This window comes from Lysobacter sp. F60174L2, from assembly GCF_052547135.1.
On record NZ_JBQWRA010000001.1, the window covers coordinates 1 to 115343 of the forward strand.

The 115343-nt window shown below is 69.5% G+C and carries 93 protein-coding genes and 3 pseudogenes (1 of these 96 running past the window's edge); 49 read left to right on the forward strand and 47 right to left on the reverse strand.

The features are described 5' to 3' along the window. Positions 1-87 precede the first annotated feature (87 nt). Positions 88-1278: a tyrosine--tRNA ligase gene (gene tyrS / locus ACT9AS_RS00005; RefSeq protein ID WP_445098069.1), complete on the reverse strand. Its 1191-nt coding sequence runs from the start codon at positions 1276-1278 to the stop codon at positions 88-90. Positions 1279-1533: 255 nt separating this feature from the next. Between tyrS and ACT9AS_RS00010 the strand changes: the two genes are divergently transcribed. Continuing rightward, complete coding sequence (locus ACT9AS_RS00010; protein WP_445098070.1) at positions 1534-2961, forward strand: peptidoglycan DD-metalloendopeptidase family protein; 1428 nt, start codon at positions 1534-1536, stop codon at positions 2959-2961. Between the two features lie 112 nt (positions 2962-3073). Next, complete coding sequence (locus ACT9AS_RS00015; protein ID WP_445098996.1) at positions 3074-4171, forward strand: anhydro-N-acetylmuramic acid kinase; 1098 nt, start codon at positions 3074-3076, stop codon at positions 4169-4171. A gap of 21 nt (positions 4172-4192) precedes the next feature. Here ACT9AS_RS00015 and ACT9AS_RS00020 read toward each other — a convergent pair whose 3' ends face one another. The 3 genes from ACT9AS_RS00020 to ACT9AS_RS00030 are packed head-to-tail and all read right to left on the reverse strand — an operon-like array spanning position 4193 to position 6618. After that, positions 4193-4447, reverse strand: coding sequence for a hypothetical protein (locus ACT9AS_RS00020; protein WP_445098071.1), 255 nt, complete (start codon positions 4445-4447; stop codon positions 4193-4195). A 51-nt stretch (positions 4448-4498) separates the two neighbouring features. Then, positions 4499-5833 carry an AmpG family muropeptide MFS transporter gene (locus tag ACT9AS_RS00025; protein WP_445098072.1) on the reverse strand — a complete coding sequence of 445 codons (1335 nt, stop codon included), beginning with the start codon at positions 5831-5833 and terminating at the stop codon, positions 4499-4501. Then, positions 5830-6618, reverse strand: a complete 789-nt coding sequence (locus tag ACT9AS_RS00030) for an exodeoxyribonuclease III (RefSeq protein ID WP_445098073.1) — start codon at positions 6616-6618, stop codon at positions 5830-5832. The genes ACT9AS_RS00025 and ACT9AS_RS00030 overlap by 4 nt, the downstream gene beginning before the upstream one ends. An 87-nt stretch (positions 6619-6705) precedes the next feature. Here ACT9AS_RS00030 and ACT9AS_RS00035 point away from each other — a divergent pair, with 87 nt between their 5' ends. From ACT9AS_RS00035 to ACT9AS_RS00045, 3 genes are all read left to right on the forward strand, one after another. Next, the gene (locus tag ACT9AS_RS00035; protein ID WP_445098074.1) at positions 6706-7278 is read left to right on the forward strand and encodes a GNAT family N-acetyltransferase; all 573 of its coding nucleotides are present in this window, start codon (positions 6706-6708) and stop codon (positions 7276-7278) included. Beyond that, on the forward strand, positions 7275-7952 hold the full coding sequence (gene pyrE, locus ACT9AS_RS00040; protein ID WP_445098075.1) for an orotate phosphoribosyltransferase: 678 nt from the start codon (positions 7275-7277) through the stop codon (positions 7950-7952). Before ACT9AS_RS00035 ends, pyrE begins: the two co-directional genes overlap by 4 nt. A 102-nt stretch (positions 7953-8054) precedes the next feature. Then, a complete protein-coding gene (locus ACT9AS_RS00045) occupies positions 8055-8702 on the forward strand; it encodes a hypothetical protein (RefSeq protein ID WP_445098076.1) in 648 nt (215 codons plus the stop codon). A gap of 45 nt (positions 8703-8747) precedes the next feature. Here the strand turns inward: ACT9AS_RS00045 and ACT9AS_RS00050 are convergent, their stop codons facing one another. The 3 genes and pseudogenes from ACT9AS_RS00050 to coaBC all read right to left on the reverse strand — a co-directional run bounded on the left by ACT9AS_RS00050 (position 8748) and on the right by coaBC (position 12928). After that, on the reverse strand, positions 8748-11099 hold the full coding sequence (locus ACT9AS_RS00050) for a phosphomannomutase/phosphoglucomutase (protein ID WP_445098997.1): 2352 nt from the start codon (positions 11097-11099) through the stop codon (positions 8748-8750). A gap of 38 nt (positions 11100-11137) precedes the next feature. Beyond that, positions 11138-11596 carry a dUTP diphosphatase gene (gene dut, locus ACT9AS_RS00055; RefSeq protein ID WP_445098077.1) on the reverse strand — a complete coding sequence of 153 codons (459 nt, stop codon included), beginning with the start codon at positions 11594-11596 and terminating at the stop codon, positions 11138-11140. A 79-nt stretch (positions 11597-11675) separates the two neighbouring features. Then, positions 11676-12928: pseudogene (coaBC, locus tag ACT9AS_RS00060) on the reverse strand (bifunctional phosphopantothenoylcysteine decarboxylase/phosphopantothenate--cysteine ligase CoaBC). Between the two features lie 226 nt (positions 12929-13154). On the opposite strand from coaBC, the gene radC reads away from it, so the two are divergent. From radC to ACT9AS_RS00080, 4 genes are all read left to right on the forward strand, one after another. Then, positions 13155-13829 (forward strand): RadC family protein, encoded by a 675-nt coding sequence (radC, locus tag ACT9AS_RS00065; RefSeq protein ID WP_445098078.1) that lies wholly within the window; start codon positions 13155-13157, stop codon positions 13827-13829. A 726-nt stretch (positions 13830-14555) separates the two neighbouring features. Continuing rightward, positions 14556-16244 (forward strand): arginine--tRNA ligase, encoded by a 1689-nt coding sequence (gene argS, locus ACT9AS_RS00070; RefSeq protein ID WP_445098079.1) that lies wholly within the window; start codon positions 14556-14558, stop codon positions 16242-16244. After that, positions 16245-17021 (forward strand): SPOR domain-containing protein, encoded by a 777-nt coding sequence (locus ACT9AS_RS00075; protein ID WP_445098080.1) that lies wholly within the window; start codon positions 16245-16247, stop codon positions 17019-17021. Positions 17022-17078: 57 nt separating this feature from the next. Further along, positions 17079-17474, forward strand: a complete 396-nt coding sequence (locus tag ACT9AS_RS00080) for a hypothetical protein (RefSeq protein ID WP_445098081.1) — start codon at positions 17079-17081, stop codon at positions 17472-17474. 613 nt (positions 17475-18087) lie between these two features. On the opposite strand, the gene ACT9AS_RS00085 is transcribed toward ACT9AS_RS00080, so the two are convergent. From ACT9AS_RS00085 to ACT9AS_RS00095, 3 genes are all read right to left on the reverse strand, one after another. After that, positions 18088-18942 (reverse strand): NAD(P)-binding domain-containing protein, encoded by an 855-nt coding sequence (locus ACT9AS_RS00085; protein WP_445098082.1) that lies wholly within the window; start codon positions 18940-18942, stop codon positions 18088-18090. A gap of 39 nt (positions 18943-18981) precedes the next feature. Further along, positions 18982-20871 carry an arginine decarboxylase gene (gene speA / locus ACT9AS_RS00090; protein WP_445098998.1) on the reverse strand — a complete coding sequence of 630 codons (1890 nt, stop codon included), beginning with the start codon at positions 20869-20871 and terminating at the stop codon, positions 18982-18984. Between the two features lie 69 nt (positions 20872-20940). Further along, the gene (locus tag ACT9AS_RS00095; RefSeq protein WP_445098083.1) at positions 20941-22791 is read right to left on the reverse strand and encodes a M48 family metalloprotease; all 1851 of its coding nucleotides are present in this window, start codon (positions 22789-22791) and stop codon (positions 20941-20943) included. Positions 22792-22893: 102 nt separating this feature from the next. Between ACT9AS_RS00095 and speE the strand changes: the two genes are divergently transcribed. Further along, complete coding sequence (gene speE, locus ACT9AS_RS00100; RefSeq protein ID WP_445098084.1) at positions 22894-23745, forward strand: polyamine aminopropyltransferase; 852 nt, start codon at positions 22894-22896, stop codon at positions 23743-23745. Positions 23746-23757: 12 nt separating this feature from the next. On the opposite strand, the gene ACT9AS_RS00105 is transcribed toward speE, so the two are convergent. Together ACT9AS_RS00105 and ACT9AS_RS00110 are read right to left on the reverse strand one after the other, a co-directional pair. Further along, positions 23758-24651: a cupin-like domain-containing protein gene (locus tag ACT9AS_RS00105; protein ID WP_445098085.1), complete on the reverse strand. Its 894-nt coding sequence runs from the start codon at positions 24649-24651 to the stop codon at positions 23758-23760. A gap of 103 nt (positions 24652-24754) precedes the next feature. Next, the gene (locus tag ACT9AS_RS00110) at positions 24755-25093 is read right to left on the reverse strand and encodes a P-II family nitrogen regulator (RefSeq protein WP_445098086.1); all 339 of its coding nucleotides are present in this window, start codon (positions 25091-25093) and stop codon (positions 24755-24757) included. Between the two features lie 190 nt (positions 25094-25283). Between ACT9AS_RS00110 and ubiK the strand changes: the two genes are divergently transcribed. After that, positions 25284-25583: a ubiquinone biosynthesis accessory factor UbiK gene (ubiK, locus tag ACT9AS_RS00115; protein ID WP_445098087.1), complete on the forward strand. Its 300-nt coding sequence runs from the start codon at positions 25284-25286 to the stop codon at positions 25581-25583. A 9-nt stretch (positions 25584-25592) separates the two neighbouring features. Further along, positions 25593-27107 carry a YifB family Mg chelatase-like AAA ATPase gene (locus tag ACT9AS_RS00120; protein ID WP_445098088.1) on the forward strand — a complete coding sequence of 505 codons (1515 nt, stop codon included), beginning with the start codon at positions 25593-25595 and terminating at the stop codon, positions 27105-27107. A gap of 25 nt (positions 27108-27132) precedes the next feature. Here ACT9AS_RS00120 and ACT9AS_RS00125 read toward each other — a convergent pair whose 3' ends face one another. Both ACT9AS_RS00125 and ACT9AS_RS00130 read right to left on the reverse strand, forming a co-directional pair. Beyond that, on the reverse strand, positions 27133-27597 hold the full coding sequence (locus ACT9AS_RS00125) for a hypothetical protein (RefSeq protein ID WP_445098089.1): 465 nt from the start codon (positions 27595-27597) through the stop codon (positions 27133-27135). 62 nt (positions 27598-27659) lie between these two features. Further along, positions 27660-28835, reverse strand: coding sequence for a putative peptide maturation dehydrogenase (locus tag ACT9AS_RS00130; RefSeq protein ID WP_445098090.1), 1176 nt, complete (start codon positions 28833-28835; stop codon positions 27660-27662). A gap of 83 nt (positions 28836-28918) precedes the next feature. On the opposite strand from ACT9AS_RS00130, the gene ACT9AS_RS00135 reads away from it, so the two are divergent. Together ACT9AS_RS00135 and ACT9AS_RS00140 are read left to right on the forward strand one after the other, a co-directional pair. Then, positions 28919-29308 (forward strand): NHLP-related RiPP peptide, encoded by a 390-nt coding sequence (locus ACT9AS_RS00135; RefSeq protein WP_445098091.1) that lies wholly within the window; start codon positions 28919-28921, stop codon positions 29306-29308. 215 nt (positions 29309-29523) lie between these two features. Next, a complete protein-coding gene (locus ACT9AS_RS00140) occupies positions 29524-29847 on the forward strand; it encodes an NHLP-related RiPP peptide (protein ID WP_445098092.1) in 324 nt (107 codons plus the stop codon). Here ACT9AS_RS00140 and ACT9AS_RS00145 read toward each other — a convergent pair. The 4 genes from ACT9AS_RS00145 to aceB all read right to left on the reverse strand — a co-directional run bounded on the left by ACT9AS_RS00145 (position 29763) and on the right by aceB (position 36956). Continuing rightward, a complete protein-coding gene (locus tag ACT9AS_RS00145; protein ID WP_445098093.1) occupies positions 29763-32459 on the reverse strand; it encodes a putative peptide modification system cyclase in 2697 nt (898 codons plus the stop codon). The two genes, ACT9AS_RS00140 and ACT9AS_RS00145, sit on opposite strands and share 85 nt — an antisense overlap. 7 nt (positions 32460-32466) lie before the next feature. After that, positions 32467-33534, reverse strand: coding sequence for a diguanylate cyclase domain-containing protein (locus ACT9AS_RS00150; protein WP_445098094.1), 1068 nt, complete (start codon positions 33532-33534; stop codon positions 32467-32469). Between the two features lie 141 nt (positions 33535-33675). After that, positions 33676-34971, reverse strand: coding sequence for an isocitrate lyase (gene aceA / locus ACT9AS_RS00155; RefSeq protein ID WP_445098095.1), 1296 nt, complete (start codon positions 34969-34971; stop codon positions 33676-33678). Between the two features lie 272 nt (positions 34972-35243). After that, positions 35244-36956: a malate synthase A gene (gene aceB / locus ACT9AS_RS00160; protein WP_445098096.1), complete on the reverse strand. Its 1713-nt coding sequence runs from the start codon at positions 36954-36956 to the stop codon at positions 35244-35246. Between the two features lie 163 nt (positions 36957-37119). Here aceB and ACT9AS_RS00165 point away from each other — a divergent pair, with 163 nt between their 5' ends. Further along, entirely contained in the window at positions 37120-38076 is a 957-nt protein-coding gene (locus ACT9AS_RS00165; RefSeq protein WP_445098097.1) for a LysR substrate-binding domain-containing protein, read from the forward strand. A gap of 21 nt (positions 38077-38097) precedes the next feature. On the opposite strand, the gene ACT9AS_RS00170 is transcribed toward ACT9AS_RS00165, so the two are convergent. The 19 genes from ACT9AS_RS00170 to ACT9AS_RS00260 all read right to left on the reverse strand — a co-directional run bounded on the left by ACT9AS_RS00170 (position 38098) and on the right by ACT9AS_RS00260 (position 59546). Beyond that, positions 38098-39555, reverse strand: a complete 1458-nt coding sequence (locus tag ACT9AS_RS00170) for a glycosyltransferase (RefSeq protein WP_445098098.1) — start codon at positions 39553-39555, stop codon at positions 38098-38100. A gap of 185 nt (positions 39556-39740) precedes the next feature. Continuing rightward, positions 39741-40346 carry a 1-acyl-sn-glycerol-3-phosphate acyltransferase gene (locus ACT9AS_RS00175; RefSeq protein ID WP_445098099.1) on the reverse strand — a complete coding sequence of 202 codons (606 nt, stop codon included), beginning with the start codon at positions 40344-40346 and terminating at the stop codon, positions 39741-39743. Between the two features lie 9 nt (positions 40347-40355). Beyond that, a complete protein-coding gene (gene arfB / locus ACT9AS_RS00180; protein ID WP_445098100.1) occupies positions 40356-40772 on the reverse strand; it encodes an alternative ribosome rescue aminoacyl-tRNA hydrolase ArfB in 417 nt (138 codons plus the stop codon). Between the two features lie 205 nt (positions 40773-40977). Next, a complete protein-coding gene (locus ACT9AS_RS00185) occupies positions 40978-41697 on the reverse strand; it encodes a pseudouridine synthase (protein ID WP_445098101.1) in 720 nt (239 codons plus the stop codon). Positions 41698-41820: 123 nt separating this feature from the next. Then, positions 41821-43509: a ubiquinone biosynthesis regulatory protein kinase UbiB gene (gene ubiB, locus ACT9AS_RS00190; protein ID WP_445098102.1), complete on the reverse strand. Its 1689-nt coding sequence runs from the start codon at positions 43507-43509 to the stop codon at positions 41821-41823. Next, positions 43506-44162 carry an SCP2 sterol-binding domain-containing protein gene (locus ACT9AS_RS00195; RefSeq protein ID WP_445098103.1) on the reverse strand — a complete coding sequence of 219 codons (657 nt, stop codon included), beginning with the start codon at positions 44160-44162 and terminating at the stop codon, positions 43506-43508. The genes ubiB and ACT9AS_RS00195 overlap by 4 nt, the downstream gene beginning before the upstream one ends. Positions 44163-44464: 302 nt before the next feature. Beyond that, on the reverse strand, positions 44465-45478 hold the full coding sequence (gene oleD / locus ACT9AS_RS00200) for a 2-alkyl-3-oxoalkanoate reductase (protein ID WP_445098104.1): 1014 nt from the start codon (positions 45476-45478) through the stop codon (positions 44465-44467). Between the two features lie 140 nt (positions 45479-45618). Then, positions 45619-47436, reverse strand: a complete 1818-nt coding sequence (locus ACT9AS_RS00205) for a fatty acid CoA ligase family protein (RefSeq protein WP_445098105.1) — start codon at positions 47434-47436, stop codon at positions 45619-45621. Between the two features lie 183 nt (positions 47437-47619). Continuing rightward, complete coding sequence (locus ACT9AS_RS00210; RefSeq protein WP_445098106.1) at positions 47620-48534, reverse strand: alpha/beta fold hydrolase; 915 nt, start codon at positions 48532-48534, stop codon at positions 47620-47622. A 60-nt stretch (positions 48535-48594) separates the two neighbouring features. Then, positions 48595-51372 (reverse strand): type VI secretion system ATPase TssH, encoded by a 2778-nt coding sequence (gene tssH, locus ACT9AS_RS00215; RefSeq protein WP_445098107.1) that lies wholly within the window; start codon positions 51370-51372, stop codon positions 48595-48597. 32 nt (positions 51373-51404) lie between these two features. Further along, entirely contained in the window at positions 51405-52493 is a 1089-nt protein-coding gene (tssG, locus tag ACT9AS_RS00220) for a type VI secretion system baseplate subunit TssG (RefSeq protein WP_445098108.1), read from the reverse strand. Next, positions 52457-54292, reverse strand: coding sequence for a type VI secretion system baseplate subunit TssF (gene tssF / locus ACT9AS_RS00225; RefSeq protein ID WP_445098109.1), 1836 nt, complete (start codon positions 54290-54292; stop codon positions 52457-52459). Before tssF ends, tssG begins: the two co-directional genes overlap by 37 nt. Positions 54293-54314: 22 nt before the next feature. Further along, positions 54315-54806 carry a type VI secretion system baseplate subunit TssE gene (gene tssE / locus ACT9AS_RS00230; RefSeq protein WP_445098110.1) on the reverse strand — a complete coding sequence of 164 codons (492 nt, stop codon included), beginning with the start codon at positions 54804-54806 and terminating at the stop codon, positions 54315-54317. 23 nt (positions 54807-54829) lie between these two features. Then, positions 54830-55405: a lysozyme inhibitor LprI family protein gene (locus ACT9AS_RS00235; RefSeq protein WP_445098111.1), complete on the reverse strand. Its 576-nt coding sequence runs from the start codon at positions 55403-55405 to the stop codon at positions 54830-54832. Further along, the gene (locus ACT9AS_RS00240; protein ID WP_445098112.1) at positions 55387-56064 is read right to left on the reverse strand and encodes a pesticin C-terminus-like muramidase; all 678 of its coding nucleotides are present in this window, start codon (positions 56062-56064) and stop codon (positions 55387-55389) included. Before ACT9AS_RS00240 ends, ACT9AS_RS00235 begins: the two co-directional genes overlap by 19 nt. 175 nt (positions 56065-56239) lie before the next feature. After that, positions 56240-56740, reverse strand: a complete 501-nt coding sequence (locus tag ACT9AS_RS00245) for a type VI secretion system tube protein TssD (RefSeq protein ID WP_445098113.1) — start codon at positions 56738-56740, stop codon at positions 56240-56242. A 166-nt stretch (positions 56741-56906) separates the two neighbouring features. Further along, the gene (tssC, locus tag ACT9AS_RS00250) at positions 56907-58388 is read right to left on the reverse strand and encodes a type VI secretion system contractile sheath large subunit (RefSeq protein ID WP_445098114.1); all 1482 of its coding nucleotides are present in this window, start codon (positions 58386-58388) and stop codon (positions 56907-56909) included. Between the two features lie 3 nt (positions 58389-58391). Beyond that, positions 58392-58898: a type VI secretion system contractile sheath small subunit gene (gene tssB / locus ACT9AS_RS00255; RefSeq protein ID WP_445098115.1), complete on the reverse strand. Its 507-nt coding sequence runs from the start codon at positions 58896-58898 to the stop codon at positions 58392-58394. Positions 58899-58940: 42 nt separating this feature from the next. Then, positions 58941-59546 carry a tetratricopeptide repeat protein gene (locus ACT9AS_RS00260; protein ID WP_445098116.1) on the reverse strand — a complete coding sequence of 202 codons (606 nt, stop codon included), beginning with the start codon at positions 59544-59546 and terminating at the stop codon, positions 58941-58943. 174 nt (positions 59547-59720) lie between these two features. Between ACT9AS_RS00260 and tssJ the strand changes: the two genes are divergently transcribed. The 4 genes from tssJ to tssA all read left to right on the forward strand — a co-directional run bounded on the left by tssJ (position 59721) and on the right by tssA (position 63709). Next, positions 59721-60353 (forward strand): type VI secretion system lipoprotein TssJ, encoded by a 633-nt coding sequence (tssJ, locus tag ACT9AS_RS00265; RefSeq protein WP_445098117.1) that lies wholly within the window; start codon positions 59721-59723, stop codon positions 60351-60353. A 137-nt stretch (positions 60354-60490) separates the two neighbouring features. Further along, on the forward strand, positions 60491-61828 hold the full coding sequence (gene tssK / locus ACT9AS_RS00270) for a type VI secretion system baseplate subunit TssK (protein ID WP_445098999.1): 1338 nt from the start codon (positions 60491-60493) through the stop codon (positions 61826-61828). Between the two features lie 30 nt (positions 61829-61858). Then, the gene (gene icmH, locus ACT9AS_RS00275) at positions 61859-62647 is read left to right on the forward strand and encodes a type IVB secretion system protein IcmH/DotU (protein WP_445098118.1); all 789 of its coding nucleotides are present in this window, start codon (positions 61859-61861) and stop codon (positions 62645-62647) included. Between the two features lie 24 nt (positions 62648-62671). After that, a complete protein-coding gene (gene tssA, locus ACT9AS_RS00280) occupies positions 62672-63709 on the forward strand; it encodes a type VI secretion system protein TssA (RefSeq protein ID WP_445098119.1) in 1038 nt (345 codons plus the stop codon). Between the two features lie 79 nt (positions 63710-63788). Here the strand turns inward: tssA and ACT9AS_RS00285 are convergent, their stop codons facing one another. Beyond that, positions 63789-64058 carry a GlsB/YeaQ/YmgE family stress response membrane protein gene (locus tag ACT9AS_RS00285; RefSeq protein ID WP_445099000.1) on the reverse strand — a complete coding sequence of 90 codons (270 nt, stop codon included), beginning with the start codon at positions 64056-64058 and terminating at the stop codon, positions 63789-63791. A gap of 150 nt (positions 64059-64208) precedes the next feature. Next, positions 64209-65582, reverse strand: coding sequence for an AMP-binding protein (locus ACT9AS_RS00290; RefSeq protein ID WP_445098120.1), 1374 nt, complete (start codon positions 65580-65582; stop codon positions 64209-64211). Between the two features lie 107 nt (positions 65583-65689). Here ACT9AS_RS00290 and ACT9AS_RS00295 point away from each other — a divergent pair, with 107 nt between their 5' ends. The 8 genes and pseudogenes from ACT9AS_RS00295 (at position 65690) to ACT9AS_RS00330 (ending at position 74620) form a co-directional block, all read left to right on the forward strand. Further along, on the forward strand, positions 65690-66259 hold the full coding sequence (locus ACT9AS_RS00295; protein WP_445098121.1) for a 4'-phosphopantetheinyl transferase superfamily protein: 570 nt from the start codon (positions 65690-65692) through the stop codon (positions 66257-66259). An 8-nt stretch (positions 66260-66267) separates the two neighbouring features. Beyond that, the gene (gene rsmG, locus ACT9AS_RS00300; RefSeq protein ID WP_445098122.1) at positions 66268-66927 is read left to right on the forward strand and encodes a 16S rRNA (guanine(527)-N(7))-methyltransferase RsmG; all 660 of its coding nucleotides are present in this window, start codon (positions 66268-66270) and stop codon (positions 66925-66927) included. A 192-nt stretch (positions 66928-67119) separates the two neighbouring features. Further along, the gene (locus ACT9AS_RS00305) at positions 67120-67932 is read left to right on the forward strand and encodes an AAA family ATPase (RefSeq protein ID WP_445098123.1); all 813 of its coding nucleotides are present in this window, start codon (positions 67120-67122) and stop codon (positions 67930-67932) included. Beyond that, positions 67929-68888, forward strand: coding sequence for a ParB/RepB/Spo0J family partition protein (locus tag ACT9AS_RS00310; RefSeq protein WP_445098124.1), 960 nt, complete (start codon positions 67929-67931; stop codon positions 68886-68888). Before ACT9AS_RS00305 ends, ACT9AS_RS00310 begins: the two co-directional genes overlap by 4 nt. Before the next feature lie 279 nt (positions 68889-69167). Continuing rightward, positions 69168-70397 carry a sulfatase-like hydrolase/transferase gene (locus ACT9AS_RS00315; protein ID WP_445098125.1) on the forward strand — a complete coding sequence of 410 codons (1230 nt, stop codon included), beginning with the start codon at positions 69168-69170 and terminating at the stop codon, positions 70395-70397. Between the two features lie 246 nt (positions 70398-70643). After that, entirely contained in the window at positions 70644-70880 is a 237-nt protein-coding gene (rpmB, locus tag ACT9AS_RS00320; protein ID WP_332616408.1) for a 50S ribosomal protein L28, read from the forward strand. 13 nt (positions 70881-70893) lie between these two features. Then, the gene (gene rpmG / locus ACT9AS_RS00325) at positions 70894-71058 is read left to right on the forward strand and encodes a 50S ribosomal protein L33 (RefSeq protein ID WP_445098126.1); all 165 of its coding nucleotides are present in this window, start codon (positions 70894-70896) and stop codon (positions 71056-71058) included. A gap of 114 nt (positions 71059-71172) precedes the next feature. Continuing rightward, a pseudogene (locus ACT9AS_RS00330) lies at positions 71173-74620 on the forward strand (hybrid sensor histidine kinase/response regulator). Between the two features lie 5 nt (positions 74621-74625). Here ACT9AS_RS00330 and ACT9AS_RS00335 read toward each other — a convergent pair. Further along, positions 74626-75294 (reverse strand): response regulator, encoded by a 669-nt coding sequence (locus ACT9AS_RS00335; protein ID WP_445098127.1) that lies wholly within the window; start codon positions 75292-75294, stop codon positions 74626-74628. Between the two features lie 10 nt (positions 75295-75304). Then, positions 75305-77257, reverse strand: coding sequence for an acetate--CoA ligase (gene acs / locus ACT9AS_RS00340; protein WP_445098128.1), 1953 nt, complete (start codon positions 77255-77257; stop codon positions 75305-75307). Positions 77258-77499: 242 nt separating this feature from the next. Here acs and ACT9AS_RS00345 point away from each other — a divergent pair, with 242 nt between their 5' ends. The 3 genes from ACT9AS_RS00345 (at position 77500) to ACT9AS_RS00355 (ending at position 82165) form a co-directional block, all read left to right on the forward strand. Next, the gene (locus ACT9AS_RS00345; RefSeq protein WP_445098129.1) at positions 77500-78885 is read left to right on the forward strand and encodes a DcaP family trimeric outer membrane transporter; all 1386 of its coding nucleotides are present in this window, start codon (positions 77500-77502) and stop codon (positions 78883-78885) included. Between the two features lie 46 nt (positions 78886-78931). Further along, positions 78932-80599 (forward strand): MFS transporter, encoded by a 1668-nt coding sequence (locus tag ACT9AS_RS00350; protein ID WP_445098130.1) that lies wholly within the window; start codon positions 78932-78934, stop codon positions 80597-80599. Between the two features lie 144 nt (positions 80600-80743). Next, positions 80744-82165, forward strand: a complete 1422-nt coding sequence (locus ACT9AS_RS00355) for an FAD/NAD(P)-binding protein (RefSeq protein ID WP_445098131.1) — start codon at positions 80744-80746, stop codon at positions 82163-82165. Between the two features lie 56 nt (positions 82166-82221). Here ACT9AS_RS00355 and ACT9AS_RS00360 read toward each other — a convergent pair whose 3' ends face one another. After that, the gene (locus ACT9AS_RS00360) at positions 82222-82551 is read right to left on the reverse strand and encodes a hypothetical protein (RefSeq protein WP_445099001.1); all 330 of its coding nucleotides are present in this window, start codon (positions 82549-82551) and stop codon (positions 82222-82224) included. Positions 82552-82627: 76 nt separating this feature from the next. Then, the gene (locus ACT9AS_RS00365; RefSeq protein WP_445098132.1) at positions 82628-83812 is read right to left on the reverse strand and encodes a DesA family fatty acid desaturase; all 1185 of its coding nucleotides are present in this window, start codon (positions 83810-83812) and stop codon (positions 82628-82630) included. A gap of 225 nt (positions 83813-84037) precedes the next feature. On the opposite strand from ACT9AS_RS00365, the gene mutM reads away from it, so the two are divergent. The 3 genes from mutM to ACT9AS_RS00380 all read left to right on the forward strand — a co-directional run bounded on the left by mutM (position 84038) and on the right by ACT9AS_RS00380 (position 88480). Beyond that, complete coding sequence (gene mutM / locus ACT9AS_RS00370) at positions 84038-84850, forward strand: bifunctional DNA-formamidopyrimidine glycosylase/DNA-(apurinic or apyrimidinic site) lyase (RefSeq protein WP_445098133.1); 813 nt, start codon at positions 84038-84040, stop codon at positions 84848-84850. A gap of 78 nt (positions 84851-84928) precedes the next feature. Next, a complete protein-coding gene (locus ACT9AS_RS00375) occupies positions 84929-85489 on the forward strand; it encodes an ECF-type sigma factor (RefSeq protein ID WP_445098134.1) in 561 nt (186 codons plus the stop codon). Positions 85490-85582: 93 nt separating this feature from the next. Further along, positions 85583-88480, forward strand: coding sequence for a protein kinase domain-containing protein (locus ACT9AS_RS00380; RefSeq protein WP_445098135.1), 2898 nt, complete (start codon positions 85583-85585; stop codon positions 88478-88480). Positions 88481-88486: 6 nt separating this feature from the next. Here ACT9AS_RS00380 and ACT9AS_RS00385 read toward each other — a convergent pair whose 3' ends face one another. Then, a complete protein-coding gene (locus tag ACT9AS_RS00385) occupies positions 88487-89107 on the reverse strand; it encodes a thymidine kinase (RefSeq protein WP_445098136.1) in 621 nt (206 codons plus the stop codon). A gap of 204 nt (positions 89108-89311) precedes the next feature. Here ACT9AS_RS00385 and ACT9AS_RS00390 point away from each other — a divergent pair, with 204 nt between their 5' ends. The 7 genes and pseudogenes from ACT9AS_RS00390 to cfa all read left to right on the forward strand — a co-directional run bounded on the left by ACT9AS_RS00390 (position 89312) and on the right by cfa (position 106259). Then, the gene (locus ACT9AS_RS00390; RefSeq protein ID WP_445099002.1) at positions 89312-91306 is read left to right on the forward strand and encodes a UvrD-helicase domain-containing protein; all 1995 of its coding nucleotides are present in this window, start codon (positions 89312-89314) and stop codon (positions 91304-91306) included. Positions 91307-92070: 764 nt separating this feature from the next. Continuing rightward, positions 92071-98013 (forward strand): annotated as a pseudogene (locus tag ACT9AS_RS00395) (YadA-like family protein); the annotation flags it as partial. A gap of 64 nt (positions 98014-98077) precedes the next feature. After that, positions 98078-99961, forward strand: a complete 1884-nt coding sequence (locus ACT9AS_RS00400) for a S8 family serine peptidase (protein WP_445098137.1) — start codon at positions 98078-98080, stop codon at positions 99959-99961. A gap of 147 nt (positions 99962-100108) precedes the next feature. Continuing rightward, positions 100109-100975, forward strand: coding sequence for an HAD family acid phosphatase (locus ACT9AS_RS00405; protein WP_445098138.1), 867 nt, complete (start codon positions 100109-100111; stop codon positions 100973-100975). 82 nt (positions 100976-101057) lie between these two features. Next, positions 101058-102008 carry a hypothetical protein gene (locus ACT9AS_RS00410; RefSeq protein ID WP_445098139.1) on the forward strand — a complete coding sequence of 317 codons (951 nt, stop codon included), beginning with the start codon at positions 101058-101060 and terminating at the stop codon, positions 102006-102008. 48 nt (positions 102009-102056) lie between these two features. Continuing rightward, entirely contained in the window at positions 102057-104900 is a 2844-nt protein-coding gene (gene plsB, locus ACT9AS_RS00415) for a glycerol-3-phosphate 1-O-acyltransferase PlsB (RefSeq protein ID WP_445098140.1), read from the forward strand. A 144-nt stretch (positions 104901-105044) separates the two neighbouring features. Continuing rightward, positions 105045-106259, forward strand: coding sequence for a cyclopropane fatty acyl phospholipid synthase (cfa, locus tag ACT9AS_RS00420; RefSeq protein WP_445098141.1), 1215 nt, complete (start codon positions 105045-105047; stop codon positions 106257-106259). A 251-nt stretch (positions 106260-106510) separates the two neighbouring features. Here the strand turns inward: cfa and ACT9AS_RS00425 are convergent, their stop codons facing one another. Then, positions 106511-106729, reverse strand: a complete 219-nt coding sequence (locus ACT9AS_RS00425; RefSeq protein WP_445098142.1) for a DUF465 domain-containing protein — start codon at positions 106727-106729, stop codon at positions 106511-106513. 90 nt (positions 106730-106819) lie between these two features. Between ACT9AS_RS00425 and ttcA the strand changes: the two genes are divergently transcribed. From ttcA to ACT9AS_RS00440, 3 genes are all read left to right on the forward strand, one after another. After that, positions 106820-107692, forward strand: a complete 873-nt coding sequence (gene ttcA / locus ACT9AS_RS00430) for a tRNA 2-thiocytidine(32) synthetase TtcA (RefSeq protein WP_445098143.1) — start codon at positions 106820-106822, stop codon at positions 107690-107692. Between the two features lie 72 nt (positions 107693-107764). Further along, complete coding sequence (locus ACT9AS_RS00435) at positions 107765-108667, forward strand: recombination-associated protein RdgC (RefSeq protein WP_445098144.1); 903 nt, start codon at positions 107765-107767, stop codon at positions 108665-108667. A gap of 292 nt (positions 108668-108959) precedes the next feature. After that, positions 108960-109784: a YgjP-like metallopeptidase domain-containing protein gene (locus tag ACT9AS_RS00440; RefSeq protein WP_445098145.1), complete on the forward strand. Its 825-nt coding sequence runs from the start codon at positions 108960-108962 to the stop codon at positions 109782-109784. On the opposite strand, the gene ACT9AS_RS00445 is transcribed toward ACT9AS_RS00440, so the two are convergent. Further along, a complete protein-coding gene (locus ACT9AS_RS00445; RefSeq protein WP_445099003.1) occupies positions 109781-110644 on the reverse strand; it encodes an alpha/beta fold hydrolase in 864 nt (287 codons plus the stop codon). The genes ACT9AS_RS00440 and ACT9AS_RS00445 overlap by 4 nt on opposite strands. A 25-nt stretch (positions 110645-110669) precedes the next feature. After that, entirely contained in the window at positions 110670-111671 is a 1002-nt protein-coding gene (gene hemH, locus ACT9AS_RS00450; protein ID WP_445098146.1) for a ferrochelatase, read from the reverse strand. A gap of 184 nt (positions 111672-111855) precedes the next feature. Here hemH and ACT9AS_RS00455 point away from each other — a divergent pair, with 184 nt between their 5' ends. From ACT9AS_RS00455 to ACT9AS_RS00480, 6 genes are all read left to right on the forward strand, one after another. Continuing rightward, on the forward strand, positions 111856-112740 hold the full coding sequence (locus tag ACT9AS_RS00455) for a YSC84-related protein (RefSeq protein ID WP_445098147.1): 885 nt from the start codon (positions 111856-111858) through the stop codon (positions 112738-112740). Positions 112741-112787: 47 nt separating this feature from the next. Beyond that, the gene (gene tatA, locus ACT9AS_RS00460; protein ID WP_445098148.1) at positions 112788-113057 is read left to right on the forward strand and encodes a Sec-independent protein translocase subunit TatA; all 270 of its coding nucleotides are present in this window, start codon (positions 112788-112790) and stop codon (positions 113055-113057) included. A gap of 52 nt (positions 113058-113109) precedes the next feature. Beyond that, positions 113110-113460, forward strand: coding sequence for a Sec-independent protein translocase protein TatB (tatB, locus tag ACT9AS_RS00465; RefSeq protein WP_445098149.1), 351 nt, complete (start codon positions 113110-113112; stop codon positions 113458-113460). Then, positions 113447-114211, forward strand: a complete 765-nt coding sequence (tatC, locus tag ACT9AS_RS00470; RefSeq protein ID WP_445098150.1) for a twin-arginine translocase subunit TatC — start codon at positions 113447-113449, stop codon at positions 114209-114211. Before tatB ends, tatC begins: the two co-directional genes overlap by 14 nt. 17 nt (positions 114212-114228) lie before the next feature. Next, entirely contained in the window at positions 114229-114936 is a 708-nt protein-coding gene (locus tag ACT9AS_RS00475) for an RDD family protein (RefSeq protein WP_445098151.1), read from the forward strand. 100 nt (positions 114937-115036) lie between these two features. Continuing rightward, positions 115037-115343, forward strand: partial view of a metallophosphoesterase gene (locus ACT9AS_RS00480; RefSeq protein ID WP_445098152.1) — the start only. It continues 920 nt past the right edge of the window; only the first 307 of its 1227 coding nucleotides appear in the window; it begins with the start codon at positions 115037-115039; its stop codon lies beyond the right edge, outside the window.

Genomic DNA, 115343 nt, shown 5'->3' on the forward strand with positions numbered 1-115343 from the left:
GGTCGTTGCGGGCCGCGCATTATGCACACCCGTTAACGTTACGGGAAGAGGCAATGTGAAATTTTTTTCGGGGCGGCGGCCGCCTGTTCAGCCAGCAACCAGCCGGACCCTTGCGAAGGTGCGCTTTCCGACCGCCAGCACGCCTTCGAAACCGGGCTGCAACACGCGCTGGGCATCCTCCACCACTGCGCCGTCGATCCGCACCGCGCGCTCCTTGAGCTTGCGATTGGCCTCGGAGTTGCTCGGTGTCAGGCCGGCCGCGGTCAGCAGCGCGGCGATACGCAGGCCGTCCGGCGGTACCGCGACGTCGTTGAGCGGAAGCTGCGCGGTGTCGCCCTGCCCGCGCACGGCGGCATTCCAGCCCGCGACGGCGAGGTCCGCCGCCTCGCCGCCATGGAAACGCGCCGCCAGTTCGTGGGCCAGCCGCAGCTTGAGGTCGCGCGGGTTCAGCTCGCCGGCGCCGATCCGGCGCTTGAGGTCGACCACCTCGGCAATCGAGATATCGAAGCTCAGCAGCTCGATCCAGCGCCACATCAGCACGTCGTCGATCTTCATGGTCTTGGTCACCATGTCGATCGCCGGCTCGTCGATGCCGATGTAGTTGCCGAGCGACTTGCTCATCTTCTGCACGCCGTCGAGACCTTCCAGCAGCGGCATGGTCAGCACGATCTGCGGCGGCTGGCCGTGCGACTCCTGCAGGCCACGGCCCATCAGCAGATTGAACTTCTGGTCGGTGCCGCCGAGCTCGACGTCGGCCTGCAACGCGACCGAGTCGTAGCCCTGCACCAGCGGATAGAGGAACTCGTGGATCGCGATCGACTGCTGGGCGGCGTAGCGCTTGGCGAAGTCGTCGCGCTCGAGCATCCGCGCGACGGTGTGCTGGCCGGCGAGCCGGATCATGTCGGCGGCGGACATCTGGCCGAACCACTCGGAGTTGAAGCGGACTTCGGTCCTGTCGCGGTCGAGCACCTTGAACACCTGCTCGGCGTAGGTCTGCGCGTTGGCCAGCACGTCCTCGCGGGTCAGCGGCTTGCGGGTGGCGCTCTTGCCGGTCGGGTCGCCGATCATCCCGGTGAAGTCGCCGATCAGGAAGATCACCTGGTGGCCGAGGTCCTGGAACTGGCGCAGCTTGTTCAACAGCACCGTATGACCGAGGTGCAGGTCCGGCGCGGTCGGGTCGAAGCCGGCCTTGATCCGCAGCGGGCGGCCGAGCCTGAGCCGCTCGACGAGTTCGTCCTGCTTGAGGATCTCGTCGGCCCCGCGGCCGATCAGCTCCATCGCGGCCTGGACCGGAGAGGCGGATGGAGCGGCGGAGAGGGGGGATGGGTTGACGGAAGGTTCGACGGACAAGGGACTGCTCGCGGTCGGGGCCATGACCGCGATGTGACCGCGATCATAAACGTGAATTAACCATGCCTATACAAAGGAGAAATCGAGAAACCCTATTCAGCTCAAGGGTTTGACGCATACTTCTCGCGTCACTATCGTAACGCCGCAACGCCACCTTCACACGCCTGTGCGCCGGAGATATCGATGACAGCAGCCCCCGGGCACGACCAGGACCGGCGCCAGCGCCTGAAGGACCTGCGCGAAGCCGCCCTCCACCGTCCGGTGCTGGCACGCCACCTCTCCGATGGATTCAACGGCCGCTGGTCGCGCCGGCAGTGGGTGCAGGCCAGCCTGTTCGCCACGCTGGGGATGCTGGTCGCCTCGATCGTACCCGGCTTCGACGCCGTCCACGGCGACCCCGCACAGGCCCCGCGGCAGTCGATGGCGCTGGCGCTGCCGCCGTTGCCACAGGCCCGCGCGCACGAGCAGGCCGACGACAGCTGGCAGGTGGTGCGGGTGCAGAGCGGCGAGACCCTGGGCGCGCTGTTCGAGCGCATGGGCGTGCCGGCATCGACCATGTACCGGATCCTCGAGCAACCGGGCGCCAAGCAACTCCTGACCCGGCTGCGTCCCGGCACCGAACTCGGCTTCGACCTGCCGGCCGACGGCCAGTTGCGCACCTTCCGTTTCGATCGCGACCCCACCCATCGGGTCGAGTTGGCGATCGGCGCCGACACGATCACCGAGCAGGTCATCGAGCGCCCGACCGAGTCACGCACCGTGGTCGCCAGCGGCGAGATCAGCAGCTCGCTGTACGCCTCGGCGCGCAAGGCCGGGCTGTCGCCATCGGCAATCGCGACGCTCACCGACGACATCTTCCAGTACGACATCGACTTCACCGACGCGCAGAAAGGCGACCGCTTCAGCGTCGTCTACGAACAGCTGTGGCGCGAGGGCGAGCGCATCGGCACCGGCGAGGTGGCGGCGGCGACCTTCACCACCGGCGGCAAGACGTTCTCGGGGTTCCGCTTCGAACACGACGGCAAGGTCGGCTACTACACCGCCGACGGCCGGCCGTTGAAGAAGGCCTTTATCCGCATGCCGATCCCGTACGCGCGGGTCACCTCGGGTTTCACCAAGGCGCGCAAGCATCCGGTGCTGGGCCGAACCCGTCGCCATGACGGTGTCGACTATGGCGCGGGCACCGGCACACCGATCCACGCCGCCGGCGACGCGCGTGTCAAGTTCGTGGGCTGGAAGAGCGGCTACGGCCGCACCATCGTGCTCGACCACGGCCGCGGTTACACCACCCTGTATGCGCACATGTCGCGCTTCGGCAAGTACAAGCGCGGTTCCAGCATCAAGCAGGGCACGGTGATCGGCTATGTCGGCAGCTCCGGCCTCGCGACCGGGCCGCACCTGCACTACGAATTCCGCATCAACGGCGTCCATCGCAACCCGCTGACGGTGACGATGCCGCCGCCGGAGCCGTTGAAGGGCGCCGCGCTGGTTGCGTTCCGGGCGCAGACCGCGCCGGCGCTGGCGCGGATCCAGCAGGTCGAGAAGATCATGTACGCGAAGGTCGAGCCGGCCGCCCCGGCCAAGCCGCCTAAGGCCGACAAGAAGGCCTGATCGCATGAGTCCCGTAGCCGCGGGCCCGGCGGGCGAAGGCCCGGACGGGCCCGCGTCGCATCGGGCGGGCGCCGGGGAGGGTCGGCCGCTCGAAGGACTGTTCGTCGGCCTGATGTCGGGCACCAGCGCCGACGGCATCGATGCCGCGCTGGTGCGGTTCGATGCCGACGGCCACTGCGAGCTGCAACTCGGCCGCGCCTTTCCGTGGGAACCGGCGTTGCGCCAGCGACTGGTCGAACTGGGCCAGGGCGGCGCACTGCAGTCGCTGGAGGAACTGGGCACCCTGGACGTGCGTATCGGCGAAGCGTTTGCCGATGCCACCCGGCAACTGCTCGCCGAAGCCGGAGTTGCCGCCGCTGAGGTGCGCGCGATCGGCTCGCACGGCCAGACCGTGCGGCACCGGCCGGCCGGCGCGCGGCTCGATGGACGCTATCCGTTCACGATGCAGATCGGCGACGGCAACGTCATCGCCGAGCGTTGCGGCATCACCACCGTCGCCGATTTCCGTCGTCGCGACGTCGCCGCCGGCGGCCAGGGCGCGCCGCTGCTGCCTGCACTGCACGCCGCGGTACTTCGCGACTACAGCGAAGACCGCGCGGTGCTCAATCTCGGCGGGATCGCCAACCTCACGCTGCTGCCCGCCACGGGCGACGTGCGCGGCTTCGACACCGGCCCGGCCAACGCGCTGATGGACGCGTGGTGCGAACGCGAACTGGGCCGGCCCTACGATGCCGACGGCGCATTCGCCACCCGTGGCCGCGTCGATCCGGAACTGCTGGCGCGCCTGCTGGATGAGCCGTGGTTCGCGCTGCCGCCGCCGAAGAGCACCGGCCGCGAGTTTTTCCATCTCGGCTGGCTGCAGTCGCGGCTCGCGGGCAACGAGGCCGCCGCCGACGTGCAGGCGACCCTGCTGGAGCTGAGCGCCGTGACGGTCGCCGATGCGCTGCGTGCGCAGCAGCCGCGGACCCGGCGCCTGCTGGCGTGCGGCGGCGGCGTGCACAACCCGCGCCTGTTGCAGCGGATCGGCGAGCACCTGCCCGGGACGGCTGTCGAATCGACGGCGACACACGGGATCGATCCGGATTTCGTCGAGGCGATGGGTTTCGCCTGGCTGGCCCGCCAGACCCTGGCCGGGCGGCCGGGCAACCTGCCGGGCGTGACCGGCGCGATCGGCCCGCGGGTGCTCGGCGCGATCCATCCCGCCGGCTGACCCGCCGCCGGGCAGCGAAACTCAGCCGCTCCCGTCCCGGCCAATCCTGGCGAAGCCGGGGTCGTCCTCGATCTCCTCCAGCGCGGCGATCGCCGCCTGCAGGGCATCGGCATCGGATTCACTGAACCGCGCGGCCAGTTCGGCCTCGCAGGCAAACAACCCGTGCTCGACCAGATGGCCCAGCGCCTGCTGTTCGTTCCAGCCCTGCGCCGCGGCCAGCCGGCGCACGCGCTCGAGCAGCAACGGGTCGATGTGCAACACAATGCTTTCGGTCATCTGTACATCCTCTGCGCGCGTTGCCGCGGCGTGCGCCGGATCACCGTCCGGTCAGGCGCGTTGTTGCGATGGTTCGTTGTCGATTGCCTCCACGGCATCGGGCTCGAACAACTGCCGGCGCCGCCACAGCCAGGCCAGCAGCAGCAGGGTCGGCACGATCGACAGCGAGCTGAACACGAAGAACCCCACGTAGCTCCACTGCTCGACCATGAAACCGGACATGCCGCCGACGATCTTACCCGGCATGTTGGCCAGCGAAACGAGCAATGCATACTGGGTCGCGGTGAACTCGCGGCTGGTCAATCCCGACAGGAACGCAATCAGCACCACGCCCGCGTACCCCAGCGCCAGGTTGTCGCCCGACAGCGCCGCCACGAACGCCCAGGTCTCGCTCGGGTTCATCGCCATCAGCAGGTACAGCAGGTTCGACAGCGACAGCCCCAGCGCACCGATCAGGATCGAGCGGCGCATGCCCAGCGCCGCCACCGACACCCCACCGAGGAACGCGCCGGCAATACCGATCCAGACCCCGTACAGCTTCGACACGGTGGCGATCTCGGCCTTGCTGTAGCCGGTGTCGATGTAGAAGGGGCCGGCGACCACGCCGAGCATCTGGTCGGGCAGCTTGAACAGGCCGACGAACACCAGCAGCGCGATCGCCACCGCCACCCCGTGACGCCGGAAAAATTCGTTGAACGGCCCGACGAACGCCTCGCCGAAACTCTTGCGCTCGCGGACGGTGATCTGCGCCGGCTCGCGCGCAAACAGCGCCGCCAGCAGCGGCAGCAGCAGCACCGCGGCCATGCTCAGGTAGGCCACCCGCCAGCCGCTGAAATCGGCGATGTAAAGCGCGCCGGCGCCCGACACGATCAGGCCGAAGCGATATCCGAGTGTGTAGGTCGCGGCCAGCGCGCCCTGCGCCTCGACCGGCGCGATCTCGATCCGGTAGGCGTCGACCACGGTGTCCTGGGTGGCGCCGGCGAACGCGGTCAACGCCGCCAAGCCGACGAAGGTGGCCAGTTGCACCGGCCCGGTGAACGCCATCCCCGCCAGGGCCGCGACCAGCACCGCGATCGACAGCACCAGCCAGCCCCGGCGCCGGCCGAGTACGCCCAGCAGCGGCGCGTTCCAGCGGTCGATCAGCGGCGCCCACAGGAACTTGAACACATAGAACATGCTGACGTAGCTGAGCAGGCCGATCGTGCTCAACTCCAGCCCGTATTCGCGCAGCCAGATCGACAGCGTGTAGCCGACCAGCAGGAACGGCAGGCCGCTACCGAAGCCGAGGAAGAACAGCGTGCCGGCCGACGGCGTGCCGAACGCGGCCAGGATGCCGCGCCAGCCCTTCGGCCGCGGCGATGGCGTGGCGGCCGGCGCGGCGCTCACGCGAGTGGCCCGGCGTAGTCGACGGTATACGGCGCGTGGTCGGAGAACCGCGGCTCGCGCAGGATCGAGCAGCCCTGCAGCCGCGTCGCCAGCTCCGGCGTCACCAGCTGGTAGTCGAGCCGCCAGCCGACGTTGTTGGCGTAGGCCGCGCCGCGGTTGCTCCACCAGGTGTAGTCCTGCGCGTCCGGGTTCAGCGCGCGGTAGCTGTCGACCCAGCTGCGCGGCGCGTCGTCCGCGCACAGGCCGTTGAGCCAGTCGCGCTCGGGCGGCAGGCAACCGGAGTTCTTCTGGTTGGACTTCCAGTTCTTGATGTCGAGCGCGCTGCGCACGATGTTCCAGTCACCGCACAGTACGTAGTCGCGACCGCTTGCGAGCCACTCGTCGAGCACCGGCCTGAGCCAGTCCATGACCTCGAACTTGAAGCCCTGGCGCAGTTCGCCGGAGGAACCGGACGGGATGTAGAACGACACCACGCTGAGGTTGCCGAAACGCGCCTCGATGTAGCGGCCTTCGTCGTCGAACGGCGCCCAGCCCAGTGCGGTGCGGACCTCGTCGGGCTCGCGCCGGCTGTAGATCGCGACGCCGCTGTAGCCCTTCTTGGTGATGGCGTCGCGGAAGAACGCGCGGTAACCGTCGGGCAGGAACTCCGGGCCGGCCAGCTGGTGTTCCTGGGCCTTGGTCTCCTGCACGCAGAGCAGGTCGGCATCGTGCCCGGCGAACCAGTCGAAAAAGCCTTTGCGGGCGGCCGAACGCAGGCCGTTGGCGTTGAAGCTGACGATGCGCATGCGCGCTCCACGACGAGGGTCCGGCGATCATAACAACGGCGCCGCCGCAGGGCGCGGCGCGTGCCGGCGGTGGCCTATCATTCACCCATGTCCGTCCATCCGTCCCCCGTCCCGGCCATCGGCGCGACCGTCGAGGTCGGGGTGGTCCCCGTCGACGCGACCCTGGCGCCGACGGTGCGGCGGTTGCGGGTCACCGCGGCGCAGCGGCCGTTCGTCGGCGACGCCGGTTTCAACCTCGACGACGCCCTGCGCGATCCGCTCAGCGACGCGATGGCGATACTCGCCGGCGGCCAGGTGATCGGCTTCTACCGCCTCGACCGCGCCCCGAACGCGGTGACCGGGCGTGCGCTGGCACAACCGCACCTGGGGCTGCGCGCGTTCCTGGTCGACCATCGACAGCAGGGGCGCGGCCTTGGCACGCGCGCGGTCCGCGCCTGTTGCGACGATGCCGCCCGCCGCCATCCGCGGCATCGGCTGCTGGCCCTGACCGTGAACTGCCGCAACCACGCCGCGATCGCCACGTATCGCCGCGCCGGTTTCGAGGACAGCGGCGAACTGTTCCACGGCGGCGACGCCGGCCCGCAGCACCTGCTGCTGTACCGGTTGACCGGCCACCCGCACGACCCGTCCCCCGACCTCCCACAGGCCCCAGCAAGATGACCGACCACCGCACCCGTTTCCTGCAACTCGCTTTGCGCGCGCAGGCCCTGCGCTTCGGCGAATTCACCCTCAAGTCCGGCCGCAGCAGCCCGTACTTCTTCAATGCCGGCCGCTTCGATTCCGGCGCCGTGATGGCGGAGCTGGCCGGCTGCTACGCCGACGCGATCGACGCGGCGCAGCGCACGGGCGGACTGGCCGATTTCGACCTGCTGTTCGGTCCCGCCTACAAGGGCATCCCGCTGGCGACCGCGCTGGCCTGCGAATACGCCCGCCGCGGGCGCGACCTGCCACTGGCGTTCAACCGCAAGGAAGCCAAGGCCCATGGCGAGGGCGGCACGCTGATCGGCGCACCGCTGGAAGGTCGCCGGGTGCTGGTGGTCGACGACGTGATCACCGCCGGCACCGCGATCCGCGAGGCGCTGGGCATGATCGCCGCAGCCGGGGGCACGGTCGCCGGCATCGTCATCGCGCTGGACCGGCAGGAAGCCGTCGACCCGGCCCGGAGCCGACGCTCGGCGGCACAAACTGTCGCAACCGAACACGGCGTCCCGGTGGTTGCGGTCGCCAGCCTCGACGACCTGCTCGCATTCGCCGATGGCTCGGCGGACCTCGCAGCGCAGCGCCCGCGGCTGCTGGCCTACCGTTCGGAGTACGGCAGCCGCGACGACGCCTGAGCGGTCCACTGCCGATGACGCCCCCATGACAGCACTGGCCCGACTCTTGCGTTAACTGGTTTGAAGGCGCTGGACGCTCCGCGCGCAACCACACCGACCGACATGAACAAGCCTGTCCCGTCCCTGCTCGGCATGACCCTCCTGCTGGCGCTGGCCGCGCCGGCCCTGGCGCAGAAGCCTGCCGGCAAGAAGATCTATTGCTGGAACGACGGCGACCGCAAGGTCTGTGGCGACGCACTGCCGGCCAGCGCGGTCGACAACGCGCGCACCGAGTTCAACGCCAGCGGCATCGCCACCAAACGGCTGGACCGCGCCCCGACCGACTCCGAGCGCGCCGCCGCCGAAGCCCGGGCCGAGCAGGACCGGCTCGCCGCGCTGGCGGAGGCCGCCCGGCAGCGGAAAGAACTGGCCATGGTCGAGTCCTACGCCAGCGAGGCCGACCTGGTCCGCGCATACGACAACCGGCTGGGGTTGCTGGACGCCTCGGTGAAGTCGTCGCGGCTCGGCATCGAGGGGCTGCGCCGCAGCCTGGTCAACCTGCTGCAGCGCGCCAGCGAGGCCGAACTCGCCGGCAAGCCGGTGGCCAAGCCGCTGGCCGGCAGCATCCAGACCCAGCACGCGGCACTGCGACGGCAGCAGGCGACGCTCGCCGCCCAGCAACACGAGCGCAGCACCGCCGACGATGAACTGGCGGCGGCGCTGGAGCGTTATCGCGAGCTGAAGAAGCCGGCCGACGACAGCAACGGCTGAACCACCGCCCTGCGCCGATCGGAGCAGGGCGACACCACGAACCCGTCAGAACGGCAGGGCAAGGTCCGGGCGCAGCGCCAGCAGTTGCGTGCGGAACGCGTCCTTGATCCGCACCATCGCCTCCTTGTTGTCGGCGTCGAAACGCATCACCAGCACCGGCGTGGTGTTGGACGCGCGCACCAGGCCCCAGCCATCGGCCCAGTCGACCCGCAGGCCATCGATGGTCGACAACCGCGCATCGTCGAACTTCGCCTGCTCGATGAACTGCTCGACGAACGCGTGCGGGTTGCCCTCAGGCGCATCGACCTTGATTTCGGGCGTCGCGATGCCATCGGGCAGCGCGTCGAGCACGTCGCTGGGCCGGCCCGGCTGGGCGCCAAGGATTTCCAGCAAGCGCGCGGCCGAGTAGATGCCGTCGTCGAAGCCGTACCAGCGCTCGCGGAAGAAGAAGTGGCCGCTCATCTCGCCGGCCAGTTCGGCCTCGGTCTCGCGCATCTTGGCCTTGATCAGCGAGTGGCCGGTCTTCCACATCAGCGGGCTGCCGCCGTGGCGCAGGATGTAGCCCGGCAGGCGACCGGTGCACTTGACGTCGAAGATGATCTGCGCGCCCGGGTTGCGCTCCAGCACGTCGGCTGCGAACAGCATCAGCAGGCGGTCGGGGAAGATGTTGTGGCCGTCGCGGGTGACCACGCCGAGGCGGTCGCCGTCGCCGTCGAACGCGATGCCGAGATCGGCGTCGAGGCGCTCCACCATCTGCATCAGGTCGGCCAGGTTGTGCGGCTCGCTCGGATCCGGGTGGTGGTTGGGGAAGGTGCCGTCGATCTCGCAGTACAGCGGGATCACCTCGGCGCCGATCGCGGCCAGCACCTTCGGGCCGAGCTCGCCGGCGACGCCGTTGCCGGCATCGACCACGACCTTCAGCGGCCGGTCGATCTGGATGTCGGACGCGACCCGACGGACGTAGTCGTCATCGATCCCGCGCTCCTGCAACAGGCCCAGGGTCGGCGCGGTGTGCAGGCGGTCGTCGGCGATGCGCGCGTACAGGTCGGTGATCGCCTCGCCATGCAGGGTCTCGCCGCCAACCACGATCTTGAAACCGTTGTAGTCCGGCGGGTTGTGGCTGCCGGTGACCGACACGCAGGAGCCGGCGCGCAGTTCGTAGGCGCCGAAGTACACCAGCGGGGTCGGCGCCATGCCGATGTCGACCACGTTGCGGCCGGCCTTGCGCAGGCCGGTGATCAGGCTGGCGCTGAGGTCCGGGCCGGACAGGCGGCCATCGCGGCCGACCACGATCTCGGCGTGGCCCTTCTCCTGCATCAGCGAGCCGATCGCATGGCCGATCAGCTCGGCGACGGCCGGCGACAGGTCGCGCCCGACCACGCCACGGATGTCGTAGGCGCGGAAGATGCCGCGGTCGATGGCGGGGGTGGATGCGTCCCCGGGGGACGCAGGTACGGGCGGAGGAGCTTCCTTGGTCACGGTTGCGGTTTCTTCGTCGGGGGAGAGGGCTGCGGACTCGGCCAGGGTCAGGAGGGTCGCATCGTCGTCCGCATCCGCATCCGCCTCACCGGCGGCGGCGCCACGACGGGCGGCCAGCTGCGGTGCGCGCCACGCCAGCAGGGCCAGCAACGCGAGCACCAGGGTCGCGACCAGGCACCCCATCGCACCCAGCCCGAAGGGCGCGCCGGCCACGTCCGGCACCGCCGCGGCGACGCGCAGGTCACTGCCGGCAACCGGTTTGGCCAGCGCCTCGGCGCCGCCCGCGAGATCGACGTCGCCGCGCTCGACCAGGCTGTGGCCGCGCTGGCGCAAGGCAAGATAGGTATCGTCGCCGACCGCGGCGGATCCCACCGGCCCGGTGACGGGCCGGGGATCGAGCTGGACCAGCGCCACCGCGACCACGCGGTCGTCCTTGCGTACCGGGGCGGCGAGCGCGAGCCGCGGTTCGCCCTCGACGCGGACCATCCACGCCACCGGCTTGTCCTCGGCCAGCGCCGCCTCCATCGCGGCCACGGTGCCGTAGCCGCGATCCGGCAACGCCGCGTAGGCACGGTCGAGCCCCGGCGCCAGTACTTCGCCCCGGGTCGCGCCGGGCCAGCCGTCGACCAGCAACGTACCGGCCCGGGCGAACTCGTCGCCGGCGATCGCCGCCTGCAGCGCGGGGTCCTCGAGCTCCTCGGCGAACCGCTTGTGCCCGGCCGCCAGCACCGCGCCGATCTGCTGCACCGCGGCGTCGCGCGACTGCTCGATCGCGCCATGGCGGGCGTCGTCGCGATGCTGCTGCCAGGCGTTCCAGCCCATCCACGCCGCCAGCAGCGCGCAGGCCACCGCCACTGCCGGCAACAGCGGCCTGAATGTGTCCAGCGAGACCTGCGGCCGTTCCATCTTCATGTCGATCATCGTGGTTCCCCTGCCCGTACTTTCACCGGTGCGGCTCAGCGGACACCCGTATGGCCGAAGCCACCGGCGCCGCGCGCACTGGTTTCGAATTCATCGACCACCTGCAGCGTCGCGCGCACGATCGGCAGCACGACCAGCTGGGCGATGCGATCCCCCGGCTGCATCGTAAAAGCCTCGTTCCCGCGATTCCACAGGCTGATCATCAGCGGTCCCTGGTAATCGGCGTCGATCAGTCCGGTGCCGTTGCCCAGCACGATGCCGTGTTTGTGGCCGAGCCCCGAGCGCGGCAGGATCACCGCGCACAGGCCGGGATCGCCGAGGTGGATCGCCAGTCCCGACGGCACCAGCGCGGCATCGCCCGGCTGCAGGGTCAGGGCGTCGTCGAGCGCGGCGCGCAGGTCCAGCCCGGCGCTGGCCGCAGTCGCGTATTCGGGCAGCGGCCAGTCGGTGCCGAAGCGGGGGTCGAGGATCTTCAGTTCAAGCGCGTGCTGCATCGGTCTGTCCGGTCGGCCGTCGGGCAATGCGCCCATGGATAAAGCAAAAGTGTCTGGAGTGCCGTGCCGTGATCGGCGCTTATGCGCCTTTGGCCGGCGGGGCCGCTGCCAGGCGCTCGGCAACGCGCTCGGCGACCAGGGCGACCAGGGCTTCGGCCAGCGCGATCTTCGGCGCCGGCCCCAGCGCGCGCTCGATGCCCGCGCCGTAGACGACCAGCGCATTCTCGTCGCTCTCGAACCCGCTGCCGGCGAGGCCGACCCGGTTGGCACAGATCAGGTCGAGGCGTTTCCTGTCCAGCTTGGCGCGGGCGTTGGCCTCGACGTTGTCGGTCTCCGCCGCGAAGCCGACCACCAGCGCGGGACGGTCGGCATGGCAGGCGACCTCGGCAAGGATGTCGCGGTTGCGTACCAGTTGCAGCACCAGTCCGTCATTGCCCGGCTGCTTCTTGATCTTGCTTCCGGCCACCTGCGCCGGGGTGAAGTCCGCAACCGCGGCGGCGCCGATGTAGACATCGACCGGGAGCGCCGCCATCACCGCGGCATGCATCTGCGCGGCCGAACGCACATCGATGCGCTGCAGCCCGGCCGGGGTCGGCAATGCGACCGGACCGGCGACCAGGGTGACCTGGGCACCGGCGGCAACCGCGGCGGCGGCGATCGCGAAGCCCATCTTGCCGCTGCTGCGGTTGCCGAGAAAACGCACCGGATCGATGTCCTCGAACGTCGGCCCGGCGCTGACCAGCACCCGGCGCCCGGCCAGCACGCCGGCGCTCATGGCGATGCCTGCGACAGGGCGGCAACGATGGCGTCGGGCTCCAGCATGCGGCCTTCGCCGACTTCGCCACAGGCCTGGCCGCCGGCGCCGGGGCCGAGCAGCAGCACGCCGCGCGCGCGCAGGGTCTCGACATTGGCCCGGGTGGCGGGGTTGGCCCACATCAGCCGGTTCATCGCCGGCGCGATCGCGATCGGCGCGCCGGTGGCCAGGCACAGGGTGCTGACGAGGTCGTCGGCGAACCCGTGCGCGAGCCGGGCGATGGTGTTGGCGGTGGCCGGGGCAATCACGATCCGGTCGGGCCAGCGCGCCAGTTCGATATGGCCCATCGCGGCCTCGGCGGCCTCGTCCCACAGCGAGGTGCGGACCGGGCGGCCGGACAGCGCCTGGAAGGTGGTCGCGCCGACGAAACGCGATGCGTTGGCGGTCATCGCGACCTGCACCGTGGCGCCGGCATCGCCGAGCCGGCGGACCAGTTCGGCGGCCTTGTAGGCCGCGATGCCGCCGCATACGCACAGCAGGATTTTTTGACCATCGAGCGCTGGCACGTTCAGGGAAATCCGAGCGCGGAACCGGGGTTCATCTTACCCGAAGCGGCGGTACGGCCCGATCGTCGGGGGCGGTTCGGCGCTCCAGCATGGGGACCTGGAAGCGGGGCGGAGCACGCCCGTCGTTTTGGTGAGGGCGACGGGGCGCGGAGCACTCCTTCTCCCCGCCCCGCTTCCAATCCCGGACCCGACCTGCCCGACCCGACCCGACCCGACCCGACCCCGAGGAGATTCCTTCGTGCACATCCGCGACTGGCCCGCCGACGAGCGTCCCCGCGAGAAACTGCTGGCGCGCGGCCCCGGCGTGTTGTCGGACGCGGAGTTGCTGGCGATCTTCCTTGGCTCCGGCCTGCCGGGGCGCGATGCGGTGGAGACCGCACGCGAGCTGCTCGCCGCGCACGGGCCGCTGCGTGCGCTGCTGGAACTCGGTGCCAAGCAACTTGCGCGCTTGCCCGGCCTGGGGCCGGCACGTGCCTGCGCGTTGTCGGCCGCGCTGGAGCTGGGTCATCGGCATCTGTCGGCCGACCTGGAGCGCGGCGCTGCATTGAGCGATCCGCAGGCGGCCGGGCGCTATTTCGCCCAGCGCCTGCGCAGCCTGCAGCACGAGGTGTTCGCGGCGTTGTTCCTCGACAATCGGCACCGGGCGATCGCGTTCGAGGAGTTGTTCCGCGGCACGCTCGACGGCGCCGAGGTGCATCCGCGCGAGGTGGTGCGGCGTGCGTTGGCGCACAACGCGGCGGCGGTGATCGTGGGCCACAATCATCCAAGCGGCAATCCGGAGCCCAGCGCCGCCGACCGTGCGGTCACGGCGCGGCTGAAGCAGGCATTGGCGCTGGTCGACCTTCGGTTGCTCGACCATTTCGTGATCGCCGACGGGCCGCCGGTGTCGCTGGCGGCGCGGGGGTGGGTGTAGGCGAATGGGTTATCGCGACGCCGTGCTGGGAGCAAAAAGACATAGCAACAACAACAACAACAACAGCAACGGCAACGGCAACGGCAACGGCAACGGCAACGGCAGAAGCGGGTGGGTTCATAGCTTCGGACACAAGCGCCGCCCTGCCGGGGTGTTGTCTCCGCCCCTTCGTCGGGCCATCCATGGCCCGAGTCGGGGACGTGCGCCATCCATGGCGCACTCTCCGCAACACCCCGGCAGGACGCCGCGTCGCGGTTTGTGATTTGTGCTTCGGGCCTGCTCGCGGCTCACGGCTTCGTGGCTTCGTGGCTAATGGGTCGGACGCGGCTGCAGGGCACATCGCTGACATCCCGATCGCGAGCAAACGCACCTTCTGTAGGAGCGACGTAAGTCGCGATTTCACTGATGCCGGTAATCGCCGTGAAATCGCGACTTACGTCGCTCCTACACGAAGGCCGACTCCCGAAGCCGACGCAGCCCGGCAGGGAGGCGGACGGTGGGGATATTGCGTAAAAGCGGGCCATGGATGGCCCGCGGCCCGCCTCAGGACAGGATGTCCTGATGAAGGGCTGGAGCAATTCCCCCGCCGGCCGCCTCCCTCGAGAACCCAACCGAAGCCCGGCTTGAAAACCTCGACGCCCGAACTACGCCCCTCCCCTGCCGCTTCAGACGGCCACGCCAGTTCTGGCGTAAAATGACCGGTTCCGTTCCACCCGCCGAGATCCCGTGAAAGCCACCCTCCGCGCGCTCGTCGCGCAGGCCATCGATACGCTGCGCGCCAACGGCACCCTGCCGGCCGACCTGTCCGCTCCCGATTTCGTGATCGAGCGGCCGAAGACCCGCGCCCAGGGCGACTTCTCGACCAACGCCGCGATGCTGCTGGCCAAGCCGGCCAGGTCCAACCCGCGGGCGATCGCGCAGGCGCTGGTCGATGCGCTGCCGGCCAACGACGACATCGCCAAGGTCGAGATCGCCGGTCCCGGCTTCATCAACTTCCAGGTCGCCGAGGCCGCCTGGCGGCGCCAGTTGGGCGAGGTGTTCGCCCAGGGCGAGGCATTCGGCCGCAACGAGTCGGGCAAGGGCCACCGCGCCGGGGTCGAGTACGTCTCGGCCAACCCGACCGGGCCGCTGCATGTCGGCCACGGCCGCGCGGCGGTGATCGGCGACTGCATCGCCCGCGTGCTCGCCGCCAACGGCTGGGAAGTGGCGCGCGAGTACTACTACAACGACGCCGGCGTGCAGATAAACAACCTCGCGCTGTCGGTGCAGGCGCGCGCGCAGGGCCGGACGCCGGACGACAGCGACTGGCCCGAGGCCGGTTACCGCGGCGACTACATCGCCGATGTCGCCCGTGCCTATCTCGATGGCGCCACGGTCGAGGTCGAGGGAAACAGCGTCACCGGCGCCGGCGATGCCGACGACCTCGATGCGATCCGGCAGTTCTCGGTGGCCTGGCTGCGCCGCGAGCAGAACGGCGACCTCGAAGCCTATGGCGTCGATTTCGACGTCTACTTCCTGGAGTCGTCGCTGTACGCCGACGGCAAGGTCGAGGAGACCGTGCGCGAGCTCATCGCCCACGGCCACACCTACGAGGAAGGCGGTGCGCTGTGGCTGCGCAGCACCGATTTCGGTGACGACAAGGACCGCGTCATGCGCAAGTCCGACGGCACCTACACCTACTTCGTGCCCGACGTCGCCTACCACCTGAGCAAGTGGCAGCGCGGCTACGAGCGCGCGATCACCGAGCTCGGCGCCGACCACCACGGCAGCCTCGCCCGCGTCCACGCCGGCCTGCAGGCGCTCGACACCGGGATTCCGAAAGGCTGGCCGGAGTACGTGCTGCACCAGATGGTCACGGTCATGCGCGGCGGCGAGGAGGTGAAGCTGTCCAAGCGCGCCGGCAGCTACCTGACCCTGCGCGATTTGATCGACGAGGCCGGCCGCGATGCGACGCGCTGGTTCCTGGTCGCGCGCAAGCCGGACTCGCAGCTGACCTTCGACATCGACCTCGCGCGCAGCCAGTCGCTCGACAACCCGGTCTACTACGTGCAGGTCAGCCACGCGCGCATGTGCGGGCTGATGCGGCAGCTGGCCGAGCGCGGCCTGAGCTTCGACCGCGACGATGGCCTGGCGCAATCGCTCGACCTCGACGACGAGGCCGCGCACGAACTGGTGACCGCGATCCTGCGCTATCCCGACGTGGTCGAGAGCGCCGGCCGCGACCTGGAACCGCACCAGATCGCGGCCTACCTGCTGGAACTGGCACAGACGTTCCAGACGTACTACAACGACCACCAGTTCCTGGTCGACGACGCCGCCACGCGCCATGCGCGATTGACGCTGGCGATGGCAACGCGCCAGGTGCTCGCGAACGGTCTTGATCTGTTGGGCGTCAGCGCCCCCGAGGTGATGTAAGTGGCAGCACGACGCGGCAAATCGCAGGCCCGGCGCAACCAGGGCAACAATGGGCTGCCCGGCTGGGCGTGGATGGTGCTCGGCATCCTGCTGACGATCATCGCGGTGCTGTTCGCGCCGAAACTGCTGAAGTCCGATGGCGACGGCTTCTTCCGCCCGCAGCCCAACCCGGACGCGCAACCGGCACCGGTCTCGACCGCCGAGGAGGAACTGGTCGCGCCCGCCGAGCCCCGTAATCCGCCGAAGCGCGCAAGCGAACCGGCCGACACCGCGGACAAACGGCCCGAGTTCGATTTCTACACGTTGTTGCCGGGCAAGGAAACGCCGATCAGCGATGCCGAACTGGCCGCCACCGAGCGCGCGGAAGATGCGCGCCTGGCCGCGCAGCAGCGTGCCGCCGAGCAGGCCGAGATCGCCGCCGATCGCGCACTGCCGCAGCCGGTCGATACCACGCCGGCCACTCCCGCGCCGGAGCCCCCGCGCCCGGTCGCGACCAGCCCGGTCACCGGCCCGAACAGCGCCACTGCGGCCGGTGCCGGCGATGGCAGCCGCTACCTGCTGCAGGCGGGCGCGTTCCAGGCCGGCGCCCAGGCCGAGGAACTGAAGGCGCGGATCGCACTGCTTGGCCTCAGCGCGCGGGTCGAGTCGGCGCAGATCAACGGCAAGACCATCCACCGCGTGCGGATGGGCCCGTACGGCACCGCAAGCGACCTCGCCGACGCCAAGCGCAAGCTCGAGCGCGGCGGGCTTCCGGCGATGGCGATCAAGGTCAAGTAGCCGCCCCTGTCGTAGACTCGCCACTGATCCGCAGTGGCGGGCACAGGGGAAAACGAAATGAGCAAGCGCGTCCTGCTCGGCTGCATCGCGGCGCTGGCCACGATGCTGGTGTTCGACCTGCTGATCAGCCTTTCGGGTCGGCAGCTCGACCTGCCACTGGAAACCGGTTCCGGCAGCATCCCGCTCGGTGGCCTGCTGGTGACCTTCGGCGCGATGCTGCTGGGCGGCTGGATCGCGCGGCGGCGTTTCCGCTGGATCGCCCTGGGCCTGGCCGCGGCGCTGTGGCTGGCGGTGGTGGTGACGTTGCTGATGATCGCGCAGCCGCCGATGGACTCGCTGGCGACGGTGCTGAAGCACAACGCACTGGCGATCGTATTGAGCCTGGCGGCGGCGTGGTGCGGCGCGGTGATGGGCGAACGGCTGGGACACCGCAGGCCCGCCTCGGCGAACTGAGTCGCCGCGAACCGGCGGGCGATTCACGACTGACGCGACCGGCGTGGACCGCTTGAATGTAGGAGCGACGTAAGTCGCGATCGCACGGCGGAATCGGCCGGCCGTACGCGCCACGGGACCAGGAACCCTTGTCGACCACTCGAGGAACCCGTGTCGACGATTCCATGCGCGCAATGCGCGACATTGCGGGATCAGTGAGGTCGCGACTTACGTCGCTCCTACAGACGCTCCGAGCGGCGCCGGGCGTGATCCGGCAGGCGGACCAGCCTTGGCGCTTGAGGGTGATCAATGCCGACGTATCGGCGTCGCCGTGGCCGCGCTCGACCAGTTCGGCGTAGTCGGCGAGCTGAGTCGCCGTGAAACCGGCGGACGATTCACGACTGACGCGACCGGCGTGGACCGCTTGAATGTAGGAGCGACGTAAGTCGCGATCGCACGGCGGAATCGGCCGGCCGTACGCGCCACGGGACCAGGAACCCTTGTCGACCACTCGAGGAACCCGTGTCGACGATTCCATGCGCGCAATGCGCGACATTGCGGGATCAGTGAGGTCGCGACTTACGTCGCTCCTACAGACGCTCCGAGCGGCGCCGGGCGTGATCCGGCAGGCGGATCAGCCTTGGCGCTTGAGGGTGATCAATGCCGACGTATCGGCGTCGCCGTGGCCGCGCTCGACCAGTTCGGCGTAGTCGGCCAGGGCCTGCTCCAGGGTCGGCGTGCGCAGGCCGCTGCCCGCCGCGATCGCCTGCACGATGCGCAGGTCCTTGAGCATGTGGGCGTTCTTGAAGCCGGGCGCGAACTCGCTGCGCAGCATGGTCGCGCCGCGCTTGTCGAGGAACCAGTTGCCGGCGGCGCCGGCCATCAGCGTCGGCAGCAACACCTCGGGATCGAGGCCGAGCTTCTCGCCCAGCGCCAGGCCTTCGCAGACCGCCTCGTTGATGCCGGCGACCAGCACCTGGTTGACCGCCTTGGTCGCCTGCCCGGCGCCGGTCTCGCCCATGTGGCTGATCCGCGCGGCGTAGGCTTCCAGCACCGGACGCACTTTCTCCAGCACCGCGGCGTCGCCACCGGCCATCACCGACAGTCTGCCGTTGCGCGCGCCCTCGACCCCGCCCGACACCGGCGCGTCGACGAAACCGATGCCGTGCTCGGCCAGCGCCGCCGCCGCGCGGCGCGCGGTCTGCACCGACACGGTCGAATGGTCGACCACCACCGAGCCGGCCTTCAGCACGTTCGCCAGCGCGTTGACGTTTTCGATCACGTCGATGTCGAGCGACACGCACAGCACCACCACCTCGCAGTCGGCGAAGTTGTCGGCCGAGCGTGCGGCGCGCACCTTGAGTTCCGCCGCCAGTGTGTCGGCCTTGGCCTGGGTGCGGTTGCCGACCGCCGCCAGCAGGCCCCGTCCGTGCAGGTGGCGGGCCATCGGCGCGCCCATCGCGCCGAGGCCAATGAATCCAGTCTTCATGCTGTTCTCGTTGCCCGCATCGGGCGTCAGGTCGACCTGCTACGCGGCCGGGGTGTCGTCAAGGTAGGTGTAGCCGGTGAGCCCGGCTTCCAACGCGGCGTTCATGCGCTCGGCTTCCGCCTCCGGCAACCGTGCGGCGGCGACCTTGTCGCGGTAGGCCGCGCGCAGGTCGTCGAGGTCATAGCCGACGTAGTCGAGCATCACGTCGGTGGTGTCGCCGCGGCGCTGCTGGACCAGCTGGTAACCGTCGCCATCGGCGCGCACTTCCACCGCGTCGGTGTCGCCGAACAGGTTGTGGATGTCGCCGAGGATCTCCTGGTAGGCGCCGACCAGGAAGAAGCCGAGCCGGTAGCTCTCGCCGGGCTTGAGCGGATGCACCGGCATCGAGGTGTTGAGTGCCTCGTTCTCGACGTAGGTGTCGATGCGGCCGTCGGAGTCGCAGGTCAGGTCGGCGATCACGCCGCGCCGCGTCGGGGCCTCGTCGAGGCGCTCGATCGGCACGATCGGGAACACCTGCTGGATCGCCCAGACATCCGGCATCGACTCGAACACGCTGAAGTTGACGAAGTACTTGTCGACCAGCCGCTGCTTGAGTTCGTCGAGCACCGACTGGTGGCTCTTCTCGCCGGGGCTCAGGCGCGCGCGCACGCCGTGGGCGATCAGGTAGAACAGGTCGTCGAGGCGCGCGCGGTGGACCAGGTCGATCTGGCCGAGCGCGTACGCCGCCAGCCCCTCGCTGTGGAAGTGCACGGCCTCGTGGAACAGCTCGACCGCCGGGCGTGAATCGAGTTCGGCGTGGATTCCGCGCAGGTGGCGGATCACCGCCGGCTCGTCGTCGTGCTCGTCCGGCAGCCGGCCTTCCGGCGCCACTTCGACCTCGGACACGTTGGCGACCAGCACCGCGTGGTGCGCGGTCATCGCGCGGCCGCACTCGGTGATGATCCGCGGCGGCACCAGCCCATTGGCGGCGCAGGCCTCGGCCAGCGGCTGCACGATGTTCGACGCGTACTGCTGCACGCCATAGTTGATCGAGTAGTAGCTGCGCGAGCGGGTGCCTTCGTAGTCGATCCCGAGGCCGCCGCCGACGTCCATGAAGCGCACGTTGGCGCCGAGCTTGGACAGCTCGATGAAGTAGCGGATCGCCTCGCGCATGCCATTGGCGATGTCGCGCACGTTGGAGATCTGCGAGCCCATGTGGAAGTGCAGCAGCTGCAGGCAGTCGGTCATGCCGGCGCCGCGCAACTGCTTCCACAGGTCCAGCACCTGCCGCGGCGACAGCCCGAACTTGGCCTTGTCGCCGCCGCTGTTCTGCCACTTGCCGGCGCCCAGCGACGCCAGCCGCATGCGCACGCCCAGCCCCGGCTCGACCCCGAGCGCCTTCGCTTCCTCGATCACGAGCGGCAGTTCCGACGGCTTCTCGATCACGATGAAGGTCTGCAGCCCGAGCTTGCGGCCGATCAGCGCCAGCCGGATGTACTCGCGATCCTTGTAGCCGTTGCAGACGATCACCCCGCCGGGCCGGCTCAGCGCCAGCACCGCCATCAGCTCCGGCTTGCTGCCGGCCTCCAGCCCGAAGCCCTCGCCGTGGTGCGAGGCCAGCACGCCGGCAACGCCGCGGTGCTGGTTGACCTTGATCGGGTAGACCGCGGTATAGCCGCCGGGATAGTCGGCCTCGTCCATCGCGTGCCTGAAAGCGCCCTGCAGCTTGCCGAGGCGGTCGCCGAGGATGTCGGGGAAGCGCACCAGCAACGGCAGCTTGGCGCCGTTTTCCCGGGCCTGGTCGACCACCTCCGGCAGCGCCACCACGGGGCCGGCCGCGCCACCCGGGCGCACCGTGACCCGTCCGGCGTCGTCGACGTCGAAGTAACCCTCGCTCCAGTGCGGGATCGAGTAGGTCTTGCGGGCCTGATCAATCGACCAGTCGGCCATCGGCGGGATACCAGCAGTTGTGGGGACGCGCATTCTATCGCCCCTGCCGGATCCGCCGGTGAGGACGCGCTAGCGCCCGCCGTGGAGCGGGCCGCCCGATGCGTTCTTCACCCGGCTGGCGACGGTCTTGCGGTTGCTGGCGGTACAGATGATGAAGCTGCCGCGCATCTCGATGGCTTCGGCCAGTTCGCCGAGCAGCCTGTCCTCGCTGAAGACGATGCCGCTGAAGGCGACCAGCACCACATGGTGCGGGACGCCGGACGCATCGCCGGCGAGCAGCTTGCGCGCGACCCACGCCTTTTTGACGCGCCCATGGCGCTCCAGGACGTCCCGCAATGCCAGCAGCTCGTCCTCGTCGAGCGCGTGGCGGCCGAACCGGTCTGCGCGGGTCAGTTCCCGGCGGCCATAGGCGGCGTCGATCGCGCGCGTCCGCATCGCCCGCAGGCGGTCACGGATCGCGTCGCGCTGGGCCAGGTCTCCGCGACGGCGGTAATAGGCATCGAGTTCGTGCAGGCCGGGCTCGACCGCGTCCGGGTCCACGTCCATCGCCTTGCGCATGTGACCGACCCCGGCGCTGTCGTCGCGCGCCAGCAGCAGCGCGCCGAGCCGGTAATGGCCCATCGGGTGGTCCGGCAGGTAGGCCAGTGCGGCGCGATACAGCGGCGCGGCGTCGGTGTCCGGACGCAGGTCCTCGACCAGCCGCGCGTATTCCATCGCCTCGTCGTCGCTGCGGGTCGGCAGGGCCTCCAGCCGGGCCAGTTCCGCCGCGTCGCGGCCGTGCTGCTCATGGCGGTGGCGCCAGTGCTCGCCTACGCCTTCGCGCCACTCGTGGCTGAAATGCGCCTCCAGCAGCGCTTGCAACGGGCCCAGCAGGCTGTCGGCGGCGGAACGCGGTGGCGGCGGCACCAGCTCGGGCTCGACCCCGAGGAACGCCAGCCGCTGGGCCAGCGTGGGGTGGGTGTCCTCCAGGCCGGGCTGCTCCTCCAGCAGTGCGGCCAGGCGGGTCGCCTCGTCCATGCCCGGCCGGGCCAGGTGCCCTGCCATGTCGGTATACAACGCCTGCGGCGGGTGCGGATCGGTGCGACTGGCGTTGCGCACGCCGGGCCAGAAATCGCGGTCGAGCTGCTCGCTGCCCAGGTTGATGCGCACCAGCGCCTGCGCCGCGACCTGCGGGCCGGCGAGCTTCGCCGCCATCGCGTCCGCCTCGTATTCGTTGCTGCGCGCGAGCACGAAGCTGTAGGCGTTGAAGTACGGCGCATACCAGTCGAAGAACCGGGTGAACAGGCGCACCACCCGGGAGCGGCGCAGCTCCAGTTCCTCCAGCACCCGGAACCAGCTCTCGCGGACCCGGTAGATCCAGCCCGCGAAGCGGCCGTGCCCGCCGCCGAAATGGCCGAACTCGTGCGCGACCACGGCGCCAAACTGGTACCGGTCGAGCAGTTGCAGCAGTGGCAGGCCGAGGACCAGGTAATGCTCGCTACCGAGCAGGCCCATTGCGCGCGGCATCGAGGCCGCGGCGGCGTTGAGGCGGTTGTCGATGATGATGCCGGCCAATGGCGGCGCGCCGGCCTGGTGGCGCAGGTGCTCGATCTCGGCGCGCAGCTCCGGCGCCTCGCCCTCGCGCAGGCGGTAACCGTGGGGTGCGTCGAACCTCATCCACAGCGCGCGCAGGATCACCCAGCCGAACGCCACCGGGATCCACACCACCTTCAGCAGCTTGAGCAGCAGCAGCGGGCTGATCGCCACCAGCACCAGCACCAGCCCCGCCGACATCCCCAGCGCCAGCAGCACCGAGCCGCCCAGCACCACGAAGCCGAGCCCCGCCAGCAGCGCGAGTTTGAAGCGGTAGCGCCGCGGCGACTCGCGCGACTCGCGCTCCAGCCGTTCGACCAGTCCCCGATAAGCCTCTACCGATCGCATCCCTGTCCTCCCCCCGAGGTGGCCGACATCCTAAGCGACGTTGACGGGTACGCGGCAAGCGTTCGCTACAATTCGCATCCGCCCCCGCTGGACGAACCGCCCATGACCCCCGACACCACCTGGCACTACGAGAACTTCGACCCGTCCGGCTCGGCGATCGGTTACCGCATCACCCGCAAGCTCGACGAGGTGCAATCAAAGTTCCAGAAGATCGAGATCTTCGAGAGCACCGACTGGGGCAACCTGATGCTGATCGACGGCGCGATGATGCTGACCACGCGCGACAACTTCCTCTACCACGAGATGATGTCGCACCCGGCGCTGTTCACCCATGCCGACCCGAAGAACGTCGTCATCATCGGCGGCGGCGATTGCGGCACGTTGCGCGAGGTGCTCAAGCACCCCGGCGTCGAGAAGGCCGTGCAGTGCGACATCGACGAGCAGGTCACGCGCATGTCGGAGAAGTATTTCCCCGAGCTGTGCGAGTCCAACGACGACCCGCGCGCGCAGCTGCTGTTCGACGACGGCATCGCCTACATGAAGAACTGCGCGCCCGGCAGCCTCGATATCGTCATCGTCGACTCGACCGACCCGGTCGGCCCGGCCGAAGGCCTGTTCAACAAGGCGTTCTTCGAATCGTGCTTCCGCGCGCTGAAGGACGACGGCATCCTGGTGCAGCAGTCCGAGTCGCCGCTGGTGCTGCTCGACCTGATCAAGGCGATGCGCGCGGAAATGGGCAAGGCCGGCTTCACCTCGTTCCAGACCCTGCCGTTCCCGCAGCCGTGCTACCCGACCGGCTGGTGGTCGTGCACGCTGGCGCGCAAGTCCGGCGGCTTCGACTTCCGCGAGGCCGACGCGCGCGCCAAGGCGTTCGACAGCAAGTACTACAGCGCCGACATCCACAAGGGCGCGCAGACGCTGCCGCCGTTCGTGGCGGCCGCGCTCGACGGTTAGCCGTACCGCGGCTCAGGCGGCGGGCGCCGGCCGGAACAGCCGCGACACGGCCCGCCCGCTCGCCCATACCCGCGACTTCAGCGCCACGCCCGACGCGTCCAGCGCGACGCGGGCGGGCTGCAATCCGACCTTCGCGGCCAGTCTCCGCAGGTGCTGGTTCAGGCGCAGCGCCTCGATCAACTGCTGGCTGCGCGGGCTGTTGAAGATGATCGACAGCGAGATCGAGATGTCCTCGCTGCCATTGCGCACATGGTGGCCGGCGGCGAACGGGATGTGCAGCGCCTGGCCGGGCTCGAAGTCGAACCGCTGCCCCAGCGGCTCCGCCTCCGGGCGCCACGGCGGACGCCCGATTCCCGCGAAATAGTTCTCGGCGTGCTCGTCGCTGACCACGCTGTCGTCCCATGGCGGGTAGACCACCACTTCCTTGCTGCCCCGGACCTGCATCAACAACGTCGAATAGCGGTCGATATGGAACGGGGTGACGCTGCCGGGCGAGGCGATGAACAGGTACAGCTTGGCATCGCCGAGGTCACCGTCCTGGCCGGTCGATCGGACCAGTCCCGACACTTCCGCTTCGAGCATGCGGAACAGCGGCTGGAACGAGGGATGGGTCTCCGGCTTGCGCACCATGATGTACGCATCGACGTTGCGCAGCTGCTGCAGCGCCTCCTGCAGGGCCTGTTCCGGCCGATGCTCGCGATGCGCCCGGTCCAGGTTGTCGGCCAGGCTGAGGCGCCCGTTGGAGTGGAAGACCTGTTCGGCCGGCAGTTGCGGGATCATCTCCGCCAGGTTCTCCAGCGACAGCGCCGGGTGGTCGACCAGCGCGTGGTTGAAGACGAACGGCTGCCGGTCCAGCAGGCGCCCCAAGGTTGCATCGTCAAACCCCTGCAAAGCGCGTGCGCGCATCCGTTGTTCCCCCCGGAGACAGTAGGGCCGCCGTGTCCGCGGCCCCTCTTGTCCCCAACGGCCTTCCGCCTGGCGGGCGGACAGAGGATCGGGGGGCGTCCGCCTACAGCGCGTCGCCGTCGAGTTCCCCGGTCCGGATCCGGACCACCCGGTCGAGGTCGGACACGAAGATCTTGCCGTCGCCGATCTTGCCGGTGCCGGCGGCCTTCATGATCGCCTCGACCACGGTGTCGGCCTGCTCGTCGGTGACCGCGACCTCCAGCTTGATCTTGGGCAGGAAGTCGACCACGTACTCGGCGCCGCGGTACAGCTCGGTGTGGCCCTTCTGGCGGCCGAAGCCCTTGACCTCGGTGGCGGTGATGCCGGCCACGCCGGCCTCGGCCAGCGCCTCGCGGACGTCGTCGAGCTTGAACGGCTTGATCACCGCCATGACCATCTTCATCGGCTTGCCTCCATTTCGATGGCGCCAGAATAGCCGAGCCACCGGGTCGGGCCACCCGGACCCGGGGCGATGCGCTAAGGTAGCGCCCTCCCGCAGGTCGGATTTTTCCTACGACAGGCCGCGGCAGCCGCTGACAGCGCAATGACGACCGGTCGGCGATGCTGGCATGACTGCCGGAGGAACCACACCCATGATCGACCTCAACCACATCGACGAGCTCGCCCGCCGCCTCAGCAGCCTGGTTCCGCCGGGCCTGCGCGAGAGCCGTGACGAGCTGCAGCAGAACTTCAAGTCGGTGCTGCAGTCGGGCCTGTCCAAGCTCGACCTGGTGACCCGCGAGGAGTTCGAGGTCCAGCGCGCGGTATTGCTGCGCACCCGCGAGAAGCTGGAGCAGCTGCAGCGCGCCGTCGCCGAACTGGAAGCCCAGGTCGACGGCGCCCAGCCAGCCGGCGGCACGCCGGGCGACAGCCCACGCCCCCCGCGCCACTGAGGCGCCGCCATGAACCTGGCGCTCGTGCACAGCCGTGCACGGACGGGCGTGCGTGCGCCCGCGGTCCGGGTCGAGGTGCACCTCGGCGGCGGACTGCCCTCGATGTCGATCGTCGGCCTGCCCGAAGCGGCGGTGCGCGAGGCCAAGGACCGGGTGCGGGCGGCGATCCAGTGCGCGCAGCTCGAGTTCCCGGCACGCCGGATCACCGTCAACCTGGCACCGGCCGACCTGCCCAAGGGCGGCGGGCGCTTCGACCTGCCGATCGCGCTGGGCATCCTCGCCGCCAGCGGCCAGGTGCCGCTCGAAGCGCTGAACGAGTACGAGTTCCTCGGCGAGCTGGGCCTGACCGGACAGTTGCGTGACGTCGACGGCGTGCTGCCGGCCGCGCTGGCGGCGGCCGATGCCGGGCGCAAGCTGATCGTCCCGGCCGGCAACGGTGCCGAAGCGGCGCTGGTCGGGCGCGCCGAGGTGCATGTCGCGCGCACGCTGCTGGAGGTCTGCGCCATGCTTTCGACCGGCGCGTCGTTGCCCGTGCCCGTCGCCCCGCCCGTGACCCGCGCCCCCGGCCCTGACCTGCGCGATGTCCGCGGCCAGCTGCATGCACGACGCGCGCTGGAAGTCGCCGCCGCCGGTGGTCACCACCTGCTGCTGATCGGCCCGCCCGGCTGCGGCAAGAGCCTGCTTGCAGCGCGCCTGCCCGGGCTGCTGCCGGAAGCCAGCGAAGAAGAGGCGCTGGAATCTGCGGCCATCACCTCGATCAGCGGGCGCGGGCTCGACCCGGCCAACTGGCGCGCCCGCCCGTTCCGCAGCCCGCACCACACCGCCAGTGCAGTCGCCCTGGTCGGCGGCGGCGCCGATCCGCGACCCGGCGAGATTTCGCTGGCCCACCACGGCGTGCTGTTCCTCGACGAACTGCCCGAATGGGAGCGGCGCGCGCTGGAGGTGCTGCGCGAGCCGCTGGAGTCCGGCGTCGTCACCGTCTCACGTGCCGCGCGCAGCGCCGAGTTCCCGGCCCGGTTCCAACTGGTCGCGGCGATGAACCCCTGCCCCTGCGGCTGGGCCGGCGACCCCAGCGGGCGCTGCCAGTGCAGCCCCGACGTGGTCCGCCGCTACCGCGGCCGGGTCTCCGGACCGTTGCTGGACCGCATCGACCTGCACGTCGACGTGCCGCGCCTGCCGCCAGCCGAACTGCGTCCCGACGCCCCCGCAGGCGAACCCAGCGACACCGTCCGCGCCCGCGTCCTGCAGGCACGCGCGCTGCAGGACGCCCGCGCCGGCAAGCCCAACGCCCGGCTCGGCCAGGCCGAGACCAGCGCCACCTGTCGCCTGTCCAACCCCGACCACGCCCTGCTCGAACACGCGGTCGAGCAACTGCAACTCTCAGCGCGCTCGATGCACCGCATCCTGCGCGTCGCCCGCACCATCGCCGACCTCGCCGACAGCCCGCATATCCGCACCCCGCATTTGACCGAGGCAATTGGTTACCGGCGGATGGACCGCGGAGTTGCGCTGGAACCGGCCTGAGTCCCTGTGGCGTTGGCCCGGGTTACTACTCGGAACATCCCGTGCAGTTGCTGCCCTGGTTGAGCATGTGCTGCGCACCGCGCATTTCCTCGCGACGCTGGGCGACCGTCTTGCACACCCGCTGCTTGCGGTTGCTGCCAATGGTGGCAACGCGCTCGCAGACCATGCGCTGATCCTCGGCCTGGTTGACCAGCGCTTCGATCGCTTCGAGCTGGTTGAACAGGTCCATCCGTTGCGGCTCACTGAGCTCGCGGGGCGATTGCTTGCCCTCGATCATCCGGAGTACCGCGTGCTGCCTGTCCTCCAGCTGGCGGTGCTGGCGCTCGGACAGGTTTTCGTAGACGCCACGACGGGCTCCCGCATCGGCACGGATCTCAGCCTGTTGCGTGCGGACTTCATCGAATGAAAGGGCATCGCCCACCTGCGCGGATGCCGGCGAAGCGACGAACAGGGCCAGCAATGCACTGGCAAGGAACAGATGAAGTTGCATGAAGATTTCCGGGCCTGGATGAGTCGCAACGATAGCGCACGATGTTCCCGGCACGGCGCCCCTCACCGCTCCGCTGCCGCCTCCCACACCGCGCCCACCGGATCGAGCTCGGCGGTCTCCATCGCCTCGCCGCGCCAGCCGAAACCACAGATCGCGAGCGCGCCGTCGCGGACCGGGTCGAGCCCGAGCGCCTGCTCGATCGGCACCTCGTTGATCGCGCCGGTGATGAAGGCGCCCAGCCCCGCCTCGGTCGCCGACAGGTACAGCGTCTGCGACAGATGCCCCGCCTCCAGTGCGATCACCCGGTAGGCCTTGGCGTGGTGGCGGTACTTCCAGAACGTGCGGTCGAAGCGCGGCGCCAGCACCACCAGCACGTGGGCATCGGCGAACCAGTGCTGGTGGGCGACCGCCTGCATCGCGAACTCGCGCAGGGGCAACGTCGGCATCGACATCAGCTCAAGCGCGTGGTCGAGCGCGTGGTAGTGGTACAGGCCGGGCGCCACGCCATCCACGTTCTGCACCAGCAGGTAGGCCTCGACCGGATGCAGGCCGCCGCCCGAGGGGCTGGTCTTCTTGACGAACACGGTGTCCTCGCAGGCGTGGACCTCGGCCTGCACCGAGAACACCCGCTGCAGCAACTGGGCGAACAGCGCGCGCGGCAGCGGCCGGGCGGCATCGAAGTTGCGGCAGGTCACGCGCCGGCCGAGCAACTCGTCAAACGCGGTGGGCTCGGCACGTGGCAGCGACAATGACGACGACGCCTCGCCACGGCTGGGTGCCGCCACCGGCGGCGGGCCGAACGCCGCGCGCATCTGCTCCGGCGTCTCGGTGCCGCTGTCGCGCATGCCTTGGACGGTGTCGAGCGTGCTCCAGCGGGTGAACGCATGGAAGGTTGCCGCCAGCGGGTGCCAGTGGGTTTCGCGCAGGCGTTCGTCGCGCTCCCGATGGGCGGCGTGGCGCTTGCCACGGGCGATCAGCAGTCCGGTCTTCAGCAGTTGCCTGACGGTTGACCCGTCGCCGGCAAGCGCCTTCGTGTCGACCCATTCGGTGGGGCTCAGGCGGCCGAGAAGTTCGCGTTCTTCAATGCTGACCTTTAACGGAGCATCGAGGTGCGGCGCCAATGCCAACCAACTCTGTTCTGAGTGCAGGCCATTGCCCCCTCCCAACAGTGCTTCAAGGTCAAAAGTGGTTTCCTCGCGGGGTTCCAACAGCAAAATCGAACAACGACGGATTCGCATACTTTCCCTTGATAGTGGTGCCAAAGACGTGCAAATGTGCGGATGTTGGCATGTGCCATCACGCAAGATACAAGGAGTAGGCAATGCAGCTTGTTACCAGCCATGGCGGCACCCAGGTCCGGCGAGCTTATGGCAAAGCCCCTTCGCCGCCGCTGAGTTCCCGGGTCGCGGATGCTTTACTGGACCTGCTCGGCAGCGACAACGAGTTCCGCAGGCTGTTCAAGAAGGATCCGACGGCTGCATTGGCCAAGGTAGGCTACGCGCCGGCACAGCAAATGCTGGCGTCGCGAACGCATCAAAAGCCGGGAGCACCCGAACAAGAGTTCTTCAAGGTCAGACGTCTTGCGCCAAAGGCTGAGATCAACGCCTCTCGAGCGATCCTCAAGGGTTATTTCGAGTCGCCGTTCACGTTCCAGCGTTGCGCAGACTGTTTTGAACCAGGGAACGTCGCTCCGACCCTGCGGCGGGGATAGGGCAAACGGTTTGGAGCGGGCGAGGAGGACGCGGAGTCAGTCGGCCTCGCCCACTCTACTTGATCATAGGCAAAGTACTGCTCAACGGGCCTCCTCTACTCGGGCACGTCATTCCAATACAGTTCCCCGACACGGTCGGTGGATAGGTTGTAACGGTATCGGGCTAACGCTAGATTCGCACCGATAAGCCTATAACGGGCGAACAGGGGAAGGGAATGGCAACGAAGAAGACAACCGGCGGCCACGTGCCGCTGGATCCGAAGACGGCGGACAAACTGCTGGACCTGCTCGGCAGCGACAACGAGTTTCGCCGCCTGTTCAAGAAAGACGCGGCCGCGGCGCTGGCCAGGGTTGGTTATGCACCTGCGACGGATCTGTCCGCGCAGGATTTCGGCAAAATCGGCCACATTGCACCCAAGGCGGAGATCACGGCCGCGCGGACACAGCTCAAGAGCTATCTCGAGTCACCGTTTACGTTTAGCAGATGTGACAGCTGTTTCGAGGCAGGGAAAGTAGCTTCAACCCTGCGGCGCAAATAATCAGGCCAGGTTGTTGCAGGCCAGGCGTGCTGGAACTCCGCCAGTGACGCTTGCGCCTGTTGCGTCTGGCCGACCTGCTCATGTACTTCCGCGGCATCAAGCAAGGCCAGATTGGTGTCGGCGACATTGAGCAACTGCAACGCCTGCGCACCTGCCGGCTCGACGTAGGCCAGCCCACGTCGCGCACCGATCCACCGGTCCTCCGCCAATGCCTGGTCGAGTCGCCCGTCGGCCCGGAGTGCATCGCGCAACGCTACGTGCACCTGGAACAGTTCGCCGCCATCGACCATGGCCTGCAGTTTCGACGCGGCTGCACCGGCGTGGCCCTGCAATCGCAACTGGCCGGCCTCGACAATCATGAGCAATTGTCGCAAGCGTGACGAATCCACGGTTCTGGCCATCGGTGCGATTTTGGGCAATGCCTGCTCCACCACTGCATGATCCCCGTGGCGCTGGGCAAGGTACAGGCTTGCCAACGCGATGTAGGCGAATTCGGCACGGTTTGGATGATCGGGCTGATCGGCCGCCGCCGCGGCGGTGTCAAACATCCGCCGGTACTCTGCCGCTTCGACCTTGTCCGGTGCGTGCAGCGTACGAGCGGCAAGTTCGACGAATGCCAGTTCGACTGCCAGGAACTCATTCACCTCGCGCGCCGCGACCATGCCCCCGTTGGCGATCGCCAGCCCACGACTCCACTGCCCCCTGTCCAGCGCCACCGCAGTTCGGTCGAGCCGTCGGATCAGGCCGACCGTGCCGATATCCGGGTTTTCCAAGTTCTCCGCCAATGCATCGACTTCGGTGAATCGCCGCTTGGCAGCCAACGCCACCAGATGCTGGCGGCTGGGTCCCGAACCCGCCAATTCGTCCGCTTCGACCAGATAACGAACGGCATCCGCGTACCGCTCCCGTGCAAGCTCAACGCGCCCGAGCATGCTCAGCCCGTAGCCGCGCAGTGGGTTGTGCCGAGACGTGGCCGCCAGCGCAGCAGTGCGAGCGGCATCGTACTCGCCCATCGTAAAGGCCATCCACGCGTGGTAGCCGAGGGCCGAGAAGTCGTCCGGGTACATCGCGGCCAGCGCCCGCCACGCCTTGGCCGAGGCCTGCTCAGCTTGCGATCCGAAGCCGGCGGCCATGGCTTCCACTGTCATCCGTTCATGCGTGGGGAGACGCGCGCGCAGGGTCATCGCCATTGCGGCGGCCTCTTTCGCTCCCGGGTCGTTACCCGATTCAATAAACACCCGTGCCAGACCGAGGTATGCCATCGCGAACCCAGGGTCGAGCCTGGTCGAGCTTTCGAGTTGGTCACGCGCCATCGAATAGCGGCTTTCGTCCAAAGCCTGCATTCCCAGCGCATAGGCCCGCAACGCGTCCAGATTCTCGGTCGCGACCTTCGGCAGCGGCATCGAGTTCGCCTCTAGAGCCTCGATTTCCTCACCCATTTTCCCCCGCAGGCTGGCAGTCACCTCGTCAATCGAAGCCAATGCGGATTCGAGGCCACGCCCATCGGCATAGTCGGAATAGACCGTGGTCTGGCTGTTGGGATCGATCAGTTCGACGCTGACCCGCAGGCTACCGCCGACTTCGGCGACGGTCGGCAGGATCACCGCGCGGGCGCCGTCGCGGATCGCGATTTCGGAGGCAATCGCGCGGTCGAGGTCGGTGTCGGGCTCGCGCTGCATTCGTGCGAGGGTGTCGCGGGTCTTGAGGTCGCTGAGCAGGTTGACGTGGCGCGACTGCGCCAGACTGATCCGGAAGGCCTGCTCCAGCGAGTCGTCCAGCAGCGGCTGGTCGGTCAGGTTGCGCAGGTCGGCCAGCACCACCCAGTCGCGCTGGTTGAAGGCGATCGCCGGTTGCGGACGGGTGACGAACCAGATGCCAAGCCCCACCGCGGCGACCAGGGCCAGTTCGACCGCCAGCGCGGCCGGCCGGCGCCACAGGGGGATGTCGCGCCAGGCCTTGGGGCCGCTCGGTGGCGCGCGCAGCGGGGTGATGCCGGGTTCGCCGACCTCGAAGATCTGTTGCGGTTGCGGCACGCCCTTGAAACGCCAGCGCCCGTGCGACTTCCATACCAGGTGCTGCCCGCGTTCGCCGAGCTCGCGCGCGGCGCGATGGGCCAGCGGCTCGGCCACGGCCGACATCAGCAGTTGCCCGGGCCGTGCCATCGTCATCAGGCGCGCGGCCATCGGCTTGGCCAGGCCCTCGACCTCGACCGGCTTGGCGCCTACACGCACCGCCTCGTCGCTGTTGCGCCAACTCAGCACTTCGCCGACATGCAGGCCGGCGCGCGCCGTGAGCTCGACACTGTGCGGCGCGCCGATCTGCTGCAGGCCGCGGAAGTAGTCGAGGGCGAAGCCGAGGCCATCGATCGGGCGCTCGAACAGCAGCAGCAGGCCATCGGACCGGTCGATCAGGCGACCGTGCCATTCGCTCTGCAGTTGCAGCACGAGGCGGTCGTGGGCGCGGAAAAGCTCGGCGGCGGCGCCATCGCCGAGTCGCTCGACCAGCGCGGTCGAGTCGACCAGGTCGGTCAGCAGGATCGTGCGCAGTTGCGGCACGTCGCGGGGTTCGACGATGGGCGTGGCGACGGCGGTCGGCTGGACGTTCATCGGCATGAGCTGTTCACGCCGGGGCGGGCGCGTCGTCCTGCCACTCTACCCGGTTGCCGCCGAACCGTTTGGCGCGGTACAGCGCGGCATCGGCGCGGGCGTACCAGTCATTCCACTCGCCGCGGCGGTCGACCAGACAGGCGCCGAGGCTGAGGCTGCAGATCAGTGGCGGCAGTTGCGGCATCTGCATCAGTCCGTGCGCGGTCCCGACCACGAACTCGGCGTAGCGCATCACCTCCTCGCGGTTGTCGGCCTTGACCAGCAGGCAGAACTCGTCGCCGCCGAGGCGGCAGGCAAGGTCGCCGGGGCCGGCGACCGAGCGCAGGATGTTGGCGACGGCCTGCAGTACGCGGTCGCCGACCAGGTGGCCGTGCTCGTCGTTGACGTGCTTGAAGCGGTCGCAGTCGACCAGCAGCAGGCCAAGGCCGACCGTTGCGCCATTGCGGCGGCGTTCCTGCAGGTGCTGGACTAGCCCGCGGCGGTTGTGCAGGCCGGTGAGCTCGTCGCTGCGGATCAGCGCTTCGGTCTGGCTCAGCTGGTGGGCGGTCGCGCGCAGGTTGTCGAGCGCGGACTGGAGGTCGTGGTTGCGTCGGCGCAGGCGACGGATCAGCGCCTGCTCGTTGAGCACCACGCGCATGATCGCGCGGCGCAGGAAATGCGAGATCAGCTCCGGGCTGCGCTCGACCAGCCGCTGGAACTCCTCGTGGCGCAGCTCCAGCAGCTCACCGTCGGTGACCGCGCGGGCATCGGCGCTGCGCGCATGGTCGCCGATCAGCAGGCCGAGCTCGCCGAAGAACTCGCGCGGGACCAGGCACTTGCTGATCAGGTCGTCGCCGAAGTCCAGCTCGATGGTGCCGTGGGTGACCACGTACATGGTGGTGCCGAGGTCGCCACGCCGGAACAGGGCTTCGCCGGCATAGACCCGGCGCACGCGCGCGACCGACGCGAACAGCGCGTACTCCTCGGGCGAAAGCTCGGCCGTGTCGGAGTCGGGCAGGAAGCCGCGCGCCCCCGGAACGTCCGGGCGGGTCTGGCTGGTTTGTTCGCGGGCCACGATCGACCCCGCGGTATCACCTTTCATCCCACGACCCCCGGTTCCGTGGAGAGGCAGGATAGCACCTGACCTGAACAGTCAACGCGCAATGCCGGGACAACCGGACAACCGGACAACCGGGCGCGGGGACGCTGGTTGCGCCCCGCGAGTGTCAGCGGACCGGTGGCCTCAGGCGGCCGCGCGGGCCGCGTCGAACTGCTCCTCCTCGGTCGAGCCTTTCAGGGCCACGGTGGAGGAGTTTCCGCCCTGGATCACCTGGGTCACGGCGTCGAAGTAGCCGGTGCCGACTTCGCGCTGGTGCTTGACCGCGGTGAAGCCCTGTTCGGCGGCGGCGAATTCGGCCTGCTGCAGTTCGACGAACGCGCTCATCTGGCGTTGCGCGTAGCCGTGGGCGAGCTGGAACATCGAGTGGTTGAGCGCGTGGAAGCCGGCCAGGGTGATGAACTGGAAACGATAGCCCATCGCCGCGAGTTCCTTCTGGAAGTTGGCGATGGTGGCGTCGTCGAGGTTGGCCTTCCAGTTGAAGCTCGGCGAGCAGTTGTAGGCCAGCAGCTTGCCGGGGTATTTCGCATGGATCGCCTCGGCGAAGCGGCGGGCGAACTCGAGGTCCGGTTTGCCGGTCTCGCACCAGACCAGGTCGGCGTACGGCGCGTAGGCGAGGCCGCGGCTGATCGCCTGGTCGATGCCCTTGCGGGTCTTGAAGAAGCCTTCGCCGGTGCGCTCGCCGGTGGTGAACTGCGCGTCGTTGTCGTCGATGTCGGAGGTCAGCAGGTCGGCGGCCTCGGCGTCGGTGCGGGCGACGATCAGGGTCGGCACGCCCATGACGTCGGCGGCCAGGCGCGCGGCGACCAGCTTCTCGACCGCCTCGCGGGTCGGTACCAGCACCTTGCCACCCATGTGGCCGCACTTCTTGGCCGACGCGAGCTGGTCCTCGAAATGCACGCCGGCGGCGCCGGCCTCGATCATGCCCTTCATCAATTCGAAGGCGTTGAGCACGCCGCCGAAGCCGGCCTCGGCGTCGGCGACGATCGGCTGCAGGAAGTCGATCCCGTCCTGCCCTTCCGCATGCTGGATCTGGTCGGCGCGCAGCAGGGTGTTGTTGATCCGCTTGACCACCGCCGGCACCGAGTCGGCCGGGTACAGCGACTGGTCGGGGTACATCTGGCCGCCGAGGTTGGCGTCGGCGGCGACCTGCCAGCCCGACAGGTAGATCGCCTTGAGCCCGGCCTTGACCTGCTGCATGGCCTGGTTGCCGGTCATCGCGCCGAGCGCGTTGACGAAGGGCTCGGTGTTGAGCGACTGCCACAGCTTGTTGGCGCCGAGAGTGGCGAGGCTGTGTTCGACGGCGACGGTGCCGCGCAGGCGCACGACTTCTTCGGCGGAGTACGGACGCTGGACGCCGGCCCAGCGCGGGTTGCTGTTCCAGTCGTGGCGGAGTTGCTCGGCGGTGGGCTGGGTGGTCATGGCGTGTCCTCGGGTGCGTGGTGGGCGTGGGTGGCAAGCTGGGTGGCTACGGCAGGTCACGGAGTCGGCGCGTTCCGCTTCGCGGATGGCCCCGGGATTTGCGGGTCGGCCCCGGGGTCTGTAGGAGCGACGTAAGTCGCGAACGCCGTTGCAGTCGTCTTGCGGTGATGGGCGGACGGTCGAGATCGTTGCGCGCGAATCGACGGATGCCGGGTTCAGGAAGTCGCGACTTACGTCGCTCCTACAGGTGGGACCGGGTGGCGCCGGGCGGGTCAGTCCAGGCGGCGGTATGCGGGGAGCGTCAGGAAGTCCTCCAGCACGTCGGCGCGGGTCAGGCGGTCGAGCATCCCGATCGCTTCGTTGATGCGACTGCCGCCGGGCAGCTTGCTGCGGTCGCCGAGCCTGCCCGGCAACGTGAGCAGCGCGCGGTCGAGCAATGCGAAATCGATCGGCGTGCCGTCGTCGAGGTGCAGCGGGTCGCGGACGCCACGCGGCGGTACCGTCGCCGCGACGCCGGGCTGGCCGCGCGCGCCTTGGGTTCCGGGTGCGGGAAGATCCGCGTGGTGCAACCACTGCCACAACTGCGCGCGCGCGATCTCGGCGGTGGCGGCGTCCTCCATCAGCCAGTGGATCGGCACGCAGCCGTTGCCATCGAGCCAGGCGGCGAGGTAGCGCACGCAGACCTCGACGTTGCCGTCGAAGCCGGCGCGAGTGACGGTGCCGAGCGCCGGCTTGAGCAGGTCGTCGCGACCCACACACACATCCATGCGGGCGACGTGCTGCTGGTGCGGGCCGGGCATGCGTTCGTCGAACACCTCGCGGGCGAGCGGGATCAGCGCCGGGTGCGCGACCCAGGTGCCGTCGTGGCCGGCGGTGACTTCGCGCAGCTTGTCGGCGCGGACCTTGGCGAGGGCGGCGGCGTTGGCGACCGGGTCGTTGTTGATCGGGATCTGCGCGGCCATGCCGCCCATCGCGTGGGCGCCGCGGCGGTGGCAGGTCTGGATCAGCAGTTCGGAGTACGCGCGCAGGAACGGCGCGGTCATGCCGACCTGGCCGCGCTCGGGCAGGACCCGGTCCGGGTGCGCGCGCAGGGTCTTGATGTAGCTGAAGATGTAGTCCCAGCGCCCGCAATTGAGGCCGGCGATGCGGCCGCGCAGGGCGTGCAGGATCTCGTCCATCTCGAACGCCGCCGGCAGGGTCTCGATCAGTACGGTGACCTTGATCCGGCCATCCGGCAGGCCCAGCGCGCGCTCGATGTGGCCGAACACGTCGTTCCACAGCACCGCCTCTTCCATGCACTCGAGCTTGGGCAGGTAGAAGTAGGGTCCGCGGTCCTTCGCGGCGAGCACGTCCGAGTTGTGGAAGGCGAACAGGCCGGCGTCGAACAGGCTGGCCGAGATCGCCCCGCCGTCGACCCGCACGTGCTTCTCGTCGAGGTGCCAGCCGCGCGGGCGCACCAGCAGCACGGCCTGCTCGGCGAACGGCTTCAGCGCGTAGTGCTTGCCGGTATCCGAGGTGTGCTCGAGGGTCCCGGCGACCGCCGCGTGCAGCGCCTGCTGGCCGGCGACGAGGTTGGCCCAGGTCGGCGAGGTGCTGTCCTCGAAGTCGGCCATGAAGCAGCTGGCGCCGGAGTTGAGCGCGTTGATGACCATCTTCGGATCGACCGGGCCGGTGATCTCGACCCGGCGGTCGAGCAACGCGGCCGGCAGCGGCGCGACCCTCCAGTCGGACTCGCGGATCGCGCGGGTGTCGTCACGGAAGTCCGGCCGTCCGCCGGCGTCGTAGTGGGCCTGGCGTCGGCGGCGCGCGGCGAGCCGGGTCTGGCGGGCGGGTTCGAACCGCCGGTGCAGGCCGGCCAGGAACCGGCGTGCCATCGGCGTCAGCAGTTCATCCTGGCCCGCGACGGTCGCGGTCAGCTGCACCGGGTCGCCGGGACCACCGGCCGTTTCGTCCGAATCCTGCCTGAGGGCCACCGCTGACGACATACCTGCACTCCTGTTGAAGGGTTCGATCGGGCTGCCGATCTGGAGTCAGAACATGCGCTGGCGTCTTGTATATGGCAATTTGGATTTTTCTATGTTTTATATTTGTTCCACTTATATCTGATTCCAAGATCGCGGCTTGAGCCGCTCCTGCGAGGGTCGGAGCATGTCCGGAAGCATGCGATATGCGTACAAGGGCGATCGCCTCAAACCACTGCGGGCGTTCTGCCAGACGGTGCGGCTGGGGTCGGTGTCACGCGCGGCCGAGGCGCTGTTCCTGAGCCAGCCGGCGGTGACCCTGCAGTTGCAGGCGCTGGAGCGCGACATGGGGGCGCGGCTGCTGGAGCGCAGCGGCCGGCGGCTGGTGATGACCCGCGAGGGCGAGGCGCTGTACGAACTCGCACGCCCGCTGGTGGAAGGCTTCGAAGGCCTCGACACCGCGTTCCGCGAGCAACTGCGCGGGCTCGACGCCGGCGAGCTGCATGTCGCCGCAGGCAGCTCGACCATCCTCTACCTGCTGCCGGAGATCGTCGCCGCGTTCCGCGCCGCCCAGCCGGACGTGCGGCTCAACCTGCACAACGTCACCGGCGCCGGCGGGCTGGAGCTGCTGCGCTCGGACGCGGTGGACCTGGCGGTAGGCTCGATGCTCGATGTCCCGGCCGACCTCGACTACGCCCCGGTCGCGCGCTTCGAGCCGATGCTGATCACCCCACCGGACCACCCGCTCGCCCGCAAGAAGGACCTCGACCTGCACGACCTGTCGCCGTACGGGCTGATCCTGCCGCCGCAGCGACTGACCACCTACCGCATGGTTGACCTGGTGTTCCAGCGCAACCGGGTGCCGTACACGGTGGCGCTGGAAGTCGGCGGCTGGGAGGTGATCAAGCAGTACGTGGCGATGGGGCTGGGCATCAGCATCGTCACCGCGATCTGCCTGACCGGGGCCGACCGCGCGCGGCTGGCGTCGCGCTCGTTGGCGGCGTGGTTCCCGGAACGCAGCTACGGCGTGGTGGTGCGCAAGGGCAAGTACCTGAGCCCGCAGGCGCGTGCGTTCACCGAGCTGATCCGGCCGGACCTGTTCGTGCGCGCCGGCTACGACGCGACCGGCCACTCGGAACGCTGAGCGCGCCGGTCGCGACGCCGCTCAGCGTCGCAATGCCCGCGCCGCGGCACGGCGGTCGCCGTCGTTCTCCCGCTGCGCGTACCAGCGGTGCTTGCGCGCCAGCCACAGGCGGCCGGCGAACCACAGCATCGCCGGCGGATCCAGCAGGATCAGCGCATAGCGCAACGGCGTCGCCGCAAGGCCCTGCAGCAACGCCGCCCGGCGATGGCCCGGCCCGGCCAGTTGCACGGTGATCGCCAGCGTCAGCGCCACCTCGACGCCGGCCATCGCCGCCAGCGCGCCCCAGGCGCCGGCCAGGGCCAGCACCACCAGCGTCACCGGATAGCCGATCCGCTCCAGCGCCAGCAGCAGCATGCCGGTGCCGATCGGCCGGCCCTGCTGCAGGGTGACGCGCTCGCCGAAGGGCTGCCGATAGGCCTCCCGGACGCGCCGCTGGTCGGTCGCTGCCGTGGACCGGCCACGCCGGCGGCGTCGGCGCCACCACTGCCGCAAGCGGTGGCGGGTCGCCACCAGCGGCGTGCGCAGCAGCGGGTCGAAGTACATGTCGTTCTGCAGCAACGCGGTGGTCCAGCGCCAGGCCTGGCGCGGCAGGTGTTGCCACTCCGGGTACTGCACCCGCGCCACCACGTCGGCCAGACGGATGTTGCGGTAGCCCTCGGTCGCCAGCGCGCGGGCGATGAAGAGGTCCTCGACCGCGGTCAGGTCGTCGCCACGGACCGGCTCGTAGCGGTCGAACATGTCCTTGAGGTAACGGCGCCGGTAGGCGATCGCTTCGCCCGACGGCGCGGTGATGCCGCCGCACTGGCACATCAGGCCGCAGTCGAGGAAACCCTGCTGCAAGCGCGCGACATGCGCGCGGTAGCCATCGCCGAGCCAGCGCCACGCGCGGTGCAGCGGGTCGCCGGCCGCCAGCGGGTCGCGCCAGGCATCGTCGCCGAGCCAGCGCTGGAACGGCGGCCGGGTCGACATCGCCTGCCGTTGCGCCGGCCGCAGCGGCTCGACCGTGCCGCAGGCGCTGGCGATGCCCACGCCCTGGTACAGCTCGCGCACGCAGCGCTCGATGTAGTCGGCCGAGGCCAGCACGGTGTTGCCGTCGAGCACGAACAGCACGTCGCCGTCGAACCCGCGCGCCTGCCGCTTGATCGTCACCGCCTTGCCGACCGACCAGGTGCGCATGACCACCTGCAGCTGGATGCCGTTGGCGCGGGCGAACTCGCGGGCCAGCTGGATGGCATGGTCGCGGGCGATACCGCCGTCGTCGACCAGCATCACCCGCCGCGGCTGCCGGGTCTGGCCCAGCAGCGAGGTCAGGCAATGAATGATGGTGTGCTGGTCGCGCCGGACCGGGATGACCACGTCGACGACCGCGGTCCGCCAGTCCTCGGCCGGGGTCGGCACGGTCGGGTCCGGGCCGCGCCGGTGGCCGAGCGCCGCCAGCAGCGCCGCCGGGCCGCAGACGAACCAGGGCGCGATCGCCATCGCTCAGCCCCGCCCGTCCGGGCGCGGCGCCGGGGTTGCGAACTCGGGTTGGTGGGCCGGGACGGACATCGCAGGCTCCGTGGCCATGCGCTGGCCACTCGTGACCGGGCCGGCAAAACACCAAACCCGTCACAGAACATACGCAAATGCCGTGCCAATCCGGCAACTCCAGCCGACCGCAGCGATCAGGAGGTGCCGTGGTGCCTGCCCTGCCACGGACGGTACCAGTCGCGCAGGCGGGCCAGGTCGGCCTCCATGTCATCGCTGGTGGTGAAGGCCGGGCCGATCCCGATCACTTTGTCCGGGTAGTGGAAATACACCGGCAGCACCGGCACCCGCGCGGCGTGGGCGATCTTCCAGAAGCCGGTCTTCCAGCGTTCGACCGGCTTGCGGGTGCCCTCCGGGGCGATGCCGAGCCAGAACCGGTCGGCCGCATCGATCCGCGCGGCCAGCTGCTCGACCACTCCGCGCGCCGCGCTACGGTCGATCGCGATGATCCCGAGGCCACGCATCAGCGGCCCCAGCGGCCCCCAGAACAACTGGTGCTTGCCGAGGATCTTGATGTCGAGGCCGAGCGCGAGCTTGGCCGCGAAGCCCCACACGCCGTCCCAGTTGGAGGAGTGCGGCGCGCCGATCAGCACCACCCGCGGCAGGTCCGGGAACTCGCCGACCAGCCGCCAGCCGCCGAGTCGCAGGACGGTCCGACCCAGCCAGCGGGTGAAACGGTGGGGCGGCACCCGCGGCACGCTGGGCGGCAGCGTCGGCACGATGTCGGCGTTCGGTGGATGCATCGGTCGGTGTCAGTCCCAGTCGCGTCTGCTGCGCCCCTGCTTGATCGTACTGCGTTCGCGCTTGCCTGCCAGCCGGCGCTCCTTCGATCCGCGGGTCGGCCGGGTCGCGACGCGCTTCTTCGGCGCGTGCAGGCCGCCTTCGACGAAGTGCGCCAGGCGTTCTCGGGCGTCCTGGCGGTTGCGATCCTGGGTGCGGAAGCGCTGCGCCGACAGCACCAGCACGCCCTCGCCGGTGACGCGTCGGTCGCGCCGGGCCAACAGGCGGTCGCGCACCGGTTCGGGCAGCGATGGCGAGTTGGCGATGTCGAAGCGCAACTCGACCGCCGTGGCGACCTTGTTGACGTTCTGCCCACCCGGCCCCGCCGAACGCACGAAGCGCTCGACCAGCTCGGCCTCGGGGATGCGTATGGCGCCGACCTCGATCATCCCGGGATTCTAGGCCACCGGGAATACAGGACCTGCAACGCGCGAATGAATCCCCCGAAGGATGTAGGAGCGACGTAAGTCGCGAACGCCCCGCTGTCGCATCCCCCATGCTGTGCGCGAACTCCCGCCATCACAATCCGGCCCTGCCGCGTCCCCCCCGCACATCGACGGACGGTTACCGGTGAGATCGCGACTTACGTCGCTCCTACACAACCTTGCTGTCCACCGCGTCGAACAGCGCCAGCGCCTTGGCGAACTCCACGTCGACCGGCGCGGCCACTTCGACCCGCGCCGCGCTGTGCGGATGAACGAACGCCAGCCGCCGCGCATGCAGCAGCATCCGGTGCACGCCGATCATGCGGAAGCTTCGGTTGTGCCGACCATCGCCGTGGCTGGTGTCGCCGATCAGATGGTGGAACACGTGCTTGAGGTGCCGACGGATCTGGCGGAAGCGTCCGGTCTGCGGCTGCGCGTTGAGCAGGGCATAGCGCGAGGTGTCGAACCCGGCCGACGGCCAGTCGCATTCGGTGCGGGCGAGCACCTGGAAATGCGTCACCGCCGGCTTCTTCAGCGGCTTGCCGGGGCCGCCGTCGAGGTCGTGGTCGACCGTGAACGCATCGGCCTCCGGCCAGCCGCGGCAGATCGCCCAATAGTCCTTCTCGACCTCGCGCGACATCAAGACCTTGCCGAGGGCGGAGGCGGTGTCGCGATCGAACGCCAGCAGCAGGCAGCCGCTGGTGGCGCGGTCAAGCCGGTGGACCAGAAAGATCGGCTTGCCGAACTGCATGCGCAGGCGATCGGCGGCGAAATCGCTCTCGCCGCGCGCGAGGGCGCTGTCGTGGACCATGAGGCCGGCCGGCTTGTTGACGATTGCGAGGTGGTCGTCGGCGTAGAGGACGTCGAGGGCCAGGGCGGGGTCGATCATCGTGCCTTCCACCCGCAGCGGCTTCCCTTCGTTGTAGGAGCGACGTAAGTCGCGAATGCACGGCGATCCCGGGTACCAGTGAAATCGCGACTTACGTCGCTCCTACAAAAACGCGGCATGTTGCTAGCGCCGCGGCCAGGCGGCCAGCAACGCCCACAGGCCGCCAACCCCGGCGATCCACGACGACAGTGGCACCGACCACAACGTCGGCCCGCCGGCACCCAGCCCGTGCAGCACCGCGGCGACGATCAGCAGGCCGACGCCGAGGATCGCCGCGACCGTGCTCTTGTGCGCCTCGCGCAGGTTGCGGCTCAACTCGGCGAGGTCGCGCGACTGCATCTTCAGCTCGTGCTTGCCTTCGACCTGCTGGGTCAGCCAAGCGTGCAGCAGTCGCGGCATCTCGGGCGCGTGAGTCACCATTTCCGGCAAGCGCTTCCTGAACTCGCCGAGCAGGCGCTGCGGGCTGTAACGCTCCACCAGGATCTTCTGCAGCACCGGCCGCGCGACCGCCCAGATGTCGAGCTTCGGATCGAGCAGCCGTCCCACCCCTTCGATATTGAGCAGGGTCTTCTGCAGCAGGATCAGCTGCGGCTGCAGGGTCAGTTCGTAGCGCTGTGCGGTGCGGAACAGCTTGAGCAGCACCTCGGCCAGCGAGATCTCGCTGAGCGGACGGGTGAAATACGGCTCGCAGACCGCGCGCGTCGCCGCTTCCAGTTCGTCGATGCGGATATGCGACGGCATCCAGCCGGCGCGCACGTGCAGCTCGGCGATGCGGCGGTAGTCGCGGTTGAAGATCGCCATGAAGTTCTCGGCGAGGTAGTACTGGTCCTCGTCCGACAGCTGGCCCATGATCCCGAAATCCAGCGCGATGAAACGCGGGTTGTGCCGGCGCGCGGGGTCGCTGTCGACCCAGATGTTGCCGGCGTGGGCGTCGGCGTGGAAGAAGTTGTCGCGGAACACCTGGGTGTAGAACACCCGCACGCCCTTGGCCGCGAGCGCGGGGCGGTTGATGCCGGCGGCGTCGAGCGCGGCGATGTCGTCGGACGGGATGCCGTGCACGCGTTCGAGCGTCAGCGCGCGGTCGGCGGTGTGGCTCCAGATTACCTCGGGCACGTAGAGGTCGTCGCTGCTGCTCCCATCAGGTTTGGTCCAGAACCGGCGCAGCACGCTGGCGTTGGCGCCCTCGCGCTGCAGGTCGAGTTCGGCGGCGAGGGTGCTTTCGATCTCGATCACGATCTCGCGCGGGCGGATCTTGTCGGCGCTCGGATGGGTGCGGTCGACCACGCCGGCGATCGCGTTGAGCAGGGCGATGTCCTGGGCGATCTGGCGCTTGATGCCGGGGCGCAGGACCTTGACCACGACTTCGCGGCCGGACGCACCGTCGACGCCTGGCAGGGTCGCGGCGTGCACCTGGGCGATCGAGGCCGACGCCAGCGGGGTGGTGTCGAAGGTCGCGAACGCCTCGGCCACCGGTCGCTCCAGCGCGGCCTCGACGATCGCGCGGGCGGCATCGCCATCGAACGGCGCGACCCGGTCCTGCAGCAACGCCAGTTCCTCGGCGACGTCGGGCGGGACGAGGTCGCGGCGGGTCGAGAGGATCTGGCCGAACTTGACGAAGATCGGCCCGAGTTCCTGCAGCGCCAGCCGCAGCCGGGCGCCGCGGGGTTGCGCGGCAATCTCGGCGGAGGCGCGCGGCACGAATGGGCGCGCGAGCTTGAGCCAGCGTTCGGCCGGGGTGCCGTCGAGCAGGTCGTCGAGGCGGTAGCGCAGCAGCACTCGGCCGATCCGCCAGGCGCGGAAGAAGGACTTCATGCGGCGCCACCGGCTCGGGTGCGCAGGCGGGCGATGCGGGCGGCGGCGCGCTCGACGTCGTCGCGCAGTGCGTCGACGTCATCGTAGAAGGCGTTGAGTTCGTCGCGCGGCACCACGTCGCGCGATTCCTCGGTGACAAACTCGGCGGCGTTGCCGGCGAACTCCTTCGCGGCGACCTTTGCGTGGCGCAGGCCCGCGGCCAGCGCGTTGGCGACCTGCACGCCAACCACGTCGCCGAACACACGGGTGAAGGGTTGCTGCCAGTCGGGGTCGAAGCGCTCGGCCAGTCGCTGCAGGCGACGCGCGAGGTCGGCATCGCCTTCGATCCGCAGCTGGCCGACCGGCGGGGCGTCGTCGTTGCGAAGGAACGGTAGTTGCGAGATCAGTCCGCCGATCGTGCTGCGCACCGACAGGTCGGGTTCGACTTCGCCGTCGACGGGTCCGACTTCGAGGCGCTCGCCATTGACTGTCACCTGCAACTCCAGCGGCGGCGAGGCCAGCCGCAGCGCGACGCGGCGGCCGTCGAGCGCACGCAGGCTGTCGCGGGTATCGGGGTCGAGCGCCAGGGCGCGGTTCAGCGCGATTTCCAGCGCGCGCCCGGCGACGGGCTTGAGCCTGCCCAGCGGCGACGGTGAAGAGGGGGAGTCGGTCATCGGCGCATTCTAGCCGGGCGGGCGCAAGAGCCTGCATGCGAGTGCTTGACGGCTCCGGGTGGAGCGTCGTCCCGGACGGGTGTTGCTGCGCCCCTCCATCAGGGCTTCCTGCCCTGAGTCGGGGCCGCAGGCCATCCATGGCCTGCTCTCCGCAACACCCGCCCGGGACGCCGCCTCGCGATTGCCGTGGCACGGTGCTACGAAAAACAAAAAACGTCGCCTGACGGATTGGCCCTCCCTGTAGGAGCGACGTAAGTCGCGAACGCGACTGCGCCACCAATACCCGCATCACCGCGCACTCGTCACCACTGTGACGAAGCCCCCCCCACCCCCCACGCCACACGCAGCCGCGCCAACCCCTCATCAAACCCCACCCGCGGCACATACCCGAAATCCCGCCGCGCCGGCCCCATGTCATACCAGTGCGTGGTCGCCAGCTGCTCGGCAAGGAAGCGCGTCAGCGGCGGCTCGCCCTTCAGCGGCAGTACCGACCACAACCCTTCGCACACGGCACCGATGGCGTAGGCGGCACCGAAGGGCAGGCTTTTGTCGACCGTCGGTGCCCCCGCCGCGGCGAGCAGGCCGTTGAGGGTGTCGCGCATCGTCCGCGGTTCGCCGTTGCTGATGAAGTAGGCACGACCGGCGCAGGCGGCGCCCGGTGCCAGCGCGTCGAACGCATCGAAATGCGCCTGCGCGGCGTTGTCGATATAGGTGGTGTCGACGAGGTTGTCGCCGTCACCGACCAGGCGCAGCCGGCCGGCGCGGGCGCGCTCGACAAGCCGCGGCAGCAGCTGGTTGTCGCCGACGCCCCAGATCAGGCGCGGGCGCAGGGCGACGGTGGCGAGGGTCGCGTCGTTGGCCGCGAGCACTTCCTTCTCGGCGATGGTCTTGGTGGTCGCATAGTGCGCCTTGAAGCCTTCTCCGTAGGGCACCTGTTCGGCGCCGAGGCCTTCGACCGGATGGGTGGCGCGGTGGGTCACGCTGGGGGTCGAGGTGTAGACCAGTCTGCCGATGCCGTGCGCGCGGCAGGCGTCGAGCACGTGGCGGGTGCCGAGCACATTGGCGCGGTGGTAGTCGTCGTATGAACCCCATGCACCGGCCTTGGCGGCGTTGTGGAAGATGGCGTCACAACCGGTGGCGGCATGGATGACGGCGTCGCGGTCGGCGAGGTCGCCGCGTAACTGGACGACGCCGAGCCTGTCGAGTTCGGGGTAGTGGCCGCGGTTGAAGCTGGCCACTTCGTGCCCGCGTTCGCGCAGGCCGTGGCACAGGGCCTGGCCGAGGAAGCCGCCGCCGCCGGTTACGAGGATTTTCATGCGGGCATTGTAGGTGGGGGTGGGCGGGGTGCTGCGGGTACGTCGCGCATCCTGATGGAGCGCGCGTGCGTGTAGGAGCGACGTAAGTCGCGATTTCACTGATAGCCGGGATCGCCGTGCAATCGCGACTTACGTCGCTCCTACAATGACCCGAGCTGTTTCGCGGCCCATGCGGCCAGCTTTTCGCGGCCGATCTTGGCGTTGTGGCGGATGTCGACCGGGAAGCGTTTGTGTCGCAGGAACCGCACGATGCCGGCGGTGCGCGGGTGCTGCCCGGCTATCGCGCGCAGCTCGCTTTCGATCCGCGGCCATTCGCGCGTGGCCACGCCTTCGGCCAGCTCCACGCACAGCACTGGGATCTGCATGCCACGTTCGCCGACCCCGACCAGCGCGGTACGCCGTACCTGCGGGTGGACGTTGAACACCGGTTCGACCTGCTCGGTGTACAGCAGCCCAGCGGCACTCTCGACCCGGTGCGACTTGCGCCCGCAGAACCACAGCCGGCCTTCGGCGTCGAAATAGCCGAGGTCGCCCATGCGGTGGACTGTCCGGGTGGCGTGGCCCCCTGCGCTCGGGCCCTCACCCCGGCCCTCTCCCGCAAGCGGGAGAGGGGGAACAACGGCAGCGCCCTGCCCCTGCCCTTGCCCTTGCTCGTACCCCTGCTTTTGCTCCCTCTCCCTCTCCCGCTCGCGGGAGAGGGTTGGGGTGAGGGCAAGCTCCTCGATCTTCGCCAGCCGCGTCTGCGCATCGCGGTTGAAATAGCCGTCGGTCGCGGTCGGGCCGGCGACGGTGATCTCGCCAACCTCGCCATCGGCGACGCACAGGTCGTCGGACCACCGCTCGATCGCCGCGTCGTCGATCCGGATGATCCGCACCACGTTCGGCGCGACCGGGCGACCGACGCAGGTGCCGGCGCCGCGTTCGGTCGCTTCGCGCGTGGCCTGCAGTTCGCGGCCTTCGATCAGCGCGACCGGCAGGCATTCGGTCGCGCCGTACGGGGTCCAGAACTGCGCGTCGTCGGGCAGCAGTCCGCGCAGCGTCGCGACCACCTCGGCCGGCACCGGCGCGCCAGCCGACATCACCCGCCTGATCGTCGGCAACGGCTGGCCGCACCGCGCCAGCACCGCCATCAACGCCGGCGAGCCGAACAGCTGGTCGACCCCGAACCGCGCAATCGCGTCGTGCAGCTTGCGCGGGTCGGCGCTGGCCGGCCGGGTCGGGTCCATGTCGGGGATCACCGAGGTCACCCCGAGCGCCGGATCGAACAGCGCGAACGGCGGGAACGTCGGCAGGTTGACCCCGCCGGTCCCGCTTGCGGACGACGTGATCCCGAACGCCTCGCCCAGCATCGCCACCTGTGCGACAAAATGCCGGTGGCGATAGACCACGCCCTTCGGCACGCCGGTCGAGCCGCTGGTGAACAGGATCGCGGCGACGTCGTCGGGCGCGGTCGCGGCCAGTTGCGGGCCGGAACCTTCGCCATCGCGCTCGGCCCGCGCCAGCGTCACCTCGCCCGGCCATGCGTAACGGCCGGTGGTGACGTGGATCCGCGCGGACCGCGCCCAACCCAGCAACCGCCGCGCCAGGTGCGCCAGCGGGATGCCGATGAAGGCCTGCGGCTGCGCTTCGTCGAGGCATTGCCGCAGCGCGCGGCGGTCGATGCCGGGATCGACCAGCACCGGCACCGCGCCGGCCTTGAACAGCGCGAACATCAGCAGGAAGAACTCCGGCGTCGGCCGCACCATCACCACCGCGCGGCTGCCACGGACCACGCCATGCCGCGCCAGTCCGGCGGCGATCGCGTCACTGCGCGCGTCCAATTGCGCGTGGGTCAGGGCGAGGTCGTAACGCGCGAGGCCATCGGCGCCGCGCCGGCCGGGGCAGCGGATCGCGATCCGGTCGGGGTGCTCGGCGGCCAGTCGCGGCAGCGCCGCGGCGATGTTGCAGGACTCGGTCATGCCGACCATTGTCGCCGTTGGTCCCGGGCCGGGCGAGCGCCCCGCCGCGCACCGGATGAATCCCGACCCTGCCCCGGATCCCCCACCTCCCGTAGGAGCGACGTGAGTCGCGATCAGAGAGCTGGGCGCCCGTGCCGGTTCCAGATCGCGACTCACGTCGCTCCTACAGGATCCAGCCCGCCGTCACCCCGCCGGATTCGAATCCAGGAACCCCCGGATCGCCGGAACCAGCACCTCGTGCCTGTCTTCCAGCACGTAGTGCCCCGCGTCCTCGAACGCCTGCACCTGCGCGCCCGGCAGCGCCGCGCGGAAGCCGTCGAGGAAGTGCCTGTCGAACACGAAGTCGCGCAAACCCCAGCCGATGAACACCGGCCGGTCCGCATATTCCGGCAAGCGCCGGCCCGCCTCGACCAGCAACGGCCACGCCGCGTCGCCCTCGGCCAGCGGGATGTCCTGCATGAAGCGCAGCGTGCTGATCGCGTTGGCCCAGCCGTTGTACGGCGCGATGTAGCCACGGCGCACGTCCGCCGGCAGCGACCGCTCCGTGCCGAACCACGCCGCCCCGCGCGCGAACAGGTTGAAGCGCCGGATCAGCCAGCCGCCCAGCCTGGAATCGCGCCCCAGCGACAACCGCCACGGCATCGGCTTGGCCGTGGGCAACGGAAACGCAGCGGTGTTGAGCACCACCAGCCTGCGCACCCTCGCCGTGTGCCGCAACGCCCAGCCGAACCCGATCATCCCGCCCCAGTCGTGCACCGCCAGCGTGACCGGCCCGGTGATGCCGAGATCGTCAAGCAGCGCCTCCAGGTCATCGACCCGCGACTGCAGGGTGTAGTCGTAGCGCGGCGAGGCACCGGCCGCGTCGTCGGGCTTGTCCGACAGCCCCATGCCGACGTGGTCGGGCACGATGCAGCGGTAGCGGTCGCGCAGGCCCAGTACCAGGTGCCGCCAGTAGAAGCTCCACGACGGATTGCCGTGCAGCATCACCACAACCTCGCCATCGCGCGGGCCCTCGTCGAGGTAGCTCATCGCGATGCCGGGGCGGACGGTGAAGTGGCGCGGGGTGAACGGGTAATCGGGGAGCTGCGTGGGCGTCATCGGTGGGCCGGCGGCGACTGGGATCGTGCATTGTCGCCCCGGCGTTCGCTCAACGCACGGTCAGCCGACCTTGTACTTGAAGTCGCCCTTCTTCCCGGCGCCGACCTTGATCCTCCCGACCCGCTCGCCCTCGGCCATCTTCGCCAGCACCGACTCGGCGATTTCCGGCAGCAGGGTGCCGTTGAGGATGTGGTCGACGTTGCGCGCGCCGGAATCGACCTCGGTGCAACGTGCAAGCACCGCCTCGACCAGGCTGTCGTCCCACTCGAACACGGCCTTGTGGTTGGCTTCGACGCGGTCGCGGATGCGGCCGAGCTTGAGGGCGATGATGCTGGCCAGCACGTCGTCGTTGATCGGGTAGTACGGGACCACCTTCATGCGGCCGAGGAAGGCCGGCTTGAACGATTTCATCAGCACCGGTCGCAGGGCCTCGGCCAGGGCGTCGGCCGCCGGGACCTCCCCGGCCGGCTTGTTGAGGCAGGCCTGCATGATCTGGCTGGAGCCAATGTTGCTGGTGAGGATGATGAGGGTGTTGCGGAAGTCGATCTCGCGGCCTTCGGCGTCGTCCATCTGGCCCTTGTCGAACACCTGGAAGAACATCTCCAGCACGTCCGGGTGGGCCTTCTCGACCTCGTCCAGCAGTACCACGCTGTACGGATTGCGCCGCACCGCTTCGGTCAGCACCCCGCCCTCACCGTAGCCAACGTAGCCCGGCGGCGAGCCCTTGAGGCCGGACACGCTGTGCGCTTCTTGATACTCGCTCATGTTGATGGTGATGAGCTTGCGCTCGCCGCCATAGAGGATGTCGGCCAAAGCCAGCGCGGTTTCGGTCTTGCCGACACCGGAGGGGCCGACGAACATGAAGACGCCGCGCGGCTTGTTGGGGTCCTCGAGTTTGGCGCTCGCGGTGCGCACGCGCTGGGCGATCGCGTCGAGCGCGTGGTCCTGGCCGATCACGCGCTCGGCCAGCAGCGGCGCGAGGTTGCGCACGGTGCGGATCTCGTCCTTGACCATGCGGCCCAGCGGCACCCCGGTCCAGGCGCTGACGATCTCGGCGACGACGCCGCCGTCGACCTGCAGCGGGACCATCGGAGTTTCGCCTTGCAGAGCGCGCAGTTCGGCGAGCAGGAGGTCGAGTTCGGCGAGTTTGGGGCTGAGGGTTTTGCTCGTCTTCTTCGACTTGGACTTGCTGGCCTTCGGTTTGGTGGCGATGGCGGTGTCGCTGTCGTCGGCTTCGGGCTTGCCCTCTCCCGCTGGGGCGGGAGAGGGAGTCTGTTCGCCGGCTTCGGGGTCGGTCGCCGTGGCTTCGAGTTCGGCGCGCAGGGTCTGGATCTTCTGCGCGATCGCGGTTTCGGTCTTGAGCCGCTTCTCGTTGTCGGCCAGCACCTGGCGCGCCTGGTTCTGTTGCGCGAGCAGTTCGGCGAGGCGCTCGTCGTGGTCGTGGCCGCCGGCGGTTTCGCGCTTGAGCGCGGCGAGCTCGGCGTCGAGGCGGTCGAGGTGCTTGCGGGTGTCCTCGATGATCGCTGGGGTCGCGCTCTGGCCGAGCGCCACTTTCGCGCAGGCGGTGTCGAGCACGCTGACCGCCTTGTCGGGCAGCTGGCGGCCGGAGATGTAGCGGTGCGACAGCCGCACGGCCTCGGTGATCGCCTCGTCCATCACCCGGATGCCGAAGTGCTTCTCCATCAGCGGCACCATGCCGCGAAGCATCGCCGCGCACAGCACCTCGGACGGCTCCTCGACCTTGACCACCTGGAAGCGCCGCGCCAGCGCGGCGTCCTTCTCGAAATACTTCTTGTACTCGGCCCAGGTGGTCGCGGCGATCGTACGCAACTCGCCGCGCGCGAGGGCCGGCTTGAGCAGGTTGGCGGCGTCGTTCTGGCCGGCCTGGCCGCCAGCGCCGATCATGGTGTGGGCCTCGTCGATGAACAGCACGATGGGATGCGGGCTCTTCTTGACCTCGTCGATCACGCCCTTGAGGCGATTCTCGAACTCGCCCTTGACGCTGGCCCCGGCCTGCAGCAAGCCCATGTCGAGGGTGTGCAGCTCGACCGCGCGCAGCACCTCGGGCACGTCGCCGGCAGTGATGCGCAGGGCCAGGCCCTCGACCACGGCGGTCTTGCCGACGCCCGCCTCGCCGGTGAGGATCGGGTTGTTCTGGCGGCGGCGCAGCAGGATGTCGACGATCTGCCGCACTTCCGGGTCGCGGCCGACCACCGGGTCGAGTTGGCCGTCGCGGGCGCGTTGGGTCAGGTTGGTGGTGTACTGGTCGAGCGCCGGGGTTTTCGACAGGCCCGGCTCGGCCACGGTCGCGGCGTCCCCGCCATCGACCGGCACATCGGCATCGGCGAAGCGCACGTCGCCGCCCTCGCTGGAACCTTCGGTCAGCCTGGCGAAGTTGTGCTTGAGCTCGTCGCGCTTGATCTTCACGAACTGCGCCGAGCCGCGATACGCCAGCTGCACCAGCCCCGGTTCGGTCAGCAGCGCCAGCAGCAGGTGGCCGCTGCGGATGCGGGTGGTCTGCGCATCCAGCGAGGCCAGCAGCCAGGCGTGTTCGAACAGCGTCGGCAGGTGCGGCGAAAACACCGGGGTGCGGGTGTTGCCGGCCTTGAAGCGGCCGATCTCGGTTTCCAGGTCCTTGCGCAGGCTGTCGATACCAATACCGCTGCGCTGGGCGATCAGGGCGACGTCGCCGCGCGGGTTCTCGAGCAACGCCAGGAACAGGTGCTCCAGGTCGACCTCGTAGTTGCCGCGCGCCAGGCACAGGTTGGCGGCGCGCTCGGCGCCCTGGCGGCAGGGGTCGTTGAGTTTTCCGATCAGGGTCTTGAGGTTGATGCTCATGCGGTGCGTTCCATGCGTTGCTGAAAGAGGATCTATTGCAGTGTGTGGATGCCGTAGCGGGTGTCCGAGCGCGGCTCGGTCGGCGGCCGCGAACAGACGAAGCTGTCGAAGCCGAGCCGCGCGCCGCCGTCCTTGCTGAGGCCGACGCCGCGCACGTGCTCGGGCTTCAGGCTCAGGCAGACCTCGTACTCCAGGCACGAGCCGGTCAGCAGGGTCAGCCATTTGGCCAGGCCCTTGGCGGCGCGGCCGCCGGGCAGGAAGTCGTCGAACTGTTCGCGGTCCAGCGGGCCGACCCACAGGCGCATGCGCAGGTCGCGCTGCCAGACGCGGTCGCCGGCCAGGGCGGTGCTGCCAAGCGCGGCGTTGCCCATGCCCAGCCGGGTGCGCTGGCTGTCGGGCACGTCGTACCAAGCGCCGACGAACTGCTCGACCCGCAGCGGCACCGCGAAGTAGTCCGACAGGATCTGCTGCAGCATCCGTGCCGACACCGGATGCTGCCGGATCGCGCCGGCGTAGTGCGCGACCGCCTGGTCGAACACGTCGCCGTCGCCGTCGTGCATCCGCCCGCGCAGGCTCTTCATGCCGAGCCCGGACAGCGACAGCACCAGCGGCATGAAGCGCTCGTTGCTGTCGAGTTCGTACTGCAGGGCGAGGCGGTGCTTCTTCCACGCGGCGTAATGCAGCGCCACCGCGCGGTTGGCGAAGATGTCGAGGAAGGCGCGCGCGGTGCGGTCGCGCTGGTAGACCTCGCGGCTGGCGAGGGTCTCGGTGTAGTGCAGCGGCAGCACGCCGTGGCTGCCGAGCAGGCCCATGAAGGCCGGGGTCAGCCGGATCTCGCCGAGGTCCTCCATCGTCACCGCATGCTCGACGGCGCTGTCGCGATCGAGCACGGTGCCGTCGCTGGAACGCGCCTGCGCCGATTCGATTTCGCTGGCCGGGAAGCCCAGCGACATCGAGTTGCCGAAGCGCAGCCGCTGCGGGACCACGTCGGCCGGCTTGACCCCCTGCCGCACGAACAGCCGCTCGAGGATCCGCAGCGCCTGGAAGAACTCGAAGCGATGCGGCCTGGCGAGCAGCTGCTGCGCTACACCAGGATCGATTCGCCGCTGCGCGGTTCGCATCGGATCAGTTCCTCGCCGTGCTCGGACGACAGCAGGGTCAGTTGGGTGAAGCTGTTGGCGTGCACGTACAGGCCGAAGAAGTGGTCGAGCACGCGCGCGAACGCGGCGATGCCGTGGCCGACGAACGCGGCCTCGTCGACGGTCAGGCGGATCTCGATGCCGCGGACCACGCTGGCGAAGTGCTTGCCCGGCAGCCATGCGCTGGTCGGGCGGTGCTCGAGCGCGACGATGCCCTCGATCTGCCGGCCGGACACCGACGAGCGCGCGATGTCGTACAGCCGCAGCATCTCCTTCAGCGCCGGCAGGCCGCTCTGGGTCAGCGACAGGTGGTTCAGCGCCAGGTGCGAGATCAGCCGCCACTGCGCGCCGCGGCCGCGTTCGAAGCGCAGCGGTTTGCTCGGCTTGCGCAGCAGCGCGATCGAGCGCGCGACGCCCCCGCCTTCCATCGTCAGGTCGCCGCCCTGCACGCCGTAGGCGAGGTGGCTGGGCAGGTCGCGGTTGCTGCAGGTCAGCTCCAGGCTGACCACGTCGGTCTGCGGCTGCACCGGGTTGAAGTCGAGGTCGACGAACGACAATTCGGTCTCGAAGCCGGGGCTGCTGCGGGCGACCCGTTCATCGCGGTGGGCCAGCCAGTAGTGGCCGGTGGCGTCCGGGGTCTCGCCGTGGTGCAGCGAGTAGAACGGCCGGAACTCGGTGATCTTCTCGCCCTGCGGGGTCTGCCGCACGCGCTTGACCGAGTCGATCGAGACCACCTCGTAGGCGAACGCGCGGCGCGCATCGGCGACCACGGGGTAGCTGGTGCTGCGGTGGCTGACCCGGATCGGCTCGCCGTGCTGGGCGAACAGGTTGACCACCGGGGTGCAGCCGAGCTGGATGTTGTCGCAACCGAGCGTTTCCAGGGTGCGCGCGGTCGGATGGTCGGCCGGCTGCGCGTGCAGCACCAGGTGCACGGTGAAGCTGGCGCCGGCGTGGCCGCGCAGGGCCTTGAGGTCGAGGTCGAAGAAGCCGAACTTCTCCGGAAACGCGAACAGCTCGGTCAGCAACCGGTAGGCCGGGTGCGAGCGCTCGGGAAAGTCGATCAGCGCTTCGTCGTCGGCGAACCCGACCTGCTGCAGCGGCGACCTGTCCAGCGCAATCCAGCGCCCGCTACCGGCCGGCTCCAGGTAAGCGGCGCGCACGCCGAAGCCGAGGGTGTCGCGCAACGCCGCGCAGAACGACGGCTCGCCGTCGGTGAACAGGCGTAACCGGTCGAGGCCGAGCGCGGCGAGGTTCTGCTGCTCGCCGATCAACTCGAACGACAGCGACACCTGGCCACCGCTGCCGGACGGCAGGCTGGTTGCCAGCGGCGCCTCGGCAATGCCGCGATAGCGCGCATCGCTCACCTTGACCGGCGCCAGGGTGACATCGAATGCACTGCGGAAGCGGCAACTGACCCCGCGCACGCTGCGCGAGTGCAGCAGAGTGTCGCGCTCGATGGTCACCGGCGCGCTGAGCTGGGCCAGCGCCGGGCCCATGTCGAAACGGGCGATCGAGCACGACGGGAACGGCCGCAGGTAATGCGGGTACATCACCTCCAGCAGCGCCTCGGTGAATTCCGGGTAGTCGTCCTCGATCTTCTTGTTGGTGCGCGCGCTCAGCAGCGCGAACGACTCGATCAACCGTTCGACGTGCGGGTCCTGGCTGCCGTCGGCCGACAGCAGCAGGCGCCCGGCGATCTTCGGGTAGCGCTCGCCGAACTCCTTGCCGTAGCGGCGCAGGAACGCCAGTTCGCGCTCGTAATAGGGCAGCAGGTCTTCCATCTCAGGCCTTCGTCATCCGCTGCTATGCAGCGACCGCGGCGCGGCGCAGGCGGCTGACCGAGTACTGCAGGGTGCTCGGTTGCAGCATCGCGTCGAAGCTGATCGGCTCGCGCGCCGGCTGCACGTCGAGCAGGCCATGGATCGAGAAATGCAGGCCGCCGATGGCCCGGCCGTTGCTTTCCAGGCTGACCCGGACATTGTGCAGGCGCGACTCGTGGCGCGCGATCGCCTGTTCCAGCGAGCGGCAGATCGCCGCGCGGTCGTGACCGTTGGCCAGGCTCTTGCTGGAGAAGTCGCGCAGGCCGTAGGTCATCAGCGACTTCTGGCAGTTGGGGTAGGCCTTGAGCGCGTCCTCGGTGAACGCGGCGCGGCTGTTGAGCAGGCCTTCGAGGTCGCGGGCGACCGATTCCTTGTACTGGTCGAGCGAGATCGACTTGAAGATGCCGCTGGCGGCGGTCGCACGCGGTTCGTCGTCGAACAGCTTTTCCAGCAGGCTGGGCTCGAATCCTTTCATGGGTCAGTCCAATACAGCGGCGGTCAGTAACTGCGTTCGAAATTCATACGGGCACGGCACAACTGCTCATCCGCTGCAGCAACGCGTCCCAGCAGCTCGCAATGCACGCTTACGTATTGAACCCAGGTCTCTTCATCGGCATACATGGCGTCGAGCCGGGCTACGAGTTCATCCCGTTCGTAACCGGCGCCTTCCAGTGCTCTCAGGATCCTCGGGAATTCTCCCGACGGGCCAACCGAAACGAAATAAAGTTCGGCGATGCGATCGAGGGCGAGCTGTTCACGACAGGCCTGCCGCTCGATCGGCGCCTCCCGGCCAGGACTGATCTCGTCGTACACCGACTGGCAGTAGCTGTCGCGGAATTTCCGCCAGTGGCCCTGACTGCTGCCCAGGTCTTGGCGGTGCCCCGTGTCGATGCTGGATTCGGCCTTCGCGTAGGCCTGCCGCAACCGGTCCTCCGCCGAATCAGCACGGGCGCTGATGCAGGCCATCAACTCCTGCTGATCCGGGCTGGTGCAGTCTGTTGCTAGGTCCGTGGTTTCACCGGCAAATGCGCATCCCGTGAGAACGAAGACCGCGATTATTCCCAGCAGTCGCATCTCACCCCCCGCTCAAAGAACTCGGCTTCCCTGTCCCGCCGAAGCAACAAGCCAGTCAGTCCCTTGCCTTCCCACAGACGCTTCATCGAACGCAACCGGCCCGGAACACGCTCGGGGTGACCGGAGGCCAGATCGGCTTGAATTTCCCGCATTTCCTGGCGTGAATCCCTGCTGCTCAACGACGCGCCCCGATTGATTACCAGCGACAACAATGCTCCCTCACAGTGGGGATGCAAATCGACCGCCTGCGGATAGATATCCACTACACGTTGCGCGTAACGGGCTTTCATGCGCCTTGCCAACTCCATCGCCTCGTCCGACCCCAACTCCACCTGGGTCATTTCGGCAACGGCCGCCTTGGCTTGTTCTCCCTGCAGGCCGACAACCTGCAGCAACGCCTGCAGTTCCTGCTCGTCCAGCAGGCCGCGTAGATCCTGGCGGACCTGCCAGGCGCTTTGATGCCCAAGGTCGTACCCGTAACCAATCGTGATCCCGCTTTCGGTGTTACCGCCGGGAACGTATGGATGCGCCATGTAGCGCTCGGTCTGCAGGATGTACTCGAACGATTCCCGGGACACCCGATAGATACCTGCGCTGGTCGTCAGCTCGTAGACCGCGGTCTTGCAGCGCTCGGGACAGTCGCCCAGAACGATTTCCACCACGTCGCTCCGGGAGGCGGGAGTCAGCCTGTGATGGACGGTCCAGAACCCTTCTTCGTGCCTCGTCGCGCGAATTCGTCGCCTTCTCTGGCCGGTAGCGGCTTCCATGCAGTTACTCCGAGCCGATTTCCATTGGCAATGCGGTGGCAGCCGAAGCCGCCACCGCATCAACACATCAAGAGACCGTGTAGGTCGGCTTGTTGTTGGTGTTGCTCCACTGCGCGACGGTCTTGCCGCCGACGCCGCCACCCTGCTTCTGCTGGGTGTAGGACCACTTGATGGCGCCGAAGCTCAGCGCGACCTGTTCCGACGGCATGCCGTCATGGCCCAGGGCGGTCGAGACACGGTGGACCAGCACGTTCAGCAGTTCGATCGTGTAGTAGTTGATCGCCTTGCCGTCCTTGTCTGCGCGCATGAACTCGATGCGGGCCTTCGGGAAGGTGGTGCCGTTGGCGCAAGCCTGGAACAGCGCGGTCGACGCCAGGTCGATGCGCTTGTTGAGCTCGATCGGGGTCATTTCGACGCGGGCGGCGGTGGTGCCACCAGCGCTCGAAGCGGTCGCCGAACGCGGCTGCAGGACGTCCTGGTTGAAGGATTCGATCTCGATCCAATCCTTGTGCTCGGCGTCCTTGGACTCACCCTTGATGGTGTCGATGCTGAGAAATGCGTGTTGCATGGTCTGGTTTCCTTTGTTCCGTTCTTCCGTGAGATTGATGCCGTGGGCGGACGTTGCCCGCCACGGCGCGGTTTACAGCCGTGTCGCGAACTGCTCACCACGTGCCGGGATCTGTGCCCCGTAGATCAGGGCCGGGTCGCCCCGGCCATGCCACCACAACCCGTCGCTACTTGGAGCTGGCCGGAAGCTCGGCCACAAGTCGCAACGAAACCGACAGCTCGTCGAGCTGGAAATGCGGTCGCAGGAACGAGACCGCCCGGTACACGCCAGGCTTGCCGGGGACTTCCGACACCTGGATCGAAGCCTCTCGCAGCGGAAATTGCGCCTTCGCTTCCTGCGTCGCGTTGTCGTCCAACAACACGTACTGGGCAATCCACCGGTTGAGGAAATCCTCGACGTTCCCTGCCGAGGCGAAGCTGCCGATCTTCTCCCGCATCATCGCCTTGAGGTAATGGGCGACGCGCGAGACGGCAAAAATGTATTGCAGCTGGGCCGACAGCGACGCATTGGCGTTGGCCGCGTCGGTGTTGTACTTCTTGGCCTTCTGCGCCGACTGCGCGCCGAAGAACGCGGCGTAGTCGGTGTTCTTGCAGTGGACCAGCGGGATGAAGCCCAGGTCCGACAGTTCCTTCTCGCGACGGTCGGTGATCGCGACCTCGGTCGGGCACTTCAGCGCGACCTCGCCGTCGTCGGTGCGGAAGGTGTGGGTCGGCAGTTCCTCGACCAGGCCGCCGCCCTCGACGCCGCGGATCGCCGCGCACCAGCCGAAGTCCTCGAACGCCTTGGTCAGGCGCACGCCGAACGCGTAGGCGGTGTTGCACCACAGGTAGCTGGAGTGGTCGTTGCCGTCGACGTCCTCGACGTAGTTGAAGCCCTCGACGGTGGTGCCGTCCTTCGGGTTGTACGGCAGCCGGCCGAGGAAGCGCGGCAGGGTCAGGCCGACGTAGCGGCTGTCCTCCGAATCGCGGAAAGACTTCCACTTGGCGTACTCGACCGTGTCGAACACCTTGGCCAGGTCGCGCGGCTTGCCCATCTCGGTGAAGCTCTCGAGGCCGAACATGTCCTCGCTGGCGGCCGAGATGAAGGGCGCGTGGGCGGCGGCGGCGACATGCGACATCTGCTCGATGAAGTACATGTCCTCGGGCTGGCGACCGATGTTGTAGTCGCCCAGCAGCGCGCCGAACGGCGAGCCGCCGAAGGTGCCGAACTCTTCCTCGTAGACCTTCTTGAACAGCGCGCTCTGGTCGAAGTCGATCGCCGACTTGAAGTCCTTCACCACGTCCTTCTTCGACGCGTTGAGCACCTTGATCTTGAGCTGGGCGCCGGTCGAGGTCTGGCCGCACAGGTAGTGCAGCCCGCGCCAGGTGCTTTCCAGCTGCTGGAACTGCGGCGCGTGCATCACCGCGGTGAGCTGTTCGGAGATCATCCGGTCGAGCTCGGCGACGCGCGCGTCGAGGGTCAGGTTGAGGTTCTCCGAGATCACCACGGTGCCCTGCAGCACTTCGCGGGCGAGTTCGGAAATGATGTCCTTGGCACGCTGGTGCTCGCTGGCGGACTTGGCGACCTTGCTCTGCTCGACGATCTGGTCGAGCAGGCCGACCTCGGCCATGCCGGCGATGGCGGGCGCTGCACTTGCCTGTGCGTTCATGGCTTACTCCTGACCGGCCGGGTCTTTCTGGCCGAGCTGCTTGAGCTGCTCGGTGTTGGCGAGGACGTCGTTGAGCAGGTCCTCCAGCTTTTCGTTGCCTGCGACCTTGTTGCGCAGGTCGGCCAGCTTGGTGCGCGCCTCCAGCAGCTTGCGCAGCGGTTCGACCTGCTGCACCACCGCCTCGGGCCGGAAGTCGTCGATCGATTTGAACGTCATCTCGACCGCGATCTCGCCGTCGCCGGTCAGCGTGTTCGGTGCCCGGTAGGCCGCGCGCGGCGCCATGCCTTCCATCACCTCGTCGAAGTTGTCGAGGTCGACGTTGACGAACTTGCGGTCCTTGATCCGCGGCAGCGCCTGCTCGGGCTGGCCGCTGAAGTCGCCGAGCACGCCGACCACGAACGGAATCTCCTTCTGTTCGATCGCGTCGCCCTTCTCGACGTCATAGGTGAGCTGGACGCGCGGCGGGCGAACCTTCTCCAGCCGCTTCTGGATACTTTCCTTCTTCGACATCTCATCGTCTCCCTGACGAATACGAACGGGGGCCGGCTGCGCTCAGCCGCCACCCAGCACTTCGAACGGATTGGCCGCGGCCGGCTTGCTCTCGGCCTTCGGCGCGGCGGCCGGCGCGGCGCGGCGCGCGGTCGAGCGGCGGCGGGTGGAACGACGGGCCTTGGGCTCGTCGTCGCCGGAATCGAGGATGCCCTCGCCCATCGTCGCGCGCATGGTCGCGGCCAGGCGCTCGGCCTCGGCGCGGGCGGTGTCGGAGGCGAGCGCGCCGTTGCCCTGCAGGCGCATGAGCGATTCGGAGGCCACCCGCAGGCCCGCCACGGTCAACACGCTGTCGGCGACCTTGTCGTCCGGGTCGCGCTGCAGCACTTCCTCGGCGGCGACGATCGCGCGGCCGTAGTTGCCGGCGTCGAACTGCAACTGGGCGCTGCGCACCCACGGCTCCTTGCGGGTCGGGTCGGCCTTGGCGGCCTGGTCGAACGCCAGCAGCGCCGACTCGACGCGACCGGCCGACACCTCGGCCTCGGCCTGGCCGAGCAATTCGGCGTAGTTGCCGGTGTCCTTGCTGGCCAGGGTGCTGCACGCACCGAGCATCGTGGCCAGTGCGGCCACGGTGACAAAACGGCAGAACGCCATGCTACGGGGATTCATCGACACTCTCCTTGTGGGCGCACACCGGTGCGTGTGCGGCGAAAGCTCCATATCCAAGTGAATGCACTTGGAAGCACCTGTGGCGGATATAGTAACCTCAAATCGCCGCTGTCAAGAAGACTCCCGAAAAACGTCGTTCTTGCCGCCGGCACCCTCGCAATGGAGCAACACGCTATGGACGGTCTCCCGACCCTGCAGTCCCCCCATGCCCGTCTGCCCGGCCGCCGATGGCTGGCCGCGCTGCTGCCTGTACTTCTGGTCGCCAGCGGATGCAGCAGCCAGGGCGGGCTCAGGGAGGCATTCGACAAGAGCCTGCAGGCGGTCGGACTGCGCGACGCCGGAGCACAGGCACAGCAGGTCCCGCTGCGACTCTACGCGGGCGACAACCTCAATGCCGGCGACGGCAAGCGTCCGCTCTCGCTGGTGGTGCGGGTGTACCAGCTACGCAGTATCGAGCGCTTCGAGGCGGCGCCGTTCGACGTGTTCCTCGACCAGCAACGCGAGCACGACGTGCTCGGCGACGACCTGCTGGGCGTCACCGAGATCCTGCTCGCGCCCGGGCAACGCCACGAGGTGCTCGAACGGCTGCCGGCCGGGGGCGGGCATGTCGGGGTGGTCGCGCTGTTCCGCCAACCGGCGCGCAGCCGCTGGCGGTTCTCCTTCGATGCGGACGAGGCCACCGGCGATGGCATCACGGTCGGCCTGCATGCCTGCGCGATGACCACGCCGAGCCTGGCGCTGGAGACCCGGCTGGCGAGTCCTTCGCACAGCCTCGCATCGAGCAACTGCGCGCCGCCGCAGGGCTGAGTCGCCAACGCGGCCGGAACCGGGAGTTGTAGTAACCTGCGCGCCTCGACGCGGCATCGCCGCTGTCGGCATGGACATGGAGCAGCACCGGCGCAACGCGCGCCGGCCATCAAGGATCGAATCGCAACATGAGTCGGATGTCGAAGGTTTTCTGGGGCGAGGGCCTGTTCCTGCGCCCGCAACACTTCCAGCGCCAGGACGCCTACCACGAGGGCCGGCTGCAGGAGTTCGCCCAGGCGGCCCATCCCTATACCTGGGGCGTGCGGCAGGTCCGTTTCGATGCCCAGGCACTGGCCAGCGGGACCCTGCGTGCGCAGCAGCTGTCGGTGATCTTTCCCGATGGCGAGATCTACAGCGCTCCCGGCGACGACGAGCTGCCCGAAGCGCTGTCGCTGGGCACGCTGCCGGCCGGCGTGCAATCGACCACGATCCATCTCGCCCTGCCGCTGCTGAAGGACCACGGCGGCAACTGCGGCAGCGATGCCGGTGGCAGCGCCACGACCCGCTACCTGCAAGCCACCCGCCCGACCGCCGACCTCTACACCGATGCCGGCGACGCCGAGCTGGGCTACCTGCGCAAGACGGTACGGCTGCTGACCGATGACGAGCCGCGCGATCCCTTCGTGAGCCTGCCGGTGGCCCGGGTACGCCGGACCGCAACCGGCGGATTCGAGTTCGACGACGACTTCCTGGCGCCGAGCCTGAGCCTGGCCGCCGCGCCGTCGCTGCTGGCCGAACTGCGCCGCCTGCTCGACAACCTGCAGGCCAAGACCGATGCGCTGCACGGCCTGCATCGCGAACCGTCGCAGTCGGTGGTCGAGTTCCGCTCCGGCGACATCGCCTCGTTCTGGTTGCTGCATACCGCCAACGCCGCCTTTGCCGCGTTGTCGCACCTGTTCCGTCATCCCGGCCTGCACCCCGAACGCCTGCACCAGGAACTGCTGCGGCTGGCCGGCGGACTGCTGACGTTCTCGAAGAGCCATTCGCTCGCCGACCTGCCCAGTTACCAGCACGCCCTGCCCGAAGCGGGCTTCGCGCGACTGTTCGGCATCGTCCGCGAGTTGCTGGGCACGGTGATCTCGACCCGTTATTTCGCGATCGCGCTCAGCGAGGTGAAGCCGTCGTTCCATCTCGGCCGGCTGGACTCGCAGAAGATCGACCAGGATTGCGCGCTCTATCTCGCGGTCGGTGCCGACATGCCCGGGGCGGAGCTGGTGCAGACCGTGCCGGTGCGGTTCAAGGTCGGCGCCCCGGACGATGTCGAAAAATGCGTCCTGTCCGCGTTGCCAGGGGTCAAGCTGACCCACGCCGCGCAGGTACCCGCGGCGATCCCGGTGCGGCCGGGCTGCCAGTACTTCGCAATCGAACCGCGCGGCCCGCTGTACGAGCGGATGCTCAAGTCGCAGTCGCTGATGATCTACGTCCCCTCGGGCCTGCGCGAACTCAAGCTCGAACTGATCGCATTGACCCCCTGATCCCTCGCACCCCGCTACCGGCAGGAAGCCATGAACTACGCCAATCCCCCCGTCCCGCAAGGCATGCCGTCGCTGTCGCCGGCACAGGCCAGCCCACGGCCGAGCGGTGGCGCCAATCCGCGTAGCCTGCTCGACCTGATGGCCGACGGCTTCTACCTGTTGATGCTGCTCAGGCGCGGCCAGTTGCCGGCCAGCGAAACCGCGTTCGTCGATTCGGTGCAGCGCTTCCTCGATGGCGTCGAACGCGGCGCGACCCGGCTCGGGATCGCCTCCGAGGATGTCTACGCGGCCAAGTACGCATTCTGCGCCGCCGTCGACGAAGCGATGCTGGGCCAGCCCTCATCGCTGCGCGACGCATGGGAATGCAACCCGTTGCAGCTGCGGCTGTTCGGCGAACATCTCGCCGGCGAACACTTCTTCGACCGCCTCGAGCAGCTGCGCGCGCAAGGCGCCCCGCGGCTGCCATCGCTGGAGGTCTACCACTACTGCCTGTTGCTCGGCTTCGAAGGCAAATACCGCCTCGAAGGGCCGGAGAAGCTCGGTTACCTGATCGCGCGCCTCGGCGACGAGATCGTCTACCTCAAGGGCAAACGCACCGGCTTCGCCCCACACTGGGCGCCGCCGGACAAGGTCGCCCACGCGCTTCGCCGGGTGGTGCCGCTGTGGGCGCCGGCGGCGGTGCTGACGGTGGTCGGCCTGCTCGGCTATTTCGGACTCGATGCGCTGCTCGGCGGCCATACCGAACAGCAACTGGCGGGGTACCACGAGGTGGTGCAACTGCCCGGCCGCACCGCCCACCTGACCATCACCCTGCCCTGACCGCAGCACACCCGACGGACCGCCATGCTCGACCTGGACGAACTGCTGTCACCGATCTCCGACGCCCGCCCCAGTGGCGAGGACCTGTCGTTCTCGCTCGAGTACGACGCCATCCAGGAGGCGCGACGCGCCGACGATCCGTCGCTGGAACAGGGCGAATGGGTCACCGACCTCAAGAGCGCGGACTGGGCGGCTGTCGCGAAACAGAGCAGCCAGTTGCTGCAGCAACGCAGCAAGGACCTGCGGCTGGCGGTGTGGTGGGCGGAGGCGCAGACCCGGAACCACGGCTTCATCGGCCTGGCGCGCGGCTACCGCCTGGTGGCGCGGCTGTGCGACGGTTTCTGGGACGACGTGCATCCGCAGGTGGAGGATGGCGATCTCGAACAGCGCATCGGCAACATCAGCTGGCTGATCGGACACTCGACCGGGTGGCTGCGCGAATTGCCGCTGACCCAGGCGCCACAGGGGCGGTTCGGGCTGGCCGATTTCGAGGCGGCGCGCGGTCGCCACGGCGACCACTCGACCGAACCTGCGCTGGAAACCCTCGAAGCGGCCCGCCGCGATACGCCGCATGCCTTCTACCTGCGCCTGAGCGAGCAGTTGCCCGACTGCCGCGAGGCACTGGCGGAACTGGAACAGTCGGTGGATGCCCGCCTGGGCCAGGACGGTCCCAGCTTTACCGCCCTGCGCGACCAGTTGGAGCACCTATGCGACACCGCCAACCGGTTCGCACGCGAGGCCGGCGTCCTGGTCGACGGGGAGCCGCCGGCGCACGCCGACACCGACCTGGAACCGGGTGCCCCGCCGCCTGCCGCCACCGCCGCGCCCGGCAACGGCGTGATCGGCACGCGCAAGGAGGCGATCGTCCAGTTGCGGCGGGTGGCCGAGTATTTCCGCCGCACCGAACCGCACAGCCCGGTAGCGTACCTCGCCGACAAGGCCGCGAGTTGGGGCGAGATGCCATTGCATGTCTGGCTCAAGCGGGTCATCAAGGACGGCGACACCCTGGCCCAGATGGAGGAAATGCTCGACGTCGGCGACGGGCTGTCCGCGCAGGAGTAGGCATCGCCGCATCGTATCCCGCAAAGAAAAGGCCCGGCAATCGCCGGGCCTTTTCCGCAACCGGATCATGCTCGCCCGTTCAGCGCACGCGGCCACGCCGGAACAGATTCACGATCGCCAGCAGGATAATCGCGCCCACCAGTGACATCAGCAGCCCGGAGATACTGAAATCGCCGCTGTTGATATCACCGCCAATACCCAGCATGCCGCCGACCCAGCCGCCAATGAAGGCGCCGATGATTCCGACGATGATGTTGAGGAAGATGCCCTGCTGGCCATCGGTCTTCATGATCATGCTGGCGATCCAACCGATGATGCCGCCTACGATCAACCAAATGATGATACCCATCATGTTCGTACTCCTTGGTCCATTCAGAGGGTGGAAAACGCACCCCTGCGTGGGGGCGATTTGCAGTCTGTATAGGCCCGTGTGATGGGGGTGTCAGCAGCCCGTGTGTATTCTCCGGCCCCTTAAAGTCCGGACGCGGGCATGGCGGAATCAGCCGTCGAGCAGCGCGAGTACCGCGTGGCGTGGCAGTTTGCCGGTTTCGTTGCGGGGCAGCCGGTCGACGCAGCGCAGGCGCCGCGGCAGGAATACCGGGTCGACCTGTTTGCGCAGCGCAGCAAGGATCGTCTCCGCATCGAGTCCCGGGGCGACCGCGACCGCGGCGATCCGGCGCACGCCGGGACCGTCGCAGGCGTCCAGTTGCAGGACCACGCCATCGTCCACGCCAGGCACCGCCAGCAGCTTGCGGGTCAGGTCACCGAGCGAGGCGCGCTTGCCGGCGATCTCCAGCAGGTCGGCATTGCGTCCGCGCAACTCGAAACGCCCGTCGGCGGACACTTCCACCAGGTCGGCCAGAACAACCGGGGTGTCCAGATGCGCGGCATGCACCGCCGCGCCGTCGGGCTGCGGCACCACGCGCACGCCCGGCAACGGGGTCCAGGCGGTTTCGACCGCGGTGCGGCGGCGGGCGATGACGCAGGTTTCGGTCGAGCCGAAGACTTCGCGGACCTCGCAGCCGTAACGCGCCTCGGCGGCGGCGGCCAACTCCGCGGTCAGCGGCGCGGTGGCCGAGACGATGCCGGCCAGCGGCGGCAGCGCCACGCCCGATTGCACCAGCGCGCGCAGGTGCACCGGCGTGGTGACCAGCAGCGGCGGGCTGTTGGCCTCGCCTAGCGCCCGGGCAACGTCGTCGGGGAAGAACGGCCTGGCACCGTGCACCGCGACCGGCCCGAGCAGCGGCAGCAGCACCGACATCTCCATGCCGTACATGTGCTGCGGCGGCACGGTCGCGACGACGTGGGTGCTGCCGTCGCGGTCGAGCAGGTCGGCCAGCGCCGCGAGGTTCTGCACGGTGCTGGCCTGCAGCGAGCGCCAGTATTTGCGGTTGGCGCTGGGCTGGCCGGTGCTGCCGGAGGTGAAACCGATCGCGACCAGCGCGTCGCTGTCGATCGTCAATGCCTCGCCCGCCGCTTGCGGCAATTGCGACGGCAGGCAGTGGTAATGCGGCGGCTGTGGTACCAGCGGGTGGTCGCCGAGACAGTAACTGCCGGGGTGGCCGGCAAGGACCTCGTCGACCACGGCGGCGGCGCGGGAGGACGGCAGCAGCGTGACCTGGCCACGCACCGCGGCGGCGCAGAATGCCACGAGGAAACGGTAGCGGTCCTCGCACAGGTTGATGGCGCAGGGCGCATCCGGCAGGCTCGCGGCGACCGCACGGACCTCGCGCTGGAACCGCCCCAGGCTGATATCGCCGCGCGCGTCGAACGCGATCGCGCGGTCGGCGGCTCCGGTGGCGAGCGGCGACCGGCCGCCGACGAGGGTGGCCGCGGCATTCCGCGTGGCAGTGGTATCGATAACCGCAGACATAATGTGTTTCTTATCCGGCGGCCATGCCGCCCCCCTCCGATTAGCTTACGCTGGCGTGCCGGCCCGAGGCCAACACCACTTTGACGTCCCTGTCTGCACCGGTGGCAATGAACCCCCGCTGGACCTGGCTGCCGCGGGACCGGTCCGGTTCAGCGGCGGAGCCGCGGGTGCGCGACTGGCTCGGTGTCCAACTGGACTGCCCGGCCGCACGCCTGCCGATCACCCGCGACCCGCGCGGCCGGCCGCAACTGGGCCGGCCATTCAGCGACTGGGACTGCAACTGGAGCCACAGCGGCGATGGATTGCTGGTCGTCCTGGGCAGACGGCTCCGCGTCGGCGCCGACCTCGAGCGGCCCCGGCCGCGACCGCGCGCGCTCGAGCTGGCCCGCCGGTTCTTCCATGCCAGCGAAGCCGGCTGGCTGGCCGGGCACGGTGAGACCGAACGGGCGTTCCTGCGCCTGTGGTGCGCCAAGGAGGCGGTACTGAAGGCCCACGGCCACGGGCTGTCTTTCGGGCTGGACCGGGTGGTGTTTACCGATTCCGCCGATGGGCTGCGGCTGCAGGCCTGCGACCCGGCGCTGGGCGCACCGGCCGACTGGACCGTCCGCGAACTGGTCCCCGCGGCCGGCTACCTCGGCGCGCTGGCCTGGCGGCCACGCGGCGCGCCCGGGTCATAATTCCATCGATGAACGCCTCCGTCCTGCCCCCCGCCCTGCGCACCCGCCTCGAATCCGGCCTCGATGCGCTGGCGCTGGATCGCACCCTCGCCACGCCATTGCTCGACTACCTGGCGCTGCTGCTGCGCTGGAACCGGACCTACAACCTGACCGCGGTGCGCGACCCGCTGGAGATGGTCGACAAGCACCTGCTCGACTCGCTGGCGATGCATCCGCACGTGGATGCCATTGCCGCGGCCGGCGTCGCGCTGGCCGACCTCGGCACCGGCGCCGGCCTGCCCGGGATCCCGCTGGCGATCGCCAAGCCCGGCCTGCGCGTGACCCTGGTCGAGAGCAACGGCAAGAAGGCCCGTTTCATGCGCGAGGCGATACGCAAGCTCGGCCTGGTGGACGTACGGGTCGCCGAATCGCGGATCGAGGCGCTGGACGAGCCCGGCGCCTTCGATGCCATCACCGCGCGCGCGCTGGCCACGCTGCCACTGATCGTCGAACTCGGCGGCCACCTGCTGAAACCCGGGGGCAGCCTGCTGGCAATGAAAGGCGTGTACCCGACCGACGAGGTCGCCGCGCTGCCGGCCGGCTGGTCGGTCACCGGGTCGTATCCGCTGCGGGTCCCCGGCCTGGACGCCGAGCGGCACCTGGTGGTGGTCCGCCGCGACCCGCGATGATCACGCCCCGGGCGCCCGCGCGTACTTCGTGACCGATGTCACGCCGGAGCCCGCCCGTCGCCGCCTCCGGCCCCGGTTCGGCAAGCGTCGCCTGAGCCGGGCATAATCCTGTGTCCCGACGGCGTCCGGCGCCGTCGTGCGAACCATCGCCACACACCACCCAGTCACCACCAGCATCAGGGGACGAGCCGTATGGCCCGCATCATCGCCGTCGCCAACCAGAAGGGCGGGGTCGGCAAGACCACCACCGCGGTCAACCTCGCAGCGGCGCTCGCGCGTGCGCCGAAGAAGGTGTTGCTGGTCGACCTGGACCCGCAGGGCAACGCGACCATGGGCAGCGGCTTCAACAAGCGCGAGCTGGAGACGTCGGTCTGCGAAGTGCTGCTCGGCGAAGCCGATGCCGGCGCCGCGATCGTACGCGCGCCGGAAGACTTCGACCTGCTGCCCGGCAACATCGACCTGACCGCCGCCGAGATCCGCCTGATGGGCGTGGACGGCCGCGAGCAGCAGCTCAAGCGGGTATTGCAGCCGGTCGCCGACGATTACGACTTCATCCTCATCGATTGCCCGCCGGCACTCTCGCTGCTGACCCTCAACGCGCTGACCGCGGCCGATTCGATCATCGTGCCGATGCAGTGCGAGTACTACGCGCTGGAGGGCATCAGCGCGTTGCTCGACACCATCGAGGCGCTGAAGGCCAACCTCAATCCGCGGCTGGAAATCGAAGGCGTGCTGCGCACGATGTTCGATGTCCGCAACAACCTCGCCAACGCGGTGTCGGCCGAGTTGACCAACCATTTCGGCGAGCAGGTGTTCCGCACCATCGTCCCGCGCAACGTGCGCCTGGCCGAGGCGCCCAGCCATGGCCAGAGCATCGTCGGCTACGACCGCGGTTCGCGCGGCGGCATCGCCTACCTCGGGCTCGCCGGTGAAGTGCTGCGGCGCCAGCGCGAGCGCGACAAGGCCGGGCACGCCGCGCCCCAGGCACAGGAGATCCACGCATGAGCGTTGCCAGCGACGACGCCCCGAAGGCCACCGGCAAAAACGCGTCGGCGGCGAAGAAGCGCGGCCTGGGTCGCGGCCTCGAGGCCCTGCTGGGGCCGAAGGCGGCGGCCGAGGCGCCCTCGCTGGAAGCCAACGGCAACGACACCCTGCGCAACCTGCCGATCGACGCCCTGACCGCCGGCAAGTACCAGCCGCGCAAGCACTGGGACGAGGACAAGCTGGAAGAGCTGGCCGAGTCGATCAAGGCCCAGGGCGTGATCCAGCCGATCGTGGTGCGCGAGGTCGACCGCGACGGCCGTGGCAGCCGGACCTACGAAATCATCGCCGGCGAGCGCCGCTGGCGTGCCAGCCAGCTGGCCGGCCTGACCGAGATCCCGGTGGTGGTGCGCGAGGTCGACGACCGCACCGTGGTCGCGATGTCGCTGATCGAGAACATCCAGCGCGAGGACCTCAACCCGCTGGAGGAGGCGCAGGCGTTGCAGCGCCTGATCGACGAGTTCGACCTGACCCACGCGCAGGCCGCCGAGGCGGTCGGGCGTTCCCGGGCCGCGGTGTCGAACCTGCTGCGCCTGCTGGAACTGCCGCCCGCCATCCGCGCGCTGGTCGAGGCCCGCCGACTGGAGATGGGCCATGCGCGCGCGCTGCTGACGCTGTCACCGGAGCTGGCCAGCAAGCTCGCCGCCGACGCCGCCGAACACGGCTGGTCGGTCCGCGAGGTCGAACACCGCGCCCAGCAGTTCGCCCTCGGCCGGGTGCCCGAAGGCAAGCGGGCGCGGCCCGGCAAGGCCAAGCCGCAGGCCGACATCGTCAGCCTCGAACGCGAGCTGTCGGAGTCGCTCAACACCAAGGTCAACGTGCTGCACGGTCGCGCCGGCAAGGGCCGGCTGGTGATCCATTACAGCGACCTGGACTCGCTCGAGGGCGTGCTGGAAAAGCTGCGCGGGCAACCGGAATAACACCCGCGCCGGGGGTCGATCGGCTGGTACGATGCGCCGCCACCCGCATGCGGGCAGCCAGGAAGGAACAGCGGTGGCAATCAACGGAACCTTGATGGACCGGGCTGGAATGGCGGGTGCCCGCAGCAGCTGGATCCTGCTCGCGTTCCTGGTGCTACCCAACCTGCTGTTCGCGATCCTGGGCCGCCTCTGGTTCATCGACCGCGCTGGATCAACCTGGACTACCTGCTCGTCGGCGCGGCGAGCGCCTGGCTCGGGAACCGGGTCACGGCGTTGGCCGTGTTCGTGCTGATCTGCGCCGACCTGATGTTCGCCTTTGCCCCGGGTTACCACCTCAGCGTCGCCAGCGTGCTCGGCTCGACCACCGAAATGCTGTCGATCGATCCCGCCTATGTCCTGACCCAGGCGACGATCATGCTGGGAGCCGCGGGCGCATGTACCTGGCTGGTGTCGTGGTCACGGTCACGGACGCGCGCCACCGGCGCGGTCGTCGCGGCGCTCTGCATGGGCCTGGCCCTGCTGTTCGTCATGGCCGACGCGCGCCTCTCGGGACGCCGGCTGGATGTTTCGGGTAGGTCGCTGGCGGTTCCGAATATCGCCGCGTCCACGGCGAACCATTTGCGCGTCGCGCTTGCAACCCGGGGCGGCGCCAACGGCAGCCAGGCGCATGAACCGATGGATGGGGCCAGTGCCGGGCTGCGCGAGCGGCTCGACCACGCCGCACCGATATCACGCAACGTGATCCTGGTGGTGGTGGAGTCTCTCGGGGCCTTCACCGATCCCGATCTCGACGCGCTGCAGTTGCGGGCACTCGATCGGCTCGCCGGCGATTCCCGCTTCGTCGTGCGCTCGTCCGGGCACGTCCGGTTCGAGGGCTCGACGGTGCCCGGTGAACTGCGCGAGCTCTGCGGAATCCGGATGCTCACCGTGCACCCGGATCCGGGCGCACTGCCGATAGCGGACTGCCTGCCCTCGCGCATGCACGGGGCTGGTTACCGGACGCTCGCGGCCCACGGATTCATGGGTACCTTCTTCAGCCGCAACCGGTGGTATCCGGCCCTGGGCTTCGACGACACCTGGTTCGCCGCCGACTTCAACCGGCAGCTGGACTCGCCCAACCGGTGCGGCGTTGCCTTCCACGGGATCTGCGACCGGGCGGCGTGGCAGGCACTGGTCGACCATCTCCGTGCACGTCAGGACCGGCGCAACTTCGTCTACTGGCTGACCATCTCGACCCACCTGCCGATAGCAAGCCCGGGTGAGGGCGTCGACCAGACGATCTGCGCGGCCCACCCTGTAACCCGGGCGAACGCCAGCGCGTGCCACCTGGTTGCCTGGCACAACGCGATGTTCTCCAGCATCGTCGACAGCCTGCAGGCCGGAATGCCAGACGACACCACCATCATCCTGGTCGGCGACCACGCCCCGCCCTTCCTCGATACCCGGACCCGGCAGCTGTTCGACCCCCGGCGGGTTCCCTATGCCGTGATCGCGCCGGCACAGCAATAAGCCGGGCTTGTCCGCACACGGAGTTTGCGTGATAATGCGCGGCTCGCTGTGTCCAGCCGACCCCAAGGGGCAGGCGGGGCGGCCCCGGAAGCGCAGTTCCGGCCCGCCTGGTTCCAGCACCGTCGCCCGGCCACCCGGGCCGGCGTACCGATACCCGAATTGCGCGCCATCCACGATTTGCCGTGGACCCGGCGGGGCCGCCGCCTCCCTGGCCAAGGGAAGCACCAACTACCTTTCGAGGTGCACATGTCCCGTGTATGCCAAGTAACCGGCAAGCGAACGACGACCGGCAACAACGTCTCGCACGCCATGAACAAGACCCGCCGCCGCTTCATGCCCAACCTGCACGAGCGCAAGTTCTGGGTCGCCAGCGAGAACCGCTGGATCAAGCTGCGTGTTTCCGCCAACGCCATGCGCACCATCGACAAGAACGGGATCGATTCCGTTCTGGCCGACCTCCGCGCACGCGGCGAAAAGATCTGAGGAGGACTGAACCATGGCAGGCAAGCGTGACAAGATCCGCCTGATCTCTTCGGCCGGCACCGGCCACTTCTACACCACCGATAAGAACAAGAAGAACACGCCGAACAAGATGGAGATCAAGAAGTACGATCCCGTCGTTCGCAAGCACGTGATCTACAAGGAAGGCAAGATCAAGTAAGCCTTCCGGCTTGTTCGAGTCAACGAAGAACCCGCCCCTCCGGCGGGTTTTTTGTTGCCGTGGGCCGGCTGCGTGCCCGTACACTCGGGTCGGCACACGGGGAGGCGCGCACAGGTGATTCCGGGCTGGATACTGCTGCTGGTGTCGGTCGGCTACGTCGGCATGCTGTTCCTGGTCGCGCACTACGGCGACCGGCGCGAGGCGATGCCGAAGCATCGCTGGCTGCGACCGGCGGTGTATTCGCTGGCGCTGGCGGTGTACTGCTCGTCGTGGACGTTCTACGGCGCGGTCGGCACCGCGGCGCGCACCGGGCTGGGGTTTTTGCCGATCTACCTCGGGCCGCTGCTGCTGTTGCTGTTCGGCTGGCGGCTGCTGGAGCGGCTGGTGCTGGTGTCCGACGAGCAGCGCATCACCTCGATCGCCGATTTCCTGTCCTCGCGCTACGGTCGCGCGCCGGGGCTGGCAGCGCTGGTCGCGCTGCTGGCGCTGATTGCCGCCATTCCGTACGTCGCACTGCAGTTCAAGGCGGTCGCCGACAGCATCCAGGTGCTCGCCGGGGCGCCGGCCAATGCCAGCCTGCTGGCCGACCCGGCGCTGTACACCGCGTTGCTGCTGGCGGTGTTCTCGATCCTGTTCGGCACCCGCCGGATCGACGCCACCGAGCACCACCACGGCATGGTGCTGGCGGTCGCGCTGGAGTCGCTGGTCAAGCTGGTCGCGTTCGTCGCGATCGGCGTCTTCGCGCTGATGCACCTGCCGGGCGTCGGCGGGGTCGCCGAGCGCATCGTGCAGGCCGCCGACGAGGTCACCCGGCCGGGCCTGCCGGTCGGCTTCGTCGCCCAGACCCTGCTCGCGTTCACCGCGCTGGTCTGCCTGCCGCGACAGTTCCACGTCGCGGTGGTGGAGTGCCAGAACGTCGGCGACCTGCGCGTGGCGCGCTGGTTCTTCGGCGGCTACCTGGTGCTGATCAGCCTGATGGTGGTGCCGATCACGCTGGCCGGCCAGGCGGTGCTGGGCGGCACCGGGGTATCGCCGGACACCTACGTGCTGGCGCTTCCGCTGGCGCTCGACCAGGGCACGCTGGCGCTGATCGTCTACATCGGCGGTTTCTCGGCGGCGACCGGCATGGTGATCGTGACCAGCGTGGCGCTGGCGACGATGGTCAGCAACGATCTGATCATGCCGGTGCTGCTGCGCACCGGGGCGCTGCGGCAGACCGAGCCGGGCATCGACCGGCAGGTACTGTGGGTGCGCCGGGCGACGATCCTCGGACTGGCGCTGATGGCCTATGCCTACGCGCGCGGGTCGGTCGGCGGCAGCCTGGCCGACCACGGCCTGCTGGCGTTCGCCGCGGTCGCGCAGTTCGCGCCGGCGTTGATCGGCGGGCTGTACTGGCGGGGCGCAAGCCGCGCCGGGGCGCTCGCCGGGCTCGGCGCCGGCGCGCTGGTGTGGGCCTACACGCTGCTGCTGCCGACGCTGGCCAACGCGGGCTGGTTCGACACCGGCTGGATCGAACGCGGGCTGCTTGGCGCGTCGTGGTTGCGGCCGCGGCAACTGTTCGGGCTGGTCGGCTGGGACCCGCTGACCCACGGCGTGTTCTGGTCGCTGCTGTTCAACGTCGGCGCCTTCGTCTATGTCTCGGCGCGACAGCGGCCGCGCCTGCACGACCAGTTGCGCGCCGCGCCGTTCCTCGATCCCTATGCGAAGCGACCGCCCCTCGGTCCCGGCGGCTGGGCCGGCAGCGTGCGCGGCGGCGAGCTGCTGGCACTGGCCGAGCGCATCGTCGGCGAGCGCCATGCCCGTCGCGCCTTCGAGGACTATGCGCGCCAGCAGGGCCACGCTTGGCAGCCCGAACAGCCGGCCGACCGCGCGCTCGCCCAGTTCACCGAACGCCTGCTGTCGGCCGCGATCGGCGCGGCGTCCGCACGCCTGACCCTGACCACCGCGCTGCGCGGATCCGGCATGGAGCTGGGCGAGGTGGTTGCGTTACTCGACGAGGCCAACCAGGAGTTGCGCTTCAACCGGCAGGTGCTGGCGACCACGCTGGAGAACATCAGCCAGGGCGTCAGCGTGGTCGATGCCGGGATGCGGCTGGTGGCGTGGAACCGCCGCTACCAGGAACTGTTCGAGTACCCCGACGGCATGCTCTACGTCGGCCGCCCGGTCGCCGACCTGCTGCGTTGGAACGCCGAGCGCGGCGAGATGGGCGACGGTGACATCGAGGCCCAGGTGCAGCGCCGGATCGACCACCTCGGCGCCGGCGCACCGCACGTGTTCGAACGCGTTCGCTCCAGCGGCCAGGTGATCGAGATGCGCGGCCGACCGCTCGACGGCGGCGGCTACGTCACCAGCTACAGCGACATCACCGAGTACAAGCGCGCCGAGCAGGCGTTGCGCGAATCCAACGAGACCCTGGAACAGCGCGTCGAGCAGCGCACCCGCGAAGCCGAAGAAGCGCAGCAGTCCAAGACCCGCTTCCTCGCCGCGGTCAGCCACGACCTGTTGCAGCCTCTCAACGCCGCGCGACTGTTCACCTCGGCCCTGCGCGAAAGCGACGAGCCCGGCGAACAGACGCGGCTGGCCGAGCGCGTCGACACCTCGCTGCGCACCGCCGAGGACCTGCTCGACGGCCTGCTCGACGTGTCCCGGCTCGATGCCGGCGCGCTGCGACCGGAGGTCGTCGACTTCGACGTCAATCCGCTGCTGCGCGAACTCGCCGCGCAGCACGCGCCGATCGCCGCCAGCCGCGGCCTGCAACTGCGCGTGCGCACGCCCGCGGCGCCGCTGGTGGTGCGCAGCGACCGCCGGCTGCTGCGTCGCGCGCTGCAGAACTTCCTCGCCAACGCGCTGCGCTACACCCGCGACGGCGGCGCCCTGATCGCCGCGCGTGCGCGAGGGGGCGGTCGAGTTGCAGGTATGGGATACCGGCCCGGGCATTCCGCCGCACCACCTCGGCCAGATCTTCGACGAGTTCCGCCGCTTCGAGCATCCCGGCCGCGGCGAGCGCGGACTCGGGCTCGGGCTGTCGATCTGCCAGCGCATCGCCCGCACGCTGGACCACCCGCTGGGCGTGCGCTCACGGGTCGGCGTCGGCAGCGTGTTCGCGATCACCGTGCCGTTCGGGCGTGCGCGGTTCCCGGAACTCGCCGGGTCCGACACGCCGCCGGAGCCGCGCTTCGCCGACTCGCTCGCCGGCCTGCGGGTGCTGTGCATCGACAACGACCGGGAGATCCTCGACGGCATGCGCGCCCTGCTGACGCGCTGGAACGTGGCGACCCTGCTCGCCGCCACCACCGACGAGGCGATCGCGCTGCTCGATGCGCTGGCGCCCGGCGACACGCCCGACGTCGCCCTGGTCGACTACCACCTGCACGACCGCCTCGACGGCCTCGGCATCATCGACCTGCTGCGCGAACGATTGGGCACCGAACTGCCAGCCGTATTGCTGACCGGCGACGGCAGCGACGCGCTCAAGCACGCCGCGCGCGCGCACCGCTGCCGGGTGCTGACCAAGCCGGTCAAGCCGGCGTCGTTGCGGGCGTTCCTCGCGGCGCAGCGCTAGCCGCGTTACTCCACTTCTTCCGGCGGCAAGGTGATGTTGCCCGGGTCGAGTGCGAGCCGCCCGGCGATCAGCACCGCCTGGGTCCGGTTGCCGGCGCCGAGCTTGCGCAGGATCGCGGTCACATGCGCCTTGACGGTTGCCTCGGAAACATTGAGTTCGTAGCCGATCTGCTTGTTGAGCAGGCCGGCGCCGAGCATCTGCAGCACGCGGAACTGCTGCGGGGTGAGGTCGCGCAGGCGGCGCGCCGCGTCGTGTTCCTCGGGCTGCGCGGCGGGTGCGTTGAACGCGGCGGCCGGCGCCCAGTGATCGCCGTCGAGGACGCTGCCGATCGCCTCACCGAGCGTCGCGGCATCGGCCGACTTGGGGATGAAGCCGACCGCGCCGTGGTCCAGCGCGCGGCGCATCACCACCGGTTCCTCGCGCGCCGACACCACCACGACCGGCAGCTGCGGATGCAGCGCACGCAGGTGAACCAGCGAGCTGAAGCCCTGCGCGCCGGGCATGTTGAGGTCGAGCAACAGCAGGTCCGCGTCGGGCTCGGCCTCGACCAGTGAGTACAGCGCGTCGACGCTGTCGGCCTCGTGCAATTGCGCGCCCGGCATGACCCGCGCGACCACGCCGCGCAGGGCTTCGCGGAACAGCGGGTGGTCGTCGGCAATCAGTAGCGTCGGCATGCGGGGCGCGTCAGGGCACGCGGCGCTCCTGCACCAGCGAGTCGACCACCGACGGATCGGCCAAGGTGCTGGTATCACCGAGCTGGTCGGGCGCGTTCTCGGCGATCTTGCGCAGGATCCGACGCATGATCTTGCCCGAGCGCGTCTTCGGCAGGCCCGGCGCCCATTGCAGGTGGTCGGGCGCGGCGATCGGGCCGATCTCGGCGCGCACGTGCTTGACCAGTTCGGCGCGCAGCTCGTCGCTGGGCTGCTCGCCGGCGATCAGCGTGACGTAGGCGTAGATGCCCTGGCCCTTGATGTCGTGCGGGAAGCCGACCACCGCCGCCTCGGCGACCTTGTCGTGCGAGACCAGCGCGCTCTCGACCTCGGCGGTGCCGATGCGGTGGCCGGACACGTTGATCACGTCATCGACCCGGCCGGTGATCCAGTAATAGCCGTCGGCGTCGCGGCGGCAGCCGTCGCCGGTGAAGTAGGTGCCCGGGTAGGTCTTGAAGTAGGTGTCGATGAAGCGCTGATGGTCACCGTAGACCGTGCGCATCTGGCCGGGCCAGGAGTCGAGGATCACCAGGTTGCCCTCGCCCTCGCCTTCGATCGGGGTGCCGTTGGTGTCGACGATCGCCGGCCGGACGCCGAAGAACGGCCGCGTCGCCGAACCGGGCTTGAGGTCGATCGCACCGGGCAGGGCGGAGATCAGGATGCCGCCGTTCTCGGTCTGCCACCAGGTGTCGACGATCGGGCAGCGGCTGTCGCCGACCACCTCGTAGTACCAGCGCCACGCCTCCGGGTTGATCGGCTCGCCGACTGTGCCGAGCAGCCGCAGCGACTTGCGCGAGGTCGCCTTGACCGGCGCCTCGCCCTCGCGCATCAGCGCGCGGATCGCGGTCGGCGCGGTGTAGAAGATCGTGACCTGGTGCTTGTCGATGACCTGCCAGAAACGCGACGCATCGGGAAACGTCGGCACGCCCTCGAACACCAGCGCGGTGGCGCCGTTGGCCAGCGGCCCGTAGACGATGTAGCTGTGACCGGTGACCCAGCCGACGTCGGCGGTGCACCAGTAGACATCGTCCTCTTTCAGGTCGAACACCGCCTCGTGGGTGTAACTGACGTAGACCAGGTAGCCGCCGGTGGTGTGCAGCACGCCCTTCGGCTTGCCGGTACTGCCGGAGGTGTAGAGGATGAACAGCGGGTCCTCGGCGTTCATGCGCTCGGGCTCGCACTCGACCGGCTGGTCGTCGACCACCGCGTCGTACCAGCGGTCGCGCGGCATCTGCATGTCGACCGCGGCGCGGGTGTGGCGCACCACCAGCACGGTCTCGACGCTGTTGGTGCCGGGCAGTTTCAGCGCGGCGTCGACGTTGGCCTTGAGCGCGACCTTCCTGCCGGCGCGCAGCCCCTCGTCGGCGGTGATGATCAGCTTGCTGCCGCTGTCGGCGACGCGGTCGGCGATCGAGTTGGCCGCGAACCCGCCGAACACCACCATGTGGACCGCGCCGATACGCGCGCAGGCGAGCATCGCGATCGCCGCCTCGGGGATCATCGGCAGGTAGATGGTGACCCGGTCGCCCTTGCCGACGCCGAGCGCGCGCAGGGCGTTGGCGAGCTTGCAGACGCGCTCGTGCAGCTGGCGGTAGCTGATGCGCTCGGCCGGGGTGTCCGGGCTGTCGGGTTCGAACACCAGCGCGGTCTTGTCGCCACGGGTCGCCAGGTGGCGGTCGAGGCAGTTGACGCTGGCGTTGAGCTCGCCGTCGGCGTACCAGCGGATGCGGAAGTCCTCCAGGTCGAAGCTGGTGTCCTTGATTTGCGTCGGCGCCTTCATCCAGTCCAGCCGCTCGGCGACCTTGCCCCAGAACGCGTCCGGCTGCTCCAGCGACTGCGCGTACAGGCGCTGGTAGTCGTCGCGGGTGGTCCGCGTGTCGGCGGCGAACTCCGGCTTGACCGGATACACGGTGGCGGGTTGGTTCATGGCGCACTCCGATGGCATTGGCAGGTCACCGGCCACTCGACGACGGCCGGGTCATCCAGTGTGCAACATCCGGCGCCGGCCGCCGTGACCGCGCGTCTTAGACCTTGGTCGAACATCGCGGCGAAAACCGGCCCCTCTACGACCAATGGCGAATGGTTGTGCAGTGCGATGCCGCTGCAGGCTCCAGCGGACCGTGCGTCCGACACGGCCAACCATGGGAGGGGAACGTGTCCAACCGCCACATGTCCAGCCACCACGTATCCGATCGAAGCCGGCCGCGCGCCGCCGCGGTCCGCAGGCGACCGCTCGCCGCGGCGCTGGTGATCGCATTGATGCTGCCCGGCCTCACCTTCGCCCAGACCGCCAAGGAGGCCGAACTCGAGGCCCGGGTGGCGGAACTGGAGAAGATGGTCCGGCAGTTGGTGTCGCAACAGCAGTCGTCCGCAATCACCACCGCGCCCTCACCGGCCAGCGCACCCGCGCCCGCCGCCGCCGATGGCAAGGCGATCCAGGCGACCACCATCACCCCATCGGCCGCGCCTGGCACCGCCTTCAGCTTCGGCGGCTTCATCAAGCTCGACGCGATGGCCACCGACACCAGCGACGGCCGCATCGCCGACGGCTCGGCCGGCCGGCTGTTCTATGTCCCCAGCACGATCCCGGTCGGCGACGACGGCGCCGAGGGCGGCGACGCCTACACCGACATGCACGCGCAGTTCTCGCGCTTCTGGCTCGCCGCCGACCACGTCACCGACGGCGGCGACAAGGTCAAGGCCTACATCGAGGCCGACATGTATGGCGGCGGCAGCAACGCGCTGCTCGGCAACGAGACCTCGACGAATACCTATGGCGTCTCGCTGCGCCACGCCTACGTGAGCTGGAACCACTGGCTGGCCGGCCAGACCTGGTCGAACTTCCAGGACACCGCCGCGCTGCCGGACTCGGTCGACTTCGTCGGCCCGACCGACGGCGTGGTGTTCGTGCGCCAGGCCCAGTTGCGCTACACCAATGGCCCGTGGTCGTTCTCGCTGGAGAACCCGCAGACCACCGTCACCCCGTACCTGTCCGGCGGCCCGCGCTTCAACAGCGGCGACAACATCGCCCCCGACGCCACAGCGCGCTGGATCACCAAGGGCGATTGGGGCCACTTCACCGTCGCCGGCCTGCTGCGCCAGTTCAAGGCGGGCGAGGAGACCGCGACCGGCGGCGCACTCAGTGCGTCGGGCAAGTTCAACCTCGGTGCGAACGACGACATCCGTTACGCGATCAACGGTGGCAGCGGGATTGGACGCTACCTCGCGTTCGGCATGGGCACCGATGTGGTGCAGGACGTCGACGGCGACCTCGAGGCACTGGACGGCTACGGCGGCTACGTCGCCTGGCGCCATGTGCTCAGTCCGAAGCTGCGCGGCAACCTGATGTATTCGGCCGCGCACTTCGACAACGACGTCGGCCTGATGGGCCAGGGCGTGACCGAGCGGGCGCATTCGCTGCGCGCCAACCTCATCTACTCGCCGTTCTCCAAACTCGACATCGGCGCGGAACTGAGCTTCGGCCAGCGCTTCCTCGAGGACGACCGCGAGGGCGACCTGAGCCGCCTGCACACCACCGTCAAATACAGCTTCTGAAAACCCGGCTTCTGAAAACCAGCTTCCAGCGAAGGGGAACCACCTCATGTCCAGTGTCAGCGCAACCGCAGGGCCGGCCACGCCCGGCACCCTCACCCAGAGCCACAAGAAGGTCATCTTCGCGTCGAGCCTGGGCACCGTGTTCGAGTGGTACGACTTCTACCTGTACGGCTCGCTGGCGGCGATCATCGCCGCGCAGTTCTTCAGCGGCGTCAACGAGACCACCGGCTTCATCTTCGCCCTGCTGGCGTTCGCCGCCGGCTTCGCGGTGCGGCCGTTCGGCGCCATTGTCTTCGGCCGCATCGGCGACATGATCGGGCGCAAGTACACGTTCCTGGTCACGATCGTGATCATGGGCCTGTCGACCTTCCTGGTCGGCGTGCTGCCCAGTTACGCCAGCATCGGCATCGCCGCGCCGATCATCCTGATCGTGTTGCGGATGCTGCAGGGCCTGGCACTCGGCGGCGAGTACGGCGGCGCGGCGACCTATGTCGCCGAGCACGCACCCAACGGCAAGCGCGGGCTTTACACCAGCTTCATCCAGACCACCGCGACGGTCGGCCTGCTGCTGTCGCTGGTGGTGATCCTCGGCGTGCGCGAGGTGCTCGGCACCGAGGCGTTCAACGACTGGGGCTGGCGCCTGCCGTTCCTGCTGTCGATCGTGCTGCTGGGCGTGTCGGTGTGGATCCGCATGCAGCTGAGCGAGTCGCCGCTGTTCCAGCAGATGAAGGCCGAGGGCAAAACCTCCAAGGCGCCGATCACCGAGAGCTTCTTCTCCAAGAACGGCCGCATCGTGCTGCTCGCGCTGCTCGGCGCCACCGCGGGCCAGGCGGTGGTCTGGTACACGGGCCAGTTCTACGCGATGTACTTCCTCACCCAGTCGCTGAAGGTCGACCCCACCACGACCTGGCTGCTGATCGGTGGCGCACTGGTGATCGGCACGCCGTTCTTCGTGTTCTTCGGCTGGCTCAGCGACCGCATCGGCCGCAAGAAGATCATCATGGCCGGCTGCCTGGTCGCCGCGCTGACCTACATCCCGCTGTTCCAGGCGCTGACCCACTACGCCAACCCGGCCGTCGAGGAAGCCAGCGCCAGCTACCCGGCGGTGGTGATCGCCGACCCGGACACCTGCAACTTCCAGTTCGATCCGGTCGGCAAGAAGCAGTTCACCAGTTCCTGCGACATCGCCACCGCGGCGCTGGCCAAGGCGGGCGTGCCGTATGACGTGCAGGACGCGCCGGCCGGCACCGTCGCCACGGTGATGATCGGCGACACCGAGATCTCCAGCTACGAGGCCACCGGCTTGGCGAAGGAGGCCGCGGCGACCGAGGCGGCCACGTTCAACGCCGCGCTGAAGCCGACCCTCGCCACCGCCGGCTATCCCGAGAAGGCCGACCCGGCGCGGATCAACAAGCCGATGGTGCTGGCGATCCTGGCGCTGCTGGTGGTCTACGTGACGATGGTCTACGGGCCGATCGCTGCGTGGCTGGTCGAGCTGTTCCCGACCCGGATCCGCTACACCTCGATGTCGCTGCCGTACCACATCGGTAACGGCTGGTTCGGCGGCTTCCTGCCGACCATTTCGTTCGCGCTGGTCGCGGCCACCGGCAACATCTACTACGGCCTGTGGTACCCGATCGTGATCGCGCTGATGACCTTCGTGATCGGCTCGCTGTTCCTGCGCGAGACCTACAAGGCCGACATCACCCAGTAACGCAACAACCCACGTCGATGCAGCAGGGACAACGCCGGCGATGTGCCGGCGTTGTCCTTTGCGCGCGTCTTAACTTCCACCTAACCGGAGTGCCAGACGGGTCAACTACCATCCGGCGCGTCGCCCCCGTGCCCCGTCGAACCGATGGGCGAAGGAGAACCGTTGCGCCCATCCTCCGGAACCACTGCATCCGACCCGTTCGATGTCGCGATCATCGGCGGTGGCGCGGCCGGTGTGCTCACGGCAATCCACCTGCTGCGCGCCAGCGGCGGCCGCACCCGCCTGTGCATCATCGAGCCGCGTGCGCTGCCCGGTGAAGGCGCGGCCTATTCCACCCGCGACCCGGCGCACCTGCTCAACGTAACGGCCGGCGGAATGAGCGCGTTCGGTGACGATCCGGCGCACTTCGTCCGCTACCTGCGGTTGTCGGCCATCACGCCGATGGACGATGCTGATGTCACCCGCAGCTACGTACCGCGACTGGAATACGGCGGCTACCTGCGCGCCACGCTTGGCGAGTTCGCGCCGCCCGAATCTGTGCATGTGCGCGACGAAGCAGTCGATGTGGCCAGCTCCGGGCCGTATTCCATCCGGCTCGCATCGGGGCGTTCGTTGCACGCCAGCGCCGTCATCCTCGCAACCGGCAACCTCCCCCGATCAGTGGCGGCGACACGCTCCTGCGCGAACGCGGCGGCGATCGACAACGCCTGGGACTACAGGGCGATCGCGGCAATCCCGCCCGATGCCGACATCTGCATCATCGGTGCCGGCCTGAGCATGGCCGACGTCGTAATCAGCTTGGCCGGTCGCAGGCTCCCCCACCGCGGCCGGATCGCCGTACTGTCGCGCCACGGCCTGATGCCGCTGACGCACACGGCAGGTCGCGGCCCGTCCGCAGGAATCGACGAACTGCTGGCGCTCGGCGTGCGCGAACGGTTGCATGCCATCCGCGCTCGTGCGCATTCCGACATGCGCGAGGGCAAGCCATGGCAGTGGACGATGGATGGTCTGCGGCCGCACGGCCAGCGGTTGTGGCGGAGCCTGGACGATGCAGAGCGGCGTCGCTTCCTGCGGCACCTGCAATGCTATTGGGATATCCATCGCCACCGCATCGCGCCCTGGGTCGCCACCCGGATCGATGCGATACGCGCCTCGGGGCAACTGACGGTGCACGCGGGCCGGGTCGAATCGATCGACAGTGATCCCCGGGATTTCGACGTGACGTGGCGACCACGGGGTACCGCCACGACGCAGCACCTTCACGTGCAGCGGGTGATCGCGTGCGCGGGTATCGAAACCCGGCTGCAGTACATGCGCAGTCCGTTGATGACAGCCTTGGCCGCGCGCGGTGCGGTTGCGCCGGACCCGCATGGGCTGGGCCTGGTCGTGGACGATTCCGGCGCGCTGGTGGCCGTGGATGGCACCGCGCAGCCACGCCTGCTGAGCATCGGCAGCGCACGCATAGGCCACGACTGGGAGGCAACGGCCATTCCGGAGTTGCGGGCGCACGCGGCGGCGATCAGCGAACGGCTGGCCGGGATGGAACTTGGAACCGGCAGTCGCTGAGCGCGTACCGTGGTCGACGGCAGCATGCCGGCGGCTCCACGTCGGCCGCCTCCCCGCTACTGCGGTGGCGCGGCCAGCTCGCGGGCGTCGAGCACGCCATCGCCGTTGACGTCCTGCCGCCGGAACGTCGCCGCAAGCGTTTCGCGGTGATCGGCCAGGTGGACCGTGCGGCCGCGGCCGCCGGGCAACTCGGCCGGCACCAGCACGCCGTCGCCGTCGCGATCCATCCGTTCGAACGCGTAACCCATCCACTGCTGGTACTCGGCGAGCGAGACGCGGCCGTCCGAGTCCGTGTCCATGCGTTGCAGGTAGTCGCCGGTGCGCTGCACCTGCGCGGAGGCAGCCAGCGGGATTGCGGACGCGGCCATCGCCAACGCGAAGGCCATGCGTGAAAAACCCACGCTGGCGGGCGCGGGTTTTTCGTTGGCGGGCAATGCAGTCATGCGACGACAGCGCGTGCGATCAGGCCCGCGCCGGCACCAGCGCGTAACCCTTCAGCCGCGCCGAGAACTGCTGCAGCGAGTGGATGCCGCTGGCCTCGGCCTCGACACACCACGCATGCAGCTTCTTCAGCGTGGTCTGGGCGTCGTGCGAGCGGTCGTCGAGCACCTGCTGCAGGCGCTGGCGGTACTCGGCCAGGGTCGCCATCTTCGGCCGCTCGTCCAGCCACGCCTGCAGGCGCTCGCGCTTGGCGTCGTCGAGCCAGCGACCGCCATCGGCCAGCGCCTTGCGCAGCTTGCGCGGCAACTTGTCGTCGCTCGCGCGCAGGGTCGGCAGGGTGACCTTGCGGTAGTAGTCGGTCATCGCCTGGAAGCGGATCGCCAGCAGCGCCTTCAGCGTCTCGCCGTCGGGCATGGCGATGTTGGGTCGCACGTCCAGCGACGGCGCGACCCGCAGCACCCTGGCCAGCTTCACCGCCTGCAGCACCTTGATGACGCTCCAGCCGATGTCGAACTCGAACCGGCGCAGGGCGAACTTGGCCGAGCTGGGGAACGCATGGTGGTTGTTGTGCAGTTCCTCGCCGCCGATCCAGACCGCCCATGGGGTCAGGTTGGTCGCGGTGTCCGTGGTTTCGAAATTGCGGTAGCCCCACCAGTGGCCGAGGCCGTTGACCACGCCGGCGGCCCAGAACGGAATCCACGCCATCTGCAGCGCCCACATCGCCACGCCGGCGAAACCGAACAGGCCGAAGCTGACGAACAGCAGCACCACCGGTCCCAGCGTCGGCCAACGCGAGTACAGATTGCGCTCGATCCAGTCGTCCGGGCAGCCCTTGCCGTACTTCTCGATCGACTCGCGGTCGGCGCGCGCCTCGCGGTACAGCTCGACGCCGCGCCAGAACACCATGCCGATGCCCTTGACCTGCGGGCTGTGCGGGTCTTCCTCGGTCTCGCACTTGGCGTGGTGCTTGCGATGGATCGCGGCCCACTCGCGGGTGATCATCGAGGTGGTCAGCCAGGTCCAGAAGCGGAAGAAGTGCGCCAGCACCGGGTGGAAATCGACCGCGCGATGCGCCTGGCTGCGGTGCAGGTACAGCGTCACCGACATGATGGTCAGCTGGGTCGCGACCAGGAAGTAGATGGCGAGCGCGCCGAAGCCGGCCTGCAGCACGCCGCCGGCGAGGAAGTCGAGCAGGGAGGAAAGCATGAAGCGGGAACTCCGGGGAACGTGATTCGCGGACCCGCGCTAACGGGCTGGGGACCATGATGCCACCCGACGCGACCGTTCGCCCCGGTACGGAAGCACCCGCGGACAGGCTCGTTCAGCGAGCGGCGAGTGGCACCTGCCATGTAGGTGGGGGAGGCGTGGATGGAGACAACCGGAACCGCGTCACCGGTGGGTGATCCGCTCCCGGCGCGCTAGGCTCTGCCGATGCCCGAACTGCCCGAAGTCGAAACCACCCGCCGCGGTCTCGCACCGCACCTGGTCGGCCGACGCGTGCTCGCCGCGACCCTGCGCCGCGCCGACCTGCGCTGGCCGATCGCGCGCGAGGTCGAAACCCTGTTGCCGGGCCAGCGGATCGACGCCGTACGGCGCCGGGCCAAGTACCTGCTGCTGGACACCGCCGCCGGCAGCGCGCTGTTGCACCTGGGGATGTCCGGCAGCCTGCGGGTACTGCCGGCCGACACCCCGCCGCGCGCGCACGACCACGTCGACCTGCGGCTGGAAGACGAGCGCGTGCTGCGCTTCAACGATCCACGGCGGTTCGGCTGCCTGCTGTGGCAGCCGCCCAGCGAGGTCCATCCGTTGCTTGCCGGGCTCGGTCCCGAGCCGCTATCGGAGACCTTCAATGGCGACCGCCTGTTCGCCTTGAGCCGCGGCCGCAGCGCGCCGGTCAAGAACTTCCTGATGGACCAGGCGGTGGTGGTCGGCGTCGGCAACATCTATGCCGCCGAGGCGCTGTTCGCCGCCGGCATTTCGCCTTTGCGGCCGGCTGGCCGGATCTCGCGCGAGCGCTATGCGCGACTGGCCGAAGCGGTGCGGCGGATCCTCTCGCATGCGATCACCCGCGGCGGCACGACCCTGCGCGATTTCATCAGCCCCGACGGCGCGCCCGGCTACTTCGAGCAGGAACTTTCGGTGTACGGACGCGGCGGCCTGCCCTGCCCACGCTGCGGCCGCGCGCTGCGGCAGGCATTGATCGGCCAGCGCGCGAGCGTGTGGTGCGCGAGCTGCCAGCGCTAGCAACTTCGATGCCATGAACCGGGCGTTGCGTCACACTTGAACGCGCTATAGTCCGGGCCATTGCTTCGGGGAACACGGATGGCCGACAGCGGCGACATCACCCAACTGCTGGACGCAGCCCGCGAGGGCGACCGCGGTGCGCTCGACCGCGTGCTCGCCACGCTGTACCAGGAGTTGCACACCATGGCCCGGCGCCAGCTGGCCGGCCAGCACGGCCAGACCCTGGACGCCACCGCGCTGGTGCACGAGGCCTACCTCAAGCTGGCCGGCCGGCGCGAAGCGAAGTTCGACGACCGCGCCCACTTCTTCGCCTACGCCGCCTCGGCGATGCGCTCGGTGGTGGTCGATTACGCGCGCCAGCGCCTCGCGCAGAAGCGTGGCGGCGACCTGCACCGGGTCACCGACCTGCCCGAGGACCTCGAAGGCGGCTTGCGCCTCGACGAGGAAATGCTCGGCCTCGATACCGCATTGACCAAGCTTGCCGCCGTCGACCAGCGGCTCGCCCAGGTGGTGGAGCTGCGCTACTTCGCCGGCCTGTCGGAACTGGAGATCGCCGCGCTGCTGGAGCGCTCCGAGCGCAGCATCCGGCGCGACTGGCAGAAGGCGCGGCTGTTCCTGCTGGCGTCGCTGCAGGACTAGCGCTCCACGACGCGGCGGCGACGGCCGGCGACAGCCCGCCGGGACAAAGGGGATTCCGCGATGCCATCCATCGACCACCCGCTCGGCTGAGCCATGGACACCGAACGCTGGCAACGGCTGTCGCCGCTGCTCGACGAACTGTTCGAGCTGGAGCCGGCCGCACGCGCGCGGCGCCTGCACGAGCTGCGCGGCCACGACGCCGACACCGCGCGCGAGCTGGAGGAACTGATCGCGCTGGAGGAAGGCCGCGAGAGCTTCCTGTCCGAACCGGTGATGAGTCCCAACCGCGGCCTGCTGCCCGGCGCGGAGATCGGTCCCTACCGGCTCGAACACCTGCTCGGCGAAGGCGGCATGGGCCAGGTCTGGCTGGCGGCGCGCGCCGACGGCCTGTACCAGCGACGCGTCGCACTGAAACTGTTGCGCCCCGGCCTCGCCGACACCAACCTGCGGCTGCGCTTCACCCGCGAGCGGCAGATCCTCGCGCGCCTCGCGCACCCGCACATCGCCCGCCTGCTCGACGCCGGCATCAGCTCCGACGGGCTGCCCTACCTCGCGCTGGAGTACGTCGACGGCGCGCCGATCACCGACTACAGCCGCGACCACCAGACCCCGCTGGAAACCCGCCTGCAGATGTTCCAGCAGATCTGCGACGCGGTCAGCCACGCGCACGCCAACCTGATCGTGCACCGCGACCTCAAGCCGTCCAACATCCTGGTCACGCCGGCCGGCGAGGTGCGGCTGCTCGACTTCGGCATCGCCAAGCTGCTCGACCACGATGCCGCGCCCGAGCAGACCCGTACCGGCGTGCGTGCGTTCACCCTGCACTACGCCGCGCCGGAACAGGTCCGCGGCGAGCCGGTCACGACCATGACCGACGTCTACTCGCTCGGCGTGGTGCTGTACGAACTGCTGGTCGACGCCAAGCCGTACCGCCCCTCGCGCGACAGCGACGCGGCGTGGGAGGAAGCGATCCTCACCCAGGACCCGGCCCGCCCGTCGCTGGCGCTGCTGCGTGCCGCCGGCGGCGACGCGACCGGCCATGCACGGCGGCCGCCGCACGGGCACGACGCGGCCGCGCGCGCGCGCCGTGCCCGCACCCTCGCCGGCGACCTCGACAACATCGTGCTCAAGGCCCTGTCGAAACGACCCGAGCAGCGGTACCCGTCGGTCGAGGCGCTCGCCCAGGACCTGCAGCGCTATGCCGCCGGCCGCCCGGTGCATGCGCGTGCGCAGAGCTGGAACTACCGCGTCGGCAAGTACCTGCGCCGCCACCGCTGGGCGCTGGCGACCGGCATCCTGACCACGCTGGTGCTGACCGCCTCGCTCGGCGTGGTCGCATGGCAGGCGCGCGAGGCGTTGCACGAGGCCGCGCGCGCGCAGGCGATGCAGGACTTCATGGTCGGCGTGTTCGAGGGCGCCAGCGGCAGCCGCGACGGCCAGCCGCTGGACCTGCGCCAGCTGCTGTCGACCGCGGCCGAGCGCGGCGAGCGCGAACTGGCGCGGCAGCCGCGCGCGCTGGCGGAGATGCTCGGCGTGATCGCGCGGTTGCGCACCGGGCTGGGCGACTACATCGAGGCCAAGACCCTGCTCGATCGCCAGGCGCTGCTGATCGCCGGCAGCGACGCCAGCGACACGCCGGCCAGCCTGCGGCTCGAATCGCTGACCCAGCGCGGCCGGGTATTGCGCCTGCTTGGCGACGCGACGACCTGCATCGAGCTGATGCAGCCGGCGCTTGACCGCGCCAGCCACGAGCAGGCGCTGCTGACCCCGCAGGTCACCGAGTTCTATTCCCAGCTGGGCCGCTGCCGCCGCGCCAACGGCGAACGCCAGGGCGCGCGCCAACTGTTCGAGCGCTCGCTGGCGCTGCGGCGCGAGAGCCGCGCCGACCGGGTTGGCGAGGTCGAGAACCTGATGGACCTGGCCGGCCTGCATGCCGATGTCGGCGAGACCCGCATCGCGCTGGCCGATTTCGAAGGCGCGCGCGCGCGGCTGCGTCGCGAAGCCGGCGACCGCCACCCGCTGCTGGTCGACATCCACCGCAACCTCAGCCGGTTGCACCGCGCGCTGGGCGACCTCGACCAGGCCGAGACCGAGCTCGACAACGCCATGGCGGTCACCCTGGAGGTCAACGGCAGCGGCCACGCGGCCACGCTCGCGGTGATGCGCCAGCTGGCCGCGATCCATCTCGACCAGGGCCGCTATGCCGATGCCGAGAACGAGTTGCGCGACATCCACCGCCGCCTCGTGGCCCGGTTCGGTCCCCACCATGTCGAGGTGGCCGACAGCTACCTGGACCTCGGTGTGGTCGCCTGGGAGCGCGGCGCGCTGGAGTCGTCGCTGGATTCGCTGCGCCAGGCGCTGCGGATCAGGCGCGGCACCGGCGCACCGGCCGCGATCGCGGCGGCACTGTTCCAGCAGGCCGCGGTGCTGCACGCGAGCGGGCGCGACGGCCCGGCGCATCCGCTGCTGCTGGAAGCGCGGGAACTGCTGGCGCCATCCGACCACCCGGACGCGGGCGCGCCGTCGCTGCAAATGGGCAAGGTCGAACGCCTGCTTGGTGAGGTCGAGATCGGCCTGGGCCGATCCGCCGATGGCGTCACCCGGCTGGAACGGGCGACGGCGATGCTGCGCACCGCGTACGGCGACGACCACCCCGCCACGCGCCAGGCCGAACTCGTACTGGCCCATCAGCGCGCGCTGCCGGGGGCCGGCACGGCACTCGGCGCCGCCGCGCTGGCGCAGCTGGACGCGCTGGCCGGGCTGTCCGACGGCGACATCGAACTGCGCAAGGTCGCCTGGCTCGCGCGCGCCTACGCCGCGCAGTTGCGCTGCCACGGTCCGCAGCGTCCGCAGGCCCTGCAGCAGCTGCAGCAACTCGACACCCGCCTGCGCCAGGCACGTCCGGAAGGCGGCGCACTGAGCCGCGACGTCGCCGCGATCCGGACCGGCTGCGGCCTGCGTCCGGTCGACCGCGCCCTCGCCGCCGACTGACAACCGCTACAACGGCAGCGGCGGCTGCAACGGCGCGATCGTGCCCTCGCCGCGCATGACCTTCTTGTACTCGCGGCGCGACACCGACAGGTAGCGCTCGTTGCCGCCGATCTCGACCTGCGGGCCGTCGCGCACCGCGCGCCCCTGCGCATCGACGCGCATGTTCATGGTCGCCTTGCTGCCGCTGTGGCAGATCGTCTTGATCTCGCTGATCTCGTCGGCCCAGGCCAGCAGGTACTGGCTGCCCTCGAACAGCTCGCCGCGGAAGTCGGTGCGCAGGCCATAGCACAGCACCGGGATGCCGAGCGCGTCGACCACCTCGGTCAGCTGCCAGACCTGCGGCTTGCGCAGGAACTGCGCCTCGTCGACCAGCACGCAATGCAGCCGCCCGTGCGTGGCGATGTCGGCATGCACCATGGACTGCAGGTCCTGGTCGGGATCAAACGCGATCGCCTCCGCGCTGAGCCCGATCCGCGACGCCACCGTGCCGCGCCCGGCGCGGTCGTCAAGCTGCGGCGCCAGGATCGCCACCCGCATGCCGCGCTCGCGGTAGTTGTAGGCCGACTGCAGCAGGGTGGTGGTCTTTCCGGCGTTCATCGCCGAGTAGTAGAAGTAGAGCTTGGCCATTCAACCAGTTTAATCCCGTGGCCGATATTTCCGGCGTGCCCTTCCGGCCGCGCGTCGCGGATGGCTTCGTGTAGGAGCGACGTAAGTCGCGATTGCACGGCGATTCCGGATATCGACGCGTTCGCGACTTACGTCGCTCCTACAGGAGGCGGTTTCGGCAACCGCTAGAATGCGCGGTCGCTCCACCCGGTCATGCCCCTCCCGATGCACGGTCTCAACACGCTGGGCCTCAACCCGCCCCAACTCGCCGCCGTCGCCCACGTCGACGGCCCCCTGCTGGTGCTCGCCGGCGCCGGCAGCGGCAAGACCCGGGTGATCGTCGAGAAGATCGCGCACCTGATCGCCTCTGGTCGGATGCCGGCCAGGCGCATCGCCGCGATCACCTTCACCAACAAGGCCGCCAAGGAGATGCGCGAGCGCGTCGCCAAGCGGATCAAGGGCGATGCGGCCGAGGGGCTGACGGTCTGCACGTTCCATGCGATGGGGTTGCGCATCCTGCAGATCGAGCACGAGAAGCTCGGCCTGCGCCGCGGCTTCTCGATCTTCGACAGCGACGACTCGACCGCGCAGATCAAGGACCTGCTCGGCACCGGTGCCAAGAACGACGCGCTCGACAACGTGCGCAACCTGATTTCTCGCGCCAAGAACGCCGGGCTGTCGCCGGAGCAGGCGATGGCCGAGGCCCGCAGCGCGCGCGAGATCGACGCCGCCACCGTTTACGCGCTGTACCAGGCGCGGCTGGCGACGTTCAACGCGGTCGATTTCGACGACCTGATCCGGCTGCCGGTGCAGTTGCTGGAGTCCGACGCCGACTGCGCGCTCGGCTGGCGCGAGCGCATCGGCTACCTGCTGGTCGACGAGTGCCAGGACACCAACGACGCCCAGTACCGGCTGCTGAAGGCGCTGGCCGGCGAGCGCGGCCAGTTCACCTGCGTGGGCGACGACGACCAGTCGATCTACGCCTGGCGCGGCGCCAACCCCGACAACCTGCTCGAGCTGGGCAAGGACTACCCGGCGCTGAAGATCGTCAAGCTGGAACAGAACTACCGCTGCTCCAACCGCGTGCTGCGCGCGGCCAATGCGCTGATCGCCAACAACCCGCACGAGCACCCCAAGACCCTGTGGAGCGACCAGGCCGACGGCGAGCGCATCCGCATCTGGGAATGTCGCGATGCCGGCCACGAGGCCGAGAAGGTCGCCGCCGAGATCCATTTCATCGCGACTGCGAAGCAGGTGCCGTGGAGCGATTTCTGCATCCTGTTCCGCGGCAACTTCCAGTCGCGCGCGCTGGAGAAGGCGCTGCAGCTGCTGCGGGTGCCGTACCACCTGTCGGGCGGCACCGCGTTCCTCGAACGCGGCGAGGTCAAGGACGCGCTGGCGTGGCTGCGGCTGGTCGCCAACCCCGACGACGACGCCGCATTCCTGCGCGCGGTGACCTCGCCCAAGCGCGAAGTCGGTGCCACCACGCTGAGCAAGCTGGCGGAACTGGCGCAGCGCGCCGGCATGCCGATGTCGCGCGCGGCCGAGTCGGTCGGCGCGCTGAAGCAACTCAGCCCGCGCGCCGGCAACGCGCTCGACGGCTTCGTCGGCATCGTCCGCGGCCTGCGCAAGGATGCCGCCCGCCTGACCCCGGCCGAACTGGTGCGCGAGCTGGCCAGCCGCTCCGGCCTGCTGCAATCGATCCGCGCCCAGTGCAAGGACGACGCCGGCTTCCAGCGCCGCAAACAGAACCTCGAGGAACTGGCCGACTGGTTCGACGGCGGCAAGGGTGCCGGCCCGGGCGAGCTGGCCGCGCAGCTCGCGCTGCTGTCGCACGCCGACAAGGGCGAGGCCGGCAACCAGGTCCGGCTGATGAGCCTGCACGGCGCCAAGGGCCTGGAGTTCCGCTACGTGTTCATCGTCGGCGTCGAGGACGGCACCCTGCCGCACGAGGCCAGCATCGAGGAAGGCCGGATCGACGAGGAGCGCCGGCTGCTCTACGTCGGCATCACCCGGGCCAAGGAACAGCTGTGGCTGTCGCATTCGAAGCAGGCGCAGAAGTGGGGCGACACCCTGCGGCTCAAGCCGAGCCGGTTCTTCGAGGAACTGCCGGCCGACGAGATCCAGCGCGACGGCGCCGACCCGGTCGCCGACGCCAGCCGCAAGCAGGAGCGGGCCAAGGCCGGGCTCGAGGCGATCCGGGCGCTGCTGGATAGCTGACCCGACGCGCCACATTATGACGCGTCGCAGCACACGGGCCTGACCGGCGCACAGTTGTGTGACTGCTTGCGTCACATATTGACCTTCCGCGGCCTTTCAGCCGCCAGACTAGGCAAAGTCGTTTAACCGCGGCTCATTTGCCGTGCTCCCCTGACCGGGCGACGCAGCCGCTGACGCCAGCGCTGCCCGCATGCCGACCACGTTTCGTGGTCCTCCTGGCACCGCGGCATCGAATCCCGCTCGACCTGCATGGCCCCGAAGACGGGTCGCAGGCCGGGTCTGGAGCGGCCGGGGTGCCACCCGGGGAGACGTCCCGCGACGCGCGTGGCGCTCTGATTGAACGCTCAACGGGAAAGCCAATGTCCGATTCGAACCATCGCCGCGCCTCGCGCCTTCCGGCGGTCCGCGACGGTCGCGCTGCCGTACGGCAGGCACCGTTATATCTCGCGCTGTCCGCAGCCCTTGCGATGACCGCCCTCCCGGCGGCCGCCTCCGGGACCTGCGTGACCAAGGGCGCCCCGACCTCCATCGCCAGTGGCCCGGAGAGCCTGGCCTGTGGGCAGGGCGCCATCGCCATCGGCGTCGCGGCCACGGCCGTGGGCGTCGGCAGCCAGGCCGCCGGCGTCAACGCCAGCGCGGTCGGCACGGACGCCAGTGCGAACGGCGTCAACGCCTCGGCGCTCGGCACCGCCAGCACGGCGAACGGCATCGATACCAGCGCATTGGGCGCCGGTGCGCGCGCGGTGGGCATCGACAACGTGGCGCTGGGCGCCGGGTCGGTCGCCGATCGCGACAGCACCGTGTCGGTCGGGCGGGCCGGCCAGGAACGCCAGGTCACCAATGTCGCGGCCGGCACCGAGGGCACCGATGCGGTGAACCTGGACCAGCTCGAGGACGTGGCCGCGGTCGCGGAAAACACCGACCGCTACTTCAAGGCCAGCGGCAGCGCCGACAGCGATGCCGGTGCCTACGTGGAAGGCGACGACGCGACCGCGGCCGGCGAGTCCACCAACGCCATCGGCAACGGCGCCTCGGCCTATGGCAGCGGCGCCAACGCGATGGCCGACGGCGCCACCGCAGTGGGCAACGACGCACTCGCCACCGGCATGAACAGCGCTGCCTTCGGCCAGAACGCGCAGGCCACCGGCCCCGCGGCCGTGGCCGTGGGCGGCAATGCAGTCGACGAGAATGGCGACCCACTGATCACCAACGGCGGCGTACCGGTGGATACCGGTGCGACCAGCGCCGGGGTCGGCGGCACCGCACTGGGTGCCAGCGCGCGGGCGGACGGATTCATCTCCACCGCGACCGGTGCAGGCGCGTATGCAGCCGGCGTGCAGTCTTCCGCGTTCGGCTCGGTCGCCAATGCGGTGGGCAGCCACAGCACGGCCATCGGTACGCAGAGCTTTGCTGGCGGCAAAGGCAGCACGGCCGTCGGTGGCCTTGGGGATTTGAATCCGCGTTTTGGCTTCCTGGTCCCGACCGAGGCCACGGGTGAGGCCGCTTCGGCCTTCGGTGCGGGCGCGGGTGCGTGGGGCGACTTCAGCACCGCGGTCGGCTCATTGGCCCAAGCCGATGGCACACAAAACACGTCGCTTGGTTACTTCGCCTACGCACAGGGTGAGACCGCCACTGCCCTGGGTTCGGAGGCGTGGGCACAGGGCGCGAACAGCACGGCTGTGGGCTATTTCAGCACGACCTACGGTGCCGACAGCGTGGCGTTGGGCGCCGGCTCCATGACCGATGCCGACAACAGCGTGGCACTGGGTGCGGGCTCGTACAGCGACCGCGCCAACACCGTCTCGGTCGGCGACGCGGGCGAAGAGCGGCAGGTCACCAACGTGGCGGCCGGCACCGAAGACACCGATGCGGTGAACGTGGCGCAGCTCGAGGCCGCGACCGAGAACGCCGCCTACTTCAAGGCCACCGGTGACAGTGAAGCCTTCGCCGACGGCACCGATGCGACCGCCGCCGGTTCCAACGCCTATGCCGGGACCGACTACGCGACCGCGATCGGTTCGTCGAGCTCCGCCTACGGCGTGGGTTCCTCGGCGTTCGGCAGCGGCGCGGTAGCCGGCGGCCAGTACGCGACAGCGTCGGGCTACGGCGCGGTCGCCGACGGCGAGTCGAGCACCGCGGTCGGCGGAATCATGTACTACAAAAACCCGGAGACCGGAGAGGTAGTGCTGGACCAGACGACGACGGCGTCGGGCCTGGGCGCATCCGCGTTCGGCGCGGGCGCGCAGGCGACAGGTACCGCCACCACCGCCACCGGTACGGTGGCCACGGCCAGCGGCGCGCAGGCCACCGCCACCGGCTACAGCAGTTCGGCCACCGGCGACAATTCCACGGCGCATGGCGGCTTCAGCGTGGCGGAGGGCATGCAAACCACGGCCGTTGGTTACGGCAGCGTGGCCACGGGAGCTTTGGCGTCGGGCTTCGGTGCCTTCAGCATCGCCAGCGGTGGTGCCGCTACCGCCTTGGGTTACGAGGCCAAAGCGGAGGGGCTCATGAGTACCTCGGTCGGCTTCGGCGCACGGGCGGAGGCCGACCTGACCACGGCGCTCGGCACGGCGGCGTGGTCGGGAGGCGAGTCCAGCACGGCAGTCGGCTACTTCGCATTCGCCCTCGGTGAAGAGGCGACCGCGATCGGCTCCGACTCCCGGGCCTCAAGCGACCGGAGCACCGCGTTGGGCAGGCTCGCCTGGGCAACGGAGGCCGGTGCGACCGCGATTGGACAGGACACGTATGCCCGCGCCGAGAACGCCACGGCCGTGGGCGTCGGCGCCTTCACCGACGCCGCCAACAGCGTGGCGCTGGGCGCCAATTCGGTTGCCGACCGCGAGAACACCGTCTCGGTGGGTGACGCGGGTGCGGAACGCCAGATCACCAACGTGGCTGCGGGCACGGAGGACACCGATGCGGTGAACCTGGCGCAGCTCAATGACGTGGCAGGAGCAACCAGCCAATACTTCAAGGCCAGCGGCAGCGCCGACAGTGATGCCGGGTCATACGTCGACGGTGACAACGCGACCGCGGCCGGCGAGGCCACAAATGCGCTCGGCACCGGTGCCTCGGCGTACGGCAGCGGTGCCAACGCGGTGGCCGATGGCGCGACGGCGGTGGGTTACAACTCCTTGGCCGCTGGCCAGAACAGTGCAGCCTTCGGCCAGAACGCACAGGCCACCGGCCCCGCGGCCGTGGCCGTGGGCGGCAATGCAGTTGACGAGAATGGCAATCCGCTGATCACCAGTGGCGGCGTGCCGGTGGATACCGGTGCGACCAGCGCCGGCGTCGGCGGCACCGCACTGGGTGCCAGCGCGCAGGCGGGGGGCTTTGCGGCGACCGCTACCGGCGTGGGTGCGTATGCGGAAGGCGCCCAGTCCTCTGCGTTCGGTGCATTGTCGAATGCAACCGGTGACCACTCCACGGCGGTCGGCACGGCCGCGCAGGCGATCGGCTTCGGCAGTTCGGCCATTGGCAACAACGCACTTGCGGTAGGTGGCAGCAGCGTGGCGATCGGTGCCGGTTCCACCGCGTACGACTCGTCCACCGCCATCGGTGGGCGCAGCACCGCCGGCAACGGGCAGAGCGTGGCGGCCGGTTGGCTGTCCAGCGCCGCAGGTTTGAGCAGCACCGCACTCGGCGGCCTGACGGAGGCGGCAGGCGACTTCTCGACCGCGATCGGTATTGCCGCCTACACCGAGGGAACGCGCGCCGTCGCAATGGGCATGAATGCAGGCGCCACCGGCGACCGCAGCACCGCCCTTGGCAGCTCCAGTTTGGCCAACGGCGAAAACAGCACCGCCATCGGCGACTCGGCGGCAGCATGGCCGAACGGGGTTGCACTCGGCCAGAACAGCACCGCGCTCGGTCTCTATGGCGCCGCGCTGGGTACGGGTGCACGCGTCGACGGGGCCGCCAGCAACAGTGTGGCGCTGGGCTCGAACTCCCTGGCGGACCGTGCGGACACCGTGTCGGTGGGCGCGGTCGGCGAGGAACGCCAGATCACCAACGTGGCTGCGGGCACCGAGGACACCGATGCGGTGAACCTGGCGCAGCTCAACGACGTGGCCGCCACGGCGGAGGAGACCAGCCAGTACTTCAAGGCCAACGGCGACGGCGAAGCCTTCGCGGACGGCACCGACGCGACTGCCTCGGGTTCCAACGCCTATGCCGGCGCGGACTACGCCACCTCGGTCGGCTCGTCGAGCTCGGCGTTCGGCGTCGGGTCGTCGGCACTGGGCAGCGGCGCGGTCGCGACCGGCGAGTTCAGTTCCGCCATCGGCTACGGCAGCGTCGCCGAGGGCGACTCGGCCGTGGCCGTCGGCGGCTACGCCCTCGTGCCCGACCATGCCGGCAACGAACTGGTCGAGATGCAGACCAGTGCCAGCGGCTATGCGGCCACCGCGATCGGTCCGGGGGCCACGGCGCTCACGGACTACAGCTTCGCCGCCGGCGCGGGTGCCGCGGCGACGGGCGGCCAGGGCGTTGCGCTCGGCCTGCAGGCCCGGTCGATCGGCAACGCCTCCACGGCGCTGGGTGCGTACACCACGGCCGACGGTCTCTGGGCGTCGGCGGTGGGCTACAACGCCACCGCCGTCGGCGAACGTGCCACCGCGTTCGGCGTAGGCAGCGACGCCTACGGCGAAGCGAGCACCGCGATCGGCGATGTCGCCAGCGCCGGCAACGAGACCAGCCCCTACGGGTACGACACCGCGATCGGCAGCAACGCGCAGGCTACCGGCGGCGCGTCCACCGCCCTCGGCGCGAACAGCTTCGCCTGGGGCTACCGCGCCGTTGCACTGGGCAACGGCTCCTATGCCAACGACGAGGAGTCGATCGCCGTCGGGTTCCTGTCCACCACCCGCGGCGAGGGCGGCATCGCCCTCGGCAGCGGCGCGCAGACCGGTGGCCAACGTCCGGGCGATCCGGATCCGGGCGACGACGATGAGCCGTGCTGGATCTGCTCGACATCCGCCGACACCGGCCTCGTCGAGCAGGCGAAGTACGCGATCGCTCTGGGCAACCACGCCCAGGCCTTCGGCGACGGCGGCATCGCGATCGGCCAGTACGCGCTCACCACCGGCGAGAACAGCGTCGCCCTCGGCGCCGGCTCGCTGGCGGACCGCGACAACTCGGTTTCGGTAGGTGCGGCCACCGGTTGGACCAACCGTGCGGACGGCACCGTGCTCGAGCCCTTCACCCGCCAGATCACCAACGTCTCCGCCGGCACCGAGGCGACCGACGCGGTGAACAAGTCGCAACTGGATGACGTGGCGGCCGGCGTCGGCGAGGCCAGCCACTACTTCGCCGCCAGCGGCGCGCAGGATGGCGGCGACGATGCCGTGGTCAACGGCCAGGGTGCGCTGGCGGCCGGCAGCAACGCGGTGGCCGGTGCCAACGGCAGCACCGCCGTGGGTGCCAGCAGCCAGGCGGGGAAGGTCAGCGGTGCGGCCTTCGGCAGCAATGCGAAGGCGGCCGGCAGCAATGCCACCGCGCTGGGCGCCAACAGCCAGGCGCTGGCGGCGACATCGTCGGCAATCGGCTCCAACGCGCAGGCCCGCGCGGCTGGTTCGACCGCCAACGGCTATGACGCCCGCGTGCTGGATGCGGCGAGCAATGGCACCGCGATCGGCGCGCGTGCGCAGGTCTCGGCCGCCAACAGCGTTGCGCTGGGTGCCGGCTCGGTGGCCGACCGCGTCGACAGTGTCTCGGTGGGCGCGGCGGGAGCCGAACGGCAGATCACCAACCTCGCCGCGGGCGGCCTGTCCGTCGACAGCACCGATGCCGTCAACGGGTCGCAGCTGTTCGGCATGGGTGATTCGATGGCGCAGGCGCTGGGCGGCGGTGCATCGATGGGGCCGGGCGGGTTCATGGGCCCGACGTTCTCGATCCAGGGTGGCAGCTACTACAACGTCGGCGATGCCTTCAGCGCGGTAGACGGCGCCATCAGCGGGCTCGACAACCGTCTCTCGGCGGTCGAGGCGGAGGCGGCGGGTGCAGCTGCGTTCGCCTCTTCGCCGACTGCGGACACGACTGCCGCCACGGCCACGGCCACAGCGTCCGCACCGGCGAAGCTGCCAGCGACCAACGGTGACGATGCCGTCGCCAGCCGGTCCGGGACGGACGCCGCGGTTGCGACGACTGCGACGGACGCCGGGGTCGCCAGCGAGAACACGACGCTGGCGGACGCTCCGGACGCGACGAAGGGCAATGTCATCACCATGGCCGCGGCCGATGCCCCGCGCCAGGTCACCGCTGCCCCGACCAGCGCGCGCCCGGCCGCCGTCGACGTACCGGCCCAGCCGGCCGACGCCGCCACGCTGGCCTCGGCCAACGCGTACACCGACACCACCGCAACACGGACGCTGCATTCGGCGAACGCGTACACCGACTCGCGCTTCACCACGCTCAACGACGACTTCACCGCGCTGCGCGGCCAGGTCGATTCGCGTTTCAACCAGCAGGAGCACCGCATCGACCAGATGGGCGCGATGAGTGCGGCGATGGTGAACATGGCCACCAGTGCCGCCGGCATCGACACGATCAACCGGGTCGGCATGGGCGTGGGCTTCCAGAACGGTGCGACGGCGCTCTCGCTGGGCTACCAGCGGGCGGTGTCGGAGCGCGCGACGGTGACCTTCGGCGGCGCGTTCAGCGGCGATGACAGCTCGATCGGCGCAGGCGTCGGCTTTGGCTGGTGACCGGCGACCCGCGCGACAACAGCACGACAGACACACGACGCTCCATACAACCAGGGAATTGAACATGACATCCAGCAATAACCCGATCCGCATGAGCCTGATGGCCACCATGATCGCCTCCGCGCTGGCCGCTCCCGCGGCGATGGCCGCCAATGGCCAACTGCAAGTGCGGCCGATGGCCGCGCCGACCACCGTCGCCGACCACGGCGCCCGGTTGATCGTCCGCTACCACGACGAGCGCGCGCCCCGGACCAACAAGCTGCAGACCGTCAACGGCGCGGCCAACCGGGCGCACGCCGCCCGGGCCATCCGCAGCGCCGCCGATGCCCGCCAGCCGGCACCAACCGCAAGCCATATGCGCCAGCTCGCGGTCGGCGCGGACCTGTTCCGGCTCTCGCACGATGTCGGCGCCGCCGAGCTGGCTGCGCTGGTCCGCGAGCTGAAGGCCGACCCCGCGGTGAAGTCGGTCGACCTCGACCGCATGGTGCAGGCGGTCGACCGGCCTCAAGCACGCATGCCGGTGGCCAGCGGCGACCTCGCCCAGCCGCAGCTGACCGTCGACGACGAGTACTTCAACAGCCACCAGTGGCACCTGCAGGCCAGTGCCGGCGGCATCGACGCGCCGGCGGCGTGGGACGTGTCCACCGGTGAAGGCGTGGTGGTGGCCGTGCTCGACACCGGCATCGTCGCCCATCCGGACATGGACGCGAACATGCTCGATGGCTACGACTTCATCACCGACGCCGCCGTGTCCCGCCGGCCGACCGACGACCGCGCGGCCGGCGCGCACGACTACGGCGACTGGTACGACGCCGGCGAGTGCGGCAAGCCCGTCGGGGCGACCAGTTCGTTCCATGGCACCCATGTCGCCGGGACCGTCGCCGAGCTGAGCAACAACGGCAGCGGCATGGCCGGCGTGGCGCACAACGCCCGGGTCCTGCCGGTGCGCGTGCTCGGCAAGTGCGGCGGCTACCCCTCCGACATCGCCGACGCAATCGTCTGGGCCGCGGGGGGCGATGTCCCCGGCGTGCCGGCCAACGAATTCCCGGCCGAGGTCATCAACATGAGCCTGGGCGGCGGCCAGAGCTGCCCGTCGATCACCCAGGATGCGATCAACACGGCCGTCGCGCTTGGCACCACGGTCGTGGTCGCCGCCGGCAACAGCAACGACGATGCGGCCAACTATTCGCCGGCAAGCTGCGACAACGTGGTGACGGTTGGCGCAGTGGGCATCACCGGCGCCCGCGCCAACTACTCCAACTATGGCGCCGCCGTCGACCTGGCCGGTCCGGGCGGCGGCGTGGTCGAGGGCAATCCGGACGGTTACGTGTGGCAGGCAGGCAATGATTCGGCGACCTCGCCGGAGCTGGGCACGCCGACGTACATGGGCATGGCCGGCACCTCGATGGCCGCGCCGCACGTGGCCGGCGTGGTCGCGCTGGTCCAGAGCGCCGTGGTGGCCTCCGGCGCCGCGCCGAAGACGCCGGCGGAGATCGAAGCGATCCTGGTCGACAGCGCCCGGCCGTTCCCGGGCACGCCGGACAAGCCGATCGGCAGCGGCCTGCTCGACGCCCCGGCAGCGCTCGCGCAATTGCTCCCGCCCTGTGACCCGGAAGTCGAGGATTGCGGTCCGGACCCGATCGCGTTGCTCGATTCGGTGCCCGTGCGCGATCTGGCCGGCAATGCCGGCAACGAGGTCCTGTACAGCATCGAGGTACCGGCCGGCTCGACCATGCTGAGCGTGATGACCTACGGCGGCAGCGGCAATGTCAGCGTGTACGCGAGCGCCGGCGAGGAACCGACCACCGAGGCTTACGACCTCAAGTCCTCGCGCCCGGGCAACAGCGAGACCATCCGCGTACGCAACCCCGCGGCCGGCACCTATTACATCCTGGTGGTGGGTGAGAACGCGTACCGCGGCGTGACCATCCAGGCCCGCGTGAACTGATCCGGTCACCTGCGGCATGCGTCAACGGACAACCCCGGCTCCGGCCGGGGTTTTTCGTGCCCGCAGGACCGGCAGGCGGTCGTGCGGCCGGTCCGGCCCATGGCTCGACTTCGATAAACTCGCGGCACCTTTTCACCGGTCCCCGCCATGCGCCACCTCATCGCTCCCGCGCTGCTCGCCCTCCTCCTGTCCGGTTGCCAGCACGCGGCACAGCGCGAGGACGTGGCCGCAACCGCCGCGGTACCGGCCGACGACAACCTCAACGCGGTGCTGTGGATGCAGGCCTCCGTCGAGTACGACGCCGCCGCCACGCAAACCTACCGCGCCGCGATCGCCGGCCTCGACGCCGCCCTCGCCGATCCGGCGTGGGATGCGCTGGTGCCGTCGGAACGCGCCAACCCCGCCACCGGCCTGCCGCCGGCGGTGATCCTCGACATCGACGAGACCGTGCTCGACAACTCGCCCTACCAGGCTCGCCTGGTCCGCGACGGCACCGAGTACGCCAGTGCGACCTGGGCGGACTGGGTCGCCGAGCGCAAGGCCACCCCGGTGCCGGGCATGGTCGAGTTCGCGAAAGCCGCCAGCGCGCGCGGCATCACGCTGGTCTACATCACCAACCGCACCGAGCAGATGCAGGCCGACACCCTCGCCAACCTGCGCGCGGTCGGATTGCCGGCCGACGACGCCGCGTTCCTCGGCAAGGGCACGGTGGTGGAGGGCTGCAAGCAGGCCGACAGCGGCGACAAGCACTGCCGCCGGCAACTGGCCGGCCGCAGCTACCGGGTGCTGATGCAGTTCGGCGACCAGCTGGGCGATTTCATGCAGGTCGAACCCAATACCCCGGCCGCGCGCGACGGCCTGATGGAGGCGCACGGCGCTTGGTTCGGCCGCCGCTGGTGGATGCTGCCGAACCCGAGTTACGGTGACTGGCAGCCGGCGCTGTTCGGCAACGACTGGGGCAAACCGGCCGATGCGCGCCGCGCAGCCAAGCGCCAGGCGCTGCAAGGGCGTTGAGCTGAATCCGCGACGGGCTTGGCTTGTACGCCATGGCGCCGCCGGCCAAGATGCCCCTCTGCGACGGGGGGAGCCGCACCGCATGTCCTTGATTCGACGCGTCATCGTTGCGCTGTTGCCGGTTGCCGCGCTTGCCGTGGTGATCGCCGCGGTGGTGCTTGTCGGCGGCTGCGAGCGCAAGCCGCCGGCAGCGGCCGCGCCGGTCGCCACGAAGCCCGCGCAGGCGCTGCAGCTGCTGATCGACGACCTTCACCGCAACGACCTTTCCGCCTACGCCCGCCACGCATTGCCGCCGGCGTTGCACGCGCGGATGTCGACGGCCTGGACCGAAGGCCGCACGATCTGGCCGCTGACCGAATTGCCGCTGGACGACCGCCTGCCCGCGTTCATCACCGTGCTGGCCGCGCCCGGCTCCGAGAAGGCCCTGCTGGCGGCCTACAACCGCCAGTTCGCCGGCGCCGACCGCGAGTTGCGCAGCGCCGCGGCGACCCTCGGGCTGTTCGCGGTGCAATACGTCAGCGGGGCGGACGAATACAGCGAACCCGAGCGTGAGCACTACACCCAGTTGATCGCGGCATTGAGCCAATGGGGCCGGCAGGCACCGCTGGGCGATCCCGCGCTGGCCCGGGCGGCGCTGCCGCAGCTGATCGCGGCGGCGCGCCTGACCGGCCTGGCCGGCGGCGTCGGCACGTTCCACGCGATCGGCATGGACCGCAGCCTGGGCCGGCTGGGGCCGTTCCTGGGCCGCGTGAAGAAGGTGCTGGCCGGTTACGGGCTGGATCTCGACCAGGCCCTGTCCGGCGCCCGGGTGGCGCTGATCGAACAGACCGGCGATACCGCCCGGCTGTCGCTGGACTACAGCCTGGGCGGCCAGCCGGTGGCCGCCGAAGTGCGGGTCGAGCGGCGCGACGACCGTTGGTACCTGACCGACCTGCTGCGCCACGCCGAGGCGGCCGCCGGCCCGGCCCCGCCGACCGGCGATCCGGCCCCGGCGGAACCCGAAACGCCGCGGCCGGACCTGACCGCGCGCTGATCGCCCCACGCGGCGCGCCGCCATGGCGCCCGCGAGCGAACCGGCATAATGCGACCAATGCCCAACCAGACACCCCTGCCATTCCCCGGCAAGCCCGGCACCGACCCGTCCGCGGCCCGCGACCCCGACCCGGCCGCGCCGACCGCCCCGGACGCCCCCGTCGACCCGGCCGAAATGACCCTGGCCGATGCGATGCAGCCGCCACGGACCGAAGTACCGGGCGATGCTGCGCTCGACGCCGTGCCGCCGTTCGAGCCCGGTGCGACCCTCGGCGACGCCCCGCGCCAGCCCGAGCTGCCGATCGAGCCGGCCGATGCCCCGCCGCCGGCCACGCCGCGCGTGCCGATTGCACGCCGTCCGCCGATCGCGGCGCGGCGGCCGTGGTGGGCGCGCCTGCTCGGGAAACTGATGGCGCCGTGGGTGTCGCTGACCATCGAGCCGAAATCCCCGGCCGACCACGCCCACGGCTTCGCCGGCCGCCCGGTCTGCTACGTGCTGGAGGACTACGGCCTGTCCAACGCGCTGATCCTGGAGCGCGCCTGCCGCGAGACCGGCCTGCCCTCGCCACTGCAACCGCTGCCGGGCGACCCGCTCGGACGCAAGCGTGCCTACGTCGCGCTGTCGCGCCGCAATGTCAGCGCGCTGCCGCCGCTGCCGACCCTCAATCCCGCGGCGCCGACGAGCAAGACCCACTCCGAATCGCTGGCGCGCCTGCTCGACGCCCACCGCGAGGACCCGTCGCTGGACGTGCAACTGGTGCCGGTGTCGATCTTCGTCGGCCGCGCGCCGGACAAGACCAGCGGCTGGTTCTCGGTGCTGTTCTCGGAGAACTGGGCGCTGGTCGGCCGCTTCCGCCGGCTATTGGCCATCCTGCTCAACGGCCGCCACACCACCGTCCGCTTCGCCCCGCCGGTCGACCTTCGCGAGACCATCAACGAGGGCCTGCCGCCGGAACGCACCGTGCGCAAGCTGTCGCGCGTGCTGCGCACCCACTTCCGGCTGATCCGCGCGGCGGTGATCGGCCCCGACCTGTCGACCCGGCGGCTGCTGGTCGACCGCGTGCTCGCGACCGAGCCGGTCAAGGAGGCGATCGCCGCGCAGGCCCGCCGCGACAACGGCCAGTATGCCGACGCCTGGAAGAAGGCCCACGCCTACGCCTACGAGATCGCCGCCGACTACTCGCACCCGGTGGTGCGCTCGGCCAGCTTCCTGCTGACCTTCGTCTGGAACCGGATCTACCGTGGCGTACTGGTCCACCACCTCGACACCCTCAAGCGCGCCGCGCCCGGGCACGAGGTTATCTATGTGCCCTGCCACCGCAGCCACATGGACTACTTGCTGCTGAGCTACCTGCTCTACACCAAGGGCATCGTGCCGCCGCACATCTTCGCCGGCATCAACCTCAACCTGCCGGTGATCGGCACCCTGCTGCGCAAGGGCGGCGCGTTCTTCGCCCGCCGCAGCTTCCGCGGCAACGCGCTGTATTCGGCGGTGTTCCGCGAGTACATGGCGCAGCTGGTGTCGGGCGGCTACTCGATCGAGTACTTCATCGAAGGCGGGCGCTCGCGCACCGGCCGGCTGCTGCCGCCGAAGGGCGGCACCCTGGCGATGACCGTGCGCGCCTACCTGCGCCAGCCGACCCGGCCGGTCCTGTTCCAGCCGATCTACATCGGCTACGAGAAGCTGATGGAGGGCAACAGCTACCTCGACGAGCTGACCGGCAAGCCGAAGGAAAAGGAATCGATCTGGCAGCTGGTCACCGGCATCCCCAAGGTGCTGCGCAGCAACTACGGCCAGGTGGTGGTCAACTTCGGCGAGCCGATCCTGCTCAACGACATGCTCGGCGAGCACGCGCCCGGCTGGCAGGGCGAGGCCTTGCCTGACGACGACAAGCCGGCGTGGCTGTCGACCACGGTCGATGCGCTGGCGCAGAAGATCCAGGTCAACGTCAACCGCGCCGCCGACGTCAACCCGATCAACCTGCTGGCGCTGGCACTGCTGTCCACGCCCAAGCACGCGATGGGCGAAGGCGACCTGCTGGCCCAACTCGCGCTCAGCAAGACCCTGCTCGACGAGATGCCGTTCTCCGACCGCGTCACCGTGACCCCGCACGCACCGGCCGAGATCGTCGCCCACGGCGAGGAGATCGGCATGCTGACCCGCACCGTGCACCCGCTCGGCGACGTGCTGCACGTGCGCGGCGACAACGCGGTGCTGCTGAGCTACTTCCGCAACAACGCGCTGCACCTGTTCACCGCGGCCTCGTGGATCGCCTGCTGCTTCCAGCACAACCGCCGCATGGCGCAGGAAAGCGTCCTGCGGTTGGGCCGGAGCGTCTATCCGTTCCTGCAGGTCGAACTGTTCCTGCCGTGGAGCGAGGACGAGTTCGTCGAACGGCTCGCGCGCACCATCGACGTGTTCATCCGCGAGGGCCTGCTGGAACGTGTCAGCGACGAGGACGGCGGCATCCTCGCGCGCAACGCCGGGCAATCCGACGAGGTGTTCCGCCTGCGCGCGATCGGGCACTCGCTGCAGCAGGCGTTCGAGCGCTACTACATCGCCATTTCGGTGCTGGTGAAAAACGGCATCGGCACCCTGTCGGCCGGCGAACTGGAAAGCCTGTGCCAGCTCGCCGCCCAGCGCCTGAGCCTGCTGTACGCCCCGGCCGCGCCGGAGTTCTTCGACAAGACCCTGTTCCGCGGTTTCATCCAGAAACTGCGCGAACTGAAACTGGTCTGGGTCGACGCCAACGGCAAGCTGGTATTCGACCAGCAACTGGAGGCCTGGGCCCGCGACGCCAAGTTCATCCTCGGCCGCGAGCTGCGCCACAGCATCGAGAAGGTCAGCCCGGAAGCAGCCAAGCCGGAAGCGCAGGAGATGCCTGCGGATTGAGCCCGTCGGCCGCCCTTCGCGGCGGCGGCTGCGACCCGGCCCGGGCGGCGCTACCATGGCCCGTGGCCGAAGTCGTCGCGGATCGGCCACGTTACGGGGCAACTGCACGTCCACGCCGGCCGCGACCCAGCCGAGGACCACGCAATGGCACCTCCATCGCCCATCGTCGATGAGCTGAAAGACACGCCGGACGAGGCGTCCGCCACACCCGTCCCGGACGCCCCCCGACTCGACACCGCGCCGCAACAACTGGTCGCCGGCCTGCTCGGCAAGGCCGACATCCGGATCAACGGCGAGCGGCCGTGGGACATGCAGCTGCACGACCCCGCGGCGCTGGAGCGGGCGCTGGCCGAGGGCAACCTCGGGCTCGGCGAGGCCTACATGGCCGGTGCCTGGGACTGCGAGCAGCTCGACGGCTTCTTCGACCACCTGCTGCGCGCCCACCTCGACCGCGAGGTGCAGCCGGCACGGCTCGCCTGGCACGCGCTGCAGGTGCGCGTGTTCAACCGCCAGAACCGCACCCGCGCGTGGCAGGTCGGCAAGGCGCACTATGACCTCGGCAACGACTTCTACGAGGCGATGCTCGACCCGCTGATGGCGTACTCCTGCGGTTACTGGCGCGACGCCGACAACCTGGCCGACGCGCAGCGGGCGAAGCTCGACCTGATCTGCCGCAAACTCGGGCTGCAGCCGGGCATGCGCGTGCTCGATATCGGCTGCGGCTGGGGCAGCCTGATGGGCTTTGCCGCCGAGCATTACGGCGTGCAGTGCGTCGGGGTGACGGTGTCGAAGGAGCAGGCGGCGTGGGCACGCGAGCGCTACGCCGGGTTGCCGCTGGAGTTCCGGCTGCAGGACTACCGCGAACTCGACGCGGCGTCGCTGGGCGGGCCGATGGACCGGCTGGTCAGCGTCGGCATGTTCGAGCACGTCGGGCGCAAGAACCATCGCGTCTACATGGAAGTCGCCGAACGCTGCCTGGCCGACGACGGCCTGTTCCTGCTGCACACGATCGGCAAGAACCGCCGCGACTCGGTCCCCGACCGCTGGATCGACAAGCACATCTTCCCCAACGGCGACCTGCCGTCGGTGGGCCAGGTCGGCGACGCGATCGACGGCTTGTTCGTGGCCGAGGACCTGCACAACTTCGGTGCCGACTACGACCACACGCTGATGGCCTGGCACGCCAATTTCGAGGCCGCGTGGCCGCGCTTCGCCGACGCGCTGGGCGAGACCTTCCACCGCAAGTGGCGCTACTACCTGCTGTCATGCGCCGGGGCGTTCCGCGCGCGCGAGTTGCAGTTGTGGCAGTGGGTGCTGAGCAAGGACGGCGTGCGCGGCGGGTATCGGCGGGCAGTGTAGGCCGGCACGAATGCCACCCGCTTCCCTGTAGGAGCGACGTAAGTCGCGAATGCGCGGGGAATCGGGGCATCCGGCCAGTGGATCCGCGTCAGCCCGCGCCGGAGCAGTCGGATTGCTTGCGGGCGGCGTTGCGGCAGCCCCATCGGTACCGAATGACGGTTCCTGCGCGTTCGCGACTTACGTCGCTCCTACAGCCGGAGGGGCGTCCCTTCGGGCAGGCGGGTCGGTCAATCCGGGGGCACGGCGGGGCGCTACGCCGGCTCGTCGGGGATCAGGTCGCTCTGCAGGCGGGCGATGCAGTCCTTGAGCCACAGCTTGCGTTTCTTCAGCCGCTTGAGGGTCAGGTCATCGTGGACTTCGAGGCTGCCGAGGGCCGACAGGCGGGCGATCGCGGCGTCGAGGTCGCGGTGTTCCAGCCGCAACGCTTCCAGGCGGCGGTTGATGGCGGCGGGGTCGTCGGTCTCGCTCATGGCACCCAGCTTAGCGCGCCCGCCCGGCCACACGCGGTGCGACCGCCGACTCGGCCGGTGCGACGGCGGCCCGGTAGAATCGACGGTCCGATGAGTACCGTCCTGCCCCTGCTGAACGAGGCGCCCGCCGCCGACACCCTGCCGCTGGCCGAGCCGCCGTCGCGCGCCGGCGAGCTCGACCGCCTCGGCAAGCGCCTGCGCCACCAGGTCGGCCAGGCGATCGCCGACTTCGGCATGATCGAGGACGGCGACAAGGTGATGGTCTGCCTGTCCGGCGGCAAGGACAGCTACACGATGCTCGACGTGCTGCTGCAGTTGCAGAAGAAGGCGCCGGTGTCGTTCTCGATCACCGCGGTCAACCTCGACCAGAAGCAGCCCGACTTCCCCGAGCACGTGCTGCCGCAATACCTGGAATCAATCGGGGTCGACTACCGCATCCTCGAGCAGGACACCTACTCGGTGGTGACCCGGGTCGTGCCCGAGGGCAAGACGATGTGCTCGCTGTGCTCGCGGCTGCGGCGCGGCGCGCTGTATTCCTTCGCCGAGGAGCAGGGGTTCACCAGGATCGCGCTTGGCCACCACCGCGACGACCTGGTGGCGACGTTCTTCCTCAACCTGTTCTTCCACGCCAAGGTCTCGGGCATGCCGCCCAAGCTGCTGTCGGACGACGGCAAAAACGTGGTGATCCGCCCGCTGGCCTACGCCGCCGAGGCCGACATCGCCCGCTACGCGCGGCTGAAGGATTTCCCGATCATCCCGTGCAACCTGTGCGGCTCGCAGGAGAACCTGCAGCGCAAGCAGGTGCAGCGGATGATGGCCGACTGGGAGCGCGAGATGCCCGGGCGGATCGAAACCATCGCGCGTGCGCTCGGCGACATCCGGCCATCGCAGCTCAGCGACCCGAAACTGTTCGACTTCCTCGGCCTGTCATCCGCCCCGACACCCGGCTCGATTGCCGGCTGATTCCCTTCCCCGCGTCGCGACCGCGCAACCCGTTTGCGCGGCGCCGGCGACGCACTTGCCAATGGACCCTGCATGTTCTTCCGCAACCTGACGTTCTTCCGCTTCCCCGCCAGCACCAAACTCGACGAGCTCGACACCGGCCTCGACGAGTGCCAGCTCAAGCCGGTCGGCCCGCTCGAGTTGTCCTCGCGCGGCTTCGTGTCGCCGTTCGGCCGCGACAGCGAGGTGCTGGCGGCGCGCCAGGGCGACGCGATCTGGCTGACCGTCGGCGGCGAGGACCGCTTGCTGCCGGGTGCGGTGGTCAACGACATGCTGGCGCGCAAGCTTGACGAGATCGAGCAGAAGGAAGGCCGCAAGCCCGGCGGCCGCACCCGCAAGCGGATCAAGGACGAACTGATCACCGACCTGCTGCCGCGCGCGTTCATCAAGCCCAGCCGCACCGACGCGCTGCTCGACCTGGAGCACGGCATCGCGGTGATCGACAGCTCCAGCCGCAAGTCGGCCGAGAACGTCTGCAGCGAGGTGCGTCGCGCGCTCGGCAGCTTCCCGGCACTGCCGCTGAACGCCGAGGTCGCGCCGCGCTCGATCCTGACCGGCTGGGTCGCCGGCGAGCCGCTGCCGGACGGGCTGTCGATCGGCGACGAGTGCGAACTGCGCGACCCGGTCGACCAGGGCGCGGTGGTCAAGGTCCAGCGCATGGACCTGCACAGCGACGAGATCGCGCGCCACCTGGAGACCGGCAAGCAGGTCACCCGGCTGGCGTTGAGCCTGGACGACCACGTCAGCTTCGTGCTCGGCGAGGACCTGGTGGTACGCAAGTTCAAGCTGCTCGACGGCGCGGTCGACCAGCTCGACAGCGGCAACGCCGACGACGCCCGCGCCGAGATGGACGCGCGCTTCGTGCTGATGAGCGCCGAGGTCAAGCGGCTGTTCGCGGTGCTGGAGTCGGCGCTGAAGCTGAGCAAGGCGGACTGAGCGGGGGCGAATCCGGCCCCTTCGCGCGGGCGAGTCTCGTGACGCGGATGCGTTCGCAGGGCAAACGCCCTCCAGACGCGAGCGTCCTCATGTAGGAGCGACGTAAGTCGCGATTTCACTGCTCCCGCATGGGAGCGGATGGCTCCCGGTTGCTGCACAAGCTCCCGGAGCCACCCCTCGTGAAACTCCATCGCAACCCAACGGAAGGATTTCGGCCACTTCGAGGAATTCGCGACTTACGTCGCTCCTACAATGGTGGGGTCCCGGGTCGGGATGCCGCGCGGTGCCGTCCATGCCCAATCCGTTCCGCCTGCTGGGGCCGAAGCCGCGCACGATCAAGCGCGATGCGTTCGAGCTGGTGCTGGACGACGGGCGGGCGATCGAGGTGCAGCGCGTGCGCGATCCGCGCGCGCGGCGGATCAAGCTGTCGGTCGACGAACGCGGTGCGCGGCTGACCCTGCCGACGCGTGCGAGCAAGGTCACCGGCGAGCGCTTCGCGGTCGAGCATCGCGACTGGCTGGCGCTACAGATCCAGCGCCATGCGCTCGACGCGATGCCACGGCTGCAACCGTTCCAGTCCGATCGCCTGCCGCTGCGCGGCGGCGAGGTTCCGTTGCGCTGGCAGACCGGGCGTCTGTGCATGGTGCAGCGCGAAGCGCGGGATGACGCAGCCACCGTCTTCACCGTATCCGCGCGCGCCGGCAGCGCGGCGATCGCCCGCGCCCTGCGCGACTTCTACGAGGCCGAGGCGCGCGCCGATGTCGGTCGCTGGCTGCCGCGCTACCTGGGCGGCCTGCCACGGCCGCCGCGGCGGTTCCGGTTCAAGCAGATGAGTTCGCAATGGGGCTCGCTGGCGCCGGACGGCAGCGTCGCGCTGGACCTGTCGCTGGTGCTGGCGCGGCCGTCGGCGTTCGAGTACGTGCTGGTGCACGAGCTGTGCCACCTGATCCGCCCGGACCATTCGCGCATGTTCTGGCGTGAAGTGGAATCGCGCTGCCCGCGCTGGCGCGACGAACGCGATTATTTCCGTACCGAGGGGCGACGCCTCAAGGCGGGTCTGCGCGCCCTGCTGGATGCAGGCGGCGACATCAGCGCCGGTACCGGAAAGCCCGGCTAGCCCGTTTGGCCGGGCTCGCCCGCGCGCAGGAAGTCGCCGATCGCCGCGGCCACCGCATCCGGCTGTTCCATGTGCAGGTGGTGGCCGCCGTCGAGCACGACCAGCTCGCCATTCTCCAGGCAGTCGAAGCGCGCACGCCGCAGCGCGTCCGGGAAGTAGTGCTGCGCGGGTTCGGCGTAGATCACCCGGACCGGGCATTCGATCGCGGCGAGCAGGTCGCGCACCTGCGCCTCGCTCAGGCGCACCGCGGTGTCGCGGGTCAGGCGTGGGTCGCTGCGCCAGGTGAACCCGTCGTCGCCGACCTTGATGATCCCGCGCTCGACCAGCAGGCGCGCGGCGTCCTCGTGGATCCCGCCCGCCTGGACGCGCGCGCGCACGGCACTGGTCGCATCGGCGAACAGCCGCAGCGGCCGGCGTGCCGAGCGTGTCTCGCAGAACGCTTCGCGCAGGCGCACCGCGGTCCTGGCCTCGTCCTCGGCCAGCGCACCGAGCGCCTCGATCGCCAGCAGTCGCTCGATCCGTTGCGGCGCGGCCGCCGTCATCAGGCTGGCGACGCCGGCGCCCAGCGAATGACCGAGCAGGCCGAAGCGATCCCACCCCAGCGCGTCGGCGGCGGCGAACACCGCGCGCGCCATGTTCACCACGGTGTAGCCCGCCGCCAGCGGCAGGTGGGCGCTGGCGCCGTGGCCCGGCAGGTCGAGGGCGACCAGTTCGATGCCGTCCAGCCGCCGCGACAGCGGCACGAAGCTCGCGGCGTTGTCGAGCCAGCCATGCAATGCGAGCACTTTCGGCGCACCGGCGGTGCCGCCGCGCAGGCCGGCCAGCCGGCCGAAATCGGTGTCGACCGCGAACTCGCGCAATGGCGCGTGACTCACGCCGCCGACCTCATCGCCAGGCGTCCAGCTCGCGCCGCGCGATCGTCGCCAGCACCCTTGCATGCGCCGGGCTGTCGTTGAGGCACGGGACGTAGCGCAGGCTGCCGCCAAGCGCGGCGAAATCCTCGGCCAGCATCATCGCGACTTCTTCCAGCGTCTCCAGGCAGTCGACCGCGAAGCCGGGGGCGACCACGTCGACCGTGCGCACGCCCTGCCCGGCCAGCCCCGTCAGCGCGGTGGCGGTGGCCGGTTCGAGCCAGCGCTCGCGGCCGAAGCGCGACTGGTAGGCCAGGCTCCATTGCGACGGTCCCAGCCCGAGCGCGGCCGCGATCGCGCGCGCGCCGGCCTCGCATTGCAGCGGGTACGGATCGCCGGCGTCGACCACGCGCTGCGGCAAGCCGTGGAACGAGAACAGCAGGTGTTCACCCGCCCCGTGCGTTTCACGGTGCTCGCGGATCGACTGCGCAATCGCGGCGACCCAGTCCGGTTCGAGGTGGTAGTCCTCGACCAGTCGCGTCTGCATCCCCTCGGCGCGCTCGACGACATCGCCCACCGAGGCGGTGGTGGTGGTCGAGTACTGCGGATACAGCGGCAGCACCAGCACCCGGCGCGCGCCCCCGCCCTGCAACCGCTGCAGGATGGTGGACAGCGCCGGCTCGCCGTAACGCATCGCGTCGACCACGCGCACGCCCGGCATTTCGTGCTGCAGGGCCACGGCCAGGCGCCGGGTGTAGGCCGCCAGCGGCGAACCGTCGTCCAGCCAGACGCTGGCGTACTTGCGTGCAACCGGCGGCGCGCGCAACGGCAGGATCACCCCGCGAAGCAATGGCTGCCACAGCCACGGCGACAGCGAGACGACGCGGCGGTCGGACAGGAACTCGCCGAGGTAGCGACGCACCGCGGCGGCGGTCGGCTCGGACGGGGTGCCGAGGTTGACCAGCACCACCGCGGTGTCGGACGTGGAGGGGTCCTGCCCGGAGGCGCCGGGCGCCGGGGTCTGGGTTTCGCTCATCCGCATAGGATGCCAGCTGTGGCCGGCGGGGTCGCGCCGACGCGCGATGTTCGCCCGCGATTCATCGCGGTGGCACTAGCGTGGGAACCTCACGGCCAATGCACGGTCGGATTGCAGGCGCAGTCGGCGTTGCATCCGTCGTACCGCCTGCCACACTGATTTCTTCGCCTTTCCGGAGTTCGCCATGTCGATCTTGCCGCGCCTCGCCGTCCTGCTGCTCGCCACCGGGCTGGCCATTCCCGCCATCGCCGGCGTCGCCGAGGACGAACGCGCCCGCAATGCGCTGCGGGTGCTCAACGAAATCCAGGCGATTCCGGAGTCGGCCATTCCCGACATCCTGTTCGACGAGGCCAAGGCGATCGTGGTCGTACCCGACACGCTCAAGATCGGGCTGGTGATCGGCGGCCGGCGCGGCCACGGGCTGGTATCGGTCAAGACCCCGCAGGGCACCTGGTCGAACCCGGCGTTCGTCAAGCTGACCGGCGGCAGCATCGGTTTCCAGGCCGGCGTGCAGTCGTCCGACGTGGTGCTGGTGTTCACCAGCCAGCGCGGGCTGGACTCGATCGTCAACGGCAAGATCACCCTCGGCGCCGACGCCAGCATCGCCGCCGGCCCGGTCGGACGCAGCACCGGCATGGCCACCGACGGCCGTCTGAAGGCGGAAATCTGGTCGTGGTCGCGGGCGCGCGGGCTGTTCGCCGGGGTCGCGCTCGACGGCGCGGTGCTGAGCATCGACGACGACGCCAACCAGGCGGTGTACGGCCAGGGCACCACCCCGCGGATGATCTTCGAGAACCGCGCCGGCCAGCGCCCATCGGACGCGGTGGTGGGTTTCCGCGACCAGCTGGAAGAAGCCAGCGCCGCCGCCCATGCCGCGCGCGCCGGTGAAGCCACCGCCCCGGCGGCCCGCACCGCCGCGCCCGCGCCGGCCATCGAGCCGCCGTACCCGCAGGCACAGCCGACCGCCCCGGTGCAGGCGCCGCAGCCGCAGCCGTTCGAGCCGGTCGACAGCCCCTACTCGGCGAACCCACCGGCCATCCAGACCGAGCCGCTGCCACCGACGCCCTGACGGGCCTTGCGGTATCCTCGTCACCCGACTTTCCGGCGAGCAAGACGATGGGCAGTTTCAGCATCTGGCACTGGTTGATCGTGCTGGTGATCGTGGTGCTGGTGTTTGGCACCAAGCGCCTGAAGAACGTGGGCAAGGACCTCGGCGAGGCGGTCAAGGGCTTCAAGCAGGGCGTCCACGACGACGAGCGGCCGGCCGAGCGGCTGGCCGACGATCGCGACCGCGGCGACGACGTCGCCGACGGCAATCGCAGCCACACCGGTGCCGATCCCTCCGCGCCGCACAAGCCGACGGTGACCCCGGGCGACCGCAAGTGATGCCGTCCGGGAACCGCTGAACCGGCCCGTGGACTGACCGGTACGTCTCGTCATGTTCGACATCGGCTTCTCCGAGCTGTTCATGGTCGCGATCGTGGCCTTGCTGGTGCTCGGCCCTGAACGCCTGCCCAAGGCCGCGCGCTTCGCCGGCCTCTGGGTGCGGCGCGCGCGGGCGCAGTGGTATTCGGTGAAGAGCGAGCTGGAGAGCGAGTTGGCCGACGAGGAACTGCGGCGCAGCCTGCGCGCGACCCAGGACGAACTGCGCAACGCCCGCGAGCAGTTGCGCGAAAGCGGCGAGGCGATGCGCCGGGACGTTGAATCCGGCATCGGCGTCGCCCAGCCCGCACCCGGGCCGGACGAATCCCACCCGCCCCCGGACGCCCGCGACCATGACCGATCCTGAGCACGGCGCGAACCCACAGGAAGGCACGCCGCGCCTGATCGACCACCTGGTCGAACTGCGCTCGCGGCTGCTGCGCGCGGTCGCCGGCCTGGTGCTGGTGACGCTGGTGCTGCTGCCGTTCGGCAACGACCTCTACGCCTGGCTCGCCGCGCCGCTGCTGGCCAAGTTGCCGGCCGGCGGCCAGTTGATCGCGGTCGAGGTCGCCAGCCCGTTCTTCGCGCCGGTCAAGCTGGCGTTCTTCGCCGCGCTGATGATCAGCACGCCGTGGCTGCTCTACCAAGCGTGGGCGTTCGTCGCGCCCGGCCTGTACCAGCGCGAGAAGCGCCTCGCGGTGCCGTTGCTGGCCTCGGCGGTGGTGTTGTTCTACGCCGGCTGCGCGTTCGCCTATTTCCTGGTGCTGCCGGCGGTGTTCGGCTTCCTGACCCGGATCGCGCCCGAGGGCGTGGCGATGATGACCGACATCAGCGCCTACCTCGACTTCGTGCTGGTGATCTTCCTGGCGTTCGGCGCCAGCTTCGAATTGCCGGTGGCGCTGGTGATCGCGACCCTGCTCGGCTGGGTCACGCCGGCGCAGTTGCGCGAGTCCCGCGGTTACGCGGTGGTCGGCATCTTCATCGTCGCCGCGGTGATCACCCCGCCCGACGTGGTCTCGCAACTTATGCTGGCGATCCCGATGTGCCTGCTGTACGAAGTCGGCATCCTCGCCGCGCGCTGGCTGGCGCCGGCCGACGCGGCGACGACGCGGGATTGAACACGGGCGCGTCGCCGTTGACGCAACCGGTCCGCCATCACCCGGCCAGTTTCTGGCAACGCAGCGTCGCCTGGTCGATCGACGCGGTGCTGGTCGCGCCGCTTTCCGGGTGGCTCGCGTGGCCGTGGATCCTGGCGCCCGCGCAGGCGTGGATCGAACAGGTCCGGAAGCTGCTGCAATACATCGGACAGACCATGGGCGAGGCCATCCTCGCCAGCGCGTCGCTGCCGCAACTGGCGATAGCGCTGCTGCACGACCCGGACCTGGAAGTGGCAGTCGCCGCCGTCCGCACCGCCACCTGGGCGATGGCATGGCCGGCACTGCTCGCGTTCGCCCTGACCGGATTGCTGTACCACGTCGCCTTCGAACGCTCACCGTGGCAGGCCAGCCCGGGCAAACGCCTGCTCGCCCTGCACGTCGCCGACCGCGAAGGCAGGCGTCCCGGCATCCGCCGCGCGGTATCGCGATACCTGGCCGGCGCGCTGTCATGGGCGACGCTCAACCTCGGCCACCTGATGGCGCTTGCGGGGCCGGATCACCAGGCCCTGCATGACCGCGTCAGCGGTACCGCGGTCGTCCGCAACGGCGGATCACGGACGACGTTGCCGCACTGGGCCCGGGTTTGGCTCGCGTTGCTGATGCTGGCGGCTGCGGGAGCGACATTCCGGCTCGCCGACGCCGCGGCGGCGACCTTGCGCACCGCGCTGGAACACGCACTGTTCTGAGCGGTTCGCCGCGGATAGGGTGATGCATGCAGTATTGCGGATGGCGGTCGGTAGAACGCCCGTACCGGAGCGGTCTCGAAATACCTGAAGGAGCAACGAGGTGCTTAAAAGGATTTTTCTTGTTTTTCTCGCTTTGTTCGTGCTGTTGCTGCTGTCCCTCGCCATCTGGTCACGCACAAGCGGCGTTACGCTCACCGGCCCCGACAACCAGCAACTGGGGTGGTCGGCGGATACCGGCGAATGGTTGTTCCTGGGTTATCCCACCGGTCCGCAGCGTCGTGACGGGCCGTATGTGCTTCGCGAGGGCGACGCCTACTTTGCCCTCGACGTGATCCCGCGTGACGGTGGCAGCGTCGAGGTCGTCCGTACACCCGTCGAGGGGCCGGTCGAGGTCGTGATGGACGATG

What these genes read in the sequence shown, in the direction of transcription:
- tyrS (WP_445098069.1), bottom strand. Translation starts at nt 1,278, where the DNA reads ATGGAGCTGATCGGCCGCGGGGCCGACGAGATCCTCAAGCAGGACGAA.
- ACT9AS_RS00010 (WP_445098070.1), top strand. Translation starts at nt 1,534, where the DNA reads ATGACAGCAGCCCCCGGGCACGACCAGGACCGGCGCCAGCGCCTGAAG.
- ACT9AS_RS00015 (WP_445098996.1), top strand. Translation starts at nt 3,074, where the DNA reads ATGTCGGGCACCAGCGCCGACGGCATCGATGCCGCGCTGGTGCGGTTC.
- ACT9AS_RS00020 (WP_445098071.1), bottom strand. Translation starts at nt 4,447, where the DNA reads ATGACCGAAAGCATTGTGTTGCACATCGACCCGTTGCTGCTCGAGCGC.
- ACT9AS_RS00030 (WP_445098073.1), bottom strand. Translation starts at nt 6,618, where the DNA reads ATGCGCATCGTCAGCTTCAACGCCAACGGCCTGCGTTCGGCCGCCCGC.
- ACT9AS_RS00035 (WP_445098074.1), top strand. Translation starts at nt 6,706, where the DNA reads ATGTCCGTCCATCCGTCCCCCGTCCCGGCCATCGGCGCGACCGTCGAG.
- pyrE (WP_445098075.1), top strand. Translation starts at nt 7,275, where the DNA reads ATGACCGACCACCGCACCCGTTTCCTGCAACTCGCTTTGCGCGCGCAG.
- ACT9AS_RS00045 (WP_445098076.1), top strand. Translation starts at nt 8,055, where the DNA reads ATGAACAAGCCTGTCCCGTCCCTGCTCGGCATGACCCTCCTGCTGGCG.
- dut (WP_445098077.1), bottom strand. Translation starts at nt 11,596, where the DNA reads ATGCAGCACGCGCTTGAACTGAAGATCCTCGACCCCCGCTTCGGCACC.
- ACT9AS_RS00080 (WP_445098081.1), top strand. Translation starts at nt 17,079, where the DNA reads ATGAGCAAGCGCGTCCTGCTCGGCTGCATCGCGGCGCTGGCCACGATG.
- ACT9AS_RS00085 (WP_445098082.1), bottom strand. Translation starts at nt 18,942, where the DNA reads ATGAAGACTGGATTCATTGGCCTCGGCGCGATGGGCGCGCCGATGGCC.
- speA (WP_445098998.1), bottom strand. Translation starts at nt 20,871, where the DNA reads ATGGCCGACTGGTCGATTGATCAGGCCCGCAAGACCTACTCGATCCCG.
- ACT9AS_RS00095 (WP_445098083.1), bottom strand. Translation starts at nt 22,791, where the DNA reads ATGCGATCGGTAGAGGCTTATCGGGGACTGGTCGAACGGCTGGAGCGC.
- speE (WP_445098084.1), top strand. Translation starts at nt 22,894, where the DNA reads ATGACCCCCGACACCACCTGGCACTACGAGAACTTCGACCCGTCCGGC.
- ACT9AS_RS00105 (WP_445098085.1), bottom strand. Translation starts at nt 24,651, where the DNA reads ATGCGCGCACGCGCTTTGCAGGGGTTTGACGATGCAACCTTGGGGCGC.
- ACT9AS_RS00110 (WP_445098086.1), bottom strand. Translation starts at nt 25,093, where the DNA reads ATGAAGATGGTCATGGCGGTGATCAAGCCGTTCAAGCTCGACGACGTC.
- ubiK (WP_445098087.1), top strand. Translation starts at nt 25,284, where the DNA reads ATGATCGACCTCAACCACATCGACGAGCTCGCCCGCCGCCTCAGCAGC.
- ACT9AS_RS00120 (WP_445098088.1), top strand. Translation starts at nt 25,593, where the DNA reads ATGAACCTGGCGCTCGTGCACAGCCGTGCACGGACGGGCGTGCGTGCG.
- ACT9AS_RS00125 (WP_445098089.1), bottom strand. Translation starts at nt 27,597, where the DNA reads ATGCAACTTCATCTGTTCCTTGCCAGTGCATTGCTGGCCCTGTTCGTC.
- ACT9AS_RS00130 (WP_445098090.1), bottom strand. Translation starts at nt 28,835, where the DNA reads ATGCGAATCCGTCGTTGTTCGATTTTGCTGTTGGAACCCCGCGAGGAA.
- ACT9AS_RS00135 (WP_445098091.1), top strand. Translation starts at nt 28,919, where the DNA reads ATGCAGCTTGTTACCAGCCATGGCGGCACCCAGGTCCGGCGAGCTTAT.
- ACT9AS_RS00140 (WP_445098092.1), top strand. Translation starts at nt 29,524, where the DNA reads ATGGCAACGAAGAAGACAACCGGCGGCCACGTGCCGCTGGATCCGAAG.
- ACT9AS_RS00145 (WP_445098093.1), bottom strand. Translation starts at nt 32,459, where the DNA reads ATGCCGATGAACGTCCAGCCGACCGCCGTCGCCACGCCCATCGTCGAA.
- ACT9AS_RS00150 (WP_445098094.1), bottom strand. Translation starts at nt 33,534, where the DNA reads ATGAAAGGTGATACCGCGGGGTCGATCGTGGCCCGCGAACAAACCAGC.
- aceA (WP_445098095.1), bottom strand. Translation starts at nt 34,971, where the DNA reads ATGACCACCCAGCCCACCGCCGAGCAACTCCGCCACGACTGGAACAGC.
- aceB (WP_445098096.1), bottom strand. Translation starts at nt 36,956, where the DNA reads ATGTCGTCAGCGGTGGCCCTCAGGCAGGATTCGGACGAAACGGCCGGT.
- ACT9AS_RS00165 (WP_445098097.1), top strand. Translation starts at nt 37,120, where the DNA reads ATGTCCGGAAGCATGCGATATGCGTACAAGGGCGATCGCCTCAAACCA.
- ACT9AS_RS00170 (WP_445098098.1), bottom strand. Translation starts at nt 39,555, where the DNA reads ATGGCGATCGCGCCCTGGTTCGTCTGCGGCCCGGCGGCGCTGCTGGCG.
- ACT9AS_RS00175 (WP_445098099.1), bottom strand. Translation starts at nt 40,346, where the DNA reads ATGCATCCACCGAACGCCGACATCGTGCCGACGCTGCCGCCCAGCGTG.
- arfB (WP_445098100.1), bottom strand. Translation starts at nt 40,772, where the DNA reads ATGATCGAGGTCGGCGCCATACGCATCCCCGAGGCCGAGCTGGTCGAG.
- ACT9AS_RS00185 (WP_445098101.1), bottom strand. Translation starts at nt 41,697, where the DNA reads ATGATCGACCCCGCCCTGGCCCTCGACGTCCTCTACGCCGACGACCAC.
- ubiB (WP_445098102.1), bottom strand. Translation starts at nt 43,509, where the DNA reads ATGAAGTCCTTCTTCCGCGCCTGGCGGATCGGCCGAGTGCTGCTGCGC.
- ACT9AS_RS00195 (WP_445098103.1), bottom strand. Translation starts at nt 44,162, where the DNA reads ATGACCGACTCCCCCTCTTCACCGTCGCCGCTGGGCAGGCTCAAGCCC.
- oleD (WP_445098104.1), bottom strand. Translation starts at nt 45,478, where the DNA reads ATGAAAATCCTCGTAACCGGCGGCGGCGGCTTCCTCGGCCAGGCCCTG.
- ACT9AS_RS00205 (WP_445098105.1), bottom strand. Translation starts at nt 47,436, where the DNA reads ATGACCGAGTCCTGCAACATCGCCGCGGCGCTGCCGCGACTGGCCGCC.
- ACT9AS_RS00210 (WP_445098106.1), bottom strand. Translation starts at nt 48,534, where the DNA reads ATGACGCCCACGCAGCTCCCCGATTACCCGTTCACCCCGCGCCACTTC.
- tssH (WP_445098107.1), bottom strand. Translation starts at nt 51,372, where the DNA reads ATGAGCATCAACCTCAAGACCCTGATCGGAAAACTCAACGACCCCTGC.
- tssG (WP_445098108.1), bottom strand. Translation starts at nt 52,493, where the DNA reads ATGCGAACCGCGCAGCGGCGAATCGATCCTGGTGTAGCGCAGCAGCTG.
- tssF (WP_445098109.1), bottom strand. Translation starts at nt 54,292, where the DNA reads ATGGAAGACCTGCTGCCCTATTACGAGCGCGAACTGGCGTTCCTGCGC.
- tssE (WP_445098110.1), bottom strand. Translation starts at nt 54,806, where the DNA reads ATGAAAGGATTCGAGCCCAGCCTGCTGGAAAAGCTGTTCGACGACGAA.
- ACT9AS_RS00235 (WP_445098111.1), bottom strand. Translation starts at nt 55,405, where the DNA reads ATGCGACTGCTGGGAATAATCGCGGTCTTCGTTCTCACGGGATGCGCA.
- ACT9AS_RS00245 (WP_445098113.1), bottom strand. Translation starts at nt 56,740, where the DNA reads ATGCAACACGCATTTCTCAGCATCGACACCATCAAGGGTGAGTCCAAG.
- tssC (WP_445098114.1), bottom strand. Translation starts at nt 58,388, where the DNA reads ATGAACGCACAGGCAAGTGCAGCGCCCGCCATCGCCGGCATGGCCGAG.
- tssB (WP_445098115.1), bottom strand. Translation starts at nt 58,898, where the DNA reads ATGTCGAAGAAGGAAAGTATCCAGAAGCGGCTGGAGAAGGTTCGCCCG.
- ACT9AS_RS00260 (WP_445098116.1), bottom strand. Translation starts at nt 59,546, where the DNA reads ATGAATCCCCGTAGCATGGCGTTCTGCCGTTTTGTCACCGTGGCCGCA.
- tssJ (WP_445098117.1), top strand. Translation starts at nt 59,721, where the DNA reads ATGGACGGTCTCCCGACCCTGCAGTCCCCCCATGCCCGTCTGCCCGGC.
- tssK (WP_445098999.1), top strand. Translation starts at nt 60,491, where the DNA reads ATGTCGAAGGTTTTCTGGGGCGAGGGCCTGTTCCTGCGCCCGCAACAC.
- icmH (WP_445098118.1), top strand. Translation starts at nt 61,859, where the DNA reads ATGAACTACGCCAATCCCCCCGTCCCGCAAGGCATGCCGTCGCTGTCG.
- tssA (WP_445098119.1), top strand. Translation starts at nt 62,672, where the DNA reads ATGCTCGACCTGGACGAACTGCTGTCACCGATCTCCGACGCCCGCCCC.
- ACT9AS_RS00285 (WP_445099000.1), bottom strand. Translation starts at nt 64,058, where the DNA reads ATGGGTATCATCATTTGGTTGATCGTAGGCGGCATCATCGGTTGGATC.
- ACT9AS_RS00290 (WP_445098120.1), bottom strand. Translation starts at nt 65,582, where the DNA reads ATGTCTGCGGTTATCGATACCACTGCCACGCGGAATGCCGCGGCCACC.
- ACT9AS_RS00295 (WP_445098121.1), top strand. Translation starts at nt 65,690, where the DNA reads ATGAACCCCCGCTGGACCTGGCTGCCGCGGGACCGGTCCGGTTCAGCG.
- rsmG (WP_445098122.1), top strand. Translation starts at nt 66,268, where the DNA reads ATGAACGCCTCCGTCCTGCCCCCCGCCCTGCGCACCCGCCTCGAATCC.
- ACT9AS_RS00305 (WP_445098123.1), top strand. Translation starts at nt 67,120, where the DNA reads ATGGCCCGCATCATCGCCGTCGCCAACCAGAAGGGCGGGGTCGGCAAG.
- ACT9AS_RS00310 (WP_445098124.1), top strand. Translation starts at nt 67,929, where the DNA reads ATGAGCGTTGCCAGCGACGACGCCCCGAAGGCCACCGGCAAAAACGCG.
- rpmB (WP_332616408.1), top strand. Translation starts at nt 70,644, where the DNA reads ATGTCCCGTGTATGCCAAGTAACCGGCAAGCGAACGACGACCGGCAAC.
- rpmG (WP_445098126.1), top strand. Translation starts at nt 70,894, where the DNA reads ATGGCAGGCAAGCGTGACAAGATCCGCCTGATCTCTTCGGCCGGCACC.
- ACT9AS_RS00335 (WP_445098127.1), bottom strand. Translation starts at nt 75,294, where the DNA reads ATGCCGACGCTACTGATTGCCGACGACCACCCGCTGTTCCGCGAAGCC.
- acs (WP_445098128.1), bottom strand. Translation starts at nt 77,257, where the DNA reads ATGAACCAACCCGCCACCGTGTATCCGGTCAAGCCGGAGTTCGCCGCC.
- ACT9AS_RS00345 (WP_445098129.1), top strand. Translation starts at nt 77,500, where the DNA reads ATGTCCAGCCACCACGTATCCGATCGAAGCCGGCCGCGCGCCGCCGCG.
- ACT9AS_RS00350 (WP_445098130.1), top strand. Translation starts at nt 78,932, where the DNA reads ATGTCCAGTGTCAGCGCAACCGCAGGGCCGGCCACGCCCGGCACCCTC.
- ACT9AS_RS00355 (WP_445098131.1), top strand. Translation starts at nt 80,744, where the DNA reads ATGGGCGAAGGAGAACCGTTGCGCCCATCCTCCGGAACCACTGCATCC.
- ACT9AS_RS00360 (WP_445099001.1), bottom strand. Translation starts at nt 82,551, where the DNA reads ATGGCCTTCGCGTTGGCGATGGCCGCGTCCGCAATCCCGCTGGCTGCC.
- ACT9AS_RS00365 (WP_445098132.1), bottom strand. Translation starts at nt 83,812, where the DNA reads ATGCTTTCCTCCCTGCTCGACTTCCTCGCCGGCGGCGTGCTGCAGGCC.
- mutM (WP_445098133.1), top strand. Translation starts at nt 84,038, where the DNA reads ATGCCCGAACTGCCCGAAGTCGAAACCACCCGCCGCGGTCTCGCACCG.
- ACT9AS_RS00375 (WP_445098134.1), top strand. Translation starts at nt 84,929, where the DNA reads ATGGCCGACAGCGGCGACATCACCCAACTGCTGGACGCAGCCCGCGAG.
- ACT9AS_RS00380 (WP_445098135.1), top strand. Translation starts at nt 85,583, where the DNA reads ATGGACACCGAACGCTGGCAACGGCTGTCGCCGCTGCTCGACGAACTG.
- ACT9AS_RS00385 (WP_445098136.1), bottom strand. Translation starts at nt 89,107, where the DNA reads ATGGCCAAGCTCTACTTCTACTACTCGGCGATGAACGCCGGAAAGACC.
- ACT9AS_RS00390 (WP_445099002.1), top strand. Translation starts at nt 89,312, where the DNA reads ATGCACGGTCTCAACACGCTGGGCCTCAACCCGCCCCAACTCGCCGCC.
- ACT9AS_RS00400 (WP_445098137.1), top strand. Translation starts at nt 98,078, where the DNA reads ATGACATCCAGCAATAACCCGATCCGCATGAGCCTGATGGCCACCATG.
- ACT9AS_RS00405 (WP_445098138.1), top strand. Translation starts at nt 100,109, where the DNA reads ATGCGCCACCTCATCGCTCCCGCGCTGCTCGCCCTCCTCCTGTCCGGT.
- ACT9AS_RS00410 (WP_445098139.1), top strand. Translation starts at nt 101,058, where the DNA reads ATGTCCTTGATTCGACGCGTCATCGTTGCGCTGTTGCCGGTTGCCGCG.
- plsB (WP_445098140.1), top strand. Translation starts at nt 102,057, where the DNA reads ATGCGACCAATGCCCAACCAGACACCCCTGCCATTCCCCGGCAAGCCC.
- cfa (WP_445098141.1), top strand. Translation starts at nt 105,045, where the DNA reads ATGGCACCTCCATCGCCCATCGTCGATGAGCTGAAAGACACGCCGGAC.
- ACT9AS_RS00425 (WP_445098142.1), bottom strand. Translation starts at nt 106,729, where the DNA reads ATGAGCGAGACCGACGACCCCGCCGCCATCAACCGCCGCCTGGAAGCG.
- ttcA (WP_445098143.1), top strand. Translation starts at nt 106,820, where the DNA reads ATGAGTACCGTCCTGCCCCTGCTGAACGAGGCGCCCGCCGCCGACACC.
- ACT9AS_RS00435 (WP_445098144.1), top strand. Translation starts at nt 107,765, where the DNA reads ATGTTCTTCCGCAACCTGACGTTCTTCCGCTTCCCCGCCAGCACCAAA.
- ACT9AS_RS00440 (WP_445098145.1), top strand. Translation starts at nt 108,960, where the DNA reads ATGCCCAATCCGTTCCGCCTGCTGGGGCCGAAGCCGCGCACGATCAAG.
- hemH (WP_445098146.1), bottom strand. Translation starts at nt 111,671, where the DNA reads ATGAGCGAAACCCAGACCCCGGCGCCCGGCGCCTCCGGGCAGGACCCC.
- ACT9AS_RS00455 (WP_445098147.1), top strand. Translation starts at nt 111,856, where the DNA reads ATGTCGATCTTGCCGCGCCTCGCCGTCCTGCTGCTCGCCACCGGGCTG.
- tatA (WP_445098148.1), top strand. Translation starts at nt 112,788, where the DNA reads ATGGGCAGTTTCAGCATCTGGCACTGGTTGATCGTGCTGGTGATCGTG.
- tatB (WP_445098149.1), top strand. Translation starts at nt 113,110, where the DNA reads ATGTTCGACATCGGCTTCTCCGAGCTGTTCATGGTCGCGATCGTGGCC.
- tatC (WP_445098150.1), top strand. Translation starts at nt 113,447, where the DNA reads ATGACCGATCCTGAGCACGGCGCGAACCCACAGGAAGGCACGCCGCGC.